The organism is Sphingomonas sp. AP28, assembly GCF_056680455.1.
Genome location: NZ_CM155283.1, coordinates 3,411,701 through 3,527,043, shown reverse-complemented (window position 1 = coordinate 3,527,043; position 115,343 = coordinate 3,411,701). Strand labels below are relative to the sequence as shown.

Below are 115,343 nucleotides of genomic sequence, written 5' to 3'. Positions count from 1 at the left end.
CCGCTGCGACGCGCCGGACTTCACGACCGCAGGCGGCCACTGGAACCCGACCGGCATGAAGCACGGCAGCATGAACCCGCAGGGCCCGCATGAAGGCGACCTGCCCAACCTGGTCATCGGCACCGACGGCCGCGGCACGATCGGCATCACGATTCCGGGCGCGACGATGGCGGGATTGATGGACACGGACGGTTCCGCGTTCGTGGTGCATGCGGCGGCGGACGACCTGATGACCGATCCGTCGGGCAACAGCGGCGGGCGGATTGCTTGCGGCGTGTTCCAGGCGGGGTGAGCGATACCGGCCCCTCCCAGCGATGGAGGGGCCGGTATTCGTCAGGCCGAGATCGCTGTGGCCCCCTTTCCACCTTTCCCCCGTTCGCCCTGAGCGAAGTCGAAGGGTCTGCCTCAAGCGTAACTCCTTCGACCTCGCTCAGCACGAACGGGCATTTTGACGAGGTAGGAAGAAGTCCTAAACCACCTCACCCGCCGCGCGCGCGCGAGCCTCCCGCGTAGCCTCCGCCCCCGGCGCCAACCGGTATGCCGCCACCGCACAGGCCAGCGTGATCGGCGTGACCACCAGCAAAGATAGCATGCCGATCGACAGGCTCCCGGTCAGCGTCGACACCCGCCCGGCCATGTACGGCCCTAGCGCCAGCCCGATCAGCGTCGTCCCTATGAAGAACGTCGCCGTCGCGGTGCCCCGCATCCGCGGCAAGACCATATCCTGAGTCGTCGCAGCCGCCGCCCCCAGCGCACATGACGCGGTGAGCTGCGCAAGGAATATCCCCGTATAGAAGGCGGTCGGCGACGACGCGGTGAAGGCGAGGATCAGGAACGGCACGGGCACTACCGCGCCGAAGATCACCACCCATAACCGCCCCGCCGGATTGCGCTGACGTAACCGGTCCGAGACCACCCCGCCAATCGTCAGCCCGAGGAATCCCGCGGTCGCGCCGAGGCTGCCGATCATGAATCCCGCCGACGCCGGTGTCGCGCCAAGCTCGCGCAACGCATAGGGCGCCGCCCAGAAACTGGCGGCGTAGCTCAGGAACGCGTTCAACCCGTAGGCCACGACCGTGCACAGGAACGCCGGCGTGCCCACGATCAGCGCGAAGGTCGGCGGATCGCGCCGCTTCAGCGCCGATGCCCAGGAGAACACCGCATAGACGCCGATCCCGATCGCCACCCACTGCGGCCAGGGCTCGCCTGCCGCGATCAGTCCGGATACCGCTGCGGCCACCACCGCGAGGGCGACGAGGTTGTACCCGAGCGCCCGAGCGCCCCCCATCGCCGCGCCGATCAGCGTCAGCGGCGGCACGATCGTCACCAGCTCCGCACCGAACGCGCGGAACGGCGTCGGGTGCTTCTCCGGCTCGGGCAGGCCCTCGACGAGCCCGCGGATTGGCTCCTTCAGCGTCGCGATCCACACCGCCAGCAACAGCCCCGGCACGCCAACCGCCATGAACGCCGCCTGCCAGCCGACCAGCCCGAGCGGTCCGCCGCCGGGATAGGCCTTGTTCCAGCCCTGCACGATCAGCCCGCCGATGAACAACGAACAGCCGCCACCGACGTACAACCCGGCCGAATAGATCGACAAAGCCGTCGCCCGCAGCCGCTTTGGGAAATAGTCGGAAATGATCGAATAGGCCGACGGACTCGCGGTCGCCTCGCCGATCCCGACCCCGATCCGCGCTGCGGCGAGATGCCCACCGGTCTTCGAGAACCCCGACAGCGCGGTCATCACCGACCACAGCGACAAGCCGATCGTCATCAGCCGCACGCGGTGCCAATTGTCCGCAAGTCGCCCGAGCGGGATGCCGAACAGCGAATAGAACACCCCGAACGCAGTGCCGTACAGGAAGCCGAGATCCTGGTCCTTCAGCCCCAGGTCGCGCTTGATGTCCTCCGCCAGGATCGAGATGATCTGCCGGTCGACGAAGTTCAGGACATAGACGAGGAACAGGATCGACAGCACATACCATGCATAGCGCGACGCGCCTTTCTCCGGCTCGCCCGTAACGGTTTCGGCGTTCGCCATTGCCCCCTCCTCGCTGTTTTCGAGCTATGGGTATCAGAGGGTGGGAGAGAGAAACAGCGCTTTCGGAAGAGTCCGGTACGTCGGAGCGCGCCAAGTCTTCCCCCTCCCTTCCAGCGAGGGGGGAAGTGCGTTCGGCGATGCTATAGTCTTGGTCGGGCGGGACGCGACGTCCCTCAGTGCGACCCGATCCGGCTGCGACGAAGCGCGCCCTGCTCCAACCGTTGCAGCAGCGTCTCGATCGACGGCGGCGTGGTCGGCTCGGACGCACGCGGCGGCCGCGCGACCGGCATGGGCGTGCTGACCTCCGGTATCGGTTCGGGCGTAGCGACGATCGGCGGCTCCACAGACGGCGGCGTGGCCGGCTCCGGCGCAGACGCGGTCGCAGGCGCAGGCTCAGGCGCAGGCGAGGTCACGAACGTCTCCGACTCGGCCGTGGGCGTCACTTCGATCACCGGCGCCACCACCGTCACGGACGCCAGCGGCGCGACCGGGCGGGTCGGCTCCATCGGTACCGGCCGCATCGCCTTCGGATCATAGCCGGCCAGCGGCAGGTCGAGATCGGCGGGGATGGTCCGCTCGTCGCGCGAGGCGGTATCGGGCGACCCCGCGACGCCGACCTCCATCAGGGGCGTGCCGAGATCGGCTGCCGACATAGGCTTTCGCGGCGGTGCGTCGGGATGCGCGTCGGCACGGCGGATCACCGGCACGCCATCCTCCCGCGGCCGGGCGCCGACGAATACGCCACCCGGCCCGAACAGGAGGTACAGCGACGACCACAGGATCGCCGCGACCATCGCCCCCGCGCCCAACGCGATCGCCGCGCGCGCGGTCGCGCCGAGCGGCGGTGCTGCCATCGGTATCAATGCCGCGATGCCGGTCTCCGAGACGAGCGCCTCAAGCGCATCGCCCGACAGCAGCATCACGCCGGCCGCGGCGATCACGCCTCCCGTCACGGCGCCGACAACCGGAAGCGCGCGGTTCAGGCTCGGACGCCGCGCAGCTTGAAGATCATTGACGGCCATTACTCGTCCCGTACCGCGGCTGAGACCAGCCGCTGATAGACTGGAGCATAGCGACGAATGTTTGACGACCAGTTACGCTCTTCCTCGACGAAGGCGCGACCGCGCGCGCGGCGATCCTCCCATCCCGAACGGTCCGCGAACATGCCCGCCAGCGCGGTTGCGATCGCCGCCGGATCGTCGGGCGCGAACAACGTGCCCGTATCGCCGTCGCGAATCAGCTCGCGGTGTCCACCGACATCGGATGCGGCCACCAGCCGCCCCTGCGCCATCGCCTCCAGCGGCTTGAGCGGCGTGACCAGATCGGTCAGCCGCATGCGCTTGCGCGGATAGGCGAGGATATCGACGAGCCCATAATAGCGCTCGACCTCCTGGTGCGGCACGCGCCCGACGAAGCGGATCGCGTCCGCCACTGGCGATGCCTCCGCCTGCGCGCGCAACGCCGCCTCCATCGGTCCGCCGCCGACCATCAACAGCCGCGCCTCGGGCCGCACCGCCACCAGCGCCGGCATCGCCGCGATCAGGTCGTCGAGCCCTTCGTAATCGTAGAAGCTGCCGATGAATCCGACGACATCCGCGCCGTCCAGCCCCAGTTCGGCCCCCAGCGCATCGTCGCGCACCGGCGCGGTGCCGAACAGGTCGAGGTCGACGCCGTTGGGCGACACCATGATCTTGTCCGCCGCGATCCCCCGCGCCATCAAATCGCCCCGCAAGCCTTCGCAGATCACCGCGACCGCATCCGCCCGCCGCACCGCCCACGTCTCCAGCGCCCGCGTCGCCCGGTAGCGCATCGACGTGGCCGTCCCGGTCCCGTTGCCGACCGCCGCATCCTCCCAGAATGCGCGGATCTCATACACCAGCGGCAGCTTCCGCCTGCGCGCGACGATCAGCGCGGCGAGCGCGTCGATCACCGGCGAATGCGCATGGAGGATGTCTGGCCTGAAGGCGTCGACCGCCGCCTCGATCCGTTTCGCGAACGCCGCGATGCCAACCACCTCGCCGACCGGCCCCGGCGTCACGATCGCATCCGTCCGGTGAAAGGTGAGCCCGTCGACCGTCTCCACCGGAGCAGGCGCGACACCGTGGCGCGGGCCGGTCACCGCGGCAACGGTCCAGCCAAGCGCCTCCTGCGCCTTGAGGATCGCCCGCGTGCGGAACGTGTAGCCGCTTTGCAACGGCAGGCCATGATCGAGGATATGAAGAATACGCATCGTGCCATCCCCCTGCCACAGATCGCTTAACGGCGCGTCAACCGACTATACCTACACACGATCCCACGAAGCCCGCATATCCGGAAAGGAGGCCGTCCCCATGATCGACAATCTCGCGCTCGGCCTCAGCCACGGGCTGATGATGCTCGCGGCGTTCCTGCTGCTCAAGCGGCCCGACCTCGATCGCGAGCCCAGTCCGCGCGACGTCCCCGACACCAGCCGCAAGCCCGACGAGAAACCCCGCCGCGATGCGTGATCTCGCGTTCATCGCCTTCCTGCTCGCGTTCTTCGGAATGGGGTTCAAGCGGCCGTTCCTGCTCGTGCTCGTCTATGTGTACATCGACATCGTCTCGCCGCAGCGGCTGACCTACCTGCTGCTCAACTCGGTGCCGATATCGCTGATCGCGGTCGCGCTGGCGGTCGGCGGCTGGATCCTCGCCGACGACAAGCGCGATACGCGGGTCGGTGGGCGGCAGGTGCTGATCGTCGTCCTGCTGCTGTATTGCTGGGGTACGACGATCGCCGCGGATTTCCCGGTCGAGGCCAAGGAGAAATGGGACTGGGTATGGAAGGCGCTCGCCTTCGCCGCATTCCTCCCCCTGACGCTGCGGACGCGGTTGCGGATCGAGGCGCTGCTGCTGTTCATGATCCTCGCCGCGTCGTCGATCATCATCGTCGGCGGCATCAAGACGATCGCCAGCGGTGGGGGCGGCTATGGCCAGCTCAACCTGATGGTCGACAATAATTCGGGCCTGTACGAGGGCAGCACGATCAGCGCGGTCGCGATCGCGATCATCCCGATCATCGTCTGGTTCATCAGCCACGGGACGATCTTCAAGCCCGACTGGCGGGTGAAGGGCTATTGCCTCGCGCTCGTCTTCGCGTGTCTGCTGATCCCGGTCGGGACTTCGACGCGCACCGGATTGCTGTGCATCGGCCTGCTTGCGCTGCTGTCGATCCGCAACGTGAAGCGCAAGGTCGCGTATCTGGCGATGCTCGGCGTGCTGGGCGTTGCCGCGATCCCGTTCCTGCCGTCGACGTTCACCGACCGGATGAACACCATCAAGACGTACGACGCGGACGAATCCGCATCGACGCGGCTCGCGGTGTGGAAATGGACGATCGAATACGCGAAGGCCAACCCGTTCGGCGGGGGCTTCAACGCCTTTCTCGGCAACCACATCCGCTACGATCTGAAGACCGCTCCCGGCACCGCCGCTGCCGCCGCAAGTCCCAAGGTCGAGGTCGACAAGGCCCGCGCCTATCACAGCGCGTATTTCGAAATGCTCGGCGAACAGGGGTATCCGGGCCTTGCTTTGTGGCTCGCGATCAACCTGATCGGCATCTTCCGCATGGAACTTCTCCGCCGCCGCTATCGCGATCCGGACGGCGAATATGCCTGGGCCGGTCCCCTCGCGGCGGCGCTGCAGAGCGGGCACATCGTCTATCTCCTCGGCGCGGGGTTCATCGCGATCGCGTTCCAGCCGTTCATCTACATGCTGATCGGTGCGCAGATCGGCCTCGACACCTATCTCGCGCGCAAACAGGGCGAGCAATCGTTCCGGCCGATGCGCCGCGCCGTACCGGCCGCCAAGCCCGCGGCGCCGGACGCGCTCTCGGCGTGAGCGATCGGGCTCCGGTTCACGAACTGCGCGCGTTGACCGGCGTTCGCGGGATCGCGGCGTGGTTCGTCGTGTTCTACCATATCCGCCTCTCGATCGCTGGCTTGCCGCTTCCAGTGCGCGACGTCTTCGCGAAGGGCTATCTCGCGGTCGATTTCTTCTTCCTACTGTCCGGCTTCGTGATCTGGCTGACCTGGAGCAACCGTATCCGAGCCGGCGGAGCGGCAAGCATTCCGAGCTTCCTGCAGAAACGCATCGCGCGCATCTGGCCATTGCATCTCGTCACCCTGGGGGGTGCGGTGGCGCTCGCCCTGCTGCTCCGCGCGACCGGCCGCAGCGATCCGCAATTCATGTTTTCCGAACTGCCGCTGCACCTCCTGCTGCTCCAGAACTGGGGCTTCACGCATCACCTCGCCTGGAACGACCCGGCCTGGTCGATCAGCGCGGAACTGGGCGCGTACCTGCTGTTCCCGGTGCTGGTGATGGCGGTGGACTGGCGGCGTATGCCCACCTGGGCGTTGCTGGGAACTGCCGGCGGCTTGCTGGTCGGCCTGCATCTCGCGATGAGTGCACCGACGCTGGGCACCGACATCCCGCGTTACGGCCTTCTTCGATGCCTGGTCGAGTTCACCACGGGCAGTATCGTTTGCGCCCTATGGTTACGCTGGCGTGGCGCGTCACGAGCACCAGTATGTGCTGCGCTGATTGCCGTGCTTGTCGCAGCAGGCTGGATCGCCGGTGCGCCGGAAACTCTGGTCGTTCCGGCACTGTTCGCAGCGGTTCTGCTCGTGCTGGCACTAACTGCCGGCAGGACAGCAAATCCGTTCGAACTGAGATGGACGCACTATCTCGGTGAGATCAGCTACGCGACCTATCTCAGCCACTTCATTCTCTGGAAAGCATTCAAACTCGTTTTAGTCACTGACGCGACGGCAGTATCGCCAACGAAGATCGCGCTCTATCTCGCAACGGTCCTGCTAGCCTCGATCGCCCTCTACCACCTGATAGAGCGCCCCGCTCAGCGCTGGATCAACAGACTCTAGACCGCCCCTCCTTGTTTCCCCGCGAAGGCGGGGACCCAGTCTGGGCTCCCGCCTTCGCGGGAGAACAAGGAATAGCGTGCTTTACCCTCAATCAATCCACCGGCTCGTCGGCCAGCTCTTCCTCGAGCGCGGCGATGATCGCCTTGTTGAACGCGGGAATATCGTCCGGCTTGCGGCTCGTGATCAGGTTGCCGTCGACCACGACCTCCTCGTCCACCACGTCCGCGCCCGCATTCTCCAGGTCCGTCCGGATCGACGGGAAGCTCGTCACGCGGCGTCCGTCGATCACGTCCGCCTCGGCGAGCAGCCACGGCGCATGGCAAATCGCGGCGATGATCTTGCCGTCCTCCATGAACTCGGTGATGATCTCGATCGCGCGCTCTTCCTGGCGCATCGTGTCGGGGTTGGCGACGCCGCCCGGCAGCACCAGCGCGTCGTAATCGTCGGTATCGACTTCGTCGAGCGTCAGGTCGGGCGTCGCCGTCTCGGCCTTGTTGATGTCGCCCTTCATGCCCTGGATCGGGTCGGTCTTGATCGACGCGAGCGTCACTTTCGCGCCCGCCGCCTCCAGCGCTTTGCGCGGTTCGAACAGTTCGACGGTCTCGAAACCATCGGCAGCGAGCATCAATACGCGAGCTTGGGAAAGATCGGCCATGTCATGTCTCCAGTGAAATCCCGTGCCCCCTCAACCAAGCGCAGCCCGCCTCGTTCCGGAACGATGCGCCTTCCCGAACATTTGCAGAGATAGTCAGAATCAGACGCCCCCAAGGGACCACCGCATTGCCCACCAAGATCGTGTATTCCGATGACTCCAAGCCCGGCATCACCCGCAAGAAGATGCGGAACGGCTGGGGCTATTGGGATGCCAAGGGCGAACGCATCACCGACCGCGACGAGATCGACCGGCTGAACGCGGTCGGCCTGCCCCCCGCCTACCGCGACGCCTGGTTCTGCCCCAACCCCAACGGCCATATCCAGGCGGTCGGCTGGGACGAGAAGGGGCGCAAGCAATACCGCTATCACCTAGGCTTCCGCGAAGCGCAGGAAGCCGCGAAATACGAACGCTGCGCCGATTTCGGCCACGCGATCCCCAAGATCCGCAAGGCAGTCGAGGCCGATCTCCGCAAACGCTCGCTGACCCGCGAACGCGCGGTCGCCGCGGTCATCCGCCTGCTCGACGGCGGCCACATCCGCATCGGCAATGAGGCTTACGCGGAGGCGAACAAGAGCTTCGGCGCCACCACGCTGCGCAAGCGCCACGGTGAGGTGAAGGGCTCGACGCTGAAACTCCAGTACAAGGGCAAGTCCGGCAAGATGCGGACGCTCAGGATCACCGATCGCTCGCTCAGTAGCTTCGTCAAGAAATGCCAGGACCTCGACGAACAGCATCTGTTCGCTTGGCTCGACGATGCCGGCGTCGCGCACCCGGTTACCTCGACCGACGTCAACTGCTACATCCGCGACGTCACCGGCACCGATTTCACCGCCAAGAATTTTCGGACCTGGGCCGCCAGCGTCGCCGCGTTCGAGGCGCTTGCGTCCGCCGAACGCGACCTCAGCCTCAAGTCGATGCTCGAACCCGTCGTCGCCCGCCTAGGCAACACGCACGCGATCGCGCGGAAAAGCTACGTCCACCCGTCGCTGATCGCGCTCGTGAAAACCGGTCAGTCGACCTTCCGCAAGGCGCTCCGCCTCCCCCGCGCTAAGCGCTACATGAGCCGCGAGGAATGTGGCCTGATCACCTTCCTCGAAGCCGGCACGCCCGCTGTTGCGACACTGGCAAAAGCGGCCTGACGAGTATTCCCATGACCAATACCACTGCCGCCGCCAAGCAACCGATCTTTGACGCGGGCGACGTCGGCGACCAGGCGCAGGGCTTCGTCACCGCCAGCTTCGCCTGGGTGCAAGCCTATTGGCTCCAGATCCTGATTGCATTCGGAATCGGCGCGGTGATCGTCGTCGCGCTCCACACCGCGCGCCGCTTCGGCAGCAAGCTCTGCGAGCGCCCGCGCGCGCTCAACGGCTGGGGCATCGTCGTCGGCAAGGCGATCGCGCGGACCGGCAATTTCTTCATCGTCATGCTCGCCGCCAAACTGGTCGCGGGATACTCCGCCGCCCCCGGTGAAGTCGCGACGACGATCAACTTCCTCTTCACCGTCGCCGCGGTGTTCCAGGCCGCCGTCTGGGTCCGCGAGATCATCCTCGGCGCGATCGAGCACCGTACGCAGTCCGAACATTATTCGGGTGAGGCTCTCCTCTCGGCGATGGGCCTGATCCGCCTGCTCGTCACCTTCGTCGTCTTTGCGGTCGCGCTGGTGGTGGTGCTCGACAATCTCGGCGTCAACGTCACCGGCCTCGTCGCGGGTCTGGGCGTCGGCGGCATCGCGATCGGCCTGGCGGCGCAGGGCATATTCGCCGACCTGTTCGCCGCGCTCGCGATCATCTTCGACCGCCCGTTCCGCCGCGGCGACTCGATCAGCTACGACACCGCCTCGGGCAGCGTCGAGGCGATCGGCCTCAAATCCACGCGCATCCGCGGCATCGACGGCGAGGAGCGCGTGATCTCGAACAAGAACCTCCTCAACAAGGAGATCCTCAACAACACGCAGCGCAACCATCGCCGCGCGAAGTTCGTCATCGGCGTCACCTATTCGACACCCCCCGAAGTCTGCTCGCGCATCCCCGCGATGCTGAAGGAAATCGTCGAGGCCAACGACAAGATCTTCACCCGCGCCGGCTTCACCGGGTTCGGCGCGTCGAGCCTCGATTTCGAGGTTCAGTTCGACAGCAAGGGGCCCGATTATACGAGCTTCTACGACGGTCGGACGGCGGTGGGGATCGCGATCCTGAAGCGGTTCAACGACGAGAAGATCGAGATCGCCTTCCCGACCCAGGTGAATATGATGGCCGCACCGGATGGCTCGGTTGTGATGCCGTATTCTGAGGGGCGACGGGCGGATGCAACGCCCGCCTGATTATCCACCCGGCTGTGCGACGCCTTCGCCTTCGGATGTGTACGCGCCGGTTAGGGGAGCCCTACCCTACCTTGTTCTCCCGCGAAGGCGGGAGCCCAGTCTGGGTCCCCGCCTTCGCGGGGAAACAATTCTGGACTAGCGTACCGCGAAGCTGCCGCTGTCAGACCAAGCTCGGCGTGACGAGCCCGCCGTCATACCCCGGCACCACCCCGGCGAAGGCCGGGGCCCAGTTGGTGAGGTCGCAGTAACTAAGCGCAACACTCATCAGCAACGTCCCCCACCTGGACCCCGGCCTCCGCCGGGGGGGGCGCTATGAAGCCGGAAAGGTACTCGGTGAGCCGTTCGGAGGCTGAGTTCCTATGAGCAGGAACTAAATCCCACCCTCATCCAACGACAGCAACGTCGCATTCCCGCCAGCACTTGTCGTATCCACGGAAACAGCCCGCTCCGCACAGAACCGATACAGATACCGCGGCCCGCCAGCCTTAGGCCCAGTCCCCGAAAGCCCCTCGCCCCCAAAAGGCTGAGACCCCACGACCGCCCCGATCATCGACCGGTTGATATACAAATTCCCCACCGCAGCCTCGGCCTCGATCACCTCGGCCGCCCGCGCGATACGGCTATGCAGGCCCATCGTCAGCCCATACCCCTTCGCATTCACCCGAGCGATCGTCTCGCTGAGCTTCCCCGCCTCCCACGTCGCGACATGCAATATCGGCCCGAACCACTCCTGGTTGAGGTCCTCGATCGCCCCGATCCGAACCAAAGTCGGCGGCACGAACAACCCATCCGCCGGCGCGTCGAGCGTCTTGACGATCTTCGCCTTCACGCTCTCGCGGTACGCCATCAGCCGGTCATACGCGGCCTGGTCGATCACCGGCCCGACGTCGGTCGCGGGATCGCCCGACCGCCCGATCCGCAGCGTCTCCATCGCTCCCGACAGCATCTCGATCACGCCGTCCGCGATATCCTCCTGCACCAGCAGCAAGCGCAACGCCGAGCAACGCTGCCCCGCCGACCGGAACGACGACGCGATCACGTCCGCCACCACCTGCTCGGGCAGCGCGGTGGAATCGACGATCATCGCGTTGATCCCGCCGGTCTCCGCGATCAGCGGCACGATCGGCCGCGTCTCGTCGTCGAGCAACGACCGCGCGATCTTCCGCGACGTCGCGGTCGAGCCGGTGAACGCGACACCCTGGATGCGCACGTCCGCCGTCAGCGCCGCGCCGACCTCCGGCCCGCCGGTCACGAGCACCAGCGCATCGACCGGCACGCCAGCCTCATGCGCAAGCTCAACCGCACGCGCCGCGATCCGCGGAGTCTGCGGCGCCGGCTTGGCGACCACGGTGTTGCCGGTGACCAGCGCCGCCACCGTCTGTCCGAGGAAGATCGCCAGCGGGAAGTTCCACGGCGCGATCGTCGCCCAGACACCGCGACCCTCGATATGCAGCGTGTTCCGCTCGCCCGTCGGTCCCGGCAGCTCGATCGGATGCAGGTTCAGCCGCGCCTGCTGCGCGTAATACCGACAGAAATCGGCGGCTTCCCGCACCTCGCCGATCGCATCGCCAATCGTCTTGAACGCCTCCTGCACGCAGATCGCCATGAGTTCGTCGCGATGCTTCTCGAGCAGGTCGGCAAGCCGTTCGAGGCACGCGGCGCGATCGTCGACCGGCGTGGTCGACCAACCGGGGAACGCCGCATGCGCCCGCGTAATGGCGGCCGCAACAGCATCCCCCTCCCGCAAGCGGGAGGGGTTAGGGGTGGGCACGCGCTCACCCCCGATGCTACCGTTTGCAGTAGAACGCCCAACGTCAGCCTCAGCATTTGCCGATAGCGCGAGCCCACCCCCGGCCCCTCCCGCATGCGGGAGGGGGGCATTAACCGCAGCAACCGTCGCCTCCAGCGTCCCCACATCACTCAAATCCAACCCGGCGGAATTCCGGTGCCCCCCGGCCCCGAACAAATCCACCGGCAACGGAATGCTGGGATGCCGCTTCCCTCCGACCGCAGCGATCTTCGCCACAGGATCCGCCAAGATCTCAGCCTCGGTCAGCCGCTCATCTGCCAACTGGTGCACGAAGCTCGAATTCGCCCCATTCTCCAACAACCGCCGCACGAGATACGCGAGCAGGTCCCGGTGCCCACCAACCGGCGCATAGACCCGGCAATGATAGCCGTTCTCCTGCACCAGCCGCTCGTACAGCCCGTCGCCCATCCCGTGCAGCCGCTGGAACTCGAAGTCGCGCGAGTTGCCCGCCCACTCCATGATCGTCGCGACCGTCAGCGCATTGTGACTCGCAAACGCTGGCCGGATATTCTCCGCCGCCAGCATGTCCTTCGCCACAGCCAGGTACGACACGTCGGTCGCTGCCTTGCGCGTGAACAGCGGATAGTCCGCCAGCCCCTCGACCTGCGTGCGCTTGATCTCGCTATCCCAATACGCGCCCTTCACTAGCCGCACGTTCATCACGCGGTCCAGCCCGTTCGCCCATTCGATCACCGGCCGCGCGCGCTTGCCATACGCCTGCACAGCCATCCCGAACCCGTCCCAGCCCTTCAGCGACGGGAGCCCCGCGACCGCGCCGATGATGTCCAGACTCATCTCCAGCCGTTCGGATTCCTCCGCGTCGACGGTCAGCGCGATGCCCTTCGACGCCGCCTGCACCGCCAGTGCCTCCAGCATCTCCGTCAGCGCGGGCACGCATTCGCTCCACCGCGCCACCTCATACCTCGGGTGCAGCGCCGACAGCTTGACCGAGATCGAGTGCCCCGCCGCCGGATCGCGCCCGACCGCATCGACCGCGCCGACATACGCCTGGAAGTATCGCTGCGCATCGGCATGCGTCCGCGCCGCCTCGCCGAGCATGTCGAAGCTCGCGGTGAAGCCCTTGTTCTCCGGCCGGCGCATCCGCTTCATCGCCTCGTCGATGGTACGACCCATCACGAAGATCTCGCCCATCATCTTCATCGCCGCGCCGACCGCCTGCCGCACGAACGGCTCGCCCGCGCGGCTGATCAGGCGCCGCAGCGGCCCGGTCGATCCCTCGCCGACCAGCACGCGGCCGACAACCAGCCCCCAGGTCGCCGAATTGACGAGCTTCGAATTCGACTTGCCCGCATGTGCGCGCCAATCGGCATCGCCCAATTTGTCCGCGATCAGCAGATCCGCCGTTTCCGGATCGGGCACGCGCAGGAACGCCTCGGCCAGCGACAGCAACGCGACGCCTTCCGACGAATTCAGCCGATATTCCTGGAGGAACTGGTTCACCCACCCCTTGCTCTGCGCCGCTCGCAGGTCCGCGAGCAGGCCCAGCGCATGCCCCATCACCCGCTCGCGCGAATCCGAATCGAGCGCGGCGCGGTCCAGCAACGGTTTTAGAACATCGGGTTCGCTCGCGCGGTACAGCTTCGCCATGATATCGCGGGCATGGGACGTTACGGCAGTCGACATTTTCCAGCTTCCGGTTGGGTGAGGCTTGCGATCCGCTCGCCTGTACGCCTAGAGACATTCCAGCGCTTAGCGCCAAATGAGCTTTGAGGGGAATGCCGTGGCGACGATCACCACCGCGCAGATGCAGCAGCGCATCGGCACCGAGACGGTTTCCGACTGGGTCGAGGTCACGCAAGACATGATCGACAAGTTCGCCGACGCGACCGGCGATCACCAGTTCATCCACATCGATCCGGTCCGCGCGGCACAGACCCCGTTCGGCGGGACGATCGCGCACGGCTTCCTGACGCTGTCGCTGATGCCGTTGCTGTCGTCGAAGGTGCCGGACGCGCCGCAGATCGAAGGCGCGAAGATGGGCGTGAACTACGGCGGCAACTCGGTCCGCTTCCTGACGCCGGTCCGGTCGGGCTCGAAAGTGCGCGGCCGCTTCAAGCTGCTGTCGTTCGACGAGAAGCGTCCCGGCCAGTGGCAGCAGACCAACGCGTTTTCCGTCGAGATCGAGGGCCAGGAAAAGCCCGCCCTGATCGCCGAATGGATCAGCCAGGTCTTCGTTTGAAACTTCTCCCCCTCCCGCATGCGGGAGGGGGCCGGGGGGTGGGCTGCCGCTCTCCGCAATCGTTTCGCTCGCTCATGCCGAGCGCCCACCCCCAGCCCCTCCCGCATGCGGGAGGGGAGTGAAGAAGAGGAATACCAATGCGTTCAGCCGTCATCGTCTCCACCGCCCGCACCCCCATCGGCCGCGCCTATCGTGGCGGCTTCAACAACACCCCCGCCCCCACTCTCGCCTCGCATTCGATCAAGGCCGCGGTCGAGCGTGCCGGCATCGACGGCGCCGAAGTCGACGACGTCGTCTTCGGCTGCGCGCTCCAGCAAGGCCACCAGGCCGGCAACATCGCCCGCACGTCGTTGCTGCGCGCCGGGCTCCCCGTCACCGTTTCGGGCATGTCGGTCGACCGTCAGTGCGCGTCCGGCCTTATGGCAATCGCCACCGCGGCCAAGCAGATCATCACCGATAACATGGACATCACGATCGGCGGCGGCGTCGAGAGCATCAGCCTCGTCCAGACCCCGCAGATGCGCGTCGCCCCCGATCCCCAGCTGATCGCGATGCACAAGGACGTCTACATGCCGATGCTGCAGACCGCCGAGGTCGTCGCCAAGCGCTACGGCATCAGCCGCGACGCGATGGATGCCTATGCACTCCAGTCGCAGCAGCGCACTGCCGCCGCGCAGGCCGCCGGCTATTTCGATGCGGAGATCGTGTCCGTCGACGCCAACATGGCGATCGTCAACAAGGAGACGAAGGAAGTCACGTACAAGGACGTGACGATCACCAAGGACGAGGGCAACCGCGCCGACACAACGCTGGAGGGGCTACAGTCGCTCAAGCCGGTGATGGGCCCCGACTTCACGATCACGGCCGGCAACGCCTCGCAGCTGTCGGACGGGTCGTCGTCCTCGGTACTGATGGAGGAGAAGATCGCGTCGCAGCGCGGTCTCCAGCCGCTCGGTCGCTATGTCGGCATGGCGGTCGGCGGCACCGAGCCCGACGAGATGGGCATCGGCCCGGTGGTGGCGATCCCCAAGCTGCTCAAGCGCTTCGGCCTCAAGATGGACGATATCGGCCTGTGGGAGCTGAACGAGGCATTCGCAGTGCAGGTCCTGTATTGCCGCGACCATCTCGGCATCCCCGACGAGCTGCTCAACGTCAGCGGCGGCGCGATCTCGATCGGCCACCCCTACGGCATGACCGGCGCCCGCGCGACCGGCCACGCGCTGATCGAAGGCAAGCGTCGCGGTGCCAAGTACGTCGTCGTCACGATGTGCGTCGGCGGCGGCATGGGCGCAGCCGGGTTGTTCGAAGTACTGTGACCTTGAAATCCACGCCGGTGTAGCGCATGTACTGTACCGGCGTTGCATACACCGCCTTTCTTGTCTGAGCCTCGGTCGTGCTAGCGGCCGGGGCTCAATACGTTTGGGACTCGACTGCTAGATCGAGCCCCTCCCGTACACCTAGCCTTTGCGTGACACTTCGATGATCTTCACGACTAATGTCGCGAAGGCGAAGAGCATGCCGAGGATGAGGCACAGATCGGCAAGTTGCATACACCTTACCTTTCTTGTTCGGCAGCAGAACTACTGCCATCGCTATCATGGCGCCCTCCACACGCTTTCACCAAGCGGCATCGCGTAACGGTACGCGCAACCAACCTCCGCCCCACCCGTTCTCAGTGGCAATCCAAGCCAATAGGAGAATGACGATGGCCGACAAGGATACCCCGCAGGAAGTCGCAGCGAAGTTCATCGGCAAGCTGAAGGCCAGCCCGTTCGTGATGATCGGCCTCAACGACGGCCAGCATTCCGAGCCGATGACCGCGCAGATCGACGACGATCAGCCCAACACGCTGTTCTTCTTCGCCGGCCGCGACAACCGTATCGCCAAGGGCGGCGCGGCGATGGCGCAGTTCGTCGGCAAGGGCCATGATTTCTTCGCGTGCATGGCCGGCGACGTCTCGACGTCGAACGACCGTACGCAGATCGACAAGCTCTGGAACAACCAGGTCGAGGCATGGTTTCCGGGCGGCAAGGAAGACCCCAACCTGACGCTGCTGCGCTTCGACATCGACAGCGCCGAGCTTTGGGAAACCGACATCTCGATCGGCGGCCGCCTCAAGATGCTGTTCGGCGGCACGATCCATTCGGACGAGTCGAGCAGCCACGCGGTGGTCAACTCGATCGCCTGAGCCGATTTTGGGCAGCCCGTACTGGGCTGCCCATTTTTCTTACCCGTTCGCGGTGATGAACTCTTCCACCACGGGCGCGATTTTGTCCCGCCAGCGCGAGCCGTTGAAGATGCCGTAATGACCGGCCCCTTCCGCCATCAGATAGCGCTTCTTCTCGTCGGGTAGCGCGGTTGCCAGCGTCAACGCCGCCTTGGTCTGCCCCAAGCCCGAGATATCGTCACGTTCGCCCTCGACCGCGAGCAGACCGATATCGGTAATCGCCGCCGGATCGACCAGCCGGCCGCGATGCGTCATGATCCCCCGCGGCAGCGCATGGTTCTGGAACACGGTGTCGATCGTCTGGAGATAGAATTCCGCGGTCATGTCGCAGACCGAGCGATATTCCTCGTAGAAATCCTGGCTCTGCGATGCACTTTCGCCATCGCCCTGCACAAGATGCTTATACATCTCCCAATGCGAGACCATGTGGTTGCCCAGATTCATCGACATGAATCCGGCAAGCTGGAGGAAGCCGGGATACACCTTCCGCCCCGCACCCGGATAATTGCCCGGCACGGTCGCGATGACGTTCTGCTCGAACCACGCATGCGGCCGCTCGGTCGCCAGCGTATTGACCGCAGTCGGCGCCTCGCGCGTATCGACGGGACCACCCATCATCGTCAGCGTCTTCGGACGACACGGGTTCTTGTCCGCGCTCATCAGCGCGACGGCCGCATAACACGGCACCGAGGGCTGGCAGACGGCCAGCATGTGCGTGCCCCCCTGCCCTTCGTTCGCGCCGATCGTCTCCAAATATTCGATCAGATAATCGATGTAATCATCGAGATCGAACCGCCCCGCCGACAGTGGTACGCTCCGCGCATCGCGCCAGTCGGTGATGTAGACGTCCGCGAACGGCAGCATCCGCTCGACCGTCCCGCGCAGCAATGTCGCGTAATGGCCGGACATCGGTGCGACGATCAGCAGCTTCGGACCGCCCTCAACGCCCTCGCGCACGAAGCGCTTCAACTGCCCGAAGTCCTTCCGCAGCACGATCTCCTCGCGCACCGCGACCTCGCGGCCGTCGATCGTCGTCGTGTCGAGACCAAAGGCAGGCTTCCCTCGCGTCGCATTCGCGTGTGCGAACACTTCGAGCGCCGACGCGACCACCGTGCCGCCGCCCAAATAGGCGAACGGGTTTGCCGGATTGTTGAGCATATCCGCGCCGAAGCTCGCCATCTTGCTGGCGCCGGCCATCATCGAACGTTGGAATTCATAGGCATCGTAGAGCATGCGGTATCCTCTCGCCTCATCGGGCTTTGCACGGTGGTAACGCAATTTTGCCGCAGTGCAACGCGCGATCGATCGCCGCTCCGTCCCGCGCGACCGGATCACCGCTCTCGGCGACGCCCGGTTCTCGTTGAGCGCCACCCCCGCCACTGCTAGGCACCGCGCATGGCCAAGCCGATACCCGAAGAGAAGACGTCCCGCCGGATCGGCGATCTCGCGATGGTGTGGCGTCACGCCTCCCAATATCCTCGCCAGATCGCGTTCGCGGGGCTCGCGCTGATGATGACGTCGGCGGCGACGATCGGCATTCCGTACGGGTTCAAGCGCGTCATCGACCGCGGCTTCGGCCCCGGCGCCGGCGGATCGGTCGCCAACTCGTTCCACTATTTGCTGATGATCGTCGTCGTGCTCGCGCTCGCGACCGCGGTGCGCTTCTATTACGTCTCGTGGCTAGGCGAGCGCGTCGTCGCGGACATCCGCACAAACGTGCAGCGCCACCTCCTCCGCCTGACGCCGCGCTTCTTCGAGGAGAACCGCCCCTCCGAAATCGCCTCGCGTCTCACTTCCGACACAGCGCTGATCGAACAGGTCGTCGGCAGCACGGTGTCGATAGCCCTGCGCAACACCTTTACCGGCATCGGCGGGCTGATCTACCTGTTGGCGATCTCGCCGAAGCTCGCGGGCATGCTGATGATCGGCATCCCGCTGATCATCCTGCCGATCGCCTTGCTCGGCAAGCGCGTGCGCAACTACTCCCGCACCTCGCAGGACCGCGTCGCCGATGTCGGCTCGATCGCCACCGAGACGCTGGGCGCGATGAAGGTCGTGCAGGCGTTCGGGCAGGAAGACCGTGAGGCCATCCGCTTCTCGGACGCGGTTGCCGCGACGTTTGCGGCGGCACGGGCGCGGATCATGCTCCGCGCGGTGATGACGGCAATCGTCATCGGCCTCGTCTTCGGGTCGATCACATTGGTCCTGTGGGAAGGTGCGATCGACGTCGCCGCCGGCCGCATCAGCGGTGGCGCGATCGCCGCGTTCGTCCTGACCGGAGGCATCGTCGCAGGCGCGTTCGGCGCGCTCACCGAAGTGTACGGCGACCTGTTGCGCGGCGCTGGCGCGGCGGGGCGCCTATCCGAACTGCTTCGGGAGAAGCCGGAGATCGCGGCGCCCGCCAACTCGGTCGCGCTGCCGCAACCGCCGCGTGGTGCGCTAGCGTTCGAGGGTGTGCAGTTCCACTACCCGACGCGCCGCGATGTCGCCGCGCTGAACGGCTTCTCGCTCGATGTGAAGCCGGGCGAGACGGTTGCCGTCGTCGGCCCCTCGGGCGCCGGCAAGACTACCCTCTTCCAGCTGGTCCAGCGCTTCTACGACCCCGACGCCGGCCGCGTGACGCTCGACGGGATCGACCTGCGCGATGCCGATCCGGCGGAGGTTCGCGCGCGCATAGCGATGGTGCCGCAGGAGACGATCATTTTCGGTGCGTCGGCGCGCGACAATCTTCGCTACGGGGATTGGTCGGCAACCGACGACCAGCTCTGGGCCGCCGCCGAAGCCGCCAACGCCGCCGAATTCCTGCGCAAACTACCCGAGGGCCTCGACACGTTCCTCGGCGAAGGCGGCGCACGGCTGTCGGGTGGCCAGCGCCAGCGCGTCACGATCGCCCGCGCGCTGCTCCGCGATGCGCCGATCCTGTTGCTCGACGAAGCGACGAGTGCGCTCGATGCCGAAAGCGAGCGGCTGGTGCAGGAGGCGCTCGAGCGACTGATGGCAAACCGTACGACTCTCGTCATCGCCCACCGCCTAGCCACGGTGCGCGCGGCGGAGCGGATCATCGTAATGAGCGACGGCCAGATCGTCGAGGAGGGCTCGCACGGATCGTTGATGACGAACAGCGGACTGTACGCGCGACTGGCGAGCTTGCAGTTCAACGAGGCGGCTTAGGGGCGGTCGCGGCTTGGCAGTTTCAAGTCGCGACAGTCGGCAATTTCTTCGTCGTTCCGAACTGGTTCCGTAGTCATGCCTAATGATTACCTTCCCGGCGAAGGCCGAGGTCCAGTTGGGAAACGTGGATGACGACGGCTGCGCTGCGTTACGACGGCCTCTCCACCTGGCCCCCGGCCTGTGCCGGGGAGGTGCCCTCGTTCGACCGGGACAAGCATCGAGGTGTCTCGGAGGCACGGTGCCGCGACATCGAGCAGGTTGAGGTCGCGGTGCGGTGGCACCCGATCCAGTCGGCCTATGGCGCTTTAGCAAGCGCACGTCGGCAGTTGTGCCGCGCGATGTGCGTCCTTGTTCTCCCGCGACGGCGGGAGTCCAGTCTCGATCTCCGCCTTCGCGGGGAAACAAATCTTAGTTGATCGAAAGGAATAGCCTCGAACCAGTCTGAGATGACGAAGAACTATCGGGTCTGCATGACCTGCAACCGCGTAAGCATCGAACCGCCTAGACCTTCTTCGCCCTGGGCTTTTTCGGCTTCGGCAAAGGCAGTTCCGCGGTCGAGATGCGGACGAGTTCGGCTAGCCATTCCGCATCGTCCCAACGGTCGGCGTCGACCAGCAGACACGGCTTCGCGCCCGGATATGGCGGTGCCTCGTCGATAGCGCCAGCGAACGCGCGACCGCCCGGCGTCAGCTTCACGAAAAGCTGATCGTCGCAGACCATCGCGACCATCCGGCCATCGCAGTAGACGCCGTACTCGCCGAACATCGGCCTGGCGGAGACATCGCCGGCGGCGGCGATCTGGTCGACGATGAACGCGACGGTCTTGGGATCGGATGCCATTCGGGGATCCTCGCAGAACCGCAAGGCAAAGGCGAGACGTACGTCATTCCCGGGTTCCACTTGCGATGCCCCGCCCACGCGGGCAAAACTACGGCGAAACAGGAGATGGACATGCGCGACTTCGACATCGTCATCTACGGCGCGACAGGGTTCACCGGGCGGCTCGTCGCGGAATATCTGACGCAGACCTATCCGACGAGCGTTCGGTGGGCGATGGCGGGCCGTTCGCTGGCGAAGCTGCAGGGGGTCCGCGACCTGGTCGGCGCGCCAGGCGATACGCCGCTGATCACCGCCGACTCCGACGACGCCGCCAGCCTGCGCGCGATGGCGGAGCGCGCGACGGTCGTCCTGTCGACGGTCGGACCGTACCAGCTCTACGGTTCCGCCCTCGTCGCGGCCTGCGCCGCGACCGGGACCGCCTATGTCGACCTGTGCGGCGAGCCCGCGTGGATGCGCCACATGATCGACGCGCACGAAGGCGAAGCGACGCGCACCGGCGCGCGGATCGTGTTCTCGTGCGGGTTCGACTCCATCCCGTTCGATCTCGGCGTGCTGACCTTGCAGGAGGCGGCAAAGGCGAAATACGGCGCGCCCGCGCCACGCGTGAAGGGCCGCGTGCGAACAATGCAGGGGACGTTCTCGGGTGGCACCGCAGCCAGCCTCAAGGCGACTCTCGCCGCCGCCGCGCGCGATCCCGGCATCGTCAAGCTGCTGACCAGCCCCTTCGCGCTGACGCCGGGCTTCAGCGGACCGCACCAGCCGACCGGGCTGATCCCCGAATACGACACGACCATCTCGGCCTGGGTCGCGCCGTTCGTGATGGCACCGATCAACACCAAGAACGTCCACCGCACCAATTTCCTGCTAGGCGAGCCGTATGGCGCGGACTTCGTCTACGACGAGATGATGGTCGCGGGACTGGGCGATCTCGGCAAGGTGGCGGCCGAGGCGATCGCCAAGTTCAATCCGTTCTCGGGCGACAAGGGGCCGAAGCCCGGCGAAGGCCCGTCGAAGGAAGAGCGCGACGCCGGCCATTACGACCTGTTGTTCGCCGGGATCATGCCCGATGGCACGCGGATCGACACGGTGGTCACCGGCGACCGCGATCCCGGCTACGGCTCGACCAGCAAGATGATCGCGGAGGCGGCGTTGTGCCTCGTGCAGGACGTCGAAGGCGATGGCGGGATCTGGACGCCCGGCGCGCTGATGGGGGCGAAACTGCGCGATCGGCTGGTGGCGAAGGCGGGGCTCACCTTCACGGTCGGTTGATCAGCCGCGAAAGAACCACGTTGCGATCCAGGCAATCAGGATCGAGACGACGATAGCGACTGGAACGACAAAGCGGCGGCGTCGCTCGATCGCGGCGTAGTGCGCGTCGAGATCGTAGTAGAAGTTGCCGGGTGCGGTTGGACGGACGATTCCGCGGGTACGTAGGCGATCGAAGTCCGCTTGCTCCCCTGGATCGCGAGGCAGGAAGGCGATGGCATCGTCGGGTCCGATCGCATGCCGCGCGAGAAAGAGCGCAGGCACGACCCCGCGGATTCGGTGCGGTCGTAATTCCATCGGCATGCCGGATGCGTCCGGTTTCTCCGGCGAGAGCCTATTCGGCAAGCGCGAAGACCGTCGCCGCCGCCGCGACGGTGGCGGCCATGCCCGACACGCCGACGATCGCGGCGGCCCGGAGCCGCACCGAAGCGCGAAACGCACCGAGCTGGCACGCGTCGAGATGGTAGCGCCCCGCCCCGTCGTCGACGATCGCGCCGTAGACGCGGAGATGGCGGAAGATCCGCGCGTCCTTCGCGACATAGGCGATCGCGCGCTCGGGCGATGTCGCGCGCGCGGCGACGAAATCATTGACGATCCGTCGCCGCGATCGGCCTAGAATGAGTCCCCGCATTGCATCTCCCCAGCGCCGATCTCGCATAGCGCGAGGCGCTTGCGCAATTCCTAACGCCGCTTTCCCTGATGACGGATGTTCGCGGGCCGCCCGCGCCGCTTGATCTCGCGCGTCGGCTTGCGCCCGTCGCGCATCGGCGGCGCCGCGCCCCTGCCCTCGGGCATCTCGAAGCGCAGCGCGCCCGATACCGGGTTCGCCTCCGCCAGCCGCAGTTCCAGCGTCTGGCCCTGCGCGAAGACGTCGCCGCTATGCTCCCCGGTCAGCGTCCGCGCGCCCTCGTCGAAGCGGAAATACTCGCCGCCCAGATCGCGGACCGGCATCAGGCCGTCGCCGCCGATACCCTCGACGGTCGCGAAGAAGCCGAAATTGGTGACGCCGGTGATCCGCACGTCCATCACCTGGCCGACGCGCTCCGACAGAAACGCCGCAACATAGCGATCGGTCGTGTCGCGCTCGGCCTCCATCGCGCGGCGTTCGAGCCGGCTGATGATCTCGCCGACCGACTCCATGTTGGCCGCGTCGTCAGAGGGCAATCCGCCCTCGCCGAGCCCATAGGCGGACACGAGAGAGCGGTGGACGAGCAGATCGGCATAGCGCCGGATCGGCGAGGTGAAGTGCGCGTAGCTGCCGAGACTGAGCCCGAAATGCCCGTGGTTGCCGGGCGCGTAATAGGCCTGGGTCTGCGTGCGGAGGATCTGCTCCATCACCTGGGGCCGGAAATCCGCGTCGCCGATCCGCTCGATGATATGGTTGAACGTCGCGGGGCGAACGACCTGCCCGAGCGCGAACGGCACGTCGAACGTCTCGAGATATTCCTTCAGCGCCGCCAGCTTCTCACGGCTCGGCGGCTCGTGGATGCGGTACATCACCGGCGCCTTCTTCGCCTCCAGCGCCTTGGCGGCGGCGACGTTGGCGGCGATCATATAGTCCTCGATCAGCCGGTGCGCGTCGAGCCGTTCGCGCGGGGACACGGACATGATCCGCCCCTGCGCGTCGAGTACGACCCGGCGTTCGGGAAGGTCGAGGTCGAGCGGTGCGCGCGCATCGCGCGCCTTGGCCAGCGCATGCCAGCAGGCCCAGAGCGGCTGAAGCACGGCCAGCATATCTCCCCTCTCGTCGACGGGAGGGGTCGGGGGAGAGGCTTCCTGACTCATAGTCGGATCGAGCGGTGCACCGCCCTCCACCGACCCCTCCCGCAAGACGGGGGGGGAGGAGGCGTCGATGATCGCCTGCGCCTCTTCGTACGCGAGGTTCGCCGCGATCCGCACGACCGCGCGTGTAAATCGCCACGACTTCAGCGACCCATCCTTGCCGATCCGCAGATGACACGCGAGCGCGGCACGGTCTGCGCCCTCCTTCAGCGAACACACCTCCGCCGACAGGATCTCGGGCAGCATCGGCACGACCCGATCGGGGAAATACACCGAGTTGCCACGCCGCCGCGCCTCGCGGTCGACCTCGGACTTCGGCCGCACGTAGAAGCTGACGTCGGCGATCGCGACGATCGCCTTCCACCCGCCGGCGTTCGAGGGATCGTCGTCCGCCTCGGCCCAGACCGCGTCGTCGTGATCGCGCGCGTCTTCCGGATCAATCGCGACGATCGGCAGGTCGCGCAGGTCCTCGCGCGCTTCTCCCAGCGGCAGTTTCGACACGCGCTCGGCCTCGTCGAGCGCCTCCTGCGAGAAGACGTCGGGAATGCCGAGCTTGTGGATCGCGATCAGCGAGAAACTGCGTGCCGCGAACGGGTCGCCCAGCTTCTGCACGACCCGCGCCGCAATCTTCGGTGGTTTGCCCGCGAGTTCCGCCAGCACCAGATCGCCCGGTGCAGCCCCACCCGCATCCGCGACCGCGAACTCACGCCGCTCGCGCTTATCGACACCGGTCAGCCACAGCCGCCCGGCCTCCTCGCGCAGCACGCCGAGCACCTGCTCGGACGCGGGTGCGAGCACCTTCATCGGGTGCGCGATCCAGCCGTTCCCGGCCTCCTCGGTCCGCGCGAGTATCCGCTCGCCGACTCCCAGTGCGCCGCGCTTCCGCTCGCGCACGCGCAGGCGTGGCGGGGGGATACCCTCCGCCTCCCAGCGCTCGGGCACCGCCCAGACGTTGCCGCCGTCATCGACATCGGCGATCCGCAGCACCGTCACCTTCGGGATGCCGCCCATCTTGTGGAAGGCACGACCGGGTGCGCTGTCGATCAGACCCTCGTCGGCCATGTCCTTGAGCAAGGCCTTCAAGCCGATCTTGTCCTGCGCGCTGAGCCCGAAGCCCTTGGCGATCTCGCGTTTGCCCGCGGGCACGTCGGAGGTGGCGATGAAGTCGAGGATCTGCTCGCGCGTCGGAAGACCGGCTTTTGGCTTGTACATCGCATAGAGATAGTCGGTAGGCCCGCCATTACCAAACGGCTAAGCTGCGGACATGACGCAAAGTTACGACATCCTCATCGTCGGCGGCGGCATCAACGGCGCCGCGATCGCGCGCGAGGCGGCGCTTAACGGCCTGTCGGTGCTGCTCGTAGAAAAGGGTGATCTCGCCGCCGCGACCTCGTCCGCCTCGACCAAGCTGATCCATGGCGGGCTGCGCTACCTCGAATATTACGACTTCAAGCTGGTCGCCGAGGCGCTGCGCGAACGCGAACGGCTGGTGAAGGCCGCGCCGCATATCATTCGGCCGATGCGCTTCGTACTGCCGCACGAAAACGCCGTGCGGCCGCGGTGGATGGTCCGTCTCGGCCTGTACATGTACGATTGGCTTGGCGGCCGGATGACGCTGAAACGATCGCGCGGCCTGCGCAAAAGCGACGCTGCCTATACCGCACCGCTAAAGAACGGCGCGCGGGGCTTCGTATATTCCGACGCATTCGTCGACGACTCCCGCCTTACTGTGCTCAACGTGATGGACGCGCACGATAATGGCGCAGATATCGCGGTCCGCACCGAACTCGTCACTGCTCGCCGCGACGGTTCCGTATGGCGTGCAACGCTATCGGACGGCCGCGACGTCGCGGCGCGCGCGCTCGTCAACGCCGCCGGCCCCTGGGTTGCGGAACTGCTCGGCCGGCTCGGCATCAATGCCAGCGCCGGCGTCCGACTGGTCAAGGGCAGCCACATCGTCGTGCCCCGGCTGTACGAGGGCGACCACGCGTATATTCTGCAACTCGCGGACCGCCGTATCGTCTTCGCCATCCCTTACCAGGGCCAGACCGAGATCGGCACCACCGACATCCCCGTCGACCGCCCCGAAGATGCGGTGATCGACGCTGGCGAGATCGCATATCTCTGCGATGCCGCGAACCAGCATTTCACGCGGCAGATCACGCCCGCCGACGTCACGTCGACATGGTCCGGCGTGCGCCCGCTCTACGACGACGGTGCCAGCGAGGCGAAGGCCGTCACACGCGACTACGTCCTCGAACTCGATACGCTCGGAGAAGCGGATGCAGCACCATTGCTGTCCGTGTTCGGCGGCAAGATCACCACCGCGCGCCATCTTGCTGAGGAAGCCCTTGAAAAGCTCGCCCCGACGTTAGGGATGCCCGTTCGCCAAACGACCCGCAACCGTGCCTTCCCCGGTGGCGCGATCCCGCCTTTCGCCACCTATCTCGCGCAGGTCCGTGCGCGGTGGCAGTTCCTGGGCGATGCCCGTAGCGAACGGATGACGCATGCCTACGGCGCTATGCTCGACGATATGCTCGCAGGCGTCACTGACGCAGCAGGACTAGGCGCGGACTTCGGGGGCGGCCTGACGGAGATCGAAGCGCGCTGGATGCACGATCGCGAATGGGCCAGGATACCCGAAGATGCATTAATGCGCCGCAGCAAGATTGGCCTGAGCCTGGGCAAGACGGAGACGGACGCGTTCGGTACATGGTGGCGCGAGACATTCGTCTCGTGATCCTGCGGACTTGCATGTTTCGCGATTGAGCATATCCTTGCCGCATATCCAGCGAGGAAACCTCCAATGGCCACATACCCGGAACTCCAAGTCGATCCCGAGGACAAGAACCTCGTCATCCTTCAGAGTCTGATTTGCCTGCTGCGTGAAAAGAACGTGCTGTCGCGCGCGGACATCGAGGAACTGTGCGATACGGTGAAGCGCCGCGCGAATGATCACGCCAGCGATCCGCTCCCCTGCCATATGAACGGTGCCCGCGCCGCCGCCACCGAAGTGGCGCAGATTGGCGATTACATCGGCCGCAAATACGGCGGAAAGCACCGCCGCTCGATCTGATCCCTCGCGTCGTGCGCTCGCCGGCGACCGCCACCTATCACCTGAGCGAAATACGTTCGCTCAGGTGGCAAGGCTGGCTGTAGCGGTAAAAGTCGTGACCTCGGGTATGGGCCGGTACGGAGCGCAGCGACAGCATCGTGTTGCACCGGTGCCGCGGTTCAGCGCGATACGTTTTTGCGAAACGGACGCCGCAGCGTTGATAGCCTTGCACTTTCTTCAGACAATCGGACGGTGCGATAGACCCAATCTGTTCTCAGCGTCGTAAGGGGCGTCGAGGGCTGATCAGGACCTCGAAAGACAAAGCCTTCGCCACCAGTTAACGACTGGCTAGCCTCAAGTGCGACTGCTCAAAGCTGCCGCCCCGTCCGTGTAATCAGCTTGCGACGAAGCAGGTTTCGCCTGCGACGCGCAGACGACCGCAGACGTCCGCTGCTTGGTTCGCGCTGCCTGCATTGACGCGTAGGCGGTACAAGGTACGGCCACCGGTCGCGACCGGCTGGATCGACATGCCGAGTGCGCCGACATACGCAAACCGCTTCGAGAAGTTCGTCCACGCGGCTTTGGCAATCGCTTCGCTCGGATACGCACCGAGCTGAACCAATGAGCCGCCAGTTGCGTTTCCGGCGCCGTTCGGCTTCGATGCCGCCAAGGGTGCTGCAGCGACCAGCCGTCCGCCCGACGCCGGCACCTGTGCAACTGCGTTACGACCCGCGGCGTCATCAACCTTGGCCGCAACCGCGCGCTTGCCCGCGACGGGTGCTTCCGGCACGCCGCGCAAATCGATCGCGCCGTTGCCCGACTTGCCCGCACTGGTAGCGATCGCCGAGTCACCTTCGCCCTTGACCTTCAGGCCGCCGGCATCGTCGGGCTTGACCTTGTAGTCGCCTTCCTGCGCGGCGATCAGCTGGCCGTCGCCTGCGGGCGCGCGCTGTTGCAGCTTGTAGATGCCGAAGATGATCGCCGCGAGCACCGCCAGGCCGAGCACGACCAGTGCGATGACGCGGCCGATGCCGACCGTATCCTGCTCGTCCGGCTCGACGGTTTCGAGCCAGGGGAGCCGGTCTTCCTCGCGCAGATCCATGTCTTCGGCCATCACTTCATCTCCGAAACCGCTTCGACACCCATGATGGCGAGGCCATTATGAATAATCTGCCCTATAGCGGACGCCAAGAAAAGCCGTGCCGCGGTAGCCTGCGGATCCTCGACGACCAGGAAGCGACGATCGGGGCGATCGTTGCCGACATTCCACAGCGCATGGAAGGCCGCAGCCAAGTCATAGAGATAGAACGCAATTCTGTGCGGTTCGCGTGCCGTCGAGGCGATCTCGACAAGCCGCGGAAACTGCGCCGCGAGCTGCACGAGTGCCAGTTCGTCCGTATCAAGCCGGGACAGATCGGCAGACATCGGCGTAATTCCCGCCTCGGCCGCGCGCCGATGCAGCGATGCGATCCGCGCATGCGCGTACTGGACGTAGAAAACCGGGTTGTCCTTCGACGCCTCGACCACCTTCGCAAAGTCGAAATCCATCTGCGCATCGGACCGGCGGGTCAGCATCGTGAAGCGCACGACATCCTTGCCGACCTCGCGCACGACGTCCGCCAGCGTGACGAAATTGCCCGACCGCTTCGACATCTTGACCGGCTCGCCGTTGCGCAACAGCCGGACCATCTGGACGAGCTTGACGTCGAACCGCGTCTTGCCGCCGGTCAGCGCCGCCACCGCCGCGACGATCCGCTTGACCGTGCCGCCGTGATCCGCGCCCCAGATGTCGATCAGCTGGTCGGCACTTTGGCTCTTTTGAAAATGATAGGCGAGATCGGCGCCGAAATAGGTCCAGGACCCGTTCGACTTCTTGATCGGGCGATCCTGGTCGTCGCCGAACTGCGACGACCGGAACAGCGGCAGCTCGACCGGCTCCCAATCGTCGGGCGTCTCGCCCTTCGGCGCTTCGAGCACGCCGTCATAGACGAGATCGCGCGAGCGCAGTTCCGCCTCGGCCGCTTCGGGCTTACCAGCAGCCTGGAGTTCAGCTTCGGACGAGAACACCTCGTGACGAATACCGAGAAGAGCCAAGTCCTCACGGATCAGGATCATCATGTATTCAACGGCGCGCGTCCGAAAAATTTTGAGCCACTCGGCCTCAGGCGCTCCAACATATCTGTCGCCGAAATCTTCTTTTAGCGCCTCACCTACCTGGATCAGATAATCGCCGGGATACAGGCCCTCGGGGATCTCGACGGTCTCACCGAGCGCCTCGCGGTACCGCAGGTGGACCGAGCGCGCGAGCACGTCGACCTGGCCGCCGGCATCGTTGACGTAATATTCGCGGATGACCTTGTGGCCAGCGAACTCAAGCAGGCTGGCGAGCGCATCGCCGACCACCGCACCGCGGCAATGGCCCATGTGCATCGGGCCGGTCGGGTTGGCCGACACATACTCGATGTTGACGGTGATCCCGTCACCCTGCTTCGAACGGCCGTAGTCGGCACCGGCCTCGGGGATCGCGGCGAGTTCGGCGCGCCACGCGTCATCGGTCAGCTTCATGTTGATGAAGCCGGGGCCCGCCACGCTCGCCGAGGCGACGTCCTCGAGTTTCGACAGTTCGGCGACCAGCGCATCGGCGAGCACGCGCGGATTGGTCTTGGCGGGCTTGGCGAGCACCATCGCGGCGTTGGTCGCGAGATCGCCGTGGCTGGTGTCGCGCGGCGGCTCGACCGTGACGTTCTTGCGATCGAGACCGTCCGGCAGCGTCCCCGCCGCGGTCAGCGTGTCGAGCGCCGCATCGATATGCGCGGCGAAACGGGTGTAGAGCGTCATGGCAGTCCCGGTACGTCAAGGAAACGCGCGCTCTAGACCATCGCGGCGCGGCGCTCAATTTTAATCCCGTTGCTGGGTTGGGTTGCTTCCGCCGGGCAGAGTTCATCGCATGCCCGAGCATAACTGTTCCCCCGCGGACGCGGGGGCCCAGCTAAACCACATGCACCGCCCGAGATCCTGGGTCCCCGCGTTCGCGAGGGAACAGAAGCGGCGTCAGGCAGTGAGAAAGGATCTCAGACCCGAACCAACCCCTCGATCGCCGCCGTCTTCGCGCTCGCAGGAAACAGCGCGGCCATCGCCCGTTCCGGTTCGACGCCAAAATGCGACGAGACCGCACCGCCGATGAACGCATCGAGCTGCATCGTCGGCTTCAGATCGCGTGCCTCATACAGCGCAGCAGGGGCGAGACCGGGCCAGTCCGACACCACCCTGCCCCCCTTCACGGCGCCGCCAAACAGCATCGCAGACGTGCCCGTGCCATGATCCGTCCCCCCGGTGCCATTGACCGCGACGGTCCGTCCGAACTCGGTCGCGACCAGCACCATCGTGTCTGCCCATAACGGCCCCAGCCCCGCCTGCAGCGACGCGACCATCGCGTCGAGGCCCTTCAACTGCGCGGTCAGTCGACCGCGCTGGCCGGTGTGCGTATCCCAGCCGCCGGTCTCGATCATCGCGATCCGTGCGCCGGTGTCGGGCTTTAGCAACCGCGCGGCGAGCGCGCCGGTCGCAGCCGCATTGCGCCCGCCGTCCTGCGCGAGATCGCTGGTGAGTTGCCGCGTCGCCATCGCCTCGCTCCACAGGCCGTGCAGTTGCTGGTCGCCGTCGTAGAGCATTGCGACGCGTTGCAGCAGGTCGTCGGACGCGTCGGGCAGGCTCGACGGTGCATAGGATGCCACCTCGCGCCGGCCCCGCAACGCCATCGGCACGGTCGCCGCGACCGCGATCGCGCGCGCCTCGTCCGCCGGCAGCACGCCGAGCAGCCGGTTGAGCCAGCCGTCGCGGACCTGATACGCGCTGACCCCACCCGTTTCGAGCACGTTCTGGCCATCGAAATGCGAGCGATCCCGGTAGGGCGAGGCGATCGCGTGCGCGAACAGCGCCTGGCCTTGCGTGTAGAGCCCGGCACTCGCGGTCATCGCGGGGTGGAGCGTGAACATGCCGTCGAGCTTGGCGCCCGTCGCAAAGTCCGCCGCAAGATCGCCACGCACGCCTGCAAAGGCCGGATCGCCGACCGCGCCGATCGTCCCGAGACCATCGGCCGCGCCGCGCTGGATGATGAACACGAACCTCTTGTCGGTCGCCGCACGCGCAAAGGCGATGCGCGGTGCAAAGGCCGACGCCAGCACGCCGAGCGTACCGGTCGAGAGGAAGGAACGACGGTCGAGCATGACTATCTCCGCAGCGATTCTGGAGCGACAAGCAACAGCGCGAGCGCCTGCGCAGGGCTTTCCGCACGCGACAGGCCCTGCGCGGTGGTAGGACTAAGCGAGGCGGGGAACAGAGTCGGCGCCAACGCTCGTGCATCGACCGGCCCGGCGCGCGCCGCGAACCGCTCCGCCGCCTCGACACGCCGCATGATCGCAACAGGCCCGGCCCAGGCTGCGGCGACGTCGTCATACCCGATCGGCTGCCCCGGCTGCCAGATCGGCTGGCCGAGCTGGTTCATCATCCCCACAGTCACGCCGGGCTGGACCGTCGACGTACCAAGCGCGCGCCGGGTCGAGACATACCATTCCCAGGGCGACTTGAACTTCACCGGCCGGGTCACCCAAGCCTCAGGCGACGCAACCAGCGCGCGGTACACCGTCGGCAGGTCACCGCCCGATTTCAGGAACGCCGTCTTCAGCCGTGCGACCATCGCCGGGGGCGGCGCATCGCCGGCAAAATGCTGCGCGAGCTTGGTCGCGATGTGCGTCGCGGTCGCCGGGTGGACGGCCAGGTCGGAGAGCACCGCCTGCGCCTGCGCCTCCCCCGCCGCGGGATAGAGCTTGCCCATCACGGAGCGATCGCCGGGCTGGTGAACGTCGTCGAGGAACAGGAAGCTGCCCGCGCGCGAATCATCCTGGATGCGTGCACCGGGACCGCGCCCGATGCCTGCGACCGTCCAGCCGGTCATCGCCCGCGCGAACTCGGTGACGTCGGCCTGGCTGTAGCCACTGCGGACGCCGAGCGTGTGCAACTCCATGATCTCACGCGCGAGGTTCTCGTTCAGCCCGGTGCGACGCCTGGTCTTCCGGACGGCGAACGGACTGTCCGGGCCGATCGACACCGCCTGGTCGAGATACAGCAGCATCGCCGGATGCCGCTCGACCGCGTTCAGCATGTCGGCGAACTTACCGAGCACATGCGGGCGGATCGCCTCGAACTCCATCGGCCCGGCGAGCGCCATCACCTCGAACTTCTCGGTCGAGACCGCGAAATGGTTCGCCCAAAAATGCACGAGGCGCTCGACGAACGGTGCCTCGCCGGTCAGCGCGGCCATCGTCCGCGCCGCGACCGCCGTGCCGTAATCGTTGCGAGTCTGCTTGCCGATAAGTTGGCGCGCCTCCTGCCGCGCAGCCGTGCCCGGATCGGCCGCACCCGGCACGGCGGGGAAATGCGCCATCGCGGGCGCCGCGACACCCGGGGACTGCGGCACGGACATCGCCCGCGCAGCCGCAGCGGATTGTGTGTCCGCGCCGACGGCGGCCTTCGGCATGCGCGGCCCGAACTGCGCGCGGATCGCCTTCTCCTGCGCATAATAGGCGGCGAGCCCTACAGAAATTCCGGCCGTCGAGGGCGCGCTCGCCACCACCGCCGGCCGTGGTTCGAACCGGTCGCACTGGGCCATCACCCACGTCGCCGGCTCGCCGGCAACGACATCCCCCGGCCTTGTGCCAAGGCCGAACCGATTGAGCGCGATACTGGAAGCAGACACGACACTCTCCTTCAACGTCGGATTTAGACGCCAAATGTCGTGGAAGTATGTCGCCTCCGCGGCTCGTCGCATCGGCAGCGCTGTCCGTCGTTGCGCGCAGTGCAATCGCGACGGATAGGTTTGCAATTGCAACCCATGCTGCACTGCAATATTCCGCTGACTCGAGAGTTGGGTGAAAGACCTGATCCGGCTCGACGCACTTCGGGAGATACGATCATGCGCACGACCATCAAGATCATCGCAGCAGCAGCGGCGGCCCTCACCTCGACGATCGGCATGGCCGCCGACGCGAAGCAGAGCTTCGTCCACGAGGGCAGCACGTACGTCTATACCTCGACGCAGGACCATGGCCGCCAGGTCATCGACGGCCGTCGCTATCCGTCGGGCCAGAAGTTCCACCTGATCGTCCGCGGCAATCGCGTATCGGGTGAGTCGGGTGGCGTACCGGTCGCATTCAAGACCGCCGAGGCCACAGGCGCGGCTGGCGGGATCGCTTCGGTTACGCGCTGAGCCGACTTCGTTGTAAGACGGCGTGACGGCGGTCGGACTTCGGTCCGGCCGCCGTTTTGCGTTTGAGTGAGCCGGCAACTTTTACTCCCCTCCCTGGAAGGGAGGGGTTGGGGGTGGGTCGGTTCCCGTAGCACGGAACGGACGCGGCACAAGCTAGCCTACCCACCCCCAGCCCCTCCCTTCCAGGGAGGGGAGCCGAAAGTTCAGAACCCCTCGGGTAAGTCGATCGGGCCGACCAAGTCGCGGTAGCGCGATACGGCGTACCGGTCCGTCATCCCGGCGATGAAATCCGCGATGTGGCGGCTGCGATCAGGATCGACGGTTGGCAGCCGATCGCGCCATTCCTCGGGGATCGTCGCGGGATCGTCGCGGTACACCGCGAACAGGCCCGCCACGATCCCATGTGCCGCATCCGCCGCTGCCAACTGTCGCGGATGGTGATAGAGATTGGCGTACATGAAGCGCTTCAGGTCGCGCTCCGCCTCGCGCATCTCGGGCGAGAAGCCGACCAGGCACTGCCCCGCATCGCGGACGTCGTCGACGCTCGTCACGCCGCTTGCCGCGATCCGCTGGCGGGTCTCGGCGATCAGGTCGTTGACCATCGTCCCGATCTGCGTGCGGACGAGCTCGCCGACTAGGCGCTTCGGCTCGATATCCGGGAATCGCCGCCGCACGTCGTCCCAGCCGCGCGCGACCAGCGGCACCGCGAGCATCTGGTCGAGCGTCAGCAATCCGGCGCGCAGGCCGTCGTCGATGTCGTGGTTGTCGTAGGCGATGTCGTCGGCGATCGCCGCGACCTGTGCCTCCAGCGACGAGAAGCTGCTCAGCGCGAGTCCGAACTCCGCATCCGCCGCGGCCAGCGCCCACCCCGGATGCCGCACCGGGCCATTATGCTTGGCTAGGCCTTCGAGCGTCTCCCACGTCAGGTTGAGCCCGTTCCACAACGGATACGGCCGCTCGATCGTGACGAGCGTGCGCACCGTATGGCCGTTGTGATCGAAGCCGCCCTGCCCGGTCAGCGCCGCCTTTAGCGCATCCTCGCCGGCATGGCCGAACGGCGGATGACCGATGTCGTGCGCGAGACACAACGCCTCGGTCAGGTCCTCGTTCAGCGCCAGCGTCCGCGCGATCGTCCGGCCGATCTGCGCGACCTCGAGGCTGTGCGTCAGGCGGACGCGAAAATGATCGCCGTCGGGCGCCATGAACACCTGCGTCTTGTGACGAAGCCGACGGAAGCTGATCGAGTGGATGATCCGGTCGCGATCGCGCTGGAACGCGTCGCGAGGCCCGCGGGTGGACCCGTTCTGTTCCTCGTGAAGCCGTCCTTTGCTGCGCGCCGGGTCCGATGCCCAGGGCGCGCGGTAACTCACTTCGCGGGGAGCTTCGTAATGATCTCGCCCGGTTCGCTGGTGAAGGTGAACGTCGAAACGCCTTCCTTGGCGAGCTGATTGACGAAGGTCCGCGCTTCCGCATCGGTCTTGAACGGCCCGGCGAGGACGCGATTGGTCGCCTTCCACGGCGCGGTCCAGCCGCCGCGGGTGCCGAACACCGTCGGCGCCTTGGTCTTCGCCTTCTTCCACGCCTTGGGCAGATCGCCCTCTGTTGCGCCGGTCGACACCTGCACCCAGGTCCGCGCGGGATTGGCGCGGGCGATCCGCTTCTCCTCGGCTGCGGCCTTGTCCGCGGCAAGCTTCTCGGCGGCGGCGGCCTTCTTCTCGGCGAGGGCCTTCTTGTCCGTAACCGCCTTGCGTGCTGCGGCCTTTTTGTCGACGGCGGCCTTCTTGTCGGCCGCAAGCTTGTCCGCGGCCAGATTGTTCGCAGCCAGCGTCTTGACTGCGATCGCCTTGGCCGCAGCATCCCGCTCGGTCTTGGCCTTCGCCTCGGCGAGCACACGCTCGGCATCATCCGAAACCGGTATGGCCGCCGGCGTCGCGACGGGTGCGGGACGCATCGGCGCGACGTCGAGCTCGGCCGCGGGGATCGACAGGCCCGCGACGATCCGCGCGAGGATCGAGTCCTCGCTTGCCGCGACCGCATGGGTCCGCGACGGGGATATGCCTGCCACCACCGTCGGGGCCGTCGGCGAAGGCGTCGCGGAACTGGTAAAGCCCGGCATCGGCGTTCCGCCGCTGGCGCTCTGGACTGGTGCGGACTGCGGTGGCGGCGTCTGCTGAGCGAATGTTTGCTGGACGGGCGTTTGCTGAACGGGCGCCTGCTGCACCGGAGTCGGCTGTGCCGAAACCGATGGTGATGGCGACGCCGCCGCCGACGCTGCGAGCGCATTGGCCGCACGGGTCGGATCGGTGCGTGCCTGTCCCACTGGGATCGCGGCCATCTGCGTGGCGACGCTCTGCGACAGCGTTCCCGTCGACGACGGTGTCGGCACCGAAGCAGCCGTCGATGAGCGCGGCGCGATAGCGGCCGTGACCACGGAGTTCGTTTCCGCGGCCGGGCTGGTCCGGGCAGCCTGAACCGCAACGCTCGGTGCCGGATAGCTGGGCTGTGGCGCGCTTTGGGCGGTGCGGACCGGAAGCGGCTGCGTCATTTGCATCGGCGCCGACGCGAGTTGGACCGGCGCGGCGTAGGGGGTCGGAGCCGGACCGCTCGTCGTGGCACGTGGCGCGGTGGTTGTCGGCGGAAGCGATCCCGATGTCGTCGTCGGTCCCGGCGCTGCTATGGACGACGTGCGCGCCACCGCAGCCAACTGGACACGGTCGGGCTTGGAGCGCCGATCGCGCTTGTCCTTCTTCCCCGTCGTCGCGGCGACCTGGGGTTGTGGCGTCACGGCGGCCATCATCACCGGTGCAGTCGGGTCGGCGGCGAGCAGGCCCAGCGGCGGCGCCATCCGCGCATCCGCGAGCCGCGCTGGCGTCGCGTGGACTTCGCCGAAATGTACCGCGAAGGCGCGGTCGCTCGCCGGCAGGTTCGGCAGGCGCTGGAAGAAGGGCTGCAGGCCTTGCGCGGTGCCCGCCGGCATCATCGTGGTCGCGATCTTCGCGGCACCAGCGACGTCGCCGTTCATCGCGAGGATGAACGCACGGGATCGCCATGCGCCACGATCGCTCTTGAGCAATAGCGGGTTGAGCTGCTGGATCGCGAGCTCGGGCTTCCCCGAGATACCGAGCGACAACGCATACCGCCTGATCGTCTCGTCATCGGGCGAGTCGCGGAGTGCCACGCGGTAGTCGCGCTGCGCCCGGTCCTGCTGGCCGATCAGGTCGTAGGCGAGCCCGCGGTCGGCGGCGAAGTTCCGCGAATCGAGGCCGAGACCTTCCGCCTGCGCGTAATAGCGAAGCGCCTCTCCGGGACGCTCGGAGCGGACGAGGATCGACGCCATTCCCGCCTTGGCGCGGCCGTCGCGCGGGTTCACCTTCTCGGCACGCGCGAACAGTGCGGCGGCACCGCTGAGATCGCCGAGACCCATCGACAGATCGCCTGCCTTGATCAGCGCGTCGATGTTGCGCGGGTTGCTGGCGAGTTGGCGCATCACGTCGCCGAGCCTGTCGGCGTCGGTCGTACCGGGGATCGCCTGGACGATGGCTTGCGCGGGCGCGACGGACGGCACGGCGGCGAGGACGAGTGCCAGCGCGGCGGTCAGGAGATGATGGGAGGACCGGGTCATGAGGATCATCTGTCTAGACGCCAGCCCGACCGAACCGGCAATGTCTCGCACGCATGCGCGCGGCGAACTGGGCTGGGGCGGCGACGAATGCAGGGTTTTGCGTGCTCAAGCGCGGTAGCCTGCTTGCGTGCCCTCACCCTTCGCCGCCTTCGGCGTCTCTCCCTCTCCCGGTGGGAGAGGGATTTGAGCCGCGGCAGCTTGGCCGGGAGGACAAATTGTCAGGAAGGTGTTGAGAAGCCTCGGCTATTCCGGCTTACTGGTTGTTCTGGCGATGTAGAAAGCGCGGGATGTCGAGCGGATCCTGAGGGCCCGCTTCGCCGTCTTCCTTCGCAGCACCCCGTGCCGCATTCGACATGCGCTCGAACAGCGTACCGCCGAGCTTCACGCGCGGTGCGGCCGGAACCGCCTCGGGAGCAGCCTCGGCACCCGGAGCGAGCCAGCGGCGACGTGCGCCACCCTCGTCCGCTGCCGGCGTCGGCACCGGAACAGCCGGCGCGATCGGCGCGCGAGCGGGCGGTACCGACGATGCCGAAGCCGGACGCGCGATCGGGCCACGGCCGTAAGGCTCGTCGCCATAGGTACGCGGTGCGGGAGCCGGCTGAGGAGCAGGAGCAACCGGCGCAGGTGCAGGCGCGGCCTGCGGCACAATCGTATCGGCACCGAGCACCAGCTCGTCATCCGACTTCGACGCCGACGGCTCGACTTCCGACGACGCGTTCAGGTCGAGCGGCTCTTCGTCGGCGGACGACGCAGCAGGCGCGGCCGACGAAGCGGCAGGCTCGCTCGGACGGAACGACGTGTTCTCGTCGGTCTTGCGCGATCCGAAGCTGAACGAGCGGGTCGGCTCGGGCGCAACTTCCGGCGGGCGCGCATCGGCGTCGATCCCGGTCGCGACGACCGAGACGCGGATCTTGCCCTCCAGCTCCTGGTTGAACGCCGAACCCCAGATGATGTTCGCATCGGGATCGACCAGGTCGCGGATGTGATTCGCGGCTTCGTCGACTTCGAGCAGACGCATGTCGTCACCGCCGGTGATCGAGATGATGACGCCCTTCGCGCCGCGCATGCTGACGCCTTCGAGCAGTGGGTTCGAGATCGCCTTCTGTGCAGCCTCGAGCGCGCGGTTGTCGCCGCTTGCCTCGCCGGTGCCCATCATCGCCTTGCCCATCTCCTGCATCACCGAGCGGACGTCGGCGAAATCGAGGTTGATGAGGCCCGGCATCACCATCAGGTCGGTGATGCTGCGGACGCCCTGCTGGAGCACCTCGTCCGCCATCGTGAACGCTTCCTTGAAGGTCGTGTTCGCGTTGGCGATGAGGAACAGGTTCTGGTTCGGGATGACGATCAGCGTGTCGACATACTTCTGCAGCTCGTCGATGCCGCCCTCGGCCGACTTGGCGCGACGATTGCCCTCGAACGCGAACGGCTTGGTCACGACGCCGACGGTCAGGATGCCCATGTCGCGCGCCGCCTTGGCGATGACCGGCGCTGCGCCCGTACCCGTACCGCCGCCCATGCCGGCGGTGATGAAGCACATGTGCGCGCCTTCGAGCATCTTGGCGAGCTGGTCGATCGTCTCTTCGGCGGCTGCGCGACCGATCTCGGGACGCGAACCGGCGCCGAGCCCCTGCGTGATCTTGGTGCCGAGCTGGATCCGCTGCGGTGCGGTCGACTGCTTCAACGCCTGCGCGTCGGTGTTCGCCACGAGGAAGTCGACGCCCTGGACGTCGGCCCGCATCATGTTGGCGATCGCGTTGCCGCCCGCGCCGCCGACGCCGATCACCGCGATGCGGGGGGCCAGATCGTCCACTTCGGGACTAAGGAATTCGATGCTCATCGCCGTTCTCCGCACAACCCGGTAGATACGCTACGGCCGGGCCCCTGATTAATCTGTGTGCACCAACGTCACGGCCTGTTCCAGCCGAAATAACGCCAGCGCCCTCGAAACTCTTAATAATTCGCGCGTGCCGCCTGAATCAACTTGCGCATCATGCCCATACCCTTTGGCCGATGCACCGTCGTCCGCTGCGGCGCGAGCCCGCGAAGGTCGATCGGGTTGGTCGCCGCGTAGAAGGCCAACCCCGCTAGCGTCGCGAAAGCCGGTCCGCCATGCGCTTCCGGCAGCGCGGTCAGACCACGCGGTCGACCGATCCGCACCGACCGCCCGAGCGCCTGTTGCGCATAGTCGGCGATGCCCTTGAGCTCCGCGCCGCCGCCGGTCAGCACGACCTGACGCCCGACCGGCCCCTCGAACTTCAGCTTGGTGAGCGCGTTGCGCACTTCACCCATCTGATGCTCGAGCCGCTGGCGGATCACGCCGATCAGCTGCGCCTTGGTGATCTGAGCCCCCTCGCCCGCGCCGTCCTCGGCGGAGATCGGCATGACCGGGATCATGTCGTGATTATCGCGGGGGCTCGCATTGGCCGAGCCGTGGAAGCACTTCATCCGCTCCGCATTCTGCCGCCGCGTGCCGAACGCGCTGGCGATGTCGTCGGTAATGTCCTGCGCACCGATCGGGATCGAGGTCAGCCCGACCAGCATGCCGCCGGCGAACAGCGACACGTTAGTAATCCCCGCCCCCATCTCGACCAAAGCGACGCCAAGCTCGCGCTCCTCGTCGCTGAGACAGGCGAGCCCCGTCGCGACCGGCGAGGCAATGATCGACTTCACTTCGAGATGCGCCGACCGCACGCAGAGATCGAGGTTGCGCACCGGCGAACCGTCCGCCGCGACGACATGGATGTGCACGCCGAGCCGATCGGCATGCAGACCGAGCGGCGTCTTCACCCCCGTCAGCCCGTCGAGCGTATATAGCGCTGGCTGCGCGTGCAGCACCATGCGGCCCTGCGGATCGATCGAGTTGCGCCCGGCAGCGAGCAACGCATCGATATCCTGCTGCTCGACGCGGTGGCCGCCCAGCTCGAACTCGACTTCGGCGACATCGGACACGAGCCCGCCGGCCGAGAACCCGACCCAGACATTCTCGATGTTGATGCCGGCAATCCGCTCGGCCTGCTCGACCGCCTCGCGCACCGCCGCCTCGGTCGTCGCCATGTCCGCGATATAGCCGCGCTTGACGCCGCGGCTCTCGCGCTGGCCGGTGCCGAGCACGATCAGCTCGCCGCCGTCCCCCTTCTGCGCGATCATCGCCGAAACCTTCGACGACCCGATATCGAGCGCCGTGATCAGCCCTTCCGGTGCCACCTTCGCCATGTCATCCCTCCCCGCCCGTTACGTTCGCGCCCGCCGTTTGCGACGGAGTATTCGTAGTCTCGCCCGCCGCCGGCGCGCTTGCCCCCGCGCTGGCAGGTGCCGGCACGTCGACGCTGTGCGCCAGGCTCGCGCCCGGCTTGCGCGCGACCAGCTTGGTCGGATCGCGCATGTCGAACCGGATCCAGCCGCGCCCCAGCAGCGGCCTCGCCCCATCCAGTTCGGCGAACTTCACCAGCGCGCGCGGCGCGCCGTCTTCCGGCAGCGCCAACGTCTCGCCGCTCTCGAACGTCAGGTCCCAGCGCCGATTGCCGACCCACGTCGCCGCCTTCACGCGTGGCTTCAGCGCCGGCGCGGCGGCGAGCAGCGTCTGGTACGACGCCTCCTGCCGATCCGCGCCCGGCCCGATCACCAGCGGCAGATTCGGGATCGCATCCGGCTGGACCGGCTCCAGCAGCACGCCCGACGAATCGATCAGCGTGAGCTGGCCATTGTCCTGCCACACTGCGGCGGGGGTTCGCTCGACGATATCGACCAGCATTGTGTTGGGCAGCCGCCGCGAGACATGCGCGTCCGCGATCCAGCCATAGCGCAGCAGCTTCTGCCGCACCGCCTCCAGATCGACCGACAGCATCGACGTCTGGTTCTGCTTGTCCTCCAGCGCGACCGCATAGACCGACATCCGGTCCATCCGCTTGAGGCCCGTCACCTCGATCTGCTCGACCTTGAAGCCGGCGCGCCCGGCACCCTCGGCCACCGCCGCGCCGATCATCCCCGGGATGCCGACCCACGTCGCCGCCGCGATCGCCACCGCACCGCCCGCGCCCAGAATCGACCACGTCGCGATTTTCCGGAGCGTGTCCTCGCTGACCGGGAGCATCCCGACCAGCCGGTCCATCACCGACACCTTCTTGACCGCGACCTTCCGGCGCGGGGCGGGCCGCTTGGGCGGCGGACCGCGCTTGATCGTGCGGCTCATGGAGAAGGATGGTCCTGAAGCGCTTCGTCGACGATCGCCTGGACCAGCTCGGCATAGCTCATGCCGATATGCCGTGCCTGCTCGGGCACGAGGCTCAGCGGCGTCATCCCCGGCTGCGTATTCACCTCGAGCAGGAACAGCCCGTCGACGCCGCGCTCGTCATCCCAGCGGAAATCGGACCGCGACGCGCCCTTGCAGCCGAGCAACCGGTGCGCTTCGAGCGCGAGGCTCTTGCAGGCGTCGGTGATCTCGTCGGGGATCTCCGCCGGGCAGACGTGCACCGTCATCCCATCGGTGTATTTCGCGTCGTAGTCGTACCAGCCGCTCTTGGGCTTCAACTCGGTCACGCCGAGCGCCTTGCCGCCGAGCACAGCGGTCGTCAGTTCACGCCCACGGATATAGGGTTCGGCGAGCAATTCCTCGAACTCGCCCCACGGCCCAACGCTGTCGCGCGCGATCGGATTTCCGTAATTGCCGCTGTCGGTGACGATCGCCACGCCGACCGAGGAGCCCTCGTTGACCGGCTTCAACACATACGGCCGCGCCATCGGATCGCTTTCGAACAGGTCGGCGGACTTGACGATCCGCCCACCCGGCATCGGGATGCCAGCAGGGACGAGGAGCAGCTTAGTCAGCACCTTATCGATCGCGATCACAGACGTAGCGAGACCCGAATGGGTGTAGCGCAGGCCCATCAGGTCGAGCAGCCCTTGCACAGAACCATCCTCACCAGGCGTCCCATGCAGTGCATTGAACACGAGGTCGGGCTGAGCCTCGGCCAGCTTCGCAGCAACATCCCGCCCCATATCGATCCGCGTGACCCGGTGCCCAAGCGACTCAAGCGCGTCCGCACAGCCATTACCCGACATAAGCGAGACCTCACGCTCCGCCGACCAGCCACCCATGAGGACTGCGATGTGAAGAGCCGCCGTCATGCCTCCCCTCCCGCATGCGGGAGGGGACCGAGGGGTGGGCGCCCGCCATCACCGGCCGCATCGCTGGTAGAGAGCGCGGGCGCAGCACTGCTTGGCTGCCCCTCACCCCGCCCCTCTCCTCGCAGGGGAGAGGGAGCAGCGATGCCAACCCGCTGGATTTCCCATTCCAACGTCACCCCCGAATGCGCCTTCACTCTATCCCGTACCTCTTCACCCAGCGCCTCGATCTCCGCACTCGACGCGGACCCGAGGTTCAGCAGGAAATTACAATGCTTCTCGCTGACCTGCGCATCACCGCGAGTCAGCCCCCGACACCCGGCCGCGTCGATCAACGCCCACGCCTTGTACCCCTCGGGATTCTTGAACGTCGACCCCCCGGTGCGCGAACGCAGCGGCTGCGAAGCCTCGCGCTCCGCCGCGATCCGGTCCATCTCCGCACCGATCAGGGCAGGCTCGCCGGGCGTGCCGGAGAATACTGCCTCGACCACGACGGCGCCTGCGGGCAGGTCCGAATGGCGATAGGTGAAACCGAGCTTCTCGGCGGACCAAGTCTCGACCGAACCCTCCCGCGTAACCACCGTAGCCTCGACCAGAATATCGCTGACATCACGGCCATAAGCACCCGCGTTCATCCGAACCGCACCACCAACAGTACCCGGAATCCCACGCAGAAACTCAAGCCCGGCAATCCCAGCATCCCGCGCGGCACTGGCCACGGTAATCCCCATCGCCCCCGCACCCGCACGAACGCGGCCGTCCTCAACCGAAACCTTCGCCATAGCCTTAGGCAATCGCACAACGACCCCCGGCACGCCGCCATCGCGCACGATCAGGTTCGAGCCTACACCAACCGGCAGCACTGAAGTCGAGGGGTCGAGGGTCTTCAGCAACTCCGCCAAATCCTCGACATCCGCAGGCCGCACCAGCAATTCGGCCGGCCCACCAGTCCGAAACCAGATGAAGTCGGCGAGCGAACCACCAACTTCGACCTTACCCCTGATGTTCTCCCGCGAAGGCGGGAGCCCAGTCTGGATCCCCGCCTTCGCGGGGACACAAGGTGCAGCAGAACTCACGCCAGCACCTTCGCGCGCTCTGCGGCGATTGCGTCGGCCAACCCGGCCGCCCACTTCGTGATATCGCCAGCACCGAGGCACACGACCATGTCATCAGCCTCGATCGTCGCCGCCAACTCCACCGCCAGCGCGTCGGCATCCGCGACCACACCCGCGAACCGGTGCCCGCGCCGCTTCAACCCCTCGACCAAAGCCGCCGCATCAACGCCCTCCACAGGCGCCTCGCCCGCCGCATAAACCGGCGTCACCAGCACGCGATCCGCGTCGTTGAACGCGGTCTGGAAATCCTCCATCAGATTGCCGAGCCGCGAATAGCGGTGCGGTTGCACGACCGCGATCACACGACCCTTCACGCTCTCGCGAGCCGCCGCCAGCACAGCGCGGATCTCGACCGGGTGATGCCCGTAATCGTCGATGATCGTGACACCAGCCACTTCGCCGACCTTGGTGAAGCGCCGCTTCACGCCACCGAACTTGGCGAACCCCTGCTGGATCGTCGCATCCGCGATCCCGAGCTCCAGCGCCACGCCAATCGCCGCCAGCGCGTTCTGCACATTGTGCCGACCCGGCATCGGCATCTCAATTCCCGCAATCGTCCGCGTCGCGCCGTCGCGCTCGCGCACCACGCAATCGAAGCGATTGCCGCCCGGGATCGGCGTAACCTCGACGCCGCGCACGTCCGCCTGCGCCGAAAAACCGTACGTCACGACCCGACGATCGCGCACCCGCGGCAGGATCCCCTGCACCTCCGGATGATCGAGACACAGCAGCGCCGCGCCATAGAACGGCACGTTCTCGACGAACTCGACGAACGCATCCTTCACCGCGTCGAACGAGCCGTAATGATCGAGATGCTCGGGATCGATGTTGGTGACGACCGCGATCGTGCCGTCGAGCCGCAGGAAGCTGCCGTCGCTCTCGTCCGCTTCCACGACCATCCAGTCGCTCGCGCCCAGTCGCGCATTCGAGCCGTACGAGTTGATGATCCCGCCATTGATGACCGTCGGATCGACCCCGCCCGCATCGAGCAGCGCCGCGACCATCGACGTCGTCGTCGTCTTGCCATGCGTGCCCGCCACCGCAACGGTCGACTTCAACCGCATCAGTTCCGCCAGCATCTCAGCCCGCCGCACCACGGGCACGCGTGCGTTCAACGCCGCCTCGACCTCGGGGTTCGAGCGCACGATCGCGGTCGACACGACCACCACCGCGGCGTCGCCGATGTTCGACGCGGCGTGACCGATCGCCACCGGGATGCCCTTGTCGCGCAAGCCCTGCACGACATAACCCTCGGCCACGTCAGAGCCCTGCACGCGGTAGCCGAGGTTCTTCATCACCTCGGCGATGCCCGACATGCCGATCCCGCCGATGCCGACGAAGTGGATCGTGCCGATATCCGTTGCGACGCCCTTCATGCGAACTGCGCCTTGGGCTTCGAGGGCGCGCCGACCGGGATCCGCGACAATGGCGCGTCGAGGCTCTCGACCAGATCGGCCAGATCGCTCGCCGCGTTCGGCCGCCCGCAACTCCGCGCGCGGCCCGCCGCATTCTGCAACGCCGCCGGATCGAGCCCGAGTTTCTGCATCTGCTTGGCCAGTTCCACTGCGGTAAAATCTCCCTGCGCGATCGTCCGCGCGCCGCCCGCCCGCGTGATCTCGCGCGCGTTCACGGTCTGATGATCGTCGGTCGCGCCCGGCAGCGGCACCAAAATAGCCGGCCGCCCCGCCGCGGTCAGTTCCGAAATCGTCGAAGCGCCCGCGCGCGCGATAACCAGATGCGCCCACGCCAGTTGCTCGGGCATATCGGGCAGATACGTCGCCAGCTCAGCCGGGATATGATGCTCGGCATACTTCGCGCGCACCGCATCGATATCCTCGATCCGCGCCTGATGCGTCACCTGCAACCGCCGCCGAAACGTCACCGGGAGCATCGCCAGACCGTCGGGCACGACCTGAGACAGGATGCTCGCCCCCTGGCTCCCGCCGGTCACGAGCACACGGAAGATCCCGTCCTCCTCTAGCAGCGGATACGGCCGCGAACGCAGCGCCAGCACCGCCTCGCGCACCGGATTGCCGACCAGATGCGCCTTGCCCAGCAGCTTCGGCGCGAGGCGCTCGGTCGGCTCGGACGAGGTCGCGATCGCGTCCACGCGCCCCGCGACGAAGCGGTTCACGCGTCCCAGCACCGCGTTCTGCTCGTGCACCGCAGTCGGGATCTTGTCCGCGAACGCCGCCAGCAACGCCGGCAATGCAGGGTATCCGCCAAACCCGATCACCGCGGCGGGCTTGAACGTCCGGTACAGCTCGCGCGCCATCGCCCGCCCGCGCCACATCTCCCGCGTGGCCCGAGCCCAGCCGAGCGGCCCGCCGGTAAAGCGCCCAGCCGGCAGGACATGCGTCTGGATATGCTCGAACAGCCCCGGAAACCGCACGCCGCGCGCATCGCTGACGAGCGCGACACGGTGGCCGCGCTTGGTCAGTTCAGCCGCGAGCGCCGCTGCCGGGACCATGTGTCCACCCGTGCCACCGGCTGCGAGGACGTAATGCTTACTCATTCACCACTCCAGCGGACGACATAGGGGCTCCGCGTGAGAAACGGATTGCGCCGGGTAAACGCCAGCAGCAACCCCATGCCGACCGACAACGCGATCATCGACGACCCGCCATAGCTGATGAACGGCAGCGTCATACCCTTCGATGGCGCGAGCCCCGTGTTCACCGCCATGCTCACCAGCGCCTGCGCACCGAACTGCGTCGCAAGGCCGGCGGACGCGAGCAATTTGAATTCGTCCTGCTCGTCCAGCAGCTTGACGAACACGCGGACGACGATCGCGAGGAAAATCACCGCGATCACCGAGCACGCGATCAACCCGAATTCCTCGCCAATCACAGAGAAGATATAGTCGGTATGCGCCTCGGGCAGCCCGAACTTCGCCGCACCCGCGCCTGGCCCCGTCCCGGTCCAGCCCCCCGCGGTCAGCGTATTATGCGCCGCATTCGTCTGGAAGTGATCGCCCGCGCCCTCACCCTCGACACCCGGAAACAGGAACGCATCGATCCGCGACCGCGCCACGCCGTAGAAGACATACGCAGCGATCAGCCCCGCCGGCGCCATAGCGACGAGGCCGAGCATCACCTTGGCCGGCGTCCCCGCGATCATCAGCAGCGCCATCCAGACCGAGCAGAAGATGATCGTCTGGCCGAAATCGGGTTGCAGCATCAGCAGCACCGCGACGCCCGCGGTCATCGCGCCGGTGATCAGCACGGTCGGCAGCTCGGCATCCTTCGCGCGTAACGACAACAGCCACGCGACCGTGACGATGAACAGCGGTTTCAGGAACTCCGAGGGCTGGAACTGTGCGAACCCGACACCGAGCCAGCGGCGTGCGCCGTTCGCCTCGACCCCGATAAACGGCGTCACCATCAGCATCAGCACGAACAGCGCACACCCGCCGATCGCCATCCGCCGCGCCATCGAGACGGGCATCATCGACACGCCGAACAGCACGGGGAGCGACACGCCGACCCACATCAACTGTCGCCAGAAATAATAGAGCGGCGTGATTTTGTGGTGCTCGCCCGAATAGCGGACCGCACTCGCCGGCGACGCCGCCGCGACCGCGATCAGCCCGATCGCGATCAGGAACAGCGTCAGCAGCAGCAGCATCCGGTCAATATCCCAGAACCACGTGCCGAGCGGCGACTGATCGCCCCGCCCGCCGCGCCGTTTCATCTTGGCGACGATGCTGGTCTTCGGTGTGCCCATATCGCCCCTAACGTCGATCCTTCCAGCGTGGATATCGGTCATGCGAGCGACTCCACCGCGGCGCGGAACGCGGCCCCGCGCGCTTCGTAATCGCGAAACTGGTCGAAGCTAGCACAGGCGGGGGATAACAAAACAGTGTCGCCCGGCTTGGCGTTTGCGGCGGCGGCTCGGACGGCAGCGTCGAGCGTGTCGACGTTCTCGACGGGCATGGAATCTTTCAGGATTTCAGCGAATTTCGGGCCAGCCTCGCCAATCGTGTAGGCGTGGACGACGTGGCCGAAGGCGGGCTTGCAGGCGTCGAGGTCGTCGCCCTTCGCGCGCCCACCGACGATCCAGTGAACCCGGTCGAACGCGGCAAGTGCAGGCGCGGTGCTCTCGGGATTGGTCGCCTTGCTGTCGTCGACATAGGCGACGCCGGCGTACGAGGCGATCTGCTCCATCCGGTGCGGCAAGCCGGTGAAGCTCGTCAGGCCGCGGTCGATGTCGACCTCGCTTACGCCCAGCGCCTTGGCGACGGCGATTGCGGCGAGCGCGTTCTGGGCGTTATGCGGGCCCTGGAGCGTCGGCCAGCTGCTCTGATCCATGCACACGCCCGGGGCGATCTTGGTGATGTGCTCGCCCTTCGCCGACAGCCCGCGCGCGATCTGCGTGGACGGCGCATCGCCGATGCCGATGACCGCGTCATGCTCGGGCGATTGCATCGCGAACAGCCGCGCCTTCGAGGCCGCATAGCCTTCGAAGCCGTCGTACCGGTCGAGATGATCCGGCGTGATGTTGAGCAGCACCGCGACGTCGCAATCGAGCGTCTGCGTCAGGTCGATCTGGTAGCTCGACAGTTCGAGCACGTAGACGCCGCCCTCGGGGAGCGCTTCCTGTTCGAGGATCGGCAGGCCGATGTTGCCGCCCATCAGTGTGGGGACGCCGGCGGTCTTGAGGATGTGGTGGACAAGCGCGGTGGTGGTGGACTTGCCGTTGGTGCCGGTGATGCCGACGACCTTGTGCGGGGGGAGGTCTGCGCGGGCCTGTGCGAAGAGTTCGATGTCGCCGATGACGGGCACGCCGGCCACGCGCGCCGCGGCGGCAAGCGGGTGCGTCTTCAACGGCACTCCCGGCGACACGACCAAAGCGGCGAAGCCCGAGAGATCGTCAAGCCGCGCCACTTCTAAAAGCCCTCTCCCCTCCGGGGAGAGGGTTGGGTGAGGGGCCGTTCCAGGCGCAGCACTGCTGGGCTGCCCCTCACCCCAACCCTCTCCCCGCAGGGGAGAGGGAGTGAAGACAGCGCGCTTCACCTCGTCGGAGTCCCACGCAACGACCTGCGCCCCGCCAGCCACCAACGCCCGCACAGTCGCAGCCCCAGACCGCGCCAGTCCAAGCACCGCATAGCGTTTCCCGCGCCAGGCCTGCGCAACAATCACCGCAGCTTCAACGTCGACAGGCCGACCAGCGCGAGCACCAGCGCGATGATCCAGAAACGGATCACCACCGTGGCCTCGGCCCAGCCGAGCTGCTCGAAATGATGGTGGATCGGGGCCATCCGGAACACGCGCTTGCCGGTGCGCTTGTAGAAGAACACCTGGATGATCACCGACAGTGCCTCGATCACGAACAGCCCGCCAATGATCCCCAGCACGATCTCGTGATGCGCGACGACCGCGATCGTTCCTAGCGCGCCGCCCAAAGCCAGCGACCCGGTATCACCCATGAACACCGCCGCCGGTGGCGCATTGAACCACAGGAACGCGAGCCCCGCGCCGACGATCGCCCCGCAGAAGATCGCCAACTCACCAGCACGCGGCACATGCGGAATGCCGAGGTAATCGGCGAACTTCACGTTCCCGACCAGATACACGATCACCATGAACGCGACGCTGGCAATGATCACCGGCATCGTCGCCAGACCGTCGAGCCCGTCCGTGAGGTTCACCGCATTGCCGAACGACACGATCGTGAACGCCGCGAACACCGGGAAGAACCAGCCGAGATCGAGGTACATGCGCGACGTGAACGGCAAATACAGATGCGGCCCGTTCTGCGACATGATGATCGTCGCGGCGACACCGGCGATGATGAACTCGAGCAGCAACCGCGTCCGCCCGCTGATCCCCGCGGTGCTCGCCTTGCGCACCTTGTCATAGTCGTCGAGGAACCCGATCGTGCCGAAGCCGAGCGTCACGAACAGGCAAGCCCAGACATACGGGTTGCTCAGGTCCATCCACAGGAAGATGGCGAGGCACATCGAGGTCAGGATCATCAGCCCGCCCATCGTCGGCGTGCCACGCTTCGACAGGTGCGACTGCGGGCCGTCGGCGCGGATCGGCTGGCCCTTGCCCTGCCGCACCCGCAACCAGCCGATGAACTTCGGCCCGATTATCAGGCCGATGATCAAGGCGGTCGCGACCGCACCCCCGGTCCGCACCGTCTGGTAACGGATGAGGTTCAGCAGGCCGGGAAACCCCAGATGCTCGGCGAGCCAGTACAACATTCAGTTAATCCCGCCTTTGAGGCCAGCCTGGAGACCCGCTACGACGCGAGCGAGGCCTACCCCGTTCGATCCCTTGACGAGCACGACATCGCCCGGCGCCAGGATCGTCCGTAACGACGCGAGCGCTGCCGCAGCGTCGCCCACATGGACGGTTTCGATCTGTCCCTCAAGCACCTGCGCTAACGGCGCCATCGCTTCACCGACGAGCAGCGCCATTTCGACGCGCGCGGCGAGTATCGGCTCGGCGAGGGCGGCGTGATAGTCGTCGGAGCCCTCGCCCAGTTCGCGCATTTCGCCGAGTACCGCGATGTGGCGGCCGGGTTCATGGCCAAGGACGCTGAGCGTAGCGCGCATCGATGCAGGGTTGGCATTGTAGCTCTCGTCGATCACCAGCGCCTGGCCTTCGCCAACGGTGACCAGCGACCGTGCACCGCGACCTTGCAGACCACCAAGTTCGGCCAGCGCAAGCCCGGCCAGCCCGAGATCGCTCCCCGCTGCCTGCACGCACGCCAGCACGCCGAGCGCATTGGACACCCAGTGCGCGCCGGGCTGCGCGATCGTGAAGCTCAGCTCGTGCTCCGCCCCCTGCCCCATCCGCGCAGTGACGAACGTCCCGCCAGTCGGCAGCCGCATCGCCTCGATCGCGCGGACATCGGCGCCTTTTTCGCTGCCGAACGTCACGATATGATCGGCGTGCGGCGCGGCGTGGCCGAGCAGCCGATCGCGGTGCGGGCTGTCATAGGGCACGATCGCAGTCCCGTCCGGTTCGAGCCCGGCAAATATTTCCCCCTTGGCATCGGCGATCGCGCACTCGTCGGGAAAGAACGCGGTATGCGCAGGCGCGATCGCAGTGATCATCGCGATGTGCGGCCGCACGAGCTGGGTCAGCTCGGCGAGTTCGCCGGCGTGGTTCATCCCCATCTCGAACACGCCGAACTTCGCGTCGCGCGGCATCCGGGCAAGGCTGAGCGGGACTCCGGTGTGGTTATTGTAGCTCTTGACCGAGCGGTGCACTTCGCCGGGGGATGCACGGTCGAGGCACGCGAACAGCGCTTCCTTGGCGCTGGTCTTCCCCACGGAACCGGTGACACCGATGATCTTGGCGGACGAGCGTGCACGGCTAGCGTCGCCAAGCGCGTTCAATGCGGCAAAACTGTCCGCCACGAGCACGTGCGGATGGTCGCAAGGCTCGGACACAATCGCCCCCGCCGCGCCCTGTGCGAAGGCCTGGTCGAGGAACAGGTGCCCATCGCTCGCCTCGCCCTTCATCGCCACGAACAAGTCACCGGGGCCAACCTCACGCGAGTCGAACGCAACGCCGGTGACAGAGAAGTCACCAGACGCCACGCCGCCGGTAGCGACAGCGATCTCCGCGGAAGTCCACAAGCTCACTGCTCCCCTCCCGCTTGCGGGAGGGGTCGGGGGAGGGGCTGATCAAATAGAGCGGACGCCAGTACGTACGTCGCGCCCTCCCCTAGCCCCTCCCGCAAGCGGGAGGGGAATGACGATGCCGTGCCCTTCACGCCGCGCACTCCCGCGCGACGGTCACATCATCGAACGGCAGCACCATGTCGCCGACGATCTGCCCCTGCTCATGCCCCTTGCCGGCGATCAGCACGATATCCTCGGGCCCAGCCTCGCGCACAGCGGCCCCGATCGCCGCCCGCCGGTCGCCGATTTCCTCAGCCCCGCGCGCACCCTTCAGGACGTCGCAGCGGATCGCCCGAGCGTCCTCGGTCCGCGGATTGTCGTCGGTGACGATAACGCGGTCGGCGTGTTGCACCGCGACCTGCCCCATGGTTTCGCGCTTGCCGGTATCGCGATCGCCGCCTGCTCCGAACACCACGATCAGCTTGCCACCAGCGTGCGGCTTGAGCGCAGCAATTGCTGCTTCCAACGCGTCGGGGGTGTGAGCATAGTCGACGTAAACCGGCGCACCCGACTTCGCGATCACCGCGCGTTCCAGCCGCCCGCGGACCGGTTGCAGGCGCGCGAGGTTGGCGATCGTTGCCGCCACATCGCCCCCGGTCGCAATCACCAGCCCAGCAGATACCAGCGCATTCGCCGCCTGGTACGCGCCGATCAGCGGCAAGGTGACCTTGTACGTCTGCCCCTCCGCCTCGATCGTCAGCCCCTGCCCCAGCAAGGTCGGATCGCGCCCGACCAGCCGCAAAGTCTCGCCCTGCGTCCCGACCGTGATCAGCCGATTGCCGCGCTCGCGTGCCAAGTCGATCACCCGCGCCGATTGCGGATCATCCGCCCACACCACCGCCGCGCCGTCCGTCGACAGCACTTCGGAGAACAACCGGATCTTGGCGGTGAAATACGCCGCCATGTCGCCGTGATAGTCGAGATGGTCGCGACTGAGGTTCGTGAACGCCGCGGCGGTAACCTTGAGCCCCTCGGTCCGATACTGCGTCAGCCCGTGGCTCGACGCCTCGAACGCCAGATGCGTGACGCCCTCACGCGCGAGCCCCGCCACGTTCGACAGGAACGTCACCACGTCAGGCGTCGTCAGCCCGGTCGTAACCCGCTCGTCCGCCGTCGTAACCCCCAGCGTACCGATCGACGCCGCATGAAACCCCGCCATCCGCCAAAGCTGCCGGGTCATCTCGACGCACGACGTCTTCCCGTTGGTGCCGGTGATCGCCACCGACGTCTCGGGAAATGGCGCGAAGAACTTCGCGGCCAGTTGCGCGAACCGCTCCCGGGGATTGTCGTCGGCAATGTACGTCGCGCCCTCGACCGTCAGTCCCGGCCGCGCCACCACCGCGATCGCCCCAGAGCGGATCGCGTCCTCGATAAAATCCTCGCCATTCACGCGCGCGCCTTCGAACGCGCCGAACACCGTGCCCGGCGCGACCTTGCGGTGATCGATCGCGAACCCCGTCACCTGCGCCTCTTCCGTCCCGTCGGTCAGCGCTGCGAGTTTCATGCAATAGTCCTCATTGCCCGGTCGGCTGTGTACGCGACGGGTCCTGCCACAAAGTCGGCAGGATGTCAGACACGTCGATGTCGCGGTGCGCGTCGGGCACGACGCCCAGGATCGCCCCGACGCGCGAGATCGTCCGGCCGACCACCGGCGCGGTATTCCATGCCGCGGTCTTCCACCCGGCGGTTTCCTTGGTCCCGAGCGGTGAATCGAGCATCGCCAGCACGACATAGCGTGGCGCATCCATCGGGAACGCCGCGGCAAACGTCGCGACGTTGCGCGAATGGTCGTAGCCACCCGAGACCGCCGCCTCGGCCGTCCCGGTCTTGCCGCCGACACGGTAGCCCGGCGCATCGCCCTTGCGCCCCGTACCACGCTGCACGATCAGCCGCAGCATCTGCCGCATCCGCGCACTCGTCTGCTCGCTGATGACACGACGACCGGCAACCGCGTGCCCCGGCGCCACCTTCAGCAACGTCGCCGGCCGCCAAATCCCGCCATTGACCAGCGCCGCATACGCGCTCGCCAGATGCAGCGGAGTCACCGCGATGCCGTGGCCATACGCGGTGGTCATCGTCGTCGTGCGCGCCCAGTATTTCGGCCACAACGGACGGCCCTTTTCGCGCAGTTCGATATCGGGCTTGGTATCGAAGCCGAGCTTCTTGAACATCGCCTGCATCTTCGCCGGCCCGACCTCGTCGGCCACACGTGCGGTGGCGATGTTGGACGAGTAGATCAGCGTCTCAGCCATGTTCAGCCAGCGCTTCGGATCGCCGCGCTCGTCGTGGATCGTGAAGCGGCCGACCTGGAGCGGATGCGTCGCATCAAAGCGCCGCGCAAACGAGGTCACCACGCCCGTATCCATCGCGGTCGCCATCGTGATCGGCTTGAACGTAGAGCCAAGCTCGAACACGCTCTGCGTCGTGATGTTGCGGAGCTGTTCGCTGCCCGACATGCCGACGCGGTTGGGGTTGAAGGTCGGCAGCGACACCATCGCGATCACTTCGCCGGTCGCCACGTCGAGGACGATGCCGCCCGCCCCTCGCGCGGAAAACGTGGTCATCGCGCGGCCGAGTTCGCTCTCCATCGCCGCCTGGACGCGATTGTCGAGCGACAGCGCGACCGGCGTGCCGTTGAGCGCGGGATTGGTCAGCCGCTCGTCGAGCACGCGCTCCATGCCGCTCATGCCGTAGCCCGCGGTCGACAAGAAGCCGAGCGCATGCGCCGCCATCGTCGACTGTGGGTACAGCCGCTGCGTATCGCGATCGAACACGATCGCGGGCTCGCCAATCGCGTTGACCTGCTCGACCAGCGCCGGCGACGCGCGCCGCTGGAGATAGATGAAGCTCTTGCCCGACGTCAGCAGCGCATAATAATGCGCCTGGTCGCCCGCCTCGGGCATCAGCGCGGCAAGCTTGCTGGCGATCTCGGTCGGATCGCCGATCAGCTTCTTCGGGTGCACCGCGATCGTCCACGCATCGATCGTCCGCGCGAGCGGCGCGCCGTTGCGATCGACGATATCGCCCCGCGCCGCGATCGCCGCCGAGCGCGCCTGCGGATCGGCGAGCGACGCCTGCACCGCCAGCATCCCGAGCCGCCCGACCACCACCAGCACCGCTGCTCCGAACAGGAACATCAGCATCATCAGGCGCGTGTGCGCCGTCGCCACCAGTGCATGACGCTGGTTGGCGCTACGTTGCTGCGAGACGGGCCGGGCGACCAAGGCGGTCACCGCCGCTTACGGCTCTCGGAGCGGGCGCCGCTCATGATGTCACCCAGCGTCGTGTCGGACAGGAGCTTGCGGTCGAGCATCGCCACCGCCTGCGGACGGACCTTGGCGACGGCAGCGAGGCGCTCTGTCTTGGCAGCGCGGACGAGTGCGGCCTCGGCCGAGCGCGGCGTCGACACCGACGCGCGGATCACGACCGGCTTGAGCGCGGTCTTCGACGCAGCCTGGATCGCGACGTTCATCGCGCGCGGTGCGCTAACCTGCGCCATCTGCACCGGAGCAAGCTTCACCACGGCAGGAGCAGCGGTCACCGGCACGATCGACGTGGAGACGACGGACCCCGCCCCCGACGGCACGAGCAGCGCGGCGGTCTGGACCCCGTCCGCGCGCATGCTGTTGACGTCGAGCGCCGCGAGCGCGGCCTCGCTCACGACGAACTGGCCCGCGGTCGGTGCCGACAGTGCCAGCGTATCGCCGTTCCAGCGCTCGAGCTGCGCCAGATTGCCGCGCGTGTCGAACTCGGTCTCCAGCGCGCGGATGTCGCGCTGCGCCGAGCGGATCTGACCATTGACCGCCTCCAGCTTCTTGCGCTCGGCGGCGACCTGCAGCGACACGAGGTAGAAACCGAGCACGACGGCCACGCAGCCCCCGAACCAGCCCACACCCTTCATCCGATACGCCGCCGTCATGTCGTCACCTCTTCCGTCCAGGGTTGCGCGGAGGTCCGCCGCGCCGTCCGTAATGTCGCCGAGCGCGCCCGCGGGTTGCGTGCGATCTCGGCCTCGCCGGCGCGAACACCGCGGCCGACATGAGAAAAACTAGGTTCCGCAACGGCTTTCACCTGCGGAAGATGACGCGAACCTGAAGGAGAGCCCCCGGACCGCGTGCGCAGGAAGCGCTTCACCATCCGGTCCTCGAGGCTGTGGAACGTCACGATCGCGAGCCGGCCACCGGGCTTGAGCACGCGTTCGGCCGCCAGCAGCCCGTCGGCGAGTTCGCCAAGCTCGCGGTTCACGTGGATCCGGATCGCCTGGAACGCGCGCGTCGCGGGGTCCTTCTTGTCGTGCGCCTTGTAGCCGAGCGCGCGGCGGACGATGTGCGCCAGCTCGCCGGTCCGCGTCAGCGGGCGCGCCGCGACGATCGCGCGGGCCACGCGACGCGACTTGGGCTCGTCGCCGTACTGATACAGCACGTCGGCGATCTCGTTCTCGTCCGCCTCGTTGACGAAGTCCGCCGCCGACATGCCGGCCTGCGCCATCCGCATGTCGAGCGGGCCATCCGACTGGAACGAGAAGCCGCGCTCGGCTTGGTCGAGCTGCATCGACGACACGCCGATATCGAGCGTGACGCCGTCCACCGGCGCGAGGCCGCGCGCTTCGAGTTCGGACGCCATCGCCGAGAAGTCCGCGGCGATCAGCGTCAGGCCTTCTTCGGCCTCTTCCATCGCGCGACCATTGGCGATCGCGTCTGGATCGCGATCGAACGCGACGATCCGCGCGCCCGACTTGAGCAACGCCAGCGTATAGCCGCCCGCGCCGAACGTGCCGTCGACCATCGTCTCGCCGGGCTCAGGGGAAAGCGCAGCGAGGACTTCGTCGAGCAGGACGGGAATGTGCGGTGCGTCGGGGGAACTCACAGCTGCACCCCCTTCTCGGCCATGTAGAAGCGCGCCATCTCCTTGACGACGGGGGGCATGCCGTCGGTGGCGATCAGCGTCGCGGGGTCCCAGATCTCGATGTAGTCGAGCACGCCGTAGAAGAACGCATGGCCCTTGATGCCCGCATAGAAGCGCGGGAACGCAGGCATGATGAAGCGACCGGAGCCGTCGAACGGCACCGCTTCGCCGGACGCGGCGGCGCGCTTGATGTTGTAGTCGTACTCGCCGTTCTCGGCAGGATTCTCGGATTCGCGGCGATCGAGGCGCTCGGCGAGGATGTCGACGTAACCGGGATCATACGCGACCAGGCAGCGATTCTTCTGATGCGCGCCGATGATGATGGTCCCGCCGTCCTTGCCGTTTGCCTTGGGCGCATTTGCCGAGAGCATCGTGCGGAGTGCCGAGGGGATGGCTACCCGGCCCTTGTCGTCGACAAGGCCGATACCGTCTCCTTGATAGCGACCCCGTACCGACACGCCAAAACCCTTCGAACTGGCGCGCACGCTTCACCGCCTCGAAAAGCAGCCATCGCTACGTTTCGACCGCGTTTCAGCGAACGATGAAAATGCCCCTGTATTAACCTCCATCTACCATAGCGCTTCGGGGACGCAACGGGATTTTTGGGGATTGGACGGATTTGACGCCGGTTTCGACGCTCAGTCCGGGGGGATTTGCGCGCGAATTGGATGTGACCGGGAACGGGTGGCGGTCAGCGCTGGGGAAATAACGGGATGCGCTAGAAAGACGCACTCGTTCTGCGGGGGAAAGCTACGACCGTTAGACCGCATCGGAGCGCCACGTTCGCCCATCCCTGAAAGGGAGGGGTCGGGGGTGGGTTGGCCTGTTAGAGCCACCCGCGTTCGAATGTGCGGAAACCGACCCACCCCCAGCCCCTCCCTTTCAGGGAGGGGAGCAAGGCAGTGCGGTATTTGCTGACGATTACTGCGCGGGCGACTGCGCGTTCGCGCTCGGCGCGACGCCCATCTCCGCCAGCGGTTCACCCGCCCCGGCGGCTTCCGTTACGTTCGAAACACCCATGTTCGCCACCACGTCCGCCTGCGCCGCGCCCGCAGTGACGACCGGCCGCTCACGATTCGTCGAACCGATAATCGCGCTGGCGAGACCGATCAGCAGCACGACGGCAGCGAGGCCGATCATGCCGACCTTGATGCGCTGCATGGTCTGTGTGGGTTCGTGAGGTGACTTCATCTTGCCCCACCTCGATACCCGACTGCCGCGCTTTTGTCGATTCTCGGGAACCGGACCGCTCAAGCCAGACCCTTGGCCTGACGCCAGTCGGGGTCGTACAGCGTTGAAAGATAGCGGAATCCGGTGTCGCACAGGATCGTCGCGATCCGCTTGCCGGGGCCCAGATGCTTCGCCAGCGCTACCGCGCCAGCCACGTTGATCCCCGACGAGAGGCCAAGGCACAACCCTTCCTCGTCGAGCAACTGCCGGACCCAGGCATAGCCGTCGGCATCGGAGATCCGGAACTGCGTATCGATCGGCGCACCCTCTAGATTGGCGGTGATGCGCCCCTGCCCGATCCCCTCGGCGACCGAAGACCCTTCCGCCTTCAACTCGCCATGTGCGTAATAGTTATACAGCGCCGCGCCGTGCGGATCGGTGAGGGCGATGCAGACGGTCTCGTCCTTCGCCTTCAGCCCCAGCCCGACCCCGGCGATCGTCCCGCCAGTCCCTGCCGCGCAGGTGAAGCCGTCGACTCGCCCTTCCATCTGTTCCCAGATCTCTTCCGCGGTACCGACGATATGCGCGCGACGATTGGCGGTATTGTCGAACTGGTTCGCCCAGATCGCGCCCGGCGTCTCTTCCGCGATCCGTCGCGACGTGTGGACGAAATGGCATGGCGACGAGAATGCCGCGGCCGGTACCAGCACCAGTTCGGCGCCGAGCGCGCGCAACGTATCCATCTTTTCGCGGCTCTGCGTCTCGGGCATGACGATGATGGTCTTGTAGCCCTTCGCATTGGCGACCAGCGCGAGCCCGATTCCGGTATTGCCCGCCGTGCCCTCGACGATCGTCCCGCCCGGCTGGAGCAGTCCGCGCTGCTCCGCGTCCTCGACGATGAACAGCGCCGCACGATCCTTCACCGACGCGCCGGGGTTGGCATATTCGCACTTGCCGAAGATATCGCAGCCGGTCGCCTCGCTGGGACCTCTCAGGCGAACGAGTGGCGTGTTGCCGATCAGGGCGAGCGTATCAGATGTCGTGTGCATCACCGCTATGTGGCGCCGTGCCCCGCTGTGAGCAAGCGAGCGAAAGTTTGCGCCGTTAAATCGCCGGACGGGCATTGCCTACAGCAGATAACATTATTTTTCATTCGCGGTTCATTCCTTCCAAAGTATGATCCATGTTAAAGACGCGAAAATAATTGGAGCAGGATCGTGGAACAGTATCGGCTCGCCTGGGCGTTGATGACGGAAGCATCCGACCTGATGGAGACGCTCGGCGATACGCTGATCGCCGCGCAAATCTCGACACCGCTGGCGACGATCGAGGACCGGATCCATGCCAACGGCGACGTGGCCAGACAAGGCGGTCCGTTCGGCGAATGAGCGGCCAAGTCCCGTACGGCATTCCTTCGGCCCGCTTCGTCGCTCGGCGATAGTACCGTAAACCATAAGCCTTGACGCTCCATGCTGCATGCGCGAAGCGAGGTTCCGCTATGAAAATCCTCCCCATGACCGCCGTCGCCGCGCTGCTCGTGCTGGCTGCCTGCAACTCCAAGCCCGCTTCGCCCGAAGTGCTGGACAGCAATCCCGATCCGATGGCGAACACGCTCGCCAACGCCGCGCCGGTCGAACTGCCGCCCGCGATCAAGTCCGAGAAGACGCTGCGCTGCAAGGACAACAGCCTGCTCTACGTGACGTTCTTCGAGGGCGACAAGCAGGCGGTGGTCAAGACCAAGAAGGACGGCCCCGCGACGACGCTGAAGTCGGAGGTCGCCGGTTCGCCCAAGACCGCCGAGGGCGGCTGGTCGATGACCGGTGACGAATCGAGCGTCACGCTGACCGCGCCGGGCAAGTCCGCGCAGATCTGCCACGCGTAAGTTTTCGACGTTTACGAATGACGAAACGGCCGGTGGATCCTCCCCCGGCCGTTTTTCTTTGCCTGGCGCACCCTTGCCCTCGCCGCCGCGGACCGGCACGCTAGTCTGATGGCAACCGTTGCGATCTACAGCCTCAAGGGTGGCGTCGGGAAGACGACGCTTTCGGTGAATCTGGCGTGGTGCGCCGCGACCTTGTCGGCGCGCCGCACGCTGCTCTGGGATCTCGACCCGCAGGCGGCGTCCACGTGGGTGTTGGGGGGACCCGGCAAGGCCGACCAAGCGCAGGCGATGTTCTCGAAGGACGTCGCGGTCGCCAGACAGGCGCGGCCGACCGCCTACCGCCATCTCGACCTGATCGCCGCCGACGCGTCGCTGCGCGGGCTCGACCAGCTATTCCACGAGATGGACAAGAAGAAGCGGCTCGCCAAGCTCCTGTCCGAACTTGCCGCCTATGACCGCGTGATCCTCGATTGCCCGCCGGGGCTCACCGAGACCGCGGACCAGGTGATGCGCGCCGCCGATCTCATCGTCATCCCCGTCATCCCCTCGCCGCTGTCGACCCGCGCATACGACGCGGTGGTCCAGCATTTGGGCGGCCGCACGCCTCTGCTCCCGGTCCACGTGATGGTCGACAAGCGTCGCGCGCTGCACGCCGAGGCGCTGGCCCGCCACCCCGACTGGCCGGCGATCCCGATGGCAAGCGGGATCGAGTCGATGGCGGTCAAGCGCGCACCGGTCGGCGTGTTCGCGCCGAAGTCCGCCGCCGCGCAGGCGTTCGCCGATCTCTGGCGCCGGATCGAACACCGGCTCGCAGCGTGAGCGAACTGCTCGACCCGAAGAACGCGCTGGACCCGCAACTGGTGCTGGGCGCCTATTCGGTCGGCGTGTTCCCGATGGCCGACAGCCGCGATGCCGCCAGCGTGTACTGGGTCGAGCCGCGCCGCCGCGCCGTCCTCCCGCTCGACGGCTTCCAGCTCTCGCGCTCGCTCAGGAAGACGATCGCCGCCGACCGGTTCCAGGTCACCGTCGACACCGCGTTCGAGCGGATCGTGCAACTGTGCGCCGAAAGCGTCGAGGGCCGCCCGGAGACGTGGATCAACGACGGCATCGAGCGCGTCTTCCAGACGCTGCACGCGATGGGATTCGCGCATTCGGTCGAATGCTGGGACGGTGGCAAGCTCGTCGGCGGGCTCTATGGCCTGTCGCTCGGCCGCGCGTTCTTTGGCGAAAGCATGGTGAGCCGCGCCACCGACGCCTCGAAAGTCGCACTCGCGCACCTCGTCGCGCGGCTGAGAGCCGGTGGGTTCACGCTGCTCGACTGCCAGTTCCAGACCTCGCACCTCGCCTCGCTCGGCGCGATCGAGATCGACCGGGCGGATTACGTCGCGTTGCTGGGCGCGTCGCTCGAAGGCGCGCTTAAGCTCTCGTCCGCCGTTGGGGTCTCTGGAGCGGCCGGCGACTTCCGCGCGCTCGATCGCTTGGCGGGCAAGGCTTCCGCGTCGGGAGCGGTATCCGGTCCGGTCCCCGGGAAAGTCATCGCGCAGCTCTTGGTCCAGACGTCGTAGATCGGATGCTGCACCGCGTTCAGCGCGGGGCGTTCCTTGTACAGCCACCCCGAAAACGTCCGCCGCCAATGCCGGTCGACGCCGCGCACCAGCACCTGCACGAACGCACCGGTCAGTTGCTCCTGCTCCCACGGCGCAGTCTGTTCGCACGCGCGCAATCGCAGCACGACGTCGCCCATGCGAGTCGCCTGTCCTGGCTTCAGCCGCACTTCGTGCATTTCGCCATTACGCTTGTTGAGCAGGCCTAGCACCGCGACGCGCTGCGCCATCGGCGTGCCGCCATTGGCGATCGCGGCGGTGGCGGTGTCGATCGTCTCGATCGAGGAATTGCCCTTCTCGTCAGCGCCAGGCAGGTCCTGCTGGACCGCGGCCACCTTCGTCGCGGGCGCGGTGAGCGCGCGGTATCCGAACCAGCCGCCCACTGCCAACGCCACGACCAACACGGCCGCGGCGAGCCAGCGCATGATCACCCTTCGGGCGTCCAGGCTTCGTAATCGCCGGTAGCGGCGGCACGATGACCACCCTTTTCGAGCGCACCGGCCGGACGATAGGCGAGCGCGGTACCGGTCATATTGGGCACGGCGGGCTTCTGCCACGCACGGACCGGCGGCAGCGCGCGGTCGGGCACGTCGTCGACCTGGTGATGCAGCCAGCTGAACCACGCCGGCGGGACGCGGCTCGCGTCGGTCGCGCCCTGGTAGATCACCCAGCGGCGCGGGTTGCCCGACGTGTCCTTGCCACCCTGGTAATAGACGTTGCCCAGCACGTCCTCACCCATCTTCGCCATGCTGCGCAAGCCGAATTTGGTGCCGAGGGTGGCGCCGTTCCACCACGTGAAAGTCGATGCGAGAAAGCCCATGGCTGGCGCTTAACCCGAGTAGGGGCGGGCTTCAACCTCGATGATGGGAGAAGGACTGCTGATCCTCCCCCGCAAGGGGGAGGTGGCGCCAAGGGCGACGGAGGACACGGAACCGAACGTGTCGCGGGCCTCCCCCTCCGTCAGGCTGACGCCTGCCACCTCCCCCTGGCGGGGGAGGATCGTCGCGGCGCTCCCCCGAGACGTCCGTTCCGCGTTGGATGCAACCGTCGTCCCTTGATCGCCCGCGAAGGCGAGAGCCCAGTCTGGGTCCCCGCCTTCGCGGGGAAACACGTGGCTGGAAGCGCCGGCTAACCAAATATTCCACCCCGGCGAAGGCCGGGGCCCAATTGGGTAACGTCGCCAATGAAGCGCTGTCCGCCGTTACAGCGACCTTTCCAATTGGGCCCCGGCCGACGCCGGGGAGGTGTAATTGGTCGAGTGATTCGCGCGCCTACTCCGCCTTGTCCCACGTCACCAGATCGCCCTCGGCGATTCCGAGTTCCGCAGCCCGGCCGCCCATCAACTCCAGCACCGCCCCGACCGGCTCCCCCGACGGGATCGGCGCTTCCGAGAACGGCACCGCATTCTCCGCGATCCGGGCGATCGTACCGTCCGCGCGAATGTAGACGATATCCAGCGAGCTCGGCGTGTTCTTCATCCAGAAGTTCGCCACCACGGGGCCACCGCCCGTCGCGGGATATGGCCAGAACAGCATCCCGCGATCGGGCTTCAGGTCGGTGCGGAACATCAGTCCGCGCGCCTGCTCGGCTTCCGTCTTCGCGCTCTCGACCCTGAACGCATGCGTCCCGTTCGCGCTCTTGATCGTCAGCGGCAACGTGCCGTCCTCCGCCGCATCTGTGTCGGGCCCGCTATTCATGTACGCGACACCCCCGGCGCCGACGCCCAGCGCCAACATCCCGGCCAACGCGGCCTTCGCAACGAAACTCATCCAAGATCCTCTTCGACCGCGACGGCAAGCGGCCCTTTACGCCCTTCGACCACGCGCGCGCGAAGCGGCTGGTCGGGCTCGACCGTCTCGATCCCGGCGCGGCGCAGCGTTTCCATGTGGACGAAGATGTCGCTGCCATCGGTGCCCCGTACCAGGAAACCATAGCCCTTCAAACGATTGAACCACTTCACCGATGCCGCCTCGAACGGACCTGCCGCGTCGATCATCGCGATCGGATCGACCCGGTCGGGCGATATTGGCGCCCGGACCGGCTCCTCGACCGCGTTGGTCAGGTCGATCGAGACGATCTCGCGCGCCTGGAACCCGCGACCGCGTTGCACCGACAACGTCTCGACGCGCGCACCCTCGGGAAGGCTGCGGCGGCCATGCGGTTGCAGGACGGAGAAGTGGACGAGGATATCGCCGACAGTCTCGTCGTCCGCCACCGCGAAGCCGAACCCACGCGTGACGTCGAACCATTTGATGACGCCGCTGATCGCGCGCGTTTCCAGGCCGCCAACACCGTCGAGCGTCGTCGTTCCCGCTTCCACTGGCCCCACCTCTACCGGCATGTCAGCACCTGCTGCGTGTCGTTACGCATCGTTACACCCCTGACCGCCTTGCTAGCACGGTTCGTCGCAGTCGCAATGAATCCGTTACAGCTCTCAGTCGAAATCCATCGATTCGGGCGTGTCGGACGGCGGTGCAGCAACAATTTTGCGCGCGAGATCGAACCGATGACCCGCCCGGAGCATCGCCGCGAGCTGTTTCTCATGGAGCTTCCGGTCACCGTCGCCATTGCCATACGGACCGATTCGCTTGCGCCGAGCAAAGGCGAGCGCCGATTCGACCCCGCGATCGGCGATTGCCGGCGCGACGGACTCCGCGTCACCCTCGTCGATGCCAGCCTCGCGAAACGCCCCGGCAACCCGCCGCGCGCCCAGTCCGCGTCGCTGCATCCCAGCAGCCCGTTGCTCGGCGAAGGCGCGGTCGTCGACATAGCCGAGATCGGCCATGCGCTGGGCCAGTTCGCCGGGCTCGGCGAGCACCGCGCCGCTGCCCCCGTCCCACCCTCGCTCGCGGATCTTGCGCTTGAGATAGTCGGTCAGCCGCCCCCGGGTCGTCGCGAACCGCTCGACATAACGCAGCGCCATCTGCTCGAGCGCCGCCACATCGAGCGGTTTCGGCGCAGGACGCTCGCGCGTCCGCTCCCTGTTGCGCTCCTTGCCGCCGCCCTTTCCACCGCCTTTGCCCCAGCTCTTGCCGCCACGCCGCGTCGCCCCGCCGCCGCCGCCGCTGTCGCCGTCGCCGCCGGACTCGCCGTTTTCCTGGTCGCCGGCATCCAGCGACGGGGGAAACGCGTTGCTTTCGCTGTGGCTATCATCGGTCACGCCATCATTGTGCCACACTGGCACCCGAAGTTGAACGGCTAGACTGAAGATAGGCGTGGTGCGTTCGAGCGCCGCGACGGAGCAAGGCAGGAACTGCGATGACGACCGACACGGCCAACAAGGACGTCACGACCGCAGCGGCAATCGTTGCAACGCCGACCGAAGACGCCCTGCCGCGCCGCTTCGCCGACTTCGGCACCCTGGGCGAAGCACTGGATTACGCTGCAACCGGTAACCGTGGGCTTAATTTCCACGATGCCCGCGGCACATTGTCGCAACCCTACCCCTATTCGCAACTCCGTACCGACGCCCGTGCGATGGCCGATCGCCTGATTGCCGCCGGTGTCGCACCCGCCGACCGCATCGCGCTCGTCGCCGAGACCGGCCCCGAGTTCGCCGCGCTGTTCTTCGGCGTGGTCTACGCCGGCGCATGGCCCGTCCCGCTACCGCTGCCGACCTCGTTCGGCGGCCGCGATTCATACATCGAACAGCTCCGCGTCCAGCTTGCGAGCTGCGATCCGAAGATGCTGATCTTTCCGCCAGAGCTAGCACAGATGGCGGGTGAGGCGGCGCGCCTGTCGGGCACCGTCGGGATCGATTGGTCCGAGTTCGCGACGCGCGAGGCCCCCGTGGTAACGCTGCCCGAGGCCAAGCCCGACGATATCGCGTACCTGCAATATTCGAGCGGCTCGACGCGCTTCCCGCACGGCGTCGTCATCACGCACGCAGCGCTGCTCAACAACCTCGCCGCGCACAGCCACGGCATGGAGGTCTGCGACACCGATCGCTGTGTCTCGTGGCTGCCCTGGTATCACGACATGGGGCTGGTCGGCTGCTTCCTGTCGCCGATCGCCAACCAGGTCTCGACCGATTATCTGAAGACCGAGGATTTTGCGCGTCGTCCGCTCGCCTGGCTCGATCTCATCAGCCGCAACACCGGCACGACGCTCAGCTATTCGCCGACCTTCGGCTACGATATCTGCGCGCGCCGCATGTCGAGCCAGACCAAGGCGAGCGACCGCTTCGACCTGTCGCGCTGGCGCGTGGCGGGCAACGGCGCCGACATGATCCGCCCCGACGTGATGCAGTCGTTCGTCGACGCGTTCGCGGACGCGGGCTTCAAGGCCAGCGCGTTCTTGCCGAGCTACGGTCTCGCGGAGGCGACACTTGCCGTCTCGCTGATGCCGCCGGGCGAAGGTATCCGCGTCGAACTCGTCGAGGAAACCCAGCTCTCCGGTGGCAGCCGCGGCGGTGACCGCCCTCAGCGGTATCGCGCGATCGTCAACTGCGGCATGCCCGTTCGCGACATGAAGATCGAAATCCGCGAGGAGGACGGTACCCCCCTCCCCGAGCGCGCGATCGGCAAGGTCTGGTGCAAGGGCAAGTCGGTGATGGTCGGCTACTTCCGCGACGACGCTGCGACCGACGCTTGCATGTCCGACGGTTGGCTCGATACCGGCGACATGGGCTATATGTCGGACGGCTACATCTACATCGTCGGCCGTGCCAAGGACATGATCATCGTCAACGGCAAGAACCACTGGCCGCAGGACATCGAATGGGCGGTGGAACAGCTTCCGGGCTTCAAGGCCGGCGACATCGCCGCGTTCGCGATCACGACGCCCGGCGGCGAGGAAACCCCCGCCGTATTGGTCCAGTGCCGCAGCTCCGACGAAGCCGAACGCCTACGCCTGCGCGACGAGATCCGCGAGCGCGTCCGTTCGGTGACGGGGATGAACTGCCTGATCGAACTGATCCCGCCGCGCACCTTGCCGCGCACGTCGTCGGGCAAGCTCAGCCGCGCGAAAGCCCGCAACCTGTACCTCAGCGGCGACATCAAGCCCTACGATATCGCCGCCTGAGTCTCCGCCCCGGTGTGGCCGGCCGGGGCCGCACCGCCGCTGACATGCGCGCGAAACTGTGCCAGGGGGATGCGCGATCCCACGCGTTGGCCCCAAACCGAACTTAATTACACTCATCGCGGCCGACACGAACCATCTGCTAACCAAGCTGACGTATGACCGACGCCGTGAGCCGTGCATCGCCTTTTCCGTCGCGCCGCGTGACCGTCGATATCCCCAGGTTGCTGGGGATTCGCGGCGGCGGGCGGGATCATGTCGAATGGAGCCGCATCCGCGCCGCGCAGTTGTTCGCAGGGCGCAAGATGGCACTGGTCCTGCTCTCGGCAAACATCGCCGCGGTACTCGCGACCGGGTTCCTGGTCCGCGATGCCGTCCCCGCATGGCAGATCGCCACATGGTCGGCGCTGCTGGTCGCGATCGCCGTGGCGGTCGGGTTCCGGCGCCTCGCCGTCCACGACAAAGGCGCAAGCCAGGCCAGCCTCCACGACTTGCGCCGAACCGGGTGGGAGGGGCTGGCGCTCGGCCTCGGTTGGTCCTGCGTACCGATCCTGTTCTGTACGCACGTGCCGTCGGGCACGACCGCCGGGCTCGGTATCACGCTCACCCTCCTGATGACGGCCGCGGCGTTCGCGATGGCGCCATTGACGCTCGCGACGTTGATTTTCCTCGGATATCTCGGCGCGTCGATGGTCATCCAGCTGCTGATCGCCGGCACGACCTCCGCCGCATTCGGTATCCTCGGCTTCACGCTATTGTTGATGGCAGGCTGCGTCAGCCGCGCCCGCGCGCTAGTTCTGATCCGCGCCAACGAGATCACGCTGAACGAGCGCGACGAGACCGTCAGCCTGCTCCTGCGCGAATTCGAGGATACGGACGCCGACTGGCTATGGGAAACCGACGCCATGCGTCGCATCGTCCGCGCATCGTCGCGGTTCGCGGTCGCGTGCGGGCTCGATCCCGGCGAGATCGACGGCATCCCGTTGCTCCAACTTCTTGCGGGCGCAAGCTGGGAAAGCGGCGAGTTCGCGCCAGAACTGCGCACGCTCGCCGAGAAGTTGCGCCGCCGCGACAGCTTCCGGGACGTGTGCATACCCGTGATCGTCGACGGCGAGAAACGATGGTGGCAGATCGCCGCGTCGCCCCGATTCGGCGACGATGGCGCGTTCTTCGGATTTCGCGGGGTGACCTCGGACGTTACCGAGATCCGTGCCTCGGAGGACCGGATTAACCGCATGGCCCGCTTCGACGTCCTCACCGGCTTGCCCAACCGACTCATGATCAACGAAACGCTCGTTAAGACGATGGCCGAGACCGAAGGATGGGGTGGCCGCTACGCGTTCATGATGCTCGACCTCGATCGGTTCAAGGCGGTCAACGACACGCTCGGTCATCCGATCGGCGACCGATTGCTCGAGCGAGTATCCGAGCGACTCAACGACCTCATGGCGGACGGCAGCCTGTGCGGGCGTCTTGGCGGTGACGAGTTCGCGGTCATCGTGTGCGACGCGAGCGACGCTGGCGCGATCGAGGATCTTGCACGGCGGATCATCGAAACGCTGTCGCAACCCTATGATATCGACGCCCACACGCTGTATATCGGCGCCAGCGTCGGCATCGCGATCGGCCCCCGCGACGGCCGTACCGCGGAAATGCTTGTCCGCTCCGCCGATCTTGCGCTTTACCGCGCCAAGGACGCCGGCCGCGGCGTGTATCGCACCTATGAGCCTGAGCTTCATGTGAAGGCGGAGGAGCGGCGAATTCTCGAGATGGCGCTGCGAACGGCGCTCGAGAATGGCGAGATGCACCTGGAGTATCAGCCTGTCGTCGATACCCGCGGCGTAACGCCCGTCGCGTTCGAGGCGCTGCTGCGCTGGACCAGCCCACGATTCGGGAGCATCCCTCCCGAAAAGTTCATTCCGCTTGCCGAGGACGCGCGCCTGATCGCGCCGATCGGGGCCTGGGCGTTGCGCACCGCGTGCGAGGAAGCGGCGAAATGGCCGTCCGACATCCGTGTCGCGGTTAATGTTTCCGTCGGCCAGTTGCAGAACCCCAACTTCGTGACGACAGTCACGTCGGCGCTGGCGAACAGCGGCCTGGCCGCGGATCGCCTCGAGGTCGAGGTTACCGAGAGCGTGTTCCTGACAGAGGCGCTCGGCGCAACCAAGGTGCTCGAGCGCCTGCTCGATCTTGGTGTCAGACTGAGTCTCGACGACTTCGGCGTCGGTCATTCGTCGCTGGGCTATCTCAGTCGCACGCATTTTTCGTCGATCAAGATCGACCGTAGCTTCGTCCGCGACGCCGCCGCCGGTAGCCGGGAGGCGGTTGCAATCGTCCACGCAGTAATCGCCCTCGCCAAGAGCCTGGACATCGGCACGACCGCCGAGGGCGTAGAAACCGAAGACGAGCACCGTATGGCGCAGGCATTCGGGTTTACCAACGTCCAGGGCTTCTATTTCGGCCGGCCAATGCCCGTCGAACATGCGCGCGCGCTTGCCACCGGTCATTGGCGAGCATCGGCCGCCGCGTAGATCTTTCTGCCACGACCGCCGATACGGGACTGCCCAGCCGTCGTATGGAGCAGCCGGCGCGGGCGACGTTACCGGGTCGGTCGGCGGTCTCGCCCCGCAAAACTCACAAGACTTTCCGCACCGGTAGCGGACAGCGCGGCAACACCGACGAAATTGTCGTCGACCGGCACCTGTACCAGGACCGTCTCGGTTCCCGTGACATCGCGGGCCTCCGACCAAGCCTGCGCATCGTTGCGGCGCCACCGCACGCGGTACCCGGCCGCACCCGGCACCGCAGTCCACTTCACCGTCGTGTCGCGCGACAGTGCGCCGGCGATCGACACGTCTTCAGGCGCCGAGGGTGCGCTGGCGATACGCGATAGCGTCGCGACGTTGATCGCGGTGACCTTCGCGAGATACGGGAAGTCCATGCCTTCGACCGTGTCACCGTAGACCACGCCTTTTTCGGTGCGCAGGTCTTGGTGCTGGCGATCCCAATTCTCCGCCGCGACCGAGAATCGTACCGCGGGATAGCCGAGTTTCAGGAACGGCTCGTGATCGCCGCCACGACCGAACCGGTCCGGCCGGCGATCGATCATGACGTCAAGACCGCCGGGAATGCCCGTGGCGATGCCGTCGATCGCCTTGGCGAGCGCACGGCTGGGGCCATCATCCTCGCCACCTTCAGCGCGACGACCCTGTTGCGCCACCAAATCCTCCGATGCGCGGATACCTTCCGAAAACACCCGGACCTTGTCCGCGACACGCACGCCGCCCTGCCCGATCGTGTTGCCGACGATATCGTTGTTCAGCATCGCCGACACCTGCCAGCCGCGCGCCTTCGCGGTGTCCGCAAGCAGTTCGGCGCCCCACAAGCCTTGTTCCTCGCCCGAGAATACCGCGTAGACGATCGTCGCGTCGAACTGGCGTTGCGACAACAGCCGCGCCGCCTCAAGCACCAGCGCGACGCCAGAGGCATTGTCGTTGGCACCCGGTGCGTCGGACGTGACGTTCATCACGTCCGTCACGCGACTGTCGATATGCGCGCCGACGATTACGACGCGATTCGAATCGCGCCCCTTCTGGATGCCGAGCACATCCTCGACCACCACGCCGGTCGGTGCGCGTGGTCCGGTAAAGCGGCGCGAGATGCGATCGACGGTGATGCATCCGCCACACGTCGCGGCGATCTCCTGGAAGCGGCTAGCGGCCCAGTTCCGGGCGGCACCGATACCGCGTTTCGGGTCGGTTGTGATCGATGCGGTATGGCGCGTACCGAAGCCGACCATCGTGGTCACGTCCGCCTTCAGGCGAACCGCGGACGGAGCAGGATAAGGGGCGGCGGCGGCAAGAAGCAGCGGGACGGCGAAAATAGGCATGAGCGGATCGTGGCCTGATCTCGCGCCGCGCTCAAGAGGGGAGCGTCACAATCGTTCCCAGCGGGCAATTTTGTGTGCCGACAAGATGTTATCCAAAATGAACCGATCAAATGTTTGAGACTTTTTAAGCCAACCACTATTACATGATCGAGAGTGCGAGGACCTAAGATGATCATTGGCCATTCTGTTTCGGACGGCGACGGCGTAATCCTGGCGATAGACGAACCGGTCGCTACGGTGCTGCAACGCACGCAGAAACAGCTTGTAGGCCTGTCCTATCTGTCGATCACGCACCCCGACGACGTCGCGCGTAACCTGAGCCATGTTGCCGCATTGCAACCCAATGGTAACTCAGCTCGCATCCGGAAGCGCTATATCGGCGGCGGCGGCGATATCATCACGCTGGAAGTCCAGGTTTCGCGGCTCGGCAACGGCCAGTCGGGCAGACTTATCGGCACGTTGTGCACGGCACCTACCCTGGCAGAGCATATCGGTGGCGATGGCATGCCGCATCATCTTTGGCGCCGAGCCAAGGACTTGCTGAGTGTCATCCGTGCTCGCGACACCGTGCTCGGCTCGGACCTGTTCGCCGATCATGCCTGGACCGCGTTGCTGATCGTTTACGTCGCCGAGGCCGAAAGCCGGATCGCCAGCATCGACATGGTTGCCGACCAGTTACGCCTGTCGCGGGCGACGCTAGGTCGGTGGATCCGCGTGTTGCAGGCAAAATCTCTGATCGAACCGCCGGATACAGATCGCGACGCACTGCAGCTGACCCAGACAGGCATCCAGAGCGTCGAGCGTTTGCTCGCTACCCAGCCGGCGATGGCCGTCAACTGACGCTTGCCGCCATCAACTGAGCCGGTCGATCGACTCTCGAGTCAGCGATCCGGGGATGATCATTACCGGCACAGGCAGCGCCCCTGCGTCCGTGCCCGCGAAATGCGCAATCAGTTTGCCCGGAGCACCGGTTGCGGCGGCGCCCAGCACCAGCGCGGCAATATCGGGGTTTGCGGCAATCATCTCGCGGATGATCTTAGCGGCCTCGCCTTCGCGGACGGTGATCGACGGACGCAGACCCGATTCCTCCAGCAACGTTCCAGCAGCACCTGCGACCAGCCCCTCGGCGTGCAGCCGGGCCTCTTCTTCGATCGTCGCCTGGACACCGCCGAACGCGATGAATTCCTGCGGCGGGATCACCGCCAGTATCTCGACGCCGCCGCCGGTCTTTACTGCCCGACGCGCGGCAAAGCGCAGGGCGATGCCGGCTTCGGCACTGTCGTCGATAACCACCAGATAAATGCGCATTTTCGCCCCCGTTGTCATGCGTAATTGGGCCGAAGCATGGCACGACGCAAGACTGCGCTCTTGTGCCGACGGGGTTGACCCGAGCGGACGAGGGCGCGAGTAGGCATGCCGTTACGTCACGCCCTGGGGAAATCCATGTCGATCGAGATCAAGATGCCTGCGCTGTCCCCGACCATGGAGGAGGGTACCCTCGCCAAATGGTTGATCAAGGAGGGCGACGTCGTGAAATCCGGCGACCTGATGGCTGAAATTGAGACCGACAAGGCGACGATGGAATTCGAAGCCGTCGACGAAGGCACCGTGGTAAAGATCCTCGTCGCCGAGGGTACCGACAACGTGAAGGTCGGCACCGTCATCGCGATCATCGCCGAAGAGGGCGAGGACGCGTCTTCGGTCTCGTCCGTGCCGACCAAGAGCGAGACGCCCGAACCGGCCGCGAAGGAATCAGAAGCCAAGCCCGATCCGACGGACCCGAACAAGACCGGGACCGAGGCCAAGCCGGTCGAGCGGACCGAGGCGTCGGCCGAGGATCATGGCCGTCCCGACGACGCTGGCGCGGCGACGCCCGCCGCCAGCGGTGACCGCGTGAAGGCCAGTCCGCTCGCGCGCCGCCTCGCCGCCGACAAGGGTATCGATCTCGGCGCCGTGTCGGGTTCGGGGCCGAAAGGTCGTATCGTCAAAGCCGACGTCGAGAGCGCGAAGCCGGGTGCTGCCCCCGCTGCTGCGAAGACCGAAGCTGCTGCGCCGACCGCCGCCGCGGCTCCAGCGCCTGCCGCGAAGCCTGCGACCGTGCCGGATATCCCGCACGAGGCGACCAAGCTCAGCAACGTGCGGAAGACGATCGCGCGTCGCCTGACCGAGTCGAAGCAGACCGTTCCGCACATCTATCTGACCGTGAACGTCCGCCTCGACGCGCTGCTCAAGCTGCGCGGTGACCTGAACAAGAGCCTCGAATCGCGTGGCGTGAAGCTGTCGGTCAACGACCTGCTGATCAAGGCGCAGGCCGTCGCGCTGATGCAGGTCCCGACCTGCAACGTGATGTTCACGCCCGACCAACTGATCACCTTCCAGCGCGCCGACATCTCGGTCGCGGTGAGCACGCCGTCGGGGCTGATCACGCCGATCATCGTCGGCGCGGACACCGCCTCGCTGTCGTCGATCTCGACGCAGATGAAGGACCTTGCCGCCCGCGCTCGCGACGGCAAGCTCAAGCCCGAGGAATACCAGGGCGGCACCGCCTCGATCAGCAACATGGGCATGTTCGGCATCACGCAGTTCGATGCGGTCATCAATCCTCCGCAGGCGATGATCCTCGCGGTCGGCGCGGGCGAGAAGCGCCCGGTCGTGATCGGTGACGAACTGGCGGTCGCGACGGTCATGTCGGCCACCGGCAGCTTCGATCACCGCGCGATCGATGGTGCCGACGGCGCGCAGTTCATGAAGGCGTTCAAGCACCTCGTCGAGAGCCCGCTGGGCATGCTCGCCTGAGATGGACCTGGTGTCGTCGTTCCGGTCGCTTTCGGGCACCACCATCGAGATCCTGCACATCCTCGGCGGGCTCGTGGCGGCAGTGGCGATGACCTGGGCGGCGGCATGGTCCTACCCGCTTGGGCAGGACGTGATCTGGTCTTGCGGGGCCGCAGCGATGGTCGCGACCGTGCTGATGGGCGTGGGGCCATTGCGCCGCGCCCGCCGTCTCGACCGAACGACCCGCAGGAGTGAAGCGTGACCGACCTGCCCCCCAACAAGGCCCCGACGATCCGCGTCACCGCGATGCCCGCCGATGCCAACCCGTATGGCGACATCTTCGGCGGCTGGCTGATGGGCCAGATGGATTTGGCCGCCGGTTCGGTCGCCTCGCGGCGTAGCGGCGGCCGTGCCGTCACGATTGCGGCGGACGCGATGAAATTCCACATGCCGGTGGTCGTTGGTGACGAAGTATCCGTCTACGCCGAACTGATCGCGGTCGGCCGCACCTCAATGACGATCGAGGTCGAGGCGTGGCGCCGCGCCCGCCACAGCAACGACAGCTGCAAGGTGACCCAGGCGCGCTTTATCTTCGTGGCGGTCGGCGACGATCGCAAACCGCGGCCCGTGCCGCCCGAAACCAACTGAAATCGAAGGACTTACCGTGGCTGATACCTATGATCTCGTCATCCTCGGCTCCGGCCCCGGCGGCTACGTCGCCGCGATCCGCGCGTCGCAACTCGGCCTGAAGGTCGCGATCGTCGAGCGCGAGCGCCTAGGCGGCATCTGCCTCAACTGGGGCTGCATCCCGACCAAGGCGCTGCTCCGCACCTCGGAAATCTATCACTACATGCAGAACGCCGAGAGCTACGGCCTCAAGGCGGACAATGTCGGGTTCGACCTCGCCAAGATCGTCGACCGCTCGCGCAAAGTTGCGGGCCAGCTGAACGCGGGCGTCAAGGGCTTGATGAAGAAGAACAAGGTGACCGTCGTCGAAGGTGTCGGCACCGTCACGGCCAAGGGCAAGCTCAGCGTCAAGCAGGGCGACAAGACCGTCGAACTCGAAGCCAAGAACATCATCGTCGCGACCGGCGCGCGCGCGCGCGACCTGCCGTTCGCCAAGGCTGACGGCGAGCGGATCTGGACCTATCGTCACGCGATGGTGCCCACCGAGATGCCGACCAAGCTGCTGGTCATCGGCTCGGGCGCGATCGGCGTCGAGTTCGCCAGCTTCTACAACGACATGGGCGCCGACGTGACGATCGTCGAGATGCTCCCGCGCATCCTGCCGGTCGAGGACGAGGAAGTGTCCGCGTTCATGGACAAGGCGCTTACCAAGCAGGGCATAAAGCTGCTGACCCAGACCGGTCTTGAGGGTCTCGCGCCCTCGGCGAACGGCGTCACGGCCAAGATCAAGGCGAAGGACGGCAAGGTTTCGGAAGAGACCTTCAGCCACGCGATCATCGCGATCGGCATCGTCCCCAACACCGAGAATATTGGGCTGGAGGCGCTCGGCGTCGAAACCGACCGCGGGCACATCAAGACCGACGGCTATGGCCGCACCAATGTCGACGGCATCTGGGCGATCGGCGACGTCACCGGCGCGCCGTGGCTCGCGCACAAGGCGAGCCATGAGGGCATCATCGCGGTCGAGAAGATCGCCGGCGGTTCGCCGCACCAGATGGACAAGGCCAACATCCCCGGCTGCACCTATTCTCGCCCGCAAGTCGCGTCGGTCGGCATGACCGAGGCGAAGGCCAAGGAAGCCGGCTACGAGCTGAAGGTCGGCAAGTTCCCCTTCATCGGCAACGGCAAGGCGATCGCGCTGGGTGAGGCTGAGGGCTTCGTGAAGACGGTGTTCGACGCGAAGACGGGCGAACTGCTCGGTGCGCACATGGTGGGCGCGGAAGTGACCGAGCTGATCCAGGGCTATGTCGTCGCGCGCCAGCTCGAGACGACGGAAGCCGAACTGATGGAGACGGTGTTCGCACATCCGACACTGTCCGAGATGATGCACGAGAGCGTGCTCGCCGCGTACGGTCGCGCGATCCATTACTGATCCTACTGCTTAATCCTCCCCACAAGGGGGAGGTGGCTGGCTCTTGCCAGACGGAGGGGGAGCAATGCGAAACGCGGGTTCCGTGTCCTCCCCCTCCGTCACCTTCGGCGCCACCTCCCCCTAGCGGGGGAGGAGCGGGCTATGCCGCCCTATTGATGAAACGGGAAAAGTCGAGCCGGACCAGTTCTAGCGGCCGTCGGCTGAGAACCTTTAAGTCTCGGCTACACGTGGCGATTGGCGCAGGCAGGGATGCCGGAGCGGTCTCAGGTTGTGGCGCGCTTCCGGAACACGGCGAATGTCCTCGATCCCAACCGTGACGAAAGGGCGAAAAAGTAATTGCGCGCCCCCTTCCTAAATCACGATGTTCAGCCATCCCGCGACCCGACCGACCGATCGCACCGGGCAAACTATCCCGTTTCGGCCCTATCGGTCTTGACCGCTGTGTCGGTGCCCCCGAAAGCGCGATCAGACCGCGCAGATCCCGTCGGAGGGGTCGCGCGGTCGAGAAGTCATCGGTGCGGGACCAGCGAATGTCGATCGAACCTGCTACCCGTCTCACCCAGCGCCACATCGCCATCGCCGCGACCGCGCTATGCATCACCTCGCTGGCGCTCTTCTGGCCGGGCACGGCGATGTACGACACCGTCGCACAATACCGCCAGGTCCTGTCGGGGGTCTACGACGACTGGCACCCGCCCGCGATGGCGCGCGTTTGGGCCTTGCTCGCATCGTTCGGGCCCGGCGCTACGCCGATGCTGGTTCTGCAACTCGTCACCTATTGGCTAGGCCTCGGGTTGATCGCAGCTACGCTGGCCCGGGCCGGGCGGTCTCGCGGTGCCGTCGCGATCCTCGCGATCGGGGTGCTTCCCCCCTTCCTCGGCTGGCAAGGCGTGGTGCTCAAGGACGCACAACTCGTCGGTGCACTGCTCGCAGCCGTCGGGATTATCGGTTGGTGGCGGCTCGCGCGGCGTCCGCTTCCCGGCGCGATGTGGATCCCGGTGGCGCTGCTGCTCGCCTACGCCGTGCTGGTCCGCGCCAACGCGGTGTTCATCGTCGTCCCACTGCTCGTGACGCTCGCGCCGCGTCCCAAGCACCTGCTCGCCAAGCTTTTGGTCGGCCTCATTGCCGTGGTCGTCGTCCTCGGCGTAGCGCCGGTCGTGAATCACAAGATGCTTCGTGCCCAGCACAGCGGGGTCGAGTCGACACAGGCGCTTTACGACATCGCCGGCATCGCCGCCCGGGCGCACGACAGCGACACTATCGGCCTCACCCGCGGAGAGACAGCAACGGTAATCGCGCGGCGTTGTGCCACGCCGTTCTTCTGGGATCCGCTCGGCGACGACGCGCATTGCGGGACGACGGTGGCGCGGTTGCGCACGCTGCCGACCGCGACGCTCTACGTCACGCTGGCGTCGGCGGCGCTGCATCATCCGATCGCCTATGCCGGGCACCGCCTCGCGCATCTGAACTCGACCGATCGCTGGCTGGTCCCCTTCCATTGGCCGAGCGCAGCGCCGCCCGCCGCGTCCGAGCCCAATACGCTCGGGCTCGGCGCCCCGGGCTCGCCCGCTCGCACTTGGGAGGCGCTGACTGCGGTGATCGTCGAGACGCCGTTTGGCTGGCCGATCGTCTGGATCGTCGTCGCGATCACCGCGCTGGTCGCGAGCCTGTCGCGCCCCCGCAATCCGGTACGCGATCTTGCCACCGCGTTGCTCGTGTCCGCGCTTGCGCTCGAGGCGAGCTTCGCGGCCCTGAGCATCGCGTCGGACCTACGCTATCACCTGTGGCCGATGATCGCGACCGCGGTCGCGACCGTCCTGCTGGCCGATCGGTTACCGCCGCCCCGGATCGTCATGGCGGGGGCGAGTGCGCTCGTCCTGGTCGTCGGCGGCGGGGTCGCGGCGCGCGTGCTGCTCCCCCAACCGCCGCAAACCTATGCCGGCATGCTCGGCTGAATTACCGCCGGCGGCGCAGTTTCCTCCGCGGATAGGGCGCCGCGTCGTAATATTCGGTGGTCGTCGTAGTGGTCGTCACCGGGACGGACTGAACGAGCACGGTCGTCGACCCGGCTGAATACGCGCTGCCGCTGGTCGTGGTTACCGTCGTCACGCCGTCGGGGGAGGTCCAGGTGCCACCCGGTGGCACGGTATACGCGCGGGGCTGACGATACCCGACAGCATTGGCCGGCGGTGGTGGCGAATAGTCGTTGGCATAGGCCGGCGATGAATAGTCGGCTGCGTAGGCGGGCGGTGGAGCATAGCCGGCGCCGTATCCCGAAACAGGCCGCGGTTTCGGTGGCAACGGCGGTGCGAGGCCACCGCGGTCTTCGGTCTTGTCGATCGCGTAGCCGGCCGCTGCGCCGACGCCTGCACCGATCAACGTCCCGCCGAGGCGATTGCCGCGACCGGCGATGACGTTGCCTGCGACGCCGCCGGCGACGGCACCGATCGCAGCACCACCCACGCCGGTATCGCGACGGGGGGCGGGGCGATCCTCATACGGCGCGACGTATCCACGGTCGTCGGGGCCCGCATAGACCGTGTCGTTCGCAGCATAGTCGCGCGGGCTGATCGACGCGTAGCCGCCACCGTCGGCGCGATCCCAGTCGATATCGCTGGCAGTGTCGTAGACCGAACCACGCGAGTCGATCAGCACCGCATCGTCGTAATAACGGGCCCAGTGATACCCCTGAGGCGGCTGCGCGAGACGGTAGTCCGACCAGTCGGCGACGTAGAACCTTGGCGCGTTCCAATAGCTCGGCACCGCCCAACCGCGGTGCGGCCGGCGATACCCGGCCCAGCCGCCGGGAGCGTTCGCACCACCCCACCAGCGCCCGCCGATCTTGCTGCCCCAGCGCGACGTGCGCGGGGCGCGGGCCGGTCGCGTCGGAGCCTGGACGACGGGCATCTGCGCGGCGAGCGGACCCGGACGGTTCGGGCGGGCCATCGGCGCCTGCATCGCGGCGTCGGGAGCCGGGTAGCTCGCGCCGGGACTCGGCCGCTGTGCATCCGCCGTGCCGCCTGCCAGCACTAGCCCCGCGCTCGCGATCAATAGCCTCCGCATACCCGTCTCCCTGGTTGGCCACCCGATCCAGCGCAAACGCCGGATATCTCAGGGCGTTGCTTACCAAGGGCACGGTGGAGTCGCCAGACGACGTGCTGTCCCGAAACGGGGCGCGTCGGACAGGGGTTAGCCTAGACGCCGACCGAGCAACGCCGCGAGCGCCTCGCAGCCGGTCGCGTCCTCCGCATCGAACCGCGCGAGTTCGGGGCTGTCGAGGTCTAGCACCGCTATCAGCGTTCCGTCCCTCATCACCGGCACTACCAGTTCGGAGCGACTTGCTGCGTCGCAGGCGATGTGGCCCGGGAACGCGTGAACGTCCTCTACCAGTTGCGTCGTCAGCGTCGCGGCGGCGGCACCACAGACACCTTTGCCGACGGGGATACGGATGCAGGCGACCTTGCCCTGGAACGGCCCAAGCACGAGTTCGCCTTCGACCAGCCGGTAGAAACCCGCCCAGTTAAGGTCGGGGAGATACTCCCAGACCAGCGCCGCCGCATTCGCCATGTTGGCGATCGGATCGGTCTCGTCCGTCGTTAGAGCGTCGAGCGCGGCGAGCAGGTCGCGATAGAGATCGGCCTTGGTGCCGGCGGAGATATCGAACTGGTACATCTGTCTTCCTTGATTGAGAGGCAGCTAACGCTCCCCCAAATCCGTCACCCAGCAAAAGCTGGGGTGACGCAGCGGCAATGTGGCGATCCTCCCCCGCCAGGGGGAGGTGGCGCCGCAGGCGACGGAGGGGGAGGACACGGAACATCCGACATCGCGGGCCTCCCCCTCCGTCTGGCTAGCGCCAGCCACCCCCCCCTGGCGGGGGAGGATTGCGAGGTCGTGCACTAGGCTGGCCGACGGACGTTAGCGAGACGCTCATAGGCATGGCCCGCTCAGTCGTCGCGGACCTTGCCCCGCCCCGCCTTGACCCCGCTGCGCACCTTCTTCGTATCGACCCGCCGTGCCTTGGCCGCCTTGGACGGCTTGGTCGCGCGGCGCGCTTTCGGAACGATCGTCGCCTCCTTGATCATCGCGACGAGGCGTTCGCGGACTTCCTGGCGGTTGAGCAGTTGCGAGCGTGAGCCCTCGCTGCGCAGCACCAGTACGCCGTCTCGCGTGAGGCGCGATCCGGCGAGCACGGCGATGCGGTTCTTCACCGCCAGCGGCAGGCCGGGCGAGAGGCCGACGTCGAAGCGCAGGATCACCGCGCTGTCGGTGGTGTTGACGTGCTGACCGCCGGGACCGCCCGAGCGCGTCGTGCTCTCGATCAGTTCGCTGTCGTCGATCGAGATCGATCGGGTGATCGGGATCGCGACCATCAGCCCCTGCCCTCAGCCCGATCAGTCGTCGGTGGAGTCGGGCGTCGTAACTTCGGCAACCGATGCAGCATTGGCAACCTGAGCAGCCTCGTCGGCGAACCCGGCCTTGGCGAACCGGTCGGGCAACGGCGCTTCGGCGAGCACGTCGGGCTTGCCGGGGCGCGGGACGATCAGCCGCTGCGCATGGAGCATCATGCCGAGCCCGTCCGCCTTGCCGTACACGCCGTCGCCGACCACCGGCGCACCGAGGCCGCTCGCGGCGTGGACGCGGATCTGGTGCGTGCGGCCGGTCTCGGGCAGGAACTCGACCAGCGAGCGGCCGTCCCTGATCTCGAGCACGCGCCACTTAGTGCGCGACTTCTTGCCGTCGGGGTCCTCGACCATGCGCCAGCCGGTCTCGGCCGTGCTGACCTTGCCGAGCGCCATCTCGATCAGGCCGGACGTGCCCTCGACGACGCCGTCGAGCAGCGCGACGTAGCGCTTCGAGACGAGGCCCTGCTCGAACGCCTGTTGCAACCGGGCGTGTGCCTTTGGGTTGCGCGACAGGAGCAGGCAGCCGCTCGTGTCGCGGTCGAGCCGGTGCACCGCCTTGGGCCAGCGCTGGAAGCCGAACTTCAGGCTTTCGAGATGATTTTCGAGGCTCAGCGAGCCGTCGCGGGGCGGATCGACCGGCAGCCCTGCGGGCTTGTCGATCACCAGGGCCTCGCCGTCGAGGAAGAGTACGCGTTCACCATGCATGCCGCCGCCCTTGCCATCATTAGCGCCTGCGTGCCAGAGCCAGCATCGATGTTGCACCGCACGCTGGCCCTCGCGCTCCTGTTCGCCCCCACGATTGCGGAAGCACAATTGTGCGAGGGACAGAGCGCAGCGATCGCGTCCGATGGCCGCGCGTTCGGGCATTTGCCGTACGGCGACGCGCCTGAGAGCGAGCTTGTGACGCTGCCGTCGGAGTATTCGGTCGGCAATCCGTGCGGGGTGCGCGCCGACATATTGCCCGACCTGTTGCGGCTGTTCGCGGCGGCGCAGGGTGACCCGTCGGTAATGGGCCAGCTCCGCGCCTTGTCGTGCCAGCGGTCGATCGCGCGCCAGCGCAGCGTCTTCTGTCGCGGCGAGACGAGCAGTCCGGCCGACCGCGCGATCTCGGTCGCGCCGCCGGGGTATAGCGAGCATTCGACCGGCTATGCCTTGGACTTCGCCGTGCGTCCGGCGAACGGGTGTCCGGATGCGGAGGCGTGCATGGCCGCCACCCCTGCCGCGCGCTGGCTGCGACTGAACGCGCCGCGGTTCGGGTTCGAGCAGAGCTTTCCCGGCGGAAACAAGCAGCATGTGAAGTGGGAGCCGTGGCATTGGCGGTGGGTTGGGGCGAGCGAGAGTGCGCTTGGGGCGGCGAAGGCTCGGTTCGTGTTCGCGCGGGCGCGGCTGGAGTATCCGGCTGATCCGGGGGTGTTGCCGCTGGTGGTGAAAGTTACCGTGCAACCGCCGGTGCCGGTGGCGCCGGTGGTGGTCGTACCGTCGAAAAAGAAGCGGCGGTAGAAGAAAGACCAGTTTGATCGGGGCTGCGTATTCCAGAAAGCACTACCACCCCGGCGGAGGCCGGGGCCCAGTTGGGGAACGGTGCTGACGATGGACAACGCTTCGTTATTGCCACCTTTCCAACTGGGCCCCGGCCTCCGCCGGGGTGGGAGCTCTCTTTGGGGAGGCGTTTGGGAGCAATGATCCGACTGGCCGCCCCGCCGTCACTCAGTGCAGTACCAGCCCACCAGGGCGCACTACGCCATCGCGCAGCGCATGATCGTACAGCAGCTCAGTCTCCAACTTCACCTGATGCGACAATCGATCGAGCATCGACTCCGCCTGAACCCCGAACGCTGCCCAATCCTTCGGCGAGATCGTCGGCAGCCAGCGACCGATGAACGCCTTCCAGTCAGAGCGGAGGATGTCGAGGTCCTCTTCCATCATCGCGATCGTATCGGCGGAGCAATGCGCCTCCATCGCGACGACGGTGCGGTCGATGACCTCGTCCTCGACACCGAGATGATCGGCGACCGTTACCGCCAGCTCGATCAGCTTGCGCGAAGCAATCGCGCTCTGCGTCTTCGATTGCCGCGCCAAACTCACCAGGTCGGCACACTGCCCGGCGATCTTCGCGTGATCATCGATCAGCCGAGTCCAATTTGCGCGATCCTGGTCGGATACCGTCCGCACTTCGATCTTGTCGTTCATGACGCCGCCTACTCCCCTGCGAATGTCACCCGGTAACTTCAGAATTACGCGTTACACCTCGTCATGGATGCAAATACCGTTGCACGAAGCTTGGTAGCTATAGTATTTCAGACAGTGCGACCGTGTTGAAACGACCGTTTTTCAGCCGCCCTTTGACATGACGCCACGGCGCGCCTATATCCGCATCTCACCACAGCATCCGGGAAATGACATGCCGTCGCGCAGCGTGTCGATCGTATTGGATACCGAGGTTTCATACGCTGAGAGCCGCCGCACCTGATGCGCGCGGCCTTTTTGCGTGAACGTGCGTCCCGCTTGGGGGTTCCCAAGCACGAAATTACGACTGATCCGTCAGTTTTTATAGGGCGAAACAAAACCTATGGCTTCCAAGGCGATCGAACACGGCACTGCAAAGCGCCGTATCCGCAAGGTTTTCGGCAACATCCACGAAGTCGTGCAGATGCCGAACCTGATCGAAGTCCAGCGCGAGAGCTACGAGCAGTTCCTGCGCTCCGACAAGTCGATCGGCCACGTCTCGGGTCTCGAGAAGACGCTGCGCAGCGTCTTCCCGATCCAGGATTTCGCCGGCACCGCCTATCTCGATTTCGACGATTACGTCCTTGAGCCGCCGAAGTTCGACGTCGAGGAATGCCGCCAGCGCGGGATCACCTACGCTGCGCCGATGCGCGTCACGCTGCGCCTGACCGCGTTCGAGGTCGATCCCGATACCGAGGCCAAGTCGGTCATCGATATCAAGGAGCAGGACGTGTACATGGGCGACATGCCGCTCATGACCGAGAACGGCACGTTCTTCATCAATGGCACCGAGCGCGTCATCGTCAGCCAGATGCACCGTTCGCCGGGCGTCCTGTTCGATCACGATCGCGGCAAGACGCACGCATCGGGCAAGTATCTGTTCGCGGCGCGCGTGATCCCGTATCGCGGTTCGTGGCTCGATTTCGAGTTCGACGCGAAGGACATCGTCAACGTCCGCATCGATCGCAAGCGCAAGCTGCCCGTCACGGCGCTGCTCTATGCGCTCGGCATGACGTCGGAAGAGATCCTCAACTATTTCTACAACCGCGTGACGTTCGTCCGCGGCCAGGGTGGCTGGATCGTTCCGTTCCAGGTCGAGAACTGGCGTGGCCAGAAGCCGATGTTCGACATCGTCGATGCGAAGACCGGCGAAGTCGTGTTCCCGAACGGCCAGAAGATCAGCCCGCGCGCTGCGAACAAGGCATTCAAGGACGGTCTCACCGACCTGCTGATCCCGACCGAGGAAATCTTCGGCCGCTATTCGGCGTACGACCTGATCGACGAGTCGACCGGCCGCATCTACATCGAAGCCGGTGACGAAGTGACCGCCGAGAACCTCGAACTGCTCGACCAGGCAGGCATCGAGCGTCTCGACCTGCTCGACATCGATCACGTCGCGACGGGTCCGTGGATCCGCAACACGCTCAAGGTCGACAAGGCCGAGGAGCGCGAGCAGGCCCTCAGCGACATCTACCGCGTGATGCGTCCCGGCGAGCCGCCGACGCTGGAGACGGCCGAGGCGCTGTTCTCGGGTCTGTTCTTCGATCCGGATCGCTACGACCTGTCGGCCGTCGGTCGCGTGAAGCTCAACATGCGTCTCGACCTTGACGTCGAGGACACCGTGACGACGCTGCGCACCAAGGACATTCTCGAGGTCATCAAGACTCTCGTGAACCTCAAGGACGGCAAGGGCGAAATCGACGATATCGACAACCTCGGTAACCGTCGTGTCCGTTCGGTCGGCGAGTTGCTCGAAAACCAGTACCGCGTCGGTCTGCTCCGCATGGAGCGCGCCGTGAAGGAGCGCATGTCGTCGGTCGACGTCTCGACCGTCATGCCGAACGACCTGATCAACGCGAAGCCTGCGGTTGCAGCGGTCCGCGAATTCTTCGGCTCGTCACAGCTGTCGCAGTTCATGGATCAGACCAACCCGCTGTCGGAAGTCACCCACAAGCGTCGCGTGTCGGCACTTGGACCAGGTGGTCTGACGCGTGAGCGCGCCGGCTTCGAAGTCCGCGACGTTCATCCGACGCATTACGGCCGCATCTGCCCGATCGAGACGCCGGAAGGCCCGAACATCGGTCTGATCAACTCGCTCGCCAGCTTCTCGCGGGTGAACAAGTACGGCTTCATTGAGACTCCGTACCGCAAGGTCGTCGACCACAAGGTCACCGACGACGTCGTGTACCTGTCGGCGATGGAAGAGGCCAAGCACACGATCGCGCAGGCCAACGCCGAGCTCGATTCGTCGAACGGCTTCGTCGAGGAGCTGGTGTCGTCGCGTCAGGCTGGCGAATTCCTGATGGCGCTGCCCGACAACATCACGTTGATGGACGTCAGCCCCAAGCAGCTCGTCTCGGTCGCCGCATCGCTCATTCCGTTCCTGGAAAACGATGACGCCAACCGCGCGCTGATGGGCTCGAACATGCAGCGTCAGGCCGTGCCGCTCGTCCAGGCCGAGGCGCCGTTCGTCGGCACCGGCATGGAAGAGACCGTGGCACGTGACTCCGGCGCCGCGATCTCGGCCAAGCGTGCGGGCATCGTCGACCAGGTCGACGCGGCGCGTATCGTGATCCGGGCGACCGGCGAGATCGATGCCGGCAAGTCGGGCGTCGACATCTATACGCTGATGAAGTTCCAGCGCTCGAACCAGTCGACCTGCATCAACCAGCGTCCGCTGGTGAAGGTGGGCGATGCGGTTCGTGCCGGCGACGTGCTCGCCGACGGTCCGTCGACCGAGTTCGGCGAGCTGGCGCTGGGTCGCAACAGCCTCGTCGCGTTCATGCCGTGGAACGGTTACAACTACGAGGATTCGATCCTGATCTCCGAGCGGATCGTGAAGGACGACGTGTTCACGTCGATCCATATCGACGAGTTCGAGGTGATGGCTCGCGACACGAAGCTCGGGCCTGAGGACATCACGCGCGACATCCCGAACGTCGGCGAGGAAGCACTTCGCAACCTCGACGAGGCGGGCATCGTCTACATCGGTGCAGAGGTCGAGCCGGGCGATATCCTCGCCGGCAAGATCACGCCGAAGGGTGAATCGCCGATGACGCCGGAGGAGAAGCTTCTTCGTGCGATCTTCGGCGAGAAGGCCAGCGACGTGCGCGATACGTCGCTTCGCCTGCCGCCGGGCGTGTCGGGTACGGTCGTCGACGTTCGCGTCTTCAACCGTCACGGCATCGACAAGGACGAGCGCGCGATGGCGATCGAGCGCGAGGAGATCGAGCGCCTGAAGAAGGATTCGGACGACGAGCGTTCGATCCTGAACCGTGCGACCTGGTCGCGTCTTCGCGAAATGCTGCTCGATCAGACCGCCACCTCGGCGCCGAAGGGCGTCAAGAAGGGCGTCGTGATCGACATGGATCTGCTCGACAGCGTCGACCGCCACGAGTGGTGGAAGTTCGCGGTCGCCGACGACAAGGTCCAGAGCGATCTGGAAGCGGTCAAGATCCAGTATGACGATGCCGCCAAGCTGATCACGGACAAGTTCCACGATCGTCGCGAGAAGCTGGAGCGCGGTGACGAGCTGTCGCCGGGCGTGCTGAAGATGGTCAAGGTGTTCGTCGCGGTGAAGCGCAAGCTGCAGCCGGGCGACAAGATGGCCGGCCGTCACGGCAACAAGGGCGTCATCAGCCGCATCCTGCCGGCCGAGGACATGCCGTTCCTCGCCGACGGTACGCCGGTCGATATCGTCCTCAACCCGCTGGGCGTGCCGTCGCGCATGAACGTCGGGCAGATCTTCGAGACGCATCTGGGCTGGGCCGCACGTGGCCTGGGCCAGTCGATCACCGCGGCTCTCGAGACGTGGCGTGAAGAGAATCCGGACGCCAAGCCGGGTGCGATGCCCGAGGCGGTCCGCGATCGCCTCAAGACGGTGTACGGCGAGCAGTATCACGCCGAGATCGACGCCCGCACGGGGGACGAGATCGTCGAGCTCGCCAAGAACCTGAAGGGCGGCGTGCCGATGGCGACGCCGGTGTTCGATGGTGCCCGCGAAGCCGACGTCTCGGCGATGCTGGCGCTGGCGGGCCTCGACACGTCGGGTCAGTCGGACCTGTTCGACGGCCGCACCGGCGATCAGTTCGATCGCAAGGTGACGGTGGGCTACATCTACATGCTGAAGCTCCACCATCTGGTCGACGACAAGATCCACGCACGGTCGATCGGGCCGTACTCGCTGGTCACGCAGCAGCCGCTGGGTGGTAAGGCGCAGTTCGGTGGGCAGCGCTTCGGCGAGATGGAGGTCTGGGCACTCCAGGCCTACGGCGCGGCGTATACCTTGCAGGAAATGCTGACGGTGAAGTCGGACGACGTGGTCGGACGCACCAAGGTCTACGAGGCGATCGTCAAGGGCGACGACACGTTCGAGGCCGGCATCCCGGAGAGCTTCAACGTTCTCGTCAAGGAAATGCGCTCGCTCGGCCTGAATGTGGACCTGAAGCAGTCGGAGCCCGGCTTCGACAGCGACGGCATCCAGATCGCGGCGGAGTAGTTCCTTTGCCCTCCCCTCCCGCTCGCGGGAGGGGACCGAGGGGTGGGCTCCCGGCCGGCATTGAAGCGCGACGTCGATGCCGGGCGCCCACCCCCTCCCAGCCTGAAGAGGCTGGGCCCCTCCCCCTCCCGCAAGCGGTAGGGGGGAAGATTTTTCCTAAGGACAGCTCATGAACGAGATGACCCCCTTCGCCAATCCGGTCGCCAAGACCGAGACGTTCGACCAGATCCAGATCGGCATTGCGTCCCCGGACAAGATCCGTTCGTGGTCGTTCGGCGAGATCAAGAAGCCCGAGACCATCAACTACCGCACGTTCAAGCCTGAGCGTGATGGCCTGTTCTGCGCGCGCATCTTCGGTCCGATCAAGGACTACGAGTGCCTGTGCGGCAAGTACAAGCGCATGAAGTACAAGGGCATCGTGTGCGAGAAGTGCGGCGTCGAGGTTACCGTCTCGAAGGTCCGCCGCGAGCGGATGGGCCATATCGAGCTCGCCGCCCCGGTCGCACACATCTGGTTCCTGAAGTCGCTGCCATCGCGCATCGGCCTGCTGCTCGACATGCAGCTGAAGCAGCTCGAGCGCGTGCTGTACTTCGAGGCGTACATCGTGATCGAGCCGGGCCTGACCCCGCTCGAGAAGTACCAGCTGATGACCGAGGACGAGCTCCTCGACGCGCAGGACCAGTATGGCGAGGACGCCTTCTCGGCCGGTATCGGTGCCGAAGCTGTCCGCATCATGCTCGAATCGCTCGACCTCGTCGGTGAGCGTACCGCGCTGCTCGAAGAGCTCGCGGTCACCAAGTCCGAGCTGAAGCCCAAGAAGATCATCAAGCGCCTGAAGGTCGTCGAGAGCTTTATCGATTCGGGCAACCGCCCCGAGTGGATGATCCTCGAGGTCGTGCCGGTCATCCCGCCCGAGCTGCGCCCGCTGGTGCCGCTGGACGGTGGTCGTTTCGCGACGTCGGATCTGAACGATCTGTATCGCCGCGTGATCAACCGCAACAATCGCCTCAAGCGCCTGATGGAGCTCCGCGCGCCGGACATCATCGTCCGCAACGAGAAGCGCATGCTTCAGGAGGCCGTCGACGCATTGTTCGACAATGGTCGCCGCGGTCGCACGATCACGGGCGCCAACAAGCGTCCGCTGAAGTCGCTGTCCGACATGCTCAAGGGCAAGCAGGGCCGCTTCCGTCAGAACCTTCTCGGCAAGCGCGTCGACTATTCGGGTCGGTCGGTCATCGTGACCGGGCCTGAGCTGAAGCTGCACCAGTGCGGCCTGCCGAAGAAGATGGCGCTCGAGCTGTTCAAGCCGTTCATCTACGCACGTCTCGATGCGAAGGGTCTGTCGATGACCCTGAAGCAGGCGAAGAAGTGGGTCGAGAAGGAGCGCAAGGAAGTCTGGGATATCCTGGACGAGGTGATCCGCGAGCATCCGGTCATGCTGAACCGTGCGCCGACGCTTCACCGTCTCGGCATCCAGGCGTTCGAGCCGGTATTGATCGAGGGCAAGGCGATCCAGCTTCACCCGCTGGTCTGCTCCGCGTTCAACGCCGATTTCGACGGCGATCAGATGGCCGTGCACGTCCCGCTGAGCCTCGAGGCCCAGCTCGAAGCGCGCGTCCTGATGATGTCGACGAACAACATCCTGTCGCCAGCTAACGGCAAGCCGATCATCGTTCCGTCGCAGGACATGGTGCTCGGTCTCTATTATCTGTCGATGATGAAGGAGAACGAGCCGGGCCAGGGGATGCTGCTCGGTGACATGGCCGAAGTGCACCAGGCGCTGAACGCTCAGGCGGTCACGCTGCACACCAAGGTCATCAGCCGCGTTCCGCAGACCGACGAGAAGGGGAAGCAGTACCTCAAGCGGTACGAGACGACCCCGGGCCGCATGCTGCTGGGCGAGTGCCTGCCGCACAGCCACAAGGTGCCGTTCGACACCGTCAACCGCCTCCTCACCAAGAAGGACGTGGGCGACGTGATCGACGAGGTTTATCGTCACACCGGCCAGAAGGAGACCGTGCTGTTCGCCGACGCGATCATGTCGCTCGGCTTCCGCCACGCGTTCCGCGCCGGCATCTCGTTCGGCAAGGACGACATGATCATTCCGGACGCCAAGGTTGGTCTCGTCGACGACACCAAGGCGCTCGTGAAGGACTTCGAGCAGCAGTATCAGGACGGTCTGATCACGCAGCAGGAGAAGTACAACAAGGTGATCGACGCCTGGAGCCGTTGCGGCGACCAGGTCGCGAACGCCATGATGGACGAGATCCGTGCGGTGAAGGTAGACGAGGAGACCGGCCGTGAAAAGCCGATCAACTCGATCTACATGATGGCCCACTCGGGTGCTCGTGGTTCGCAGGCGCAGATCAAGCAGCTTGCCGGTATGCGTGGCCTGATGGCCAAGCCGTCGGGCGAGATCATCGAAACGCCGATCATCTCGAACTTCAAGGAAGGCCTGACCGTCCTTGAGTACTTCAACTCGACCCACGGCGCTCGCAAGGGCCTCGCGGATACGGCGTTGAAGACGGCGAACTCGGGCTACCTGACGCGTCGTCTGGTCGACGTGTCGCAGGATTGCGTGATCATCGAACCGGATTGCGGCACGACCCGCGCGCTGGAGATGAAGGCCATTCTCCAGGGTGGTTCGACGATCGCAAGCCTCGGCGAGCGCATCCTCGGTCGTACGACCGCGGAGGACATCGTCGATCCGAAGACCGGCAAGGTCGTCATCCCGTCGGGCACGCTGCTCGACGAGCCGATGATCACGACGATCGAAGGCCTCGGTACGCAGTCGTGCAAGATCCGCAGCCCGCTGGTCTGCGAGTCGAAGATCGGCGTCTGCGGCAAGTGCTACGGGCGCGATCTCGCCCGCGGTACGCCGGTCAACATCGGTGAAGCTGTCGGCGTCATCGCCGCGCAGTCGATCGGTGAGCCGGGCACGCAGCTGACGATGCGTACGTTCCACATCGGTGGTGCGGCGCAGCTCAACGAAACGTCGAACCTCGAGGCTCACGCAGACGGTACGGTGCAGTTCCGCGATCTGCGTATCATCGTCGACCAGCGTGGCCGTCGCGTGGTGCTCAGCCGCTCGGGTGAAATCGCGATCGTCGACATGGACGGCCGCGAGCTCTCGGTCGACCGCATCCCGTACGGTGCGTACGTGCTGTTCGACGATGGTCACATCGTGTCGCGCGGCGATCGGATGGCCGAGTGGGATCCGTTCACCATGCCGGTGATCACGGAGAACCCGGGCACGATCAAGTATGTCGACCTGATCGAGGGCAAGACGCTCACCGAGCAGACCGACGAAGCCACGGGCATCGCCCAGCGCGTCGTGATCGAATATCGTGCGACGACCAAGTCGAAGGAGGATCTGCGTCCGCGCATGACCCTGCTCGACGAGACGTCGGGCGAGACCGGTCGATACATGTTGGCGATCGGCGCGACCTTGTCGGTCGAGGATGGCGCACAGGTGTTCGGCGGCGACGTCGTGGCCCGCGTCAGCCGCGAGAGCGCCAAGACGCGCGACATCACCGGTGGTCTGCCGCGTGTTGCCGAGCTGTTCGAGGCACGCATCCCCAAGGACTCGGCGATCATCGCCAAGATCTCGGGCCGCGTCGTGTTCGGCAAGGACTACAAGGCGAAGCGCAAGATCGGCATCCAGCCCGAGGATGGCGGCGACGTTGTCGAGTATCTGGTGCCGAAGTCGAAGGTCATCGACGTCCAGGAAGGCGATTACGTCAAGCGCGGCGACAACCTGATCGGCGGCTCGCCCGATCCGCACGACATCCTCGAGACGATGGGCATCGAACCCCTCGCCGAGTATCTCGTGTCGGAAATCCAGGAAGTCTATCGTCTCCAGGGCGTGAAGATCAACGACAAGCACATCGAGACGATCGTTCGTCAGATGCTGCAGAAGGTCGAGATCACCGACGGCGGCGACACCACGCTGCTGAAGGGCGAGCAGGTCGATCGCGAGGAAATGGACGCGACCAACGAGAAGCTCGAGAAGAAGCAGACCCGCGCACAGGGCAAGCCCATCCTGCTCGGCATCACCAAGGCGTCGCTGCAGACCCGCAGCTTCATCTCGGCGGCATCGTTCCAGGAGACCACCCGCGTCCTTACCGAGGCAGCGGTCCAGGGTAAGCAGGACATGCTGATGGGCCTGAAGGAGAACGTGATCGTCGGCCGGCTCATCCCGGCAGGCACCGGTGCAGGCCTCAACCGCCTGCGTGTCGTGGCCAACAGCCGCGACGCCGCGATGCGCGTCCAGCAGCGCAAGATGGCGGAGGTGTCGATCGTGGCACCGATGTCGGCTGCCGACGAGCATGCTGCCGAACTGGCACGTTCGCCGCGTGATGCAGGCGGCGCAGGAGAGGATCCGCTCGCAGCGGTCGTCACCTCGGGCACCGGCACCGACGCGGATGCCGGCGAGTATCTGAACGAGACCGAGTAATCGGTTTCGTCAGACGCCTCGGCGCTGACTAATGAAAAGGCCGCCGTCCGGGATACCGGGCGGCGGCCTTTTCCGTTTTGGAGCGGAAGCGCGTCTTCGCGGCCGATCGACGCTTAGCGTTTGCGGCCGATTGTTGAAGCGCGTTGTTCTGAAGTCATGTCGTCACCCCGGACCGGTTCGGTGATTATCCTCTCCACCATGTAACCGTCATTCCCGCGCAGGCGGGAACCCATACTGGCAAACCTAGCGATGAGATCGCCGGAGTCTGAGCATATGGGTCCCCGCCTCCGCGGGAATGACGATGGTTACATGTCGGGTGGGGATAACTGCCGACCAGTTCCTGGGTCCACGGCTCCGCTAACCAGCATCTTCGGAGTCTGCCGCACTCGATGTCGGAACCGGTCCGGCATGACAGGGGAAAGCTGGTCTGACGGTTCTGACTGACAGTTGGTCATGCCGCTGCGGACCAGCGCGGACAATTTCGCCGCAATAAATGAGTCGCATTCCCGCTGTACGGCTGCGGCGGGTGCTGTCGAAATTAGCGGCCGGGAAGGACAACACAGAGCCGATGCGAAAGATCGTCCTCGCCACGATCGGCTCGCTCGGCGACCTGCATCCCTTCATCGCGATCGGCCTCGCGCTGAAGGCGAGAGGGTTCGCGGTCGTGCTGGCGGTCCCTGCCGATCACGTCGCCAAGGTCGAAGCTGCGGGCCTCACCGGCATCGCGATCGTCGGCGGCTTCGATGCGCTGACCGAGACGTTGGGCATGCCGCCCGACCAGGTCGCAAAGCGGATCATGTCGGATCAGACCTATCTGATGAACCGAATCCTGATGCCGTGGCTAGCCAATAGCACGACGGCGCTGGACAACGCGATGGAGGGCGCGGTCGTACTGGTCGCCTCGCTGTTCGTGTTCGCCGCGCCGATAGTCGCGGAGACGCGCAGCGTGCCGCTGGTCAACGTTCTGCTCCAGCCGATGGCGACCTTCTCCGCCTATGCGCCGCCCCGCACACCCGACTTCGCGATGATGGCCCACGCACCGACCGGGCCGATCGGTCGCGCCTGGAACCGGTCGGTGTATCGGGTCATGCGCGGCGTCCTGCGACATCGGTATGGACGCCCCGTCGATGCGGTTCGCAGGTCACGCGGCCTGCCGCCGTCACGCCAGGCGTTGCTGCTCGAGACGCCCGTGAGCGCAGACCTTACCTTGTGCTGCTATTCGCCGGCCATTGCGCCGCGCCAGCCTGACCTGCCGGACATTGCGCGCGTCACCGGCTTTGCGATTTCGACAGCGATACCGGGGCGCCCGAAATGCTCGACCCAGCGCTAGAGGCGTTCCTCGCTGCCGGCCCACCGCCACTGGTCTTCACGCTAGGATCCTTTGCGACGTTTGCGCCAGGCGACTTCTACGTCACCGCAGCCTCGACCGCGCGAACACTCGGCCTGCGCGCGGTACTGCTGACCGGTAGCGACGATCAGGCAGCAGCGAGCGAACACGTGCATGTCTGCCGCTATGCGCCGCACTCGCTGCTGTTCCCGCGGGCATGTGCGGTCATCCATCACGGTGGCGCGGGCTCGACCGGCCAGGCGCTACGGGCCGGCAAGCCGCAACTTGTCGTCCCGCACATGGGCGATCAGTACGACAATGGGCACCGCATCCAATCGATCGGCGTCGGCAGGACGCTGTCGTCGAGGCACTTCACGATCGCGCATGCTGGTGCCGCGATCACCGCCATCCTGACCGACCGGATACGCGAGAAGGCCGCGCATGTCGGCGCGCAGGTTGCGCTGGAGAACGGTGCAGAGGCCGCCGCGGACGCGATCGCGGCGCTCGTCGATGAGCGCGGCTGACTTCGTCGACAGTTTTCAGTGACCATGGTGACAAAAAGATCATCGACGCCGGGCGTTGCCGTCGCGCCTTGGCGGGGCTAGGCGGACTGCCGATGCGGTCGGCGTACCATCCTTCGTCGATCGAGACACGCGGTTCGACCCGACGGCGCAGCGGCGCGTTCGTGCTGACCGTCATCGCGCATGTCCTTATTCTCCTGCTGCTGTTGCGACTGGCGCCCTCGGTTACCTCGAAACCCGAGGAGCGCCGCGAGCCGGTCACCTTCCAGATCGCCCCCGATCAGACTGCGCCTACTCCTCAGAAGCGGACGCCATCGCCGACCAAGGCAAAGCGTGCGAGCGGCGGTTCGCCGCAGCGCGCGGCACCTAGGGTCCCTTCCGCACAGGCGCCCCCTGCCCCGCCGACATCGCCGCCACCGCTGCCGATCAAGATGCTCGGCGGCATGGAGATGTTCGAAGCAGCGGATATTTCGAAGATGCCGTCGCACCCCGACGACCAGCTTGCCGGCGGTGACGGTGGCAGCGGGTCGGGCAAGGGCAAGGACAGCGGTGCAGCCTATGGCCCCGGCGAAGGTCCGGGTGGCGAGCGGCTGTACAAGGTCGAATGGTATCGCCGGCCGACCGATGCCGAACTCAACGGCTATTTGAAGAGCCCGCCGCCGCCGAACAGCTGGGCGAAGATCGCCTGCCGGATGATCGCGAACTACCAGGTCGAGAATTGCCGCGCGCTGAGCGAGTCGCCCGTCGGCTCTGGTCTGGCGCGCGCGATGCGCCAAGCCGCGTGGCAGTTCCGCGTCCGCCCCCCGCGGGTGGGTGGGAAGCAGATACTCGGCGGATGGGTGGAGATCGATATAGAGTTCAACTCCGGGAAAGCACCGGACTAGGCAAGCTGCTGATCCTCCCCCGCAAGGGGGAGGTGGCTGGCGCTTGCCAGACGGAGGGGGAGGTAAGGGACCACGTTGGCTGCGTGTTCCTCCCCCTCCGTCGCTTCGCGCCACCTCCCCCTGGCGGGGGAGGATCGAAAATCTCGTTAGACTTCACTCGTAATCGAGTGCTTGGCCTCAGGGGACAGCGTCCGCGCCAGCGTCTCGAACCGCCCACCCTCAACCCGGATTTCGTTGAACGCAGGCGGGCTGCCACGCGTGCGCTTCGACAGCGTGCCCGCACCGATCATGCGGATGATCCGACCCGCTCGCTCGACCGGCACGTCGAACGGATCGTGGACATGCCCCGACAGCACGGCATGCGCACCAGCCTCGGCCAGCGCCGTCAGCGCCTCGTCGCCATTGCGCGTCTTGGCGGTCCCGGTGGTGCCGCCCTCGATCAGCGGGTGATGCGCACCGATGAGGATCAAATTGCCCTTCGGTACGTCCGCGATCATCGCCAGCGCGCGCTTTAGCGAACCGGGGCTGACACGCCCCTTCGACCAGTTCCACCGCCACTGCGCGCGCGCCGTCGTCTTGAGCGGGACCACGGTTACGCCGGGAAGCTCCAACGGCTTCTCGATCATCTGCTCGACCGCTGCGTAGCGCTGGTACGGCGCGAAAAGCCGCCGGAACGGGTCCCAATAATAGGGGATGTCATGATTGCCGACCTCCAGCGTCACCGGCACGTCGAGCGACCGCAACCAGTCGCCGCCCTGCTGGAACTCGTCCTTCGTAGCGCGCATCGTCAGGTCGCCGGTCATGATGACCGCGTCCGGCTTCTCGTCCGCGACGCGTTCGGAGAACCAAGCGATCGCCGCCGGGTCCTCCGCACCGAAATGCACGTCGCTGACGTGGAACAGCTTCAATCCGGCACCCCCGATACCCCTCATGTCAGGCGAGTTCGGACAGCTTGGCCGGCTCGTGCATCGGACATCCGTTGAACTTGCCGCGGAAGTCCGCCGACTGCTTGTACGTATCCTTGCGCGTGCGGTTCACCCCGCCGAGCGGCTGATGCGCGGTGATGCCGTGCCAGATGCTGTACGACAGCGCGTCGTCGGTATGATCGGTGACGCCCTGCTCCCACGACAGCTGCGCCGGCACTTCGAGCGTCGCGACCGTCACGAACGGACTCGCCGCCTCGTCCCAGACCACCGACGCGTCCTCGATCGGCATCTTTTCGAGATCGGTGTTCAGCTGCACGCGGAACTCCCATTTGCCGCCATGCTCGACCAGTTCCTCGCGAACGACTTCGCGCAAAGCATCCGGACGTGCAGTAATGTCGACCAGATCGCCGGTCAGTCGCGTCAGTTCGGGCGATACCGGGAACAGCGCGACCTTCGCGATGTAGTCGCCAAAGCGGAACGGCGTCTGCGAGTAGTAGGTCTCGCCGAGCGGATGGACGGGCTTGGCACCGCCGAGCGTGGTCAGCGTCGCTGACTGGCCGCCGACTGCTTCGAGCGCGGACTCGACGACGCGGAAGGTGGCGGACATCGCCTTTTTCACACCTTCGAAGCGGTCGGTTGTCTTCGCGAGCAGCTTCAGGTTCTTGGCGAAGGCCTTCGGGTCGGAGGCCGAGAAGGCGGGACCGTTGACCATGATGAAGTCCTGCGTCGTGTCGCCTTCCGACCCCGGCAGGCGGGCACCGTCGACATCGAGGATCTTCAGCGCGAGACCACGCGGCAGGCTGATGCTGTCGTCGAGGATATCGCCGGCATTGGTCGAGATACGGATGATCGCCTCGTGGCGGCCGGGCGTTGCGAAGATACCCTGTGCGAGTTCGGGCGGCAAGTTGTCGGCGATCGTGAAGGTACCGCGCGCGATGCCGTGCGCCTTGGCATGGACCGAACGGACCGCGTGGCCATAGTCCTGCGACGTCGTCTCCAGGATGTCCTGGAACGAATCCTTCATGCCCTGCAGAGTCTCCTGCTCGTCGGGAGCGATCGTTTCGACGGACGGATCGAAACGGACGGGCTGGTTGCTGGGCATTGGGGTATCTCCGGTTAGTGCCTAGCCGTAACCCGTTGAGTCGGCAGACGTTCCGGTTCGTTGCCGCGAGCCGCCGTTGCAAAGCATGCGTTCGCGGTCGATGAGAGCGCGCGAAGGAGCCATCATGCACATCCCCACGATCACCGCGCCGACCGTCGCCATCGCCGGTACGTCCGATCCCTTCCCCGTCCGCCGGATCTTCTGCGTAGGCCAGAACTATGCCGACCATGCACGCGAGATGGGCTCCGACCCCGATCGGCAGGAGCCGTTCTTCTTTTCCAAGCCCGCCGACGCGGTTGTCGCAAACTGCAGCACCCTCCCCTTCCCGCCGCAGACCGAAGACCTGCATCACGAAGTCGAACTGGTGATCGCGCTCGGTGCGGGCGGCAAGGATATCGCGGTGGAGGATGCCGAAGCGACGATCTTCGGCGCAGGCGTCGGCATCGACCTTACGCGGCGCGATCTCCAGGCGGCGGCGAAGAAGGCCGGGCGCCCGTGGGACATGGCGAAGGGCTTCGATCACTCCGCCCCGGTCGGCGCGCTCACGCCGGGTGTGCCCGCCACCAAGGGCAGAATCGCGCTCGCGATCGACGGCGAGACGCGCCAGTCCGGCGACCTGTCGATGATGATCTGGAGCGTGCCCGAGATAATCGCGACTCTGTCAACGTTCGTCGAGCTGGCCCCTGGCGATTTGATTTTCACCGGCACCCCTGCCGGCGTCGGCCCGATCCGACGCGGACAGACCGTGCACGCGACGATCGACGGTTTCGAAACGCTTATGGTGACATTCGTCGACTGATCGTCCACGCTGCCGCCAATACCGATAACAGGCGGGGGTTGGATGACGAACACGATCGACACAGGGGCCGGGTTCTTGAGCAGGGCGCGAACCGTCGCCGCGCCAGGCTTCAACCGCTGGCTCGTGCCCCCCTGCGCGCTCGCGATCCACCTGTGCATCGGCATGGCGTACGGGTTCAGCGTGTTCTGGTTGCCGCTGTCGCGCGCGATCGGGATCACCGACCCGGTCGCCTGCCCCAACCTTACGCTGCTCGGCGCGCTGACCACCACGACCTGCGACTGGCGGGTCAGCGATCTCGTCTGGACGTACACGCTGTTCTTCGTCGTGCTCGGTGCCGCCGCCGCGATCTGGGGCGGCTGGCTCGAGCGCGCAGGCCCGCGGAAAGCCGGCGTCGTCGCCGCATTCTGCTGGTGCGGCGGCATGGGCATCGCGGCGATCGGCATCGCGACGCATCAACTCTGGCTGATCTGGCTCGGGTCGGGCGTCATCGGCGGAATCGGGCTCGGCCTTGGCTACATTTCGCCCGTTTCGACGCTGATCAAATGGTTTCCCGATCGGCGCGGCATGGCGACCGGGATGGCGATCATGGGCTTTGGCGGAGGCGCGATGATCGGCGGACCTCTCGCCGACCTGTTGATGAAGCATTTCGCGAGCTCCGCAGGCGTTGGCGTCTGGCAGACGTTCCTGGTGCTCGCCTGCGTCTATTTCGTGTTCATGATGGCTGGCGCGATCGGCTACCGCGTCCCCGCCGAGGGTTGGGCACCGGCGGGCTGGACCGCGCCAACATCGGCCAAGGCGTCGATTAGCCGCTTCAACGTCGCACTGTCGGACGCGCATCGCACGCCGCAATTCTGGCTGGTGTGGCTGGTGCTGTTCTTCAACGTCTCCGCGTCGATCGGGATCATCGGCATCGCCTCGCCGATGTTGCAGGAGCTGTTCGGCGGACGCCTGATCGACGCGCCGAGCGTGTTGTTCACGGCATTCGATGACGACCAGAAGAAGGCGGCCGCAGCAGTAGGCGCAGGCTTTGTCGGGGCGATCAGCCTGTTCAACATCGGCGGGCGGTTCTTCTGGGCGTGGCTGTCCGATCGGATCGGTCGCAAACCCCTGTTCGCGACGATCCTCGCGGCAGGCGCCGTGCTCTACGGTTTCGCCGCACCGGCACTGGCTGGCACCACGCTGGGACTGTTCATCCTGGTCTTCTGCATCCTCGCCTCGATGTACGGCGGCGGTTTCGCGACCGCGCCGGCGTATCTCGCCGACCTCTTTGGGACCAAATATGTCGGTGCAATCCACGGGCGGTTGTTGACCGCCTGGTCGACAGCCGGCGTGGTCGGGCCGTTGCTCGTCGCCAATATGCGTGACCGCGCGATCGCGGCGGGTGTGCCCCGCAGCGATATCTATCCGCCGATCTTCCTCGTGCTGGCGGCGATGCTGGTGGCCGGGTTCGTCGCGAACCTGTTCGTCCGGCCGGTCGCGGCGAAGTTCCACATGGCGGCAGATGACCGGCCGATCGCTGTCGACACTGTCGGCGGCGGTACGGCCGCTGCGGCCACCGGCACCTCGCCGATCGTCGTCTTTGCGTGGCTCGCGGTCGGGCTGCCGATCCTCTGGGGGATCTACATGACGCTGTCGAAGGCGTTGATCCTGCTCAAATAGAACGCAACCTATACGCGCCGGCATGGGTTGCTCTTGCTTAATCGACACAGGAGCACCCCATGGCCGACCGGCTCACGATGCAGGATCCGCGCACGCAATACCCGCAGCCCCCCTTCCCGCAACAGCCGCAGGCTGCACCGGGCATTGCGTCGAAGATGGATCCGAAGCCCGATCACGGCGAAACGAGCTACAAGGGTTCGGGTAAGCTCGCGGGGCGCAAAGCGCTTATCACCGGCGGCGACAGCGGGATCGGTCGTGCCGCTGCGATCGCCTATGCCCGCGAAGGCGCCGACGTCGCGATCGTTTATCTCCCCGCCGAAGAGGCCGACGCGAAGGAAGTCGTCGCGCTGATCGAGGCGGAAGGGCGCAAGGCGCTTGCGCTGCCGGGCGACGTGAAGGACGAGTCGTTCTGTCGTGCCGCAGTCCAGCAGACGGTCGACGCGTTCGGCGGTCTCGACGTGCTGGTGGTCAACGCCGGGCGCCAGCAGACACGGCCGACCGTCGCCGATATCTCGACCGACGATTTCGACCAGACAATGAAGACCAACGTTTATGCGCTGCACTGGTTCGTGCAGGCTGCCGTCCCGCACCTCCCCGTCGGCGCGGCGGTGGTCACGACGGCGTCGGTCCAGGGCTATGATCCTTCCGACAATCTGCTCGACTACGCGACCACCAAGGCGGCGATCGTCGCCTACACCAAGGGTCTAGCCAAGCAGCTGATTGAGAAGGGCATCCGCGCCAACGTCGTCGCGCCGGGCCCATTCTGGACGGTGCTTCAGCCCAGCGGCGGCCAACCACAGGAAACGCTCGAGACGTTCGGATCGAAGAGCCATTTCGGCCGTCCCGGCCAGCCGGTGGAGATCGCCCCGGTGTACGTGCTGCTAGCCTCGCAAGAGGGCAGCTACATCACCGGTGAAGTCTACGGCGTCACCGGCGGCGCTGGGGTAGCCTGACCCCCTAATCCTCCCCCGCCAGGGGGAGGTGGCTGGCCCTTGCCAGACGGAGGGGGAGGCAAGGATCACCGTCGTTGCGCGTTCCTCCCCCTCCGTCACCTGCGGTGCCACCTCCCCCTGGCGGGGGAGGATAGCCAAGAGCCCCACTCAATCTCGCTATTGCACATCGTTATCAAATCTGTACCTGTGCGCTGGTGACCGCCCAGCAGATCATACCTTTCGGCAAGACCGCTCCCCGCGCATGACACGCGGCACGATCAAGGCGTGGTATCTGGTCCACAAATGGACGAGCCTGATCTGCACGGCGTTCCTGCTGATGCTGTGCGTGACCGGCCTGCCGCTGATCTTCGACGAGGAGATCGACGGCTGGCTCGACCCGCCCGCGCCGATGGCGATGCTGCCGGCGGGCACGCCGTCGCTGCCGCTCGATACAATCCTCGCGCGTGCGGCGAAGGCAGCCCCCGGCGAGCTGCCGCTCTACATCAGCTTCGACGACGAGCGCCCGATCGTCTACGTCACGACCGGCCCGACACCGGATGCCGCGCCCGCGGCGATGCACTTCCTGGCGTTCGACGCGCGCACCGGTGCGAAGATGCCGCCCTATGTCCCAGGCGTGATGGCGTTCATCCTGAAACTCCACACCGACATGTTCCTCGGCTTCTGGGCGGAAATCTTCCTCGGCGTGATGGGTCTGCTATTCTTCGCCGCGATCGTCTCGGGCGTCGTGCTCTACGCCCCGTTCATGGCCAAGCTCGACTTCGGCACATTACGTCGCGGGCGTAGCAAGCGCTTGGGCTGGCTCGATCGCCACAATCTGCTCGGCATCGTCACGCTCGCTTGGGCGAGTGTCGTCGGCGTCACGGGCACGATCAACACCTTCGTCGTGCCGATCACCGGCATCTGGAAGGCGAACGGCCTCGCCGAGATCATCGCCAGCGAGGCACGCACGCCATTGCCGGCCCAGCGCGCCTCGGTCCAGGCCGCGCTCGACGTCGTGCAGCGCGAGGCACCCGAGATGAAGCCGCAGTTCATCGCCTTCCCCGGCGTCGTCTTCAGCAGCCACCATCACTACGCCGTCTTCCTGAAGGGCGCGACGCCGCTGACGTCAAAGATGTTGCTGCCCGGCTTCGTCAATGCCGCGACCGGACGGCTCGACGCAGTCGTGCCGATGCCTTGGTACATGCAGGCGATGCTGCTCGCACAGCCGCTGCACTTCGGGAATTACGGCGGCCTCGCAATGAAGATCATCTGGGCGATCTTCGACATATTGACGATCATCGTGCTCGGCAGCGGACTGTATCTTTGGCTGCGTCGGCGCGGCGGTCCCAGCGACCAGCGCGTCCGCGAAGTCGTGATGGCGGGAGAAATCGCATGACTCACAAGACCAACGGCCAGATCTTCGCCTTGCCGATCCTGCTTGGCGTGTCGACCGTCGCGGGGCTCGGCGCAGGCCTGATCGGTGACGGCGTCTGGGATGTCGGCGCAGGCCTGCTGCTCGCGCTGCCGCTGGTCGTGACCGGCCGCTATTGGGTCCGCCCGCCCGAACCGGTGCTGCGCCGCCAACAGCTCCGGACCGCACCGATACGGCGATAACGCGGAGCCGGCATGATACCGGCTCCGCGCTAATTTCGCGACAGTCAGGCGGACGGCATCAGGTCGCCGGGGTCGCCTGCCGGGCCGGTGCGGTAGTCGGCGCCCCGACCGGAGGAGCAACGGGTGCGGGCGCGACTGCACCGTTAGCCATTGGCGGCGGCGGGGGTGCCATGCCGGCAGGCGGCGGCGGTGGAGGAGCACCGGGGCCGCCCGGACCACCAGGGCCGCCGGGAGCACCAGGGCCATCGCGACCGGGGCCATCACGGCCCGGACCGTCACGGCCAGGACCGCCGGGACCATGCGGGCCGCGCGGCGGGCCGCCGACCGGACCCAGCGCGATGACCTTGCCGCCGGGTGCCACCAGGAACGAGGCATGGACGAAGCCGTCCTCGAACCGCCCCTGGATCGTCACCGGCTGGCCGGCCGCGACCAGATTGCTGCCGTCACCGTCGCGGCCGAGGTCGACGAGTGCGCGCCCCGTGCGGTCGGCCATCACGAACTTGTTGCCGTATGTCTCGGCGACGGTACCGCGGATCGTAACGATCCCGTCGGACTGGAGCGAACGGATCGCGGTCGGGGTGGCGGGCGCCATCGTCACGGTCGGACGAGTCGCGGCGACGGTAACGGCACCGGCGGCACCCCCGACGACGAGCAGGCCTGCCGCGGCAAGCGCGAGGCGGTTGCGGCGGAGATTGAAGCGCTTGTTCGGCGCGCTGTGGGAATGTTCGGTCATTGCGTCGTTCCTCTCATTGGTTGACGAATCACCGTCTAGGCGCACGCTGCCGACGTCCGCTGAACCAAGCCGTTCAGATTCCGTTGAGGTCTCGGACATAGGGACAAGCGCATGCGGGTATTACTAGTCGAGGACGATGCGGCGATCGCCGACGGGCTGGCGCGGGCGTTGCGCGCGGAGCATTTCGCGGTCGATGTCGCGAGCAACGGCGAGGATGGCGGCCATCTCGGCGCGACCGAACTCTACGACGCGGCGGTGCTCGATCTCGGCCTGCCGAAGCGCGACGGCTTGTCCGTATTGCGCGACTGGCGCGCGGCGGGACGCGACCTGCCCGTGCTGATCCTCACCGCCCGCGACGGCTGGTCCGAGAAGGTCGAGGGCTTCAAGGCGGGCGCCGACGATTATGTCGTGAAGCCGTTTCGGGTCGAGGAGGTGGTCATGCGACTCCGCGCGCTGGTGCGCCGCGCCGCCGGGCACGCAGCGTCGCGCGTGACCTGCGGGCCGCTGACGTTTGACGCGCAACTCGGCACGTTCGAGCGAGATGGCCTGCCGCTGAAACTCACCGCGTTCGAATGGCGCGTCCTGTCCGCGCTGATGTTGAGACGGGAAGTGGTGATCGAGCGCGCCGACCTGATCGAACGCGTCTACGAGGGCGACGCGGACGTGGACTCGAACTCCATCGAGGTGATCATCGGGCGGTTGCGGCGAAAGATCGGGCCGCAGATGATCGAGACGGTGCGGGGTCGTGGGTATCGGCTGACGGCGGATGGGTCGTGATTACGGTCGCGATAAGGGGCGTGCAAACCGTTCGCGGTCACAGACGCTTCACCCCGGCGGAGGCCGGGGCCCAATGGGGGACGGTTGGTAACGACGCGCTGTCCTTCACCATGGTAGCCTCTCCAACTGGGCCCCGGCCTTCGCCGGGGTGGTATGCGGTGGACGGGTCGGCCAGCACCAGAGCGCGACCGCGATGAAACGCTGCCACCTCATCCCCCGCTCCCTCTTCGGCCGCATGCTAGCGATCGCCGCACTGTCGACCGGCGTTGCGTTGCTGTTCGCCGGTGTCACGATCGGCCACGTCCTCGAACGCTTCGTCACGCGCGGGCTTGACGAGCGGCTCGACGCGCAGGTCGCGGTGTTGGCGCGCGCCGTTCGTCCCGACGGTTCGCTGGACCGCTCGCGCGCCATCGACCTGCCGGAGTTCGGCGACCCCGGTTCAGACTGGTCCTGGCATGTCCAAGGCCCGGCCGGTCGCGCCGATAGCGGCACGTCGCGCCCAATGCCGCCGGCCGCCGCCTTGCCAGCACGCCCGATCACGGCGCCCCCGCCCTCCGCACCGCGCGATTTCGGCCCCCCGCGTCCGCCCGGCCTCGGCGCCCCGGAAGGACCCGACGCCCCGGAAGGTCCCAACGAGCGACGCCCCCATCCCGGGGAGACGCGCGACCGCGGCGGCGAACGACTCCATTCGCGGACGCTGGACGTCACCACGCCGCGTGGCACCGTGACGATCACCGCAATCGGCCCGCGCCGGATCGTCGAGGAACCCCTGCGCGAGGCGATGATCCCGTTGCTCGGCTCGCTCGCGCTGCTCGGCGTCGGGCTTGCACTGGCGACGCTGGTACAGCTCCGTTTGGGCCTGCGTCCCTTGCGTGATCTCAGAACCTCGCTGGCGGCAGTGCGTGCCGGTACGGAGCGCCACGTCCCCGACGACCAGCCCGGCGAACTGCAACCGCTCGTCACCGAACTGAACGCGCTGATCGACCAGAACGCCGCTGGGCTTGCCAATGCCCGCCAGCATGTCGCGAACCTCGCCCACGGCTTGAAGACCCCCCTCGCCGCACTTTCGCTGAGACTCGCCGAAGCGGATGCCGGTGCCGACGTCCGCGACATGGTCGACCAGATCGACCGCCGGGTCCGCCATCACCTCGGTCGCGCGCGCGCCGACGCGACCGGGGGTGGACGCAACCAGACGGCGCTGGCCCCCGCCATCGCCGATCTCGTCGCAGTACTGCGCCGGATCCATGCCGATCGCCCGATGACGCTCGATATCGCGGTCCCGGACGACCTGGCGGTGCAGATCGACGCCCAGGATCTCGACGAGATGATCGGCAACCTGCTCGACAACGCCTGGCGTCACGCGCGCTCGGCGCTATCGATCAACGCCACCTTGGCCGATGGCGCCGTTATTCTGGAGATCGCCGACGACGGCGAAGGCCTGGACGGCACCGCGATGGCACAGGCCGTTCTGCCCGGCCGGCGCCTGGACGAACGCGGCGATGGCCACGGCTTCGGCCTGTCGATCACCCGCGAACTGGCCGAGCTGAACGGGGGAACGGTCACGCTCGACCGTTCCCCCGTGCTTGGTGGCCTGCTGGTCCGCCTGACGTTGCCGCAGCGCCGCTGATCTCCGGCTCACCCGGCTTCGCTCGTCCTAACCGCATTGGACGCCGCGCATTCCTTTGGCGAGATAGAACCGGTTACAGCGCCTGCACGACCACCGACGACGCCGCAGCCTTGGCCAGCGTATTGCGCAACGGCAACGTGAACGGTGCCGCCTCGATTTCGAACACATCGCCAACCTGCGTCGTGATCCCCTCGCTGAACGACAGCGTCGCCGTCCCGAAGAAATGGACGTGCACGTCGCCCGGACGCCGGAACAGGTCGTATTTGAAGTGATGCGCCTCGAGGTTCGCGATCGTGTGCGACATGTTCGCCTCGCCCGACAGGAACGGCTTCTCCCAAAGCAGCGCGCCGTCGCGGTGGATGCGGCTCATGCCCTCGACATGATCGGGGATCGGTCCGGTCAAGAGTTCGGGACCAAGTGCCGCCTGACGGAGCTTCGAATGCGCGAGCCAGAGGTAGTTGTGACGCTCGGTCACATGGTCGCTGAACTCGTTGGCGAGGCACAGGCCGAGCCGGAACGGCGTCCCGTCCGGACCGATCAGGTATATCCCGGCCAGTTCGGGTTCCTCGCCGCCGTCCTGCGCGAACGCCGGACTGGTCAGGGCGCCGCCGGGACCGATCAGGCCCGATCCGTCACCCTTGTAGAACCATTCGGGCTGTTGTCCGGTTTCGCCGGCGGCCGGCTTCCCGCCGGCAACGCCGTCGAGGAACATCCGCATCGAATCCGTCAGCGTCTCGGCGTTCTGAGCCGCGCGATGCATCTTGTCGCGCCCCTCCGCCGAGCCGAGGTGCGTGAGGCCAGTACCGGTCATAACGAGATGGGCGGGGTCGGTATGATCGATCGGCGATATCAGCCGACCGGCGGTGAGTTCGGCGACGATGTCGACGACTGCTCCGGTGCCGCAAGCCTGCACGGCCGCGGCAAGATCGGTACCGGCGGCGATCGCCCGCGTTGCGAGATCGCGAACGCTATTCACACCCAGCACGACGTTAGTGCCCTCGCTGGTGGCGGCGATTACCGACCGCGTGCCGTCGGCTGCGCGATGCTGCAATAGGCGCAATCCGGTCATCTTCTCTTCTCCTGCGTGCTCGCCGGCGTCATAGCCTATTACTCGGACTGATTACACCTCTGGCGGGTGGCGATCCTGCTTATTTATATGCGCCGCAGGTTGTCTGTACCGCCTAGCCCGCATCGTAATTGTCAGACCACGAGGACTGCCCATTTTGCGCGTCAGCCTAGCGGTTGCTCCGGCAGCGCGTTGGTGGTCCGCGACCCCCATAGTGCGTAGAACAGGACGTAGATCTCGCAGGCGGCGGTCAGTAGGAACGAATTCTGCAGCCCGTAGGTATCGGCGAGCCACCCTTGCACGATGACCAGCGCGCCGCCGGCAATCGCCATGATCAGAAGTCCCGAGCCCTCTTCGGTCAATGGCCCCAGGCCCTTGATGCCGAGCGTGAAGATCGTCGGGAACATGATCGAATGGAACAGGCCGACCGAGATGAGCGCCCACATCGCGACATGACCGGTAGTGAACGTCGCGATCAGCATGACGACGCAGGCGCCGACGCTCGCGAACGCCAGCACGCGCTCGGCGGGAATCGTCCGCATCACGACGCTGCCGATCAGTCGACCGATCATCATGCCACCCCACAGGATGAACAGGTAATGCGACGCCTGCTCGTGCGTCAGGTTGCCGATGTTCGGTTGGCTGACGAAGTTGATGAACAGGTTGGCGACGCCGATCTCAGCTATCAGATAAATGAAGATCGCAGGAATGCCAAAGACCAGATTGCGGTGCGACCAGAGCGACTGGCCCTTGCGATCCGCCTTCGCCGACCGCTGCGTCGCAGACCCCATCGCCGGCAGCGGGAAGCGCGCGATCACGATCGCCAGCACGACCAGCACGGCCGCGACGATCAGATAAGGCAGCACCACCGATTGCGCATCGGCAATCCGCTCGGCCTGCGTCAGCACGGCAGTGGAACCGGCGGCGGCCGTGCCGGAGGTCGAACGCCCCAGGATCAGGTAGCCGCCGAACAATGGCGCTAGCGTCGCACCGGCCGAGTTGAATGCCTGGACTAGGTTCAGGCGCGACGACGCGGTCTCGGGCGGACCGACCACGGCCACGTAGGGGTTTGCCGCGACCTGCAGCAACGTGATGCCGCTCGCGATCACGAACAGCGCGACCAATGTGACGCCGTAGGACGGCAGTCGCGCCGCGGGCACCATCATCAATGCGCCGACCGCCATCAGGCCGAGCCCGACCACCATCGCGCGCTGATACCCGACACGCTCGATCAGCTTTGCCGATGGGATCGACGCGAAGAAATAGGCGATGAACCAGACGCTCTCGATCAGCGTCGTCTGCGTGTAGCTGAGGTCGAACACGCTTCGCAGGTGCGGCAGCAGCGTGTTGTTGATGACCGTGATGAAGCCCCACATGAAGAACAGGCTGGCGAGCAACGTGAGCGCGGATCGATAGCTCGGCGCGCCTCCCGCGGCCTGCACCGCCCCGGCGTCAACGGGCTTTTGCGTCTGTATCGGCATCGCCATAGTCGTTTCATCCTCCGTGCCCTGTCGGTGACTGCAACAGTCTTTTCCCGCAAGGCTTGCCCAGAAATATATTGTCCGACTATATAGCCACACAAGGCGCGTCAACGGCGTCGGACGAATAAGGACGGGAACCGGAATGCGCGCAATCACAAAGTCGGGGATCATCGTGGCAACCTTGCTGGCAGCGCTTTCGGCGCACGCAGCCGACGCGGCAGAGGCGAAGCGTACGCCTGCCGGTACGCTCAAGGACGGTACCGCGATCGAGGCCGTGACGCTCAGCAACGCGCATGGCGTCTCCGCGCGCATCCTATCATACGGCGCCACGCTGCAATCGCTGATGGGCCCGGACCGCAACGGCAAGATCGCCGACGTCATGCTCGGCTATGATGATCTTGCCTCCTACGTCGATCATCCCAATTTCTTCGGCGTGACGGTTGGCCGTTTCGCCAATCGCATCGCCGGTGGCCGATTCACGCTGGACGGCAAGGCGTACCAGTTGCCGCTCAACGACAAGGTCAATTCGCTGCACGGCGGCGGCAAGGGCTTCGACAAGGTCGCCTGGAAGATCGTCTCGGCGACGAACGGCCCGACCGCGACGCTCGTGCTGGGCTACCGCAGCCCGGACGGCGATTCCGGCTATCCCGGCAACCTCGACGTTACCGTCACCTACACGCTCGACGAGTCCGGCAACCTCGGCATCGCGTATGATGCGAAGACCGACAAGCCGACGATCGTCAACATGACCAACCACGGCATCTTCGATCTCGGCGGCGAAGGCTCGGCGATGGGCGCGTACGGCCACCGGCTGACGATCCCCGCCAGGGCGATCACGCCGGTCGACGACAAGCTGATCCCCACCGGTACGCTGCAGCCCGTCGCCGGCACGGTGTTCGATTTCCGAAACGGCCGCATCGTCGGCGAGGGCATCCGCGATGGTCGCGACCAGCAGATCCGCTACGGCCATGGCTATGACCACAATTTCGCGCTCGACAAGGGTCTGACCGCCAAGCCCGAACTGGCCGCGCGGCTGGAGGATCCTGTCTCGGGCCGCGTGCTCGAAGTCCTGACGACCGAGCCCGGTGTGCAGTTCTACACCGGCAATTTTCTCGACGGCACGTTCATCGGCAAGAAGGGCCATCTGTACCGGATGGGCGACGGCATCGCGCTGGAGCCGCAGAAATTCCCCGATGCGCCCAACAAGCCGAACTTCGTCTCCGCACGCGTCGATCCGGGCAAGCCGTATCATCACGCGATGATCTACCGCCTTTCCGTCGCCCGCTGAACCTCCGACTGTTCCCCAGGAAATCCCGATGACCGATATGCCCAAGCTGCGCAGCCGCGCGTGGTTCGACAACCCCGAGAACATCGACATGACCGCGCTCTATCTGGAGCGCTATCTGAACTTCGGGCTGAGCCTGGAGGAACTGCGCTCGGGCAAGCCGATCATCGGCATCGCGCAGACCGGCAGCGACCTGTCGCCGTGCAACCGCCACCATCTCGTGCTCGCCGAACGCCTGCGCGAGGGCATCCGCGAGGCGGGCGGCATCGCGCTCGAATTCCCGGTCCATCCGATCCAGGAAACCGGCAAGCGCCCGACCGCCGGGCTCGACCGCAACCTCGCGTACCTGGCGCTGGTCGAAGTGCTCTACGGCTACCCGCTCGACGGTGTCGTGCTGACGATCGGCTGCGACAAGACCACGCCCGCCTGCCTGATGGCCGCTGCCACCGTCAACATTCCGGCGATCGCGTTGTCGGTGGGTCCTATGCTCAACGGATGGCACAAGGGCGAGCGGACCGGCTCGGGGACGATCGTGTGGAAGGCACGCGAACTGCTCGCGACCGGCGCGATCGACGATGAGGGCTTCATCAAGCTCGTCGCGTCGTCGGCGCCCTCGACTGGCTATTGCAACACGATGGGCACCGCGACGACGATGAACTCGCTCGCCGAAGCCCTCGGCATGCAGCTGCCCGGCTCGGCCGCGATTCCCGCGCCGTACCGTGACCGCCAGGAGGTCGCGTACAAGACCGGCAAGCGGATCGTCGACATGGTTTCGGAAGATCTGAAGCCGTCGGACATCCTGACCAAGGAGGCGTTCCACAACGCGATCGTCGTCAATTCGGCGATCGGCGGCTCGACCAACGCGCCGATCCACCTCGCCGCGATCGCGCGCCACATCGGCGTCGACCTGCCGATCGACGACTGGCAGACGCACGGCCACAAGGTGCCGCTGATGGTCAACCTCCAGCCTGCCGGCGAGTATCTCGGCGAGGATTATTACCATGCCGGCGGCGTCCCCGCGGTGGTTGCCGAACTGATGAAGCAGGGCCTGATCCACGAAGACGCGATGACCGCGAACGGCAAGTCGATCGGTGACAATTGCCGGACCGCGACGATCGAAGACGAGCGCGTCATCCGCCCGTTCGCCACGCCGTTGCTGGAGGATGCCGGATTCATCGTGCTGCGCGGCAATCTGTTCGACTCGGCGATCATGAAGACCAGCGTGATTTCGCCAGAGTTCCGCGAGCGCTATCTGTCCAACCCGAACGATCTGGAGGCATTCGAGGGCCCGGCGGTCGTGTTCGACGGTCCCGAGGATTATCATCACCGGATCGACGATCCGTCGCTCGGGATCACCACCGACACATTGCTGTTCATGCGTGGCGCCGGGCCGATCGGCTATCCGGGTGCGGCCGAGGTCGTGAACATGCGGCCGCCGGCGTATCTGATCCGCGAAGGCGTCCACGCCCTCCCCTGCATCGGCGACGGTCGGCAGTCGGGGACGTCGGGGTCGCCCTCGATCCTCAACGCCTCGCCCGAAGCCGCGGCGATGGGTGGGCTTGCGTTGATCCGGACCGGCGACCGGGTTCGCATCGACCTGGCCAAGGGCAGCGCCAACGTGCTGATCTCCGACGAGGACCTTGCCGAGCGCCGCCGAGCGCTGACCGAGGCGGGTGGCTATGCCTATCCACGTTCGCAGACGCCTTGGCAGGAAATCCAGCGCGCGACCGTCGGCCAGATGGAAACCGGTGCGATCCTCGAAGGTGCCGAGAAGTATCAGCGGATCGCGCAGACGATGGGGCTACCGCGCGACAATCACTGAGACGGACTTGCGCGCCGCTCGATCAGGGCGGTGCGCAGGCATTGGCAGACGATCTCGTCGCGCTGGTTGATGAGGCGGTGCGTGAAGGTGACGATGCCCGCGTTCGGGCGCGACTTGCTGGGCTTCAGCTTGGTCACTTCGGTCTCGCAGCGCATCGTGTCGCCGATGAACACCGGCCTCGGGTGCACCAGCTTGTCGTAGCCCAGATTGGCGACGAGCGTGCCGAGTGTCGTCTCGCCGACCGACAGCCCGACCATCAGCGCGAAGGTGAAGGTGCCGTTGACGAGGATCCGGCCGAACTCGCTCGCCTTGGCTGCCTCGATATCGAGGTGGAGCGGCTGCGGGTTGTGCGTCATCGTCGAGAACAGGAGGTTGTCCGTCTCGGTCACGGTGCGGCGGATCTCGTGTTCGATCCGGTCGCCGATGCTCCAGTCGTCGAAATAGCGGCCGGCCATTAGCTATCCTTCTCGATGCGGACGAGCATGGTGCCCTCGGTCACCTGCCCGCCCTCGATGGCGTTGAGGTCCGCGACGATGCCGTCGAACGGCGCGGTCAGGGAGTGCTCCATCTTCATCGCCTCGAGCGTGACGAGCTTCTGGCCCTTGGTGACGGTATCGCCCGCCGCGACGTCGACCGCGATGATGCGGCCCGGCATCGGCGACAGGATTGCGCCGTCCGCTGCTCCGCCCGCTAGATTACCTCCGCTTCGTGCTGCGGAGAAGCGATGGGGCCACCCCTTTTCCACGATCAGTATCTCGTTACCGTTCGACCAGAGGAGTGAGCCGACGCCCAAGCGCGTCGATCCAATCCGAGCACTGCGTAGTTCGCCGTCCGCAAGCATCCAGATCAGGGGATTGGCGGGCGCATTCATTCGGAAACCGAGCATATCGGTCCAGACATCGTCCAGTTCGCCATCGTACTTGTGCGGCGCTATCGCGACGTCCGTTCCGCCTGCCTGTTTGAAAATGTTGATCGCACCCATCTCCAACAGCGGATCCGACATTTCGACACCAACGACCAATGACTCCAAGTGTTTCGCAATAAACCCGGTATCGATTGATGCATCGAAAACCTCAGGTCGGCGCAGCAGCGCCGCAAGAAATCCTGCATTGTTCTTTACCGGCCAAGTCAGCACTGAGTCGCAGGTGAACGCCAAACGCTCCATCGCCTCCGCACGCGTCGTGCCTTTAGCGATCAGCTTTGCGATCATTGGATCGTAGAAGGGCGAAACGGTATCCCTTGCCCGAACACCAGTTTCGATCCGCGCGACCGTATCGTCGAGATGAAAGTTATCCAACGTCCCGGTGCTTGGTAGAAAACCGGTCACTGGATCCTCGGCATAGAGCCGCGCTTCCATCGCCCAGCCGTCGATCGCCAGTTCGTCCTGTCGCTTGGGCAAGGGCTCGCGGGATGCGACGCGGAGTTGCCATTCGACGAGGTCCTGGCCGGTGATCTCTTCGGTGACCGGGTGCTCGACCTGCAACCGCGTGTTCATTTCCATGAACCAGATGCGGTCGGCGCGGAGGCCTTCGCTGGCGTCGGCGATGAACTCGATCGTGCCGGCGCCGACATAGTCGACCGCCTTGGCAGCCTTGACCGCGGCGGCGCAGATGGCTTCGCGGGTGGTAGCGTCCATGCCGGGTGCGGGGGCTTCCTCGATCACCTTCTGGTGGCGGCGCTGGAGCGAGCAGTCGCGTTCGAACAGATGGACGACGTTGCCGTGGCTGTCGCCGAAGACCTGCACCTCGATATGGCGCGGCGAGAGGATGTATTTCTCGATCAGCACGTCGGTGTTGCCGAACGACGATGCCGCCTCGCGCTGGCACGAGACGAGCGCGTCGGCGAAGTCGGCGGCGGTATCGACGCGGCGCATGCCCTTGCCGCCGCCGCCGGCGACCGCCTTGATGAGGACGGGGTAGCCGATCGCGTCGGCCTCCGCCTTCAGACGGTCGGGCGACTGGTCCTCACCGAGATAGCCCGGCGTAACGGGTACGCCGGCGGCGATCATGCGCTGTTTCGCGGCGTCCTTGAGGCCCATCGCGCGGATGCTGTCGGGGTTGGGACCGACCCAGATCAGCCCGGCGTCGAGCACGGCTTGGGCGAAATCGGCGTTCTCCGACAGGAAGCCGTAGCCGGGGTGGATAGCCTCGGCCCCGGTGTCGAGCGCGGCGGCGATGATGCGGTCGCCGACGAGGTAGCTTTCGCGTGCCGGGGACGCACCGATATGGACGGCTTCGTCGGCCTGACGGACGTGGAGCGCGTTCGCGTCAGCGTCCGAATAAACCGCTATCGTGCGGATGCCGAGTGCCCTTGCGGTGCGGATGATGCGGCAGGCGATCTCGCCGCGATTGGCGATCAGGAGGGACTCGATCATCGATTCGCTCCGCGGAAGTGCACAAAGTGCAGACGCTCCAGCGATGTGCACATCGGGCTCGAAAGCCGCTCGATGGCAGGAAGATCGGCGCAAAGGATCGACTGGTTCATCATGGTCATCCCGGCATAGGCCGATGCGGGCGGTGTAGGACAGGCCATGTCAGTTCGCGCAACCGGTGGCGCGCTTCGACCAGGTTAGGTTGGCGATCTTCCAGCGGCCGGCTTCGCGGACCATGTCGAAATGATCGGTGCCGCAGTGGGCGACCTTGCCATCGATCGTGAAGACATAGGGCGACCAGACCATCGCGATGTCGCCGTCGATGTCGACCGCGGGATCGGTGAGGCGTTCGGCGTAGCGCTCGGGGCCAGGCTTGATCGATGCGGCGAACTCGGGCCAGCTGGTGCGGCGGACCGAGCGCGTGCCGTCCGGCTTTTCCTCGACCGCGGTGGCGCCGCCGTCGGGGCGGACCTGCGCGAGGATGGCCTGCCCGTCGCGGGCGGCGAGCGCGGCGAAGAGCGCATCGATCGGGACCATGACGCCCGCCTCTTCGGTCATGGCCGCGGGCGGCAGGCCGGTGCCTTTGACGATCGGCTGGACCGGCGTAATCTGTCCGGCGGCGAGGAGAAGTGACAGCAGGATCATCGGGTTACATCCTGAATACGCCGAACGCTGGGCGTTCGGGGATGGGAGCGTTGAGCGTCGCGGCGAAGGCCAGGCCCAGCACGTCGCGGGTCTGGGCGGGATCGATGATGCCGTCGTCCCACAGCCGTGCGGTGGCGTACCAGGGGTTGCCCTCGTCCTCGTATTTCTGGCGTACGGGGGCCTTGAAGGCTTCGGCCTGCTCGGGCGTCCAGCTTTCCGCGTCGCGGTGGACGGTGGCGAGGACCGACGCTGCCTGTTCGCCGCCCATCACGCTGATCCGGCTGTTGGGCCAGGTGAACAGAAAGCGCGGCGAATAGGCGCGGCCGCACATGCCGTAATTACCCGCGCCAAAGCTGCCGCCGATCAGGACGGTGATCTTCGGGACGGTCGCGGTGGCGACGGCGGTTACGAGCTTGGCGCCGTGCTTGGCGATACCCTCCGCCTCGTACTTGCCACCGACCATGAAGCCGGAGATGTTCTGGAGGAACAGCAGCGGGATCTTTCGCTGGCACGCAAGCTCGATGAAATGCGCGCCCTTCTGCGCACTCTCGCTGAACAGCACGCCGTTGTTGGCGAGGATCGCGACCGGGATGCCCCAGATATGCGCGAACCCGCAGACGAGCGACGTGCCGTAGAGCGCCTTGAACTCGTGGAACTCGCTGCCGTCGACGAGGCGCGCGATCACTTCGTGGACGTCGTAGGGCGCGCGGACGTCGCTGGGGACGATGCCGTACAGCTCTTCGGGCGCGAACTTCGGCGCCTTAGGTTGCTGGAGGTTCACCGCGGTCTGCGCCTGCGGTTGCAGCGTCGAGACGATGTCGCGGACGATCGTCAGCGCGTGTTCGTCGTTCTCGGCGACGTGATCGACCACGCCCGAGCGGCGGCCATGCGTGTCGGCGCCGCCCAGTTCCTCGGCCGAGATGACCTCGCCGGTCGCGGCCTTCACCAGCGGCGGGCCGGCGAGGAAGATCGTCCCCTGCCCGCGGACGATGATCGTCTCGTCGGACATGGCGGGGACGTACGCGCCCCCCGCGGTGCAGCTGCCCATGACGCAGGCGATCTGCGGGATGCCTAGCGCCGACATGTTGGCCTGGTTGAAGAATATCCGGCCGAAGTGATCGCGGTCGGGGAACACTTCCGCTTGGTGCGGCAGGTTCGCGCCGCCGCTGTCGACTAGGTAGATGCAGGGGAGCCGGTTTTCCTGCGCGATTTCCTGGGCTCGGAGGTGTTTCTTGACGGTGAGCGGGTAGTAGGTGCCGCCCTTCACGGTCGCGTCGTTGCAGACGATCATGCACTGGCGACCGGAGACGCGGCCGATACCGATGATCAGGCCGGCGCCGGGGACCTCGTCGTCGTAGAGGCCGTTGGCGACGAGCTGGCCGATTTCGAGGAACGGCGAGCCGGGGTCGAGCAGGCGTTCGACGCGGTCGCGGGGGAGGAGTTTGCCGCGCGACGTGTGGCGCTCTCGGGACTTGGCGTTGCCGCCTAGCGCGGTGCGGGCGACGTCTTCGCGGAGGGTTTCGGCGAGGGCGCGGTTGTGGGTCGCGTTCGCGCGAAAGGTTTCGCTGTCGGGGGACAGCGCGGAGGTGAGGACGGGGGCGGTCATGCCAATCCTCCCCGGCACGGGGAGGGGGACCGTTCGTCCGCTTGGGCGAAGGGTGGAGGGGGGCTTCCGCCGACGTTGCGTGCGGGGTGAGCCCCCTCCACCGCTGCGCGGTCCCCCTCCCCGTTCCGGGGAGGATTTGCGGTGGCCATTACTGCGCCACCTTGGGAGCGGCTCCGATGAGTTCTCTGCCGATCAACATCCGCCGAATCTCGTTGGTCCCAGCGCCGATGTCGAGCAACTTCGCATCCCGCATGAACCGCTCGACCGGCCAGTCCTTGGTATACCCTGCCCCACCCAGCGCCTGGATCGACTCAAGCGACACCTTCACCGCGCTCTCGCTCGCCAGCAGGATGGCGCCGGCCGCATCGAACCGAGTCGTCTTGCCCGCATCGCACGATTTCGCCACCGCATAGACGTACGCGCGCGCCGAACTGAGCGCGACGTACATGTCGGCGACCTTCGCCTGGATCAGCTGGAACTGGCCGATCGCCGTCCCGAACTGCTTCCGCTCGCGCACGTACGGGATCACCACGTCGAGGCACGCCTGCATGATGCCGAGCTGGATCCCGGCCAGCACCGCACGTTCATAGTCGAGGCCCGACATCAGCACGCCGACGCCGCCATTCTCGGGGCCCATCACGTTCTCGAACGGGACCTCGCAATCGGTGAAGACGAGTTCGGCGGTGGGCGACCCGCGCATACCCATCTTGTCGATCTTCTGGCCGATCGCGAAGCCCGGCATGTCCTTCTCGATCAGGAACGCGGTGATCCCGCGCGAGCCTTCGCCGGTCTTCGCGTAGACGACCAAAGTGTCGGCATAGGCCGCGTTGGTGATCCAGAACTTCGTGCCGTTGAGGACATAGCCCGTGTCGGTCTTCACCGCCTTGAGCTTCATCGAGACGACGTCGGAGCCCGCGCCGGCTTCGGACATGGCGAGGCTGCCGACATGCTCGCCCGAGACGAGCTTCGGCAGATACTTGGCCTTCTGCTCGGGATTGCCCCAGCGACGGATCTGGTTGACGCACAGGTTCGAATGCGCGCCGTAACTGAGCCCGATCGACGCTGATGCGCGCGAGACTTCCTCGACCGCGACGACGTGCTCGAGATAGCCGAGGCCGAGGCCGCCAAACTCTTCCTCGACGGTGATGCCGTGCAATCCGAGTTCGCCCATTGCCGGCCACAACTCGCGCGGAAACCAGTCATCGGCGTCGATCTTCGCGGCCAGCGGCGCGATCTTGTCGGTGGCGAAGCGGTGCGTGCTCTCGCGAATCATGTCCGCGGATTCGCCGAGCGCGAAATCGAAATCGGGTATCATGCAGCCTCTCCAGACCTTGTGTTGCGACGATGATACTCGGTCGCGGCCCTCTAGAGAAATTGATACGACCGAACACATGCGATAGATCGGGTCTATGGTCGTACCGCTATGATCGAACGCTATGTGTTGCGCTATTTCCTGGCGGTCGTCGATCAGGGCAATTTCACGCGTGCCGCCGCGCAGTGCCGGATCTCGCAGCCGACGCTGTCGGTCGGGATCGCCAAGCTCGAGGCGTTGCTCGGGCAGACGCTGTTCCTGCGGACCAACCGGCGGATCGAACTTACCCCCTCGGGCACGCGGTTCGCGGTGCATGCGCGTCGGATCGAAGCCGAGTTCGCGGCTGCCGAGCGGGATTTGCAGGACACGGCTCCGACCAAGCTCGTCCGCCTCGGGATCGCGACAACGTTGCCGCCGTCCTGGATCGCTGCGGCATTAAGTAGGGCGCGACGCGCCTCCACCACCGAACGCCTCGAAGTCGTCGAGGGACGGAGTAGCGAACTCGTCGCGCTGCTCGATCGCGGGCGGATCGACGTGATGCTCGGCGCAATCGGCGACGATGCGCGCGGTCGCGTGCTGTTCGAGGAGGGTTTCGCGGTCGCGGTGGCGAACGACCACCGACTGGCCGGACGCGCCACGCTCGCGGTCGCCGACGTCGCCGAGGAAACGATGATCGTCCGCCGCCACTGCGAAGCGCTGGCCGAGACGAGCCGCTTCTTCACCGCCCGCGGCGTGCGGCCCTTCATGGCCGCCCGCACCGTCAGCGACGATCGCGCGCTGACCTATGTCCGTGCAGGGCTCGGGATGACGGTCATGCCACTGAGCTTTGCCAGCGAGGGCATCGCGATGATTCGGTTGACGGGCTTCGATCCGACGCGGCGCGTAGGCGTGCTGGTGGCGAACGATTCCGCCTCACGCATTGAAGGAAGCATGATGGTCGCGGCGATCGAGGAGACGTTCAGGGACCTGCACACGGCGGAAGCCGATGCCGACGATCTCATCTGACGCTCTGTAAAAAGCTGTCCCGGCGAACCGGTCATCAACGGAAATGGTGGAGCCGAGGGGGATCGAACCCCTGACCTTTCGCATGCCATGCGAACGCTCTCCCAGCTGAGCTACGGCCCCATTCCCGTTGGGAGGCGGGTCACTAACCGGACCCGCCCGGGTTGGCAAGCGGCGTAAATGCCGCCTGCCAAATTTATTCTACTTAACGCTCGTGCTCGTCCTGCGGCGTCTCGACGCCGAGGTCGTCGTCGCCGCCGAGATCGACTTCGTCGTCCGCCGACGGCTCTTCGTCCTCGCCGGTGATCGAGGCGATGTCCTCTTCCTCGTCACCCTCGAGATCCGCGTCGGGCTTCTTGGTGTCGGGCTTGGCGACCTCGAACGGCAGCGGCTGCTTCGACTTCAGGATGGGCTCGGGCTCCCACGCATACCCGCATTCGATGCAGGTCACGGGGTCGGCTTTTTCGAGGTCGTAGAAACGCGTCGCGCATTTCGGGCACGAACGCTTCGTGCCCCATTCCGGCTTGATCATGCCGATAGAACCTTTCGGATGAATGGATTGCGGGGGGATACCCTCGCAAAGTGGGCGCGCCTTGCCATAGCGCAAGGCCACTGTCAAAAGCCCGGCCCCATGGCACACCCCCTCCCCCAGCCGCTCGACGTCGTCGCGCGCGGTCCACTGACCGGTTCGATCGCGGTCCCCGGCGACAAGTCGATCAGCCACCGCGCGCTGATGTTCGCGAGCTTAGCTGTCGGCACCAGCCGGATCGAGGGGCTGTTGGAGGGCGAGGACGTGCTTGCCACCGCGGCTGCGATGCGCGCGATGGGGGCGACGATCGAGCGTGGCGAGGACGGCATCTGGACCGTAGACGGTGTTGGGGTGGGCGGGTTGCTCCAGCCCGAGACCGCGCTGGAGATGGGGAATTCGGGGACGTCGACGCGGTT

General features: G+C 66.1%; 99 protein-coding genes, 1 tRNA gene and 1 pseudogene (2 of these 101 running past the window's edge). 43 read left to right on the top strand and 58 right to left on the bottom strand.

Annotated elements, in window-relative coordinates:
- A protein-coding gene (locus AC1MH0_RS16180) for a superoxide dismutase family protein (protein ID WP_480963603.1) crosses the window boundary here: on the top strand, window positions 1-292 show its 3' portion. Its footprint begins 245 nt before the window's first position; the window shows 292 of its 537 coding nt (coding positions 246-537); the start codon falls outside the window, past its left edge; it ends in the stop codon at window positions 290-292.
- A gap of 177 nt (window positions 293-469) precedes the next feature.
- Here AC1MH0_RS16180 and AC1MH0_RS16175 read toward each other — a convergent pair whose 3' ends face one another.
- The 3 genes from AC1MH0_RS16175 to AC1MH0_RS16165 all read right to left on the bottom strand — a co-directional run bounded on the left by AC1MH0_RS16175 (window position 470) and on the right by AC1MH0_RS16165 (window position 4,268).
- Window positions 470-2,038 carry a spinster family MFS transporter gene (locus tag AC1MH0_RS16175; RefSeq protein ID WP_480963602.1) on the bottom strand — a complete coding sequence of 523 codons (1,569 nt, stop codon included), beginning with the start codon at window positions 2,036-2,038 and terminating at the stop codon, window positions 470-472.
- A gap of 173 nt (window positions 2,039-2,211) precedes the next feature.
- Complete coding sequence (locus AC1MH0_RS16170; RefSeq protein WP_480963601.1) at window positions 2,212-3,060, bottom strand: hypothetical protein; 849 nt, start codon at window positions 3,058-3,060, stop codon at window positions 2,212-2,214.
- The gene (locus tag AC1MH0_RS16165) at window positions 3,060-4,268 is read right to left on the bottom strand and encodes a TIGR04063 family PEP-CTERM/XrtA system glycosyltransferase (RefSeq protein WP_480963600.1); all 1,209 of its coding nucleotides are present in this window, start codon (window positions 4,266-4,268) and stop codon (window positions 3,060-3,062) included. The genes AC1MH0_RS16170 and AC1MH0_RS16165 overlap by 1 nt, the downstream gene beginning before the upstream one ends.
- 100 nt (window positions 4,269-4,368) lie before the next feature.
- On the opposite strand from AC1MH0_RS16165, the gene AC1MH0_RS16160 reads away from it, so the two are divergent.
- The 3 genes from AC1MH0_RS16160 to AC1MH0_RS16150 are packed head-to-tail and all read left to right on the top strand — an operon-like array spanning window position 4,369 to window position 6,933.
- A complete protein-coding gene (locus AC1MH0_RS16160) occupies window positions 4,369-4,524 on the top strand; it encodes a hypothetical protein (protein WP_480963599.1) in 156 nt (51 codons plus the stop codon).
- Entirely contained in the window at window positions 4,517-5,893 is a 1,377-nt protein-coding gene (locus AC1MH0_RS16155) for a putative O-glycosylation ligase, exosortase A system-associated (protein WP_480963598.1), read from the top strand. The genes AC1MH0_RS16160 and AC1MH0_RS16155 overlap by 8 nt, the downstream gene beginning before the upstream one ends.
- A complete protein-coding gene (locus AC1MH0_RS16150) occupies window positions 5,890-6,933 on the top strand; it encodes an acyltransferase family protein (RefSeq protein WP_480963597.1) in 1,044 nt (347 codons plus the stop codon). The genes AC1MH0_RS16155 and AC1MH0_RS16150 overlap by 4 nt, the downstream gene beginning before the upstream one ends.
- 91 nt (window positions 6,934-7,024) lie before the next feature.
- On the opposite strand, the gene AC1MH0_RS16145 is transcribed toward AC1MH0_RS16150, so the two are convergent.
- Window positions 7,025-7,588: a type 1 glutamine amidotransferase domain-containing protein gene (locus AC1MH0_RS16145; protein WP_060526712.1), complete on the bottom strand. Its 564-nt coding sequence runs from the start codon at window positions 7,586-7,588 to the stop codon at window positions 7,025-7,027.
- 182 nt (window positions 7,589-7,770) lie between these two features.
- On the opposite strand from AC1MH0_RS16145, the gene AC1MH0_RS16140 reads away from it, so the two are divergent.
- Both AC1MH0_RS16140 and AC1MH0_RS16135 read left to right on the top strand, forming a co-directional pair.
- On the top strand, window positions 7,771-8,727 hold the full coding sequence (locus AC1MH0_RS16140; RefSeq protein WP_480965771.1) for a DNA topoisomerase IB: 957 nt from the start codon (window positions 7,771-7,773) through the stop codon (window positions 8,725-8,727).
- 11 nt (window positions 8,728-8,738) lie between these two features.
- A complete protein-coding gene (locus AC1MH0_RS16135; RefSeq protein WP_480963596.1) occupies window positions 8,739-9,908 on the top strand; it encodes a mechanosensitive ion channel family protein in 1,170 nt (389 codons plus the stop codon).
- A gap of 370 nt (window positions 9,909-10,278) precedes the next feature.
- On the opposite strand, the gene putA is transcribed toward AC1MH0_RS16135, so the two are convergent.
- Window positions 10,279-13,326: a bifunctional proline dehydrogenase/L-glutamate gamma-semialdehyde dehydrogenase PutA gene (putA, locus tag AC1MH0_RS16130; protein WP_480965770.1), complete on the bottom strand. Its 3,048-nt coding sequence runs from the start codon at window positions 13,324-13,326 to the stop codon at window positions 10,279-10,281.
- Between the two features lie 157 nt (window positions 13,327-13,483).
- On the opposite strand from putA, the gene AC1MH0_RS16125 reads away from it, so the two are divergent.
- The 3 genes from AC1MH0_RS16125 (at window position 13,484) to AC1MH0_RS16115 (ending at window position 16,106) form a co-directional block, all read left to right on the top strand.
- On the top strand, window positions 13,484-13,918 hold the full coding sequence (locus tag AC1MH0_RS16125) for a MaoC family dehydratase (protein WP_480965769.1): 435 nt from the start codon (window positions 13,484-13,486) through the stop codon (window positions 13,916-13,918).
- Between the two features lie 137 nt (window positions 13,919-14,055).
- Window positions 14,056-15,234 carry an acetyl-CoA C-acyltransferase gene (locus AC1MH0_RS16120; RefSeq protein ID WP_480963595.1) on the top strand — a complete coding sequence of 393 codons (1,179 nt, stop codon included), beginning with the start codon at window positions 14,056-14,058 and terminating at the stop codon, window positions 15,232-15,234.
- Between the two features lie 389 nt (window positions 15,235-15,623).
- Window positions 15,624-16,106 (top strand): pyridoxamine 5'-phosphate oxidase family protein, encoded by a 483-nt coding sequence (locus AC1MH0_RS16115; RefSeq protein WP_480963594.1) that lies wholly within the window; start codon window positions 15,624-15,626, stop codon window positions 16,104-16,106.
- 39 nt (window positions 16,107-16,145) lie between these two features.
- Here the strand turns inward: AC1MH0_RS16115 and AC1MH0_RS16110 are convergent, their stop codons facing one another.
- Window positions 16,146-17,378 carry a polyhydroxyalkanoate depolymerase gene (locus tag AC1MH0_RS16110; RefSeq protein WP_480963593.1) on the bottom strand — a complete coding sequence of 411 codons (1,233 nt, stop codon included), beginning with the start codon at window positions 17,376-17,378 and terminating at the stop codon, window positions 16,146-16,148.
- 162 nt (window positions 17,379-17,540) lie between these two features.
- On the opposite strand from AC1MH0_RS16110, the gene AC1MH0_RS16105 reads away from it, so the two are divergent.
- On the top strand, window positions 17,541-19,316 hold the full coding sequence (locus AC1MH0_RS16105) for an ABC transporter transmembrane domain-containing protein (protein ID WP_480963592.1): 1,776 nt from the start codon (window positions 17,541-17,543) through the stop codon (window positions 19,314-19,316).
- Between the two features lie 501 nt (window positions 19,317-19,817).
- On the opposite strand, the gene AC1MH0_RS16100 is transcribed toward AC1MH0_RS16105, so the two are convergent.
- Window positions 19,818-20,156, bottom strand: coding sequence for a TfoX/Sxy family protein (locus AC1MH0_RS16100; RefSeq protein WP_480963591.1), 339 nt, complete (start codon window positions 20,154-20,156; stop codon window positions 19,818-19,820).
- A gap of 111 nt (window positions 20,157-20,267) precedes the next feature.
- Here AC1MH0_RS16100 and AC1MH0_RS16095 point away from each other — a divergent pair, with 111 nt between their 5' ends.
- The gene (locus AC1MH0_RS16095) at window positions 20,268-21,425 is read left to right on the top strand and encodes a saccharopine dehydrogenase family protein (protein ID WP_480963590.1); all 1,158 of its coding nucleotides are present in this window, start codon (window positions 20,268-20,270) and stop codon (window positions 21,423-21,425) included.
- On the opposite strand, the gene AC1MH0_RS16090 is transcribed toward AC1MH0_RS16095, so the two are convergent.
- The 3 genes from AC1MH0_RS16090 to AC1MH0_RS16080 all read right to left on the bottom strand — a co-directional run bounded on the left by AC1MH0_RS16090 (window position 21,426) and on the right by AC1MH0_RS16080 (window position 24,416).
- Window positions 21,426-21,686 (bottom strand): hypothetical protein, encoded by a 261-nt coding sequence (locus AC1MH0_RS16090; RefSeq protein ID WP_480963589.1) that lies wholly within the window; start codon window positions 21,684-21,686, stop codon window positions 21,426-21,428. It abuts the gene before it with no gap.
- A 70-nt stretch (window positions 21,687-21,756) separates the two neighbouring features.
- On the bottom strand, window positions 21,757-22,053 hold the full coding sequence (locus AC1MH0_RS16085) for a hypothetical protein (RefSeq protein WP_480963588.1): 297 nt from the start codon (window positions 22,051-22,053) through the stop codon (window positions 21,757-21,759).
- Window positions 22,054-22,103: 50 nt separating this feature from the next.
- Window positions 22,104-24,416, bottom strand: a complete 2,313-nt coding sequence (locus tag AC1MH0_RS16080) for a ribonuclease R family protein (RefSeq protein WP_480963587.1) — start codon at window positions 24,414-24,416, stop codon at window positions 22,104-22,106.
- Window positions 24,417-24,468: 52 nt separating this feature from the next.
- On the opposite strand from AC1MH0_RS16080, the gene glpD reads away from it, so the two are divergent.
- Together glpD and AC1MH0_RS16070 are read left to right on the top strand one after the other, a co-directional pair.
- On the top strand, window positions 24,469-25,944 hold the full coding sequence (gene glpD / locus AC1MH0_RS16075) for a glycerol-3-phosphate dehydrogenase (protein ID WP_480963586.1): 1,476 nt from the start codon (window positions 24,469-24,471) through the stop codon (window positions 25,942-25,944).
- Window positions 25,945-26,010: 66 nt separating this feature from the next.
- Window positions 26,011-26,280: a hypothetical protein gene (locus tag AC1MH0_RS16070; RefSeq protein WP_480963585.1), complete on the top strand. Its 270-nt coding sequence runs from the start codon at window positions 26,011-26,013 to the stop codon at window positions 26,278-26,280.
- Window positions 26,281-26,653: 373 nt separating this feature from the next.
- Here the strand turns inward: AC1MH0_RS16070 and AC1MH0_RS16065 are convergent, their stop codons facing one another.
- The 4 genes from AC1MH0_RS16065 to AC1MH0_RS16050 all read right to left on the bottom strand — a co-directional run bounded on the left by AC1MH0_RS16065 (window position 26,654) and on the right by AC1MH0_RS16050 (window position 32,014).
- Window positions 26,654-27,373, bottom strand: coding sequence for an SPOR domain-containing protein (locus AC1MH0_RS16065; protein WP_480963584.1), 720 nt, complete (start codon window positions 27,371-27,373; stop codon window positions 26,654-26,656).
- Complete coding sequence (gene argS / locus AC1MH0_RS16060; protein WP_480963583.1) at window positions 27,373-29,097, bottom strand: arginine--tRNA ligase; 1,725 nt, start codon at window positions 29,095-29,097, stop codon at window positions 27,373-27,375. Before argS ends, AC1MH0_RS16065 begins: the two co-directional genes overlap by 1 nt.
- 233 nt (window positions 29,098-29,330) lie before the next feature.
- Window positions 29,331-30,485 (bottom strand): DUF1501 domain-containing protein, encoded by a 1,155-nt coding sequence (locus AC1MH0_RS16055; RefSeq protein WP_480963582.1) that lies wholly within the window; start codon window positions 30,483-30,485, stop codon window positions 29,331-29,333.
- Window positions 30,486-30,487: 2 nt separating this feature from the next.
- Window positions 30,488-32,014 (bottom strand): DUF1800 domain-containing protein, encoded by a 1,527-nt coding sequence (locus tag AC1MH0_RS16050; protein ID WP_480963581.1) that lies wholly within the window; start codon window positions 32,012-32,014, stop codon window positions 30,488-30,490.
- A 216-nt stretch (window positions 32,015-32,230) separates the two neighbouring features.
- Here AC1MH0_RS16050 and AC1MH0_RS16045 point away from each other — a divergent pair, with 216 nt between their 5' ends.
- Complete coding sequence (locus AC1MH0_RS16045; RefSeq protein WP_480963580.1) at window positions 32,231-32,524, top strand: hypothetical protein; 294 nt, start codon at window positions 32,231-32,233, stop codon at window positions 32,522-32,524.
- A gap of 203 nt (window positions 32,525-32,727) precedes the next feature.
- Here the strand turns inward: AC1MH0_RS16045 and AC1MH0_RS16040 are convergent, their stop codons facing one another.
- From AC1MH0_RS16040 to AC1MH0_RS15945, 20 genes are all read right to left on the bottom strand, one after another.
- Window positions 32,728-33,894 (bottom strand): deoxyguanosinetriphosphate triphosphohydrolase, encoded by a 1,167-nt coding sequence (locus AC1MH0_RS16040; RefSeq protein ID WP_480963579.1) that lies wholly within the window; start codon window positions 33,892-33,894, stop codon window positions 32,728-32,730.
- Window positions 33,891-36,146, bottom strand: a complete 2,256-nt coding sequence (locus AC1MH0_RS16035) for a tetratricopeptide repeat protein (RefSeq protein WP_480963578.1) — start codon at window positions 36,144-36,146, stop codon at window positions 33,891-33,893. Before AC1MH0_RS16035 ends, AC1MH0_RS16040 begins: the two co-directional genes overlap by 4 nt.
- 253 nt (window positions 36,147-36,399) lie before the next feature.
- Window positions 36,400-37,983, bottom strand: coding sequence for a cell division protein FtsZ (gene ftsZ, locus AC1MH0_RS16030; RefSeq protein WP_480963577.1), 1,584 nt, complete (start codon window positions 37,981-37,983; stop codon window positions 36,400-36,402).
- Between the two features lie 113 nt (window positions 37,984-38,096).
- Entirely contained in the window at window positions 38,097-39,359 is a 1,263-nt protein-coding gene (gene ftsA, locus AC1MH0_RS16025; protein WP_056051322.1) for a cell division protein FtsA, read from the bottom strand.
- A gap of 1 nt (window position 39,360) precedes the next feature.
- Window positions 39,361-40,335 (bottom strand): cell division protein FtsQ/DivIB, encoded by a 975-nt coding sequence (locus AC1MH0_RS16020; RefSeq protein ID WP_107952166.1) that lies wholly within the window; start codon window positions 40,333-40,335, stop codon window positions 39,361-39,363.
- Window positions 40,332-41,270 carry a D-alanine--D-alanine ligase gene (locus AC1MH0_RS16015; protein WP_480963576.1) on the bottom strand — a complete coding sequence of 313 codons (939 nt, stop codon included), beginning with the start codon at window positions 41,268-41,270 and terminating at the stop codon, window positions 40,332-40,334. The genes AC1MH0_RS16020 and AC1MH0_RS16015 overlap by 4 nt, the downstream gene beginning before the upstream one ends.
- The gene (gene murB / locus AC1MH0_RS16010; protein ID WP_480965768.1) at window positions 41,267-42,304 is read right to left on the bottom strand and encodes a UDP-N-acetylmuramate dehydrogenase; all 1,038 of its coding nucleotides are present in this window, start codon (window positions 42,302-42,304) and stop codon (window positions 41,267-41,269) included. The genes AC1MH0_RS16015 and murB overlap by 4 nt, the downstream gene beginning before the upstream one ends.
- A 35-nt stretch (window positions 42,305-42,339) precedes the next feature.
- Window positions 42,340-43,758, bottom strand: coding sequence for a UDP-N-acetylmuramate--L-alanine ligase (gene murC / locus AC1MH0_RS16005; protein ID WP_480963575.1), 1,419 nt, complete (start codon window positions 43,756-43,758; stop codon window positions 42,340-42,342).
- Entirely contained in the window at window positions 43,755-44,897 is a 1,143-nt protein-coding gene (murG, locus tag AC1MH0_RS16000; protein ID WP_480963574.1) for an undecaprenyldiphospho-muramoylpentapeptide beta-N-acetylglucosaminyltransferase, read from the bottom strand. Before murG ends, murC begins: the two co-directional genes overlap by 4 nt.
- The gene (locus AC1MH0_RS15995; RefSeq protein ID WP_480965767.1) at window positions 44,894-46,075 is read right to left on the bottom strand and encodes an FtsW/RodA/SpoVE family cell cycle protein; all 1,182 of its coding nucleotides are present in this window, start codon (window positions 46,073-46,075) and stop codon (window positions 44,894-44,896) included. Before AC1MH0_RS15995 ends, murG begins: the two co-directional genes overlap by 4 nt.
- A 71-nt stretch (window positions 46,076-46,146) precedes the next feature.
- Window positions 46,147-47,523, bottom strand: a complete 1,377-nt coding sequence (gene murD, locus AC1MH0_RS15990; RefSeq protein WP_480963573.1) for a UDP-N-acetylmuramoyl-L-alanine--D-glutamate ligase — start codon at window positions 47,521-47,523, stop codon at window positions 46,147-46,149.
- Entirely contained in the window at window positions 47,520-48,590 is a 1,071-nt protein-coding gene (gene mraY / locus AC1MH0_RS15985) for a phospho-N-acetylmuramoyl-pentapeptide-transferase (protein ID WP_056051331.1), read from the bottom strand. The genes murD and mraY overlap by 4 nt, the downstream gene beginning before the upstream one ends.
- Entirely contained in the window at window positions 48,591-49,982 is a 1,392-nt protein-coding gene (locus AC1MH0_RS15980; protein ID WP_480963572.1) for a UDP-N-acetylmuramoyl-tripeptide--D-alanyl-D-alanine ligase, read from the bottom strand. It abuts the gene before it with no gap.
- A gap of 127 nt (window positions 49,983-50,109) precedes the next feature.
- Window positions 50,110-51,525 carry a UDP-N-acetylmuramoyl-L-alanyl-D-glutamate--2,6-diaminopimelate ligase gene (locus AC1MH0_RS15975; RefSeq protein WP_480963571.1) on the bottom strand — a complete coding sequence of 472 codons (1,416 nt, stop codon included), beginning with the start codon at window positions 51,523-51,525 and terminating at the stop codon, window positions 50,110-50,112.
- A 10-nt stretch (window positions 51,526-51,535) separates the two neighbouring features.
- A complete protein-coding gene (locus AC1MH0_RS15970; protein ID WP_480963570.1) occupies window positions 51,536-53,254 on the bottom strand; it encodes a peptidoglycan D,D-transpeptidase FtsI family protein in 1,719 nt (572 codons plus the stop codon).
- Window positions 53,251-53,940, bottom strand: a complete 690-nt coding sequence (locus AC1MH0_RS15965; RefSeq protein WP_480963569.1) for a hypothetical protein — start codon at window positions 53,938-53,940, stop codon at window positions 53,251-53,253. Before AC1MH0_RS15965 ends, AC1MH0_RS15970 begins: the two co-directional genes overlap by 4 nt.
- Window positions 53,937-54,887: a 16S rRNA (cytosine(1402)-N(4))-methyltransferase RsmH gene (rsmH, locus tag AC1MH0_RS15960; RefSeq protein ID WP_480963568.1), complete on the bottom strand. Its 951-nt coding sequence runs from the start codon at window positions 54,885-54,887 to the stop codon at window positions 53,937-53,939. The genes AC1MH0_RS15965 and rsmH overlap by 4 nt, the downstream gene beginning before the upstream one ends.
- The gene (locus tag AC1MH0_RS15955) at window positions 54,884-55,411 is read right to left on the bottom strand and encodes a division/cell wall cluster transcriptional repressor MraZ (protein ID WP_235518592.1); all 528 of its coding nucleotides are present in this window, start codon (window positions 55,409-55,411) and stop codon (window positions 54,884-54,886) included. Before AC1MH0_RS15955 ends, rsmH begins: the two co-directional genes overlap by 4 nt.
- Before the next feature lie 436 nt (window positions 55,412-55,847).
- Entirely contained in the window at window positions 55,848-56,087 is a 240-nt protein-coding gene (locus AC1MH0_RS15950) for a hypothetical protein (protein WP_480963567.1), read from the bottom strand.
- Window positions 56,088-56,176: 89 nt separating this feature from the next.
- Entirely contained in the window at window positions 56,177-57,145 is a 969-nt protein-coding gene (locus AC1MH0_RS15945) for a cysteine synthase A (RefSeq protein WP_480963566.1), read from the bottom strand.
- Window positions 57,146-57,313: 168 nt separating this feature from the next.
- Between AC1MH0_RS15945 and AC1MH0_RS15940 the strand changes: the two genes are divergently transcribed.
- The 4 genes from AC1MH0_RS15940 (at window position 57,314) to aat (ending at window position 59,543) form a co-directional block, all read left to right on the top strand.
- The gene (locus AC1MH0_RS15940) at window positions 57,314-57,484 is read left to right on the top strand and encodes a hypothetical protein (RefSeq protein ID WP_480963565.1); all 171 of its coding nucleotides are present in this window, start codon (window positions 57,314-57,316) and stop codon (window positions 57,482-57,484) included.
- A 110-nt stretch (window positions 57,485-57,594) separates the two neighbouring features.
- Complete coding sequence (locus AC1MH0_RS15935; protein WP_480963564.1) at window positions 57,595-57,978, top strand: hypothetical protein; 384 nt, start codon at window positions 57,595-57,597, stop codon at window positions 57,976-57,978.
- 108 nt (window positions 57,979-58,086) lie between these two features.
- Window positions 58,087-58,797 (top strand): ParA family protein, encoded by a 711-nt coding sequence (locus AC1MH0_RS15930; protein WP_480963563.1) that lies wholly within the window; start codon window positions 58,087-58,089, stop codon window positions 58,795-58,797.
- 74 nt (window positions 58,798-58,871) lie between these two features.
- Entirely contained in the window at window positions 58,872-59,543 is a 672-nt protein-coding gene (aat, locus tag AC1MH0_RS15925) for a leucyl/phenylalanyl-tRNA--protein transferase (protein WP_480965766.1), read from the top strand.
- A gap of 35 nt (window positions 59,544-59,578) precedes the next feature.
- Here aat and AC1MH0_RS15920 read toward each other — a convergent pair.
- From AC1MH0_RS15920 to AC1MH0_RS15900, 5 genes and pseudogenes are all read right to left on the bottom strand, one after another.
- Window positions 59,579-59,761 (bottom strand): annotated as a pseudogene (locus AC1MH0_RS15920) (DUF2155 domain-containing protein); the annotation flags it as partial.
- Window positions 59,762-60,009: 248 nt separating this feature from the next.
- Complete coding sequence (locus AC1MH0_RS15915; protein ID WP_480963562.1) at window positions 60,010-60,402, bottom strand: NADH:ubiquinone oxidoreductase subunit NDUFA12; 393 nt, start codon at window positions 60,400-60,402, stop codon at window positions 60,010-60,012.
- A 451-nt stretch (window positions 60,403-60,853) separates the two neighbouring features.
- Window positions 60,854-61,279 carry a DUF192 domain-containing protein gene (locus AC1MH0_RS15910; RefSeq protein WP_480965765.1) on the bottom strand — a complete coding sequence of 142 codons (426 nt, stop codon included), beginning with the start codon at window positions 61,277-61,279 and terminating at the stop codon, window positions 60,854-60,856.
- Window positions 61,280-61,347: 68 nt separating this feature from the next.
- The gene (locus AC1MH0_RS15905) at window positions 61,348-61,923 is read right to left on the bottom strand and encodes a cold-shock protein (RefSeq protein ID WP_480963561.1); all 576 of its coding nucleotides are present in this window, start codon (window positions 61,921-61,923) and stop codon (window positions 61,348-61,350) included.
- Window positions 61,924-62,016: 93 nt separating this feature from the next.
- A complete protein-coding gene (locus AC1MH0_RS15900) occupies window positions 62,017-62,742 on the bottom strand; it encodes a regulatory protein RecX (protein ID WP_480963560.1) in 726 nt (241 codons plus the stop codon).
- A 98-nt stretch (window positions 62,743-62,840) separates the two neighbouring features.
- Between AC1MH0_RS15900 and AC1MH0_RS15895 the strand changes: the two genes are divergently transcribed.
- Entirely contained in the window at window positions 62,841-64,604 is a 1,764-nt protein-coding gene (locus AC1MH0_RS15895; protein WP_480963559.1) for a fatty acyl-AMP ligase, read from the top strand.
- A gap of 155 nt (window positions 64,605-64,759) precedes the next feature.
- Window positions 64,760-67,132, top strand: coding sequence for a putative bifunctional diguanylate cyclase/phosphodiesterase (locus tag AC1MH0_RS15890; protein ID WP_480963558.1), 2,373 nt, complete (start codon window positions 64,760-64,762; stop codon window positions 67,130-67,132).
- 68 nt (window positions 67,133-67,200) lie between these two features.
- On the opposite strand, the gene AC1MH0_RS15885 is transcribed toward AC1MH0_RS15890, so the two are convergent.
- Window positions 67,201-68,490: a M28 family metallopeptidase gene (locus tag AC1MH0_RS15885; protein WP_480963557.1), complete on the bottom strand. Its 1,290-nt coding sequence runs from the start codon at window positions 68,488-68,490 to the stop codon at window positions 67,201-67,203.
- 168 nt (window positions 68,491-68,658) lie between these two features.
- Between AC1MH0_RS15885 and AC1MH0_RS15880 the strand changes: the two genes are divergently transcribed.
- The gene (locus AC1MH0_RS15880; protein WP_480963556.1) at window positions 68,659-69,330 is read left to right on the top strand and encodes a PAS domain-containing protein; all 672 of its coding nucleotides are present in this window, start codon (window positions 68,659-68,661) and stop codon (window positions 69,328-69,330) included.
- A 12-nt stretch (window positions 69,331-69,342) separates the two neighbouring features.
- On the opposite strand, the gene AC1MH0_RS15875 is transcribed toward AC1MH0_RS15880, so the two are convergent.
- Window positions 69,343-69,798 (bottom strand): universal stress protein, encoded by a 456-nt coding sequence (locus AC1MH0_RS15875; protein WP_480963555.1) that lies wholly within the window; start codon window positions 69,796-69,798, stop codon window positions 69,343-69,345.
- A 135-nt stretch (window positions 69,799-69,933) separates the two neighbouring features.
- Between AC1MH0_RS15875 and AC1MH0_RS15870 the strand changes: the two genes are divergently transcribed.
- The 5 genes from AC1MH0_RS15870 (at window position 69,934) to AC1MH0_RS15850 (ending at window position 75,279) form a co-directional block, all read left to right on the top strand.
- Window positions 69,934-71,286: a pyruvate dehydrogenase complex dihydrolipoamide acetyltransferase gene (locus AC1MH0_RS15870; RefSeq protein ID WP_480963554.1), complete on the top strand. Its 1,353-nt coding sequence runs from the start codon at window positions 69,934-69,936 to the stop codon at window positions 71,284-71,286.
- A gap of 1 nt (window position 71,287) precedes the next feature.
- Window positions 71,288-71,527 (top strand): hypothetical protein, encoded by a 240-nt coding sequence (locus tag AC1MH0_RS15865; RefSeq protein WP_480963553.1) that lies wholly within the window; start codon window positions 71,288-71,290, stop codon window positions 71,525-71,527.
- A gap of 44 nt (window positions 71,528-71,571) precedes the next feature.
- Window positions 71,572-71,913: an acyl-CoA thioesterase gene (locus AC1MH0_RS15860; protein WP_056487075.1), complete on the top strand. Its 342-nt coding sequence runs from the start codon at window positions 71,572-71,574 to the stop codon at window positions 71,911-71,913.
- 16 nt (window positions 71,914-71,929) lie between these two features.
- On the top strand, window positions 71,930-73,324 hold the full coding sequence (gene lpdA / locus AC1MH0_RS15855) for a dihydrolipoyl dehydrogenase (protein ID WP_056051366.1): 1,395 nt from the start codon (window positions 71,930-71,932) through the stop codon (window positions 73,322-73,324).
- A gap of 530 nt (window positions 73,325-73,854) precedes the next feature.
- Window positions 73,855-75,279: a hypothetical protein gene (locus tag AC1MH0_RS15850; protein WP_480963552.1), complete on the top strand. Its 1,425-nt coding sequence runs from the start codon at window positions 73,855-73,857 to the stop codon at window positions 75,277-75,279.
- A gap of 1 nt (window position 75,280) precedes the next feature.
- Here the strand turns inward: AC1MH0_RS15850 and AC1MH0_RS15845 are convergent, their stop codons facing one another.
- The 4 genes from AC1MH0_RS15845 to AC1MH0_RS15830 all read right to left on the bottom strand — a co-directional run bounded on the left by AC1MH0_RS15845 (window position 75,281) and on the right by AC1MH0_RS15830 (window position 78,432).
- Window positions 75,281-76,387 carry an RcnB family protein gene (locus AC1MH0_RS15845; protein ID WP_480963551.1) on the bottom strand — a complete coding sequence of 369 codons (1,107 nt, stop codon included), beginning with the start codon at window positions 76,385-76,387 and terminating at the stop codon, window positions 75,281-75,283.
- Window positions 76,388-76,513: 126 nt separating this feature from the next.
- Window positions 76,514-76,996, bottom strand: a complete 483-nt coding sequence (locus AC1MH0_RS15840; RefSeq protein ID WP_480963550.1) for a GAF domain-containing protein — start codon at window positions 76,994-76,996, stop codon at window positions 76,514-76,516.
- A 272-nt stretch (window positions 76,997-77,268) separates the two neighbouring features.
- Window positions 77,269-77,694, bottom strand: coding sequence for an alternative ribosome rescue aminoacyl-tRNA hydrolase ArfB (arfB, locus tag AC1MH0_RS15835; RefSeq protein WP_056051376.1), 426 nt, complete (start codon window positions 77,692-77,694; stop codon window positions 77,269-77,271).
- A 21-nt stretch (window positions 77,695-77,715) separates the two neighbouring features.
- Entirely contained in the window at window positions 77,716-78,432 is a 717-nt protein-coding gene (locus tag AC1MH0_RS15830; protein WP_480963549.1) for an RluA family pseudouridine synthase, read from the bottom strand.
- A gap of 30 nt (window positions 78,433-78,462) precedes the next feature.
- On the opposite strand from AC1MH0_RS15830, the gene AC1MH0_RS15825 reads away from it, so the two are divergent.
- A complete protein-coding gene (locus tag AC1MH0_RS15825; protein ID WP_480963548.1) occupies window positions 78,463-79,227 on the top strand; it encodes a M15 family metallopeptidase in 765 nt (254 codons plus the stop codon).
- Between the two features lie 207 nt (window positions 79,228-79,434).
- Here the strand turns inward: AC1MH0_RS15825 and AC1MH0_RS15820 are convergent, their stop codons facing one another.
- Window positions 79,435-79,917 (bottom strand): hemerythrin domain-containing protein, encoded by a 483-nt coding sequence (locus AC1MH0_RS15820; RefSeq protein ID WP_480963547.1) that lies wholly within the window; start codon window positions 79,915-79,917, stop codon window positions 79,435-79,437.
- Between the two features lie 379 nt (window positions 79,918-80,296).
- Between AC1MH0_RS15820 and rpoB the strand changes: the two genes are divergently transcribed.
- From rpoB to AC1MH0_RS15795, 5 genes are all read left to right on the top strand, one after another.
- Complete coding sequence (gene rpoB / locus AC1MH0_RS15815; protein ID WP_480963546.1) at window positions 80,297-84,451, top strand: DNA-directed RNA polymerase subunit beta; 4,155 nt, start codon at window positions 80,297-80,299, stop codon at window positions 84,449-84,451.
- A 169-nt stretch (window positions 84,452-84,620) separates the two neighbouring features.
- Window positions 84,621-88,907, top strand: a complete 4,287-nt coding sequence (rpoC, locus tag AC1MH0_RS15810) for a DNA-directed RNA polymerase subunit beta' (protein ID WP_480963545.1) — start codon at window positions 84,621-84,623, stop codon at window positions 88,905-88,907.
- A gap of 568 nt (window positions 88,908-89,475) precedes the next feature.
- Window positions 89,476-90,237 (top strand): glycosyltransferase, encoded by a 762-nt coding sequence (locus AC1MH0_RS15805; RefSeq protein WP_480963544.1) that lies wholly within the window; start codon window positions 89,476-89,478, stop codon window positions 90,235-90,237.
- The gene (locus AC1MH0_RS15800) at window positions 90,219-90,758 is read left to right on the top strand and encodes a glycosyltransferase (RefSeq protein ID WP_480963543.1); all 540 of its coding nucleotides are present in this window, start codon (window positions 90,219-90,221) and stop codon (window positions 90,756-90,758) included. The genes AC1MH0_RS15805 and AC1MH0_RS15800 overlap by 19 nt, the downstream gene beginning before the upstream one ends.
- Window positions 90,759-90,850: 92 nt before the next feature.
- Window positions 90,851-91,639 (top strand): hypothetical protein, encoded by a 789-nt coding sequence (locus AC1MH0_RS15795; protein ID WP_480963542.1) that lies wholly within the window; start codon window positions 90,851-90,853, stop codon window positions 91,637-91,639.
- Between the two features lie 146 nt (window positions 91,640-91,785).
- Here AC1MH0_RS15795 and AC1MH0_RS15790 read toward each other — a convergent pair whose 3' ends face one another.
- Together AC1MH0_RS15790 and AC1MH0_RS15785 are read right to left on the bottom strand one after the other, a co-directional pair.
- Entirely contained in the window at window positions 91,786-92,571 is a 786-nt protein-coding gene (locus tag AC1MH0_RS15790; RefSeq protein WP_480963541.1) for a metallophosphoesterase family protein, read from the bottom strand.
- A 1-nt stretch (window position 92,572) separates the two neighbouring features.
- On the bottom strand, window positions 92,573-93,667 hold the full coding sequence (locus AC1MH0_RS15785; RefSeq protein ID WP_480963540.1) for a catalase family protein: 1,095 nt from the start codon (window positions 93,665-93,667) through the stop codon (window positions 92,573-92,575).
- Window positions 93,668-93,791: 124 nt separating this feature from the next.
- On the opposite strand from AC1MH0_RS15785, the gene AC1MH0_RS15780 reads away from it, so the two are divergent.
- The 5 genes from AC1MH0_RS15780 to AC1MH0_RS15760 all read left to right on the top strand — a co-directional run bounded on the left by AC1MH0_RS15780 (window position 93,792) and on the right by AC1MH0_RS15760 (window position 98,671).
- Window positions 93,792-94,466 carry a fumarylacetoacetate hydrolase family protein gene (locus tag AC1MH0_RS15780; RefSeq protein WP_480963539.1) on the top strand — a complete coding sequence of 225 codons (675 nt, stop codon included), beginning with the start codon at window positions 93,792-93,794 and terminating at the stop codon, window positions 94,464-94,466.
- 42 nt (window positions 94,467-94,508) lie between these two features.
- Entirely contained in the window at window positions 94,509-96,125 is a 1,617-nt protein-coding gene (locus AC1MH0_RS15775) for an OFA family MFS transporter (RefSeq protein ID WP_480963538.1), read from the top strand.
- Between the two features lie 59 nt (window positions 96,126-96,184).
- Window positions 96,185-97,078 carry an SDR family oxidoreductase gene (locus AC1MH0_RS15770; RefSeq protein WP_480963537.1) on the top strand — a complete coding sequence of 298 codons (894 nt, stop codon included), beginning with the start codon at window positions 96,185-96,187 and terminating at the stop codon, window positions 97,076-97,078.
- Window positions 97,079-97,319: 241 nt separating this feature from the next.
- Complete coding sequence (locus tag AC1MH0_RS15765; protein ID WP_480963536.1) at window positions 97,320-98,453, top strand: PepSY-associated TM helix domain-containing protein; 1,134 nt, start codon at window positions 97,320-97,322, stop codon at window positions 98,451-98,453.
- Window positions 98,450-98,671: a hypothetical protein gene (locus tag AC1MH0_RS15760; RefSeq protein WP_107961674.1), complete on the top strand. Its 222-nt coding sequence runs from the start codon at window positions 98,450-98,452 to the stop codon at window positions 98,669-98,671. The genes AC1MH0_RS15765 and AC1MH0_RS15760 overlap by 4 nt, the downstream gene beginning before the upstream one ends.
- Window positions 98,672-98,729: 58 nt before the next feature.
- Here AC1MH0_RS15760 and AC1MH0_RS15755 read toward each other — a convergent pair whose 3' ends face one another.
- Window positions 98,730-99,404, bottom strand: coding sequence for a hypothetical protein (locus AC1MH0_RS15755; protein ID WP_480963535.1), 675 nt, complete (start codon window positions 99,402-99,404; stop codon window positions 98,730-98,732).
- Window positions 99,405-99,515: 111 nt separating this feature from the next.
- Here AC1MH0_RS15755 and AC1MH0_RS15750 point away from each other — a divergent pair, with 111 nt between their 5' ends.
- Both AC1MH0_RS15750 and AC1MH0_RS15745 read left to right on the top strand, forming a co-directional pair.
- Window positions 99,516-100,181: a response regulator gene (locus AC1MH0_RS15750; protein WP_480963534.1), complete on the top strand. Its 666-nt coding sequence runs from the start codon at window positions 99,516-99,518 to the stop codon at window positions 100,179-100,181.
- 235 nt (window positions 100,182-100,416) lie between these two features.
- Window positions 100,417-101,808: a sensor histidine kinase gene (locus AC1MH0_RS15745; protein WP_480963533.1), complete on the top strand. Its 1,392-nt coding sequence runs from the start codon at window positions 100,417-100,419 to the stop codon at window positions 101,806-101,808.
- A gap of 73 nt (window positions 101,809-101,881) precedes the next feature.
- On the opposite strand, the gene araD1 is transcribed toward AC1MH0_RS15745, so the two are convergent.
- Together araD1 and AC1MH0_RS15735 are read right to left on the bottom strand one after the other, a co-directional pair.
- Window positions 101,882-102,877 (bottom strand): AraD1 family protein, encoded by a 996-nt coding sequence (gene araD1, locus AC1MH0_RS15740; RefSeq protein WP_480963532.1) that lies wholly within the window; start codon window positions 102,875-102,877, stop codon window positions 101,882-101,884.
- 161 nt (window positions 102,878-103,038) lie between these two features.
- The gene (locus AC1MH0_RS15735) at window positions 103,039-104,361 is read right to left on the bottom strand and encodes a sugar MFS transporter (protein WP_480963531.1); all 1,323 of its coding nucleotides are present in this window, start codon (window positions 104,359-104,361) and stop codon (window positions 103,039-103,041) included.
- Window positions 104,362-104,497: 136 nt separating this feature from the next.
- Between AC1MH0_RS15735 and AC1MH0_RS15730 the strand changes: the two genes are divergently transcribed.
- Both AC1MH0_RS15730 and AC1MH0_RS15725 read left to right on the top strand, forming a co-directional pair.
- The gene (locus AC1MH0_RS15730) at window positions 104,498-105,643 is read left to right on the top strand and encodes an aldose epimerase family protein (protein WP_480963530.1); all 1,146 of its coding nucleotides are present in this window, start codon (window positions 104,498-104,500) and stop codon (window positions 105,641-105,643) included.
- Between the two features lie 28 nt (window positions 105,644-105,671).
- On the top strand, window positions 105,672-107,462 hold the full coding sequence (locus AC1MH0_RS15725; RefSeq protein WP_480963529.1) for an IlvD/Edd family dehydratase: 1,791 nt from the start codon (window positions 105,672-105,674) through the stop codon (window positions 107,460-107,462).
- On the opposite strand, the gene AC1MH0_RS15720 is transcribed toward AC1MH0_RS15725, so the two are convergent.
- From AC1MH0_RS15720 to AC1MH0_RS15700, 5 genes are all read right to left on the bottom strand, one after another.
- A complete protein-coding gene (locus AC1MH0_RS15720) occupies window positions 107,456-107,917 on the bottom strand; it encodes a MaoC family dehydratase (protein WP_480963528.1) in 462 nt (153 codons plus the stop codon). The two genes, AC1MH0_RS15725 and AC1MH0_RS15720, sit on opposite strands and share 7 nt — an antisense overlap.
- Window positions 107,917-109,836 (bottom strand): acetyl/propionyl/methylcrotonyl-CoA carboxylase subunit alpha, encoded by a 1,920-nt coding sequence (locus tag AC1MH0_RS15715; protein WP_480963527.1) that lies wholly within the window; start codon window positions 109,834-109,836, stop codon window positions 107,917-107,919. Before AC1MH0_RS15715 ends, AC1MH0_RS15720 begins: the two co-directional genes overlap by 1 nt.
- 159 nt (window positions 109,837-109,995) lie before the next feature.
- Window positions 109,996-110,478, bottom strand: coding sequence for a nuclear transport factor 2 family protein (locus AC1MH0_RS15710; protein ID WP_480963526.1), 483 nt, complete (start codon window positions 110,476-110,478; stop codon window positions 109,996-109,998).
- 4 nt (window positions 110,479-110,482) lie between these two features.
- Window positions 110,483-112,084, bottom strand: a complete 1,602-nt coding sequence (locus tag AC1MH0_RS15705; RefSeq protein WP_480963525.1) for a carboxyl transferase domain-containing protein — start codon at window positions 112,082-112,084, stop codon at window positions 110,483-110,485.
- Window positions 112,085-112,232: 148 nt separating this feature from the next.
- Entirely contained in the window at window positions 112,233-113,399 is a 1,167-nt protein-coding gene (locus AC1MH0_RS15700) for an isovaleryl-CoA dehydrogenase (protein WP_107961668.1), read from the bottom strand.
- A 108-nt stretch (window positions 113,400-113,507) separates the two neighbouring features.
- Between AC1MH0_RS15700 and AC1MH0_RS15695 the strand changes: the two genes are divergently transcribed.
- Entirely contained in the window at window positions 113,508-114,401 is an 894-nt protein-coding gene (locus AC1MH0_RS15695) for a LysR family transcriptional regulator (protein ID WP_480963524.1), read from the top strand.
- Between the two features lie 44 nt (window positions 114,402-114,445).
- On the opposite strand, the gene AC1MH0_RS15690 is transcribed toward AC1MH0_RS15695, so the two are convergent.
- Together AC1MH0_RS15690 and AC1MH0_RS15685 are read right to left on the bottom strand one after the other, a co-directional pair.
- Window positions 114,446-114,521, bottom strand: a tRNA-Ala gene (locus AC1MH0_RS15690).
- 82 nt (window positions 114,522-114,603) lie between these two features.
- Window positions 114,604-114,930, bottom strand: a complete 327-nt coding sequence (locus tag AC1MH0_RS15685) for a TIGR02300 family protein (RefSeq protein WP_031395784.1) — start codon at window positions 114,928-114,930, stop codon at window positions 114,604-114,606.
- A 99-nt stretch (window positions 114,931-115,029) separates the two neighbouring features.
- On the opposite strand from AC1MH0_RS15685, the gene aroA reads away from it, so the two are divergent.
- On the top strand, window positions 115,030-115,343 hold the 5' end (the start) of the coding sequence (gene aroA, locus AC1MH0_RS15680; RefSeq protein WP_480963523.1) for a 3-phosphoshikimate 1-carboxyvinyltransferase. Its footprint extends 1,021 nt past the window's final position; only the first 314 of its 1,335 coding nucleotides appear in the window; the start codon lies at window positions 115,030-115,032; the stop codon falls past the right edge of the window.

Coding starts and splice junctions, on each gene's coding strand:
- AC1MH0_RS16175 (WP_480963602.1), bottom strand. CDS start 2,038: ATGGCGAACGCCGAAACCGTTACGGGCGAGCCGGAGAAAGGCGCGTCG.
- AC1MH0_RS16170 (WP_480963601.1), bottom strand. CDS start 3,060: ATGGCCGTCAATGATCTTCAAGCTGCGCGGCGTCCGAGCCTGAACCGC.
- AC1MH0_RS16165 (WP_480963600.1), bottom strand. CDS start 4,268: ATGCGTATTCTTCATATCCTCGATCATGGCCTGCCGTTGCAAAGCGGC.
- AC1MH0_RS16160 (WP_480963599.1), top strand. CDS start 4,369: ATGATCGACAATCTCGCGCTCGGCCTCAGCCACGGGCTGATGATGCTC.
- AC1MH0_RS16155 (WP_480963598.1), top strand. CDS start 4,517: ATGCGTGATCTCGCGTTCATCGCCTTCCTGCTCGCGTTCTTCGGAATG.
- AC1MH0_RS16145 (WP_060526712.1), bottom strand. CDS start 7,588: ATGGCCGATCTTTCCCAAGCTCGCGTATTGATGCTCGCTGCCGATGGT.
- AC1MH0_RS16140 (WP_480965771.1), top strand. CDS start 7,771: ATGCGGAACGGCTGGGGCTATTGGGATGCCAAGGGCGAACGCATCACC.
- AC1MH0_RS16135 (WP_480963596.1), top strand. CDS start 8,739: ATGACCAATACCACTGCCGCCGCCAAGCAACCGATCTTTGACGCGGGC.
- putA (WP_480965770.1), bottom strand. CDS start 13,326: ATGGCGAAGCTGTACCGCGCGAGCGAACCCGATGTTCTAAAACCGTTG.
- AC1MH0_RS16125 (WP_480965769.1), top strand. CDS start 13,484: ATGCAGCAGCGCATCGGCACCGAGACGGTTTCCGACTGGGTCGAGGTC.
- AC1MH0_RS16120 (WP_480963595.1), top strand. CDS start 14,056: ATGCGTTCAGCCGTCATCGTCTCCACCGCCCGCACCCCCATCGGCCGC.
- AC1MH0_RS16115 (WP_480963594.1), top strand. CDS start 15,624: ATGGCCGACAAGGATACCCCGCAGGAAGTCGCAGCGAAGTTCATCGGC.
- AC1MH0_RS16110 (WP_480963593.1), bottom strand. CDS start 17,378: ATGCTCTACGATGCCTATGAATTCCAACGTTCGATGATGGCCGGCGCC.
- AC1MH0_RS16105 (WP_480963592.1), top strand. CDS start 17,541: ATGGCCAAGCCGATACCCGAAGAGAAGACGTCCCGCCGGATCGGCGAT.
- AC1MH0_RS16100 (WP_480963591.1), bottom strand. CDS start 20,156: ATGGCATCCGATCCCAAGACCGTCGCGTTCATCGTCGACCAGATCGCC.
- AC1MH0_RS16095 (WP_480963590.1), top strand. CDS start 20,268: ATGCGCGACTTCGACATCGTCATCTACGGCGCGACAGGGTTCACCGGG.
- AC1MH0_RS16085 (WP_480963588.1), bottom strand. CDS start 22,053: ATGCGGGGACTCATTCTAGGCCGATCGCGGCGACGGATCGTCAATGAT.
- AC1MH0_RS16080 (WP_480963587.1), bottom strand. CDS start 24,416: ATGTACAAGCCAAAAGCCGGTCTTCCGACGCGCGAGCAGATCCTCGAC.
- glpD (WP_480963586.1), top strand. CDS start 24,469: ATGACGCAAAGTTACGACATCCTCATCGTCGGCGGCGGCATCAACGGC.
- AC1MH0_RS16070 (WP_480963585.1), top strand. CDS start 26,011: ATGGCCACATACCCGGAACTCCAAGTCGATCCCGAGGACAAGAACCTC.
- AC1MH0_RS16065 (WP_480963584.1), bottom strand. CDS start 27,373: ATGGCCGAAGACATGGATCTGCGCGAGGAAGACCGGCTCCCCTGGCTC.
- argS (WP_480963583.1), bottom strand. CDS start 29,097: ATGACGCTCTACACCCGTTTCGCCGCGCATATCGATGCGGCGCTCGAC.
- AC1MH0_RS16055 (WP_480963582.1), bottom strand. CDS start 30,485: ATGCTCGACCGTCGTTCCTTCCTCTCGACCGGTACGCTCGGCGTGCTG.
- AC1MH0_RS16045 (WP_480963580.1), top strand. CDS start 32,231: ATGCGCACGACCATCAAGATCATCGCAGCAGCAGCGGCGGCCCTCACC.
- AC1MH0_RS16035 (WP_480963578.1), bottom strand. CDS start 36,146: ATGACCCGGTCCTCCCATCATCTCCTGACCGCCGCGCTGGCACTCGTC.
- ftsZ (WP_480963577.1), bottom strand. CDS start 37,983: ATGAGCATCGAATTCCTTAGTCCCGAAGTGGACGATCTGGCCCCCCGC.
- ftsA (WP_056051322.1), bottom strand. CDS start 39,359: ATGGCGAAGGTGGCACCGGAAGGGCTGATCACGGCGCTCGATATCGGG.
- AC1MH0_RS16020 (WP_107952166.1), bottom strand. CDS start 40,335: ATGAGCCGCACGATCAAGCGCGGTCCGCCGCCCAAGCGGCCCGCCCCG.
- AC1MH0_RS16015 (WP_480963576.1), bottom strand. CDS start 41,270: ATGACGGCGGCTCTTCACATCGCAGTCCTCATGGGTGGCTGGTCGGCG.
- murC (WP_480963575.1), bottom strand. CDS start 43,758: ATGAAGGGCGTCGCAACGGATATCGGCACGATCCACTTCGTCGGCATC.
- murG (WP_480963574.1), bottom strand. CDS start 44,897: ATGAGTAAGCATTACGTCCTCGCAGCCGGTGGCACGGGTGGACACATG.
- AC1MH0_RS15995 (WP_480965767.1), bottom strand. CDS start 46,075: ATGAAACGGCGCGGCGGGCGGGGCGATCAGTCGCCGCTCGGCACGTGG.
- mraY (WP_056051331.1), bottom strand. CDS start 48,590: ATGTTGTACTGGCTCGCCGAGCATCTGGGGTTTCCCGGCCTGCTGAAC.
- AC1MH0_RS15975 (WP_480963571.1), bottom strand. CDS start 51,525: ATGAAACTCGCAGCGCTGACCGACGGGACGGAAGAGGCGCAGGTGACG.
- AC1MH0_RS15965 (WP_480963569.1), bottom strand. CDS start 53,940: ATGACGGCGGCGTATCGGATGAAGGGTGTGGGCTGGTTCGGGGGCTGC.
- AC1MH0_RS15950 (WP_480963567.1), bottom strand. CDS start 56,087: ATGCAGCGCATCAAGGTCGGCATGATCGGCCTCGCTGCCGTCGTGCTG.
- AC1MH0_RS15945 (WP_480963566.1), bottom strand. CDS start 57,145: ATGCACACGACATCTGATACGCTCGCCCTGATCGGCAACACGCCACTC.
- AC1MH0_RS15935 (WP_480963564.1), top strand. CDS start 57,595: ATGAAAATCCTCCCCATGACCGCCGTCGCCGCGCTGCTCGTGCTGGCT.
- AC1MH0_RS15930 (WP_480963563.1), top strand. CDS start 58,087: ATGGCAACCGTTGCGATCTACAGCCTCAAGGGTGGCGTCGGGAAGACG.
- aat (WP_480965766.1), top strand. CDS start 58,872: ATGGCCGACAGCCGCGATGCCGCCAGCGTGTACTGGGTCGAGCCGCGC.
- AC1MH0_RS15915 (WP_480963562.1), bottom strand. CDS start 60,402: ATGGGCTTTCTCGCATCGACTTTCACGTGGTGGAACGGCGCCACCCTC.
- AC1MH0_RS15910 (WP_480965765.1), bottom strand. CDS start 61,279: ATGAATAGCGGGCCCGACACAGATGCGGCGGAGGACGGCACGTTGCCG.
- AC1MH0_RS15905 (WP_480963561.1), bottom strand. CDS start 61,923: ATGCCGGTAGAGGTGGGGCCAGTGGAAGCGGGAACGACGACGCTCGAC.
- AC1MH0_RS15895 (WP_480963559.1), top strand. CDS start 62,841: ATGACGACCGACACGGCCAACAAGGACGTCACGACCGCAGCGGCAATC.
- AC1MH0_RS15890 (WP_480963558.1), top strand. CDS start 64,760: ATGACCGACGCCGTGAGCCGTGCATCGCCTTTTCCGTCGCGCCGCGTG.
- AC1MH0_RS15885 (WP_480963557.1), bottom strand. CDS start 68,490: ATGCCTATTTTCGCCGTCCCGCTGCTTCTTGCCGCCGCCGCCCCTTAT.
- AC1MH0_RS15880 (WP_480963556.1), top strand. CDS start 68,659: ATGATCATTGGCCATTCTGTTTCGGACGGCGACGGCGTAATCCTGGCG.
- AC1MH0_RS15875 (WP_480963555.1), bottom strand. CDS start 69,798: ATGCGCATTTATCTGGTGGTTATCGACGACAGTGCCGAAGCCGGCATC.
- AC1MH0_RS15870 (WP_480963554.1), top strand. CDS start 69,934: ATGTCGATCGAGATCAAGATGCCTGCGCTGTCCCCGACCATGGAGGAG.
- AC1MH0_RS15865 (WP_480963553.1), top strand. CDS start 71,288: ATGGACCTGGTGTCGTCGTTCCGGTCGCTTTCGGGCACCACCATCGAG.
- AC1MH0_RS15860 (WP_056487075.1), top strand. CDS start 71,572: ATGCCCGCCGATGCCAACCCGTATGGCGACATCTTCGGCGGCTGGCTG.
- AC1MH0_RS15850 (WP_480963552.1), top strand. CDS start 73,855: ATGTCGATCGAACCTGCTACCCGTCTCACCCAGCGCCACATCGCCATC.
- AC1MH0_RS15845 (WP_480963551.1), bottom strand. CDS start 76,387: ATGCGGAGGCTATTGATCGCGAGCGCGGGGCTAGTGCTGGCAGGCGGC.
- AC1MH0_RS15840 (WP_480963550.1), bottom strand. CDS start 76,996: ATGTACCAGTTCGATATCTCCGCCGGCACCAAGGCCGATCTCTATCGC.
- arfB (WP_056051376.1), bottom strand. CDS start 77,694: ATGGTCGCGATCCCGATCACCCGATCGATCTCGATCGACGACAGCGAA.
- AC1MH0_RS15830 (WP_480963549.1), bottom strand. CDS start 78,432: ATGCATGGTGAACGCGTACTCTTCCTCGACGGCGAGGCCCTGGTGATC.
- AC1MH0_RS15820 (WP_480963547.1), bottom strand. CDS start 79,917: ATGAACGACAAGATCGAAGTGCGGACGGTATCCGACCAGGATCGCGCA.
- rpoB (WP_480963546.1), top strand. CDS start 80,297: ATGGCTTCCAAGGCGATCGAACACGGCACTGCAAAGCGCCGTATCCGC.
- rpoC (WP_480963545.1), top strand. CDS start 84,621: ATGAACGAGATGACCCCCTTCGCCAATCCGGTCGCCAAGACCGAGACG.
- AC1MH0_RS15805 (WP_480963544.1), top strand. CDS start 89,476: ATGCGAAAGATCGTCCTCGCCACGATCGGCTCGCTCGGCGACCTGCAT.
- AC1MH0_RS15800 (WP_480963543.1), top strand. CDS start 90,219: ATGCTCGACCCAGCGCTAGAGGCGTTCCTCGCTGCCGGCCCACCGCCA.
- AC1MH0_RS15795 (WP_480963542.1), top strand. CDS start 90,851: ATGCGGTCGGCGTACCATCCTTCGTCGATCGAGACACGCGGTTCGACC.
- AC1MH0_RS15790 (WP_480963541.1), bottom strand. CDS start 92,571: ATGAGGGGTATCGGGGGTGCCGGATTGAAGCTGTTCCACGTCAGCGAC.
- AC1MH0_RS15785 (WP_480963540.1), bottom strand. CDS start 93,667: ATGCCCAGCAACCAGCCCGTCCGTTTCGATCCGTCCGTCGAAACGATC.
- AC1MH0_RS15780 (WP_480963539.1), top strand. CDS start 93,792: ATGCACATCCCCACGATCACCGCGCCGACCGTCGCCATCGCCGGTACG.
- AC1MH0_RS15775 (WP_480963538.1), top strand. CDS start 94,509: ATGACGAACACGATCGACACAGGGGCCGGGTTCTTGAGCAGGGCGCGA.
- AC1MH0_RS15770 (WP_480963537.1), top strand. CDS start 96,185: ATGGCCGACCGGCTCACGATGCAGGATCCGCGCACGCAATACCCGCAG.
- AC1MH0_RS15765 (WP_480963536.1), top strand. CDS start 97,320: ATGACACGCGGCACGATCAAGGCGTGGTATCTGGTCCACAAATGGACG.
- AC1MH0_RS15760 (WP_107961674.1), top strand. CDS start 98,450: ATGACTCACAAGACCAACGGCCAGATCTTCGCCTTGCCGATCCTGCTT.
- AC1MH0_RS15755 (WP_480963535.1), bottom strand. CDS start 99,404: ATGACCGAACATTCCCACAGCGCGCCGAACAAGCGCTTCAATCTCCGC.
- AC1MH0_RS15750 (WP_480963534.1), top strand. CDS start 99,516: ATGCGGGTATTACTAGTCGAGGACGATGCGGCGATCGCCGACGGGCTG.
- AC1MH0_RS15745 (WP_480963533.1), top strand. CDS start 100,417: ATGCTAGCGATCGCCGCACTGTCGACCGGCGTTGCGTTGCTGTTCGCC.
- araD1 (WP_480963532.1), bottom strand. CDS start 102,877: ATGACCGGATTGCGCCTATTGCAGCATCGCGCAGCCGACGGCACGCGG.
- AC1MH0_RS15735 (WP_480963531.1), bottom strand. CDS start 104,361: ATGGCGATGCCGATACAGACGCAAAAGCCCGTTGACGCCGGGGCGGTG.
- AC1MH0_RS15730 (WP_480963530.1), top strand. CDS start 104,498: ATGCGCGCAATCACAAAGTCGGGGATCATCGTGGCAACCTTGCTGGCA.
- AC1MH0_RS15725 (WP_480963529.1), top strand. CDS start 105,672: ATGACCGATATGCCCAAGCTGCGCAGCCGCGCGTGGTTCGACAACCCC.
- AC1MH0_RS15720 (WP_480963528.1), bottom strand. CDS start 107,917: ATGGCCGGCCGCTATTTCGACGACTGGAGCATCGGCGACCGGATCGAA.
- AC1MH0_RS15715 (WP_480963527.1), bottom strand. CDS start 109,836: ATGATCGAGTCCCTCCTGATCGCCAATCGCGGCGAGATCGCCTGCCGC.
- AC1MH0_RS15710 (WP_480963526.1), bottom strand. CDS start 110,478: ATGATCCTGCTGTCACTTCTCCTCGCCGCCGGACAGATTACGCCGGTC.
- AC1MH0_RS15705 (WP_480963525.1), bottom strand. CDS start 112,084: ATGACCGCCCCCGTCCTCACCTCCGCGCTGTCCCCCGACAGCGAAACC.
- AC1MH0_RS15700 (WP_107961668.1), bottom strand. CDS start 113,399: ATGATACCCGATTTCGATTTCGCGCTCGGCGAATCCGCGGACATGATT.
- AC1MH0_RS15695 (WP_480963524.1), top strand. CDS start 113,508: ATGATCGAACGCTATGTGTTGCGCTATTTCCTGGCGGTCGTCGATCAG.
- AC1MH0_RS15685 (WP_031395784.1), bottom strand. CDS start 114,930: ATGATCAAGCCGGAATGGGGCACGAAGCGTTCGTGCCCGAAATGCGCG.